General features: G+C 47.9%; 109 protein-coding genes and 2 pseudogenes (2 of these 111 only partly in view). 64 read left to right on the top strand and 47 right to left on the bottom strand.

Features of this window, described 5'->3' with window-relative positions:
* From W04_RS01580 to W04_RS01555, 6 genes are all read left to right on the top strand, one after another.
* Positions 1–100 carry the final stretch of a glycoside hydrolase family 3 protein gene (locus tag W04_RS01580; protein WP_053909527.1) on the top strand. The gene continues 1,721 nt to the left of window position 1, outside the view, so only the last 100 of its 1,821 coding nucleotides appear in the window; the start codon falls outside the window, past its left edge; it ends in the stop codon at positions 98–100.
* Between the two features lie 31 nt (positions 101–131).
* Positions 132–926 carry a putative hydro-lyase gene (locus W04_RS01575; RefSeq protein ID WP_053909526.1) on the top strand — a complete coding sequence of 265 codons (795 nt, stop codon included), beginning with the start codon at positions 132–134 and terminating at the stop codon, positions 924–926.
* Positions 927–934: 8 nt separating this feature from the next.
* Positions 935–1,663: a 5-oxoprolinase subunit PxpA gene (locus W04_RS01570; protein ID WP_053909525.1), complete on the top strand. Its 729-nt coding sequence runs from the start codon at positions 935–937 to the stop codon at positions 1,661–1,663.
* The gene (locus tag W04_RS01565) at positions 1,651–2,523 is read left to right on the top strand and encodes a glutamate cyclase domain-containing protein (RefSeq protein WP_053909524.1); all 873 of its coding nucleotides are present in this window, start codon (positions 1,651–1,653) and stop codon (positions 2,521–2,523) included. Before W04_RS01570 ends, W04_RS01565 begins: the two co-directional genes overlap by 13 nt.
* Complete coding sequence (locus tag W04_RS01560) at positions 2,520–3,377, top strand: D-amino acid aminotransferase (RefSeq protein ID WP_053909523.1); 858 nt, start codon at positions 2,520–2,522, stop codon at positions 3,375–3,377. The genes W04_RS01565 and W04_RS01560 overlap by 4 nt, the downstream gene beginning before the upstream one ends.
* Positions 3,378–3,578: 201 nt before the next feature.
* Positions 3,579–4,799: an MFS transporter gene (locus W04_RS01555; RefSeq protein WP_053909522.1), complete on the top strand. Its 1,221-nt coding sequence runs from the start codon at positions 3,579–3,581 to the stop codon at positions 4,797–4,799.
* Positions 4,800–4,802: 3 nt separating this feature from the next.
* On the opposite strand, the gene W04_RS01550 is transcribed toward W04_RS01555, so the two are convergent.
* Complete coding sequence (locus W04_RS01550) at positions 4,803–5,504, bottom strand: FadR/GntR family transcriptional regulator (RefSeq protein ID WP_053909521.1); 702 nt, start codon at positions 5,502–5,504, stop codon at positions 4,803–4,805.
* Positions 5,505–5,693: 189 nt separating this feature from the next.
* On the opposite strand from W04_RS01550, the gene W04_RS01545 reads away from it, so the two are divergent.
* A complete protein-coding gene (locus W04_RS01545; protein ID WP_053909520.1) occupies positions 5,694–7,193 on the top strand; it encodes a dipeptidase in 1,500 nt (499 codons plus the stop codon).
* Between the two features lie 200 nt (positions 7,194–7,393).
* On the top strand, positions 7,394–8,266 hold the full coding sequence (locus W04_RS01540) for a LysR family transcriptional regulator (RefSeq protein WP_053909519.1): 873 nt from the start codon (positions 7,394–7,396) through the stop codon (positions 8,264–8,266).
* A 144-nt stretch (positions 8,267–8,410) separates the two neighbouring features.
* Here W04_RS01540 and W04_RS01535 read toward each other — a convergent pair whose 3' ends face one another.
* A complete protein-coding gene (locus W04_RS01535) occupies positions 8,411–8,665 on the bottom strand; it encodes a hypothetical protein (RefSeq protein WP_052698265.1) in 255 nt (84 codons plus the stop codon).
* A gap of 279 nt (positions 8,666–8,944) precedes the next feature.
* Positions 8,945–9,484 carry a DUF2306 domain-containing protein gene (locus W04_RS01530; protein ID WP_082342078.1) on the bottom strand — a complete coding sequence of 180 codons (540 nt, stop codon included), beginning with the start codon at positions 9,482–9,484 and terminating at the stop codon, positions 8,945–8,947.
* A gap of 365 nt (positions 9,485–9,849) precedes the next feature.
* On the opposite strand from W04_RS01530, the gene W04_RS01525 reads away from it, so the two are divergent.
* On the top strand, positions 9,850–10,335 hold the full coding sequence (locus W04_RS01525) for a hypothetical protein (protein ID WP_053909518.1): 486 nt from the start codon (positions 9,850–9,852) through the stop codon (positions 10,333–10,335).
* A 136-nt stretch (positions 10,336–10,471) separates the two neighbouring features.
* On the opposite strand, the gene W04_RS01520 is transcribed toward W04_RS01525, so the two are convergent.
* The 3 genes from W04_RS01520 to W04_RS01510 all read right to left on the bottom strand — a co-directional run bounded on the left by W04_RS01520 (position 10,472) and on the right by W04_RS01510 (position 12,118).
* Complete coding sequence (locus W04_RS01520; RefSeq protein ID WP_053909517.1) at positions 10,472–10,849, bottom strand: hypothetical protein; 378 nt, start codon at positions 10,847–10,849, stop codon at positions 10,472–10,474.
* A complete protein-coding gene (locus tag W04_RS01515; RefSeq protein ID WP_053909516.1) occupies positions 10,849–11,157 on the bottom strand; it encodes a hypothetical protein in 309 nt (102 codons plus the stop codon). The genes W04_RS01520 and W04_RS01515 overlap by 1 nt, the downstream gene beginning before the upstream one ends.
* Positions 11,158–11,326: 169 nt before the next feature.
* On the bottom strand, positions 11,327–12,118 hold the full coding sequence (locus W04_RS01510; RefSeq protein ID WP_082342077.1) for an alpha/beta hydrolase: 792 nt from the start codon (positions 12,116–12,118) through the stop codon (positions 11,327–11,329).
* Positions 12,119–12,714: 596 nt separating this feature from the next.
* On the opposite strand from W04_RS01510, the gene W04_RS01505 reads away from it, so the two are divergent.
* The 6 genes and pseudogenes from W04_RS01505 to W04_RS19215 all read left to right on the top strand — a co-directional run.
* A complete protein-coding gene (locus tag W04_RS01505) occupies positions 12,715–13,578 on the top strand; it encodes a DUF2806 domain-containing protein (protein WP_053909515.1) in 864 nt (287 codons plus the stop codon).
* Positions 13,579–13,657: 79 nt separating this feature from the next.
* Positions 13,658–14,305: a hypothetical protein gene (locus W04_RS01500; RefSeq protein ID WP_053909514.1), complete on the top strand. Its 648-nt coding sequence runs from the start codon at positions 13,658–13,660 to the stop codon at positions 14,303–14,305.
* A gap of 218 nt (positions 14,306–14,523) precedes the next feature.
* The gene (locus W04_RS01495; protein ID WP_053909513.1) at positions 14,524–14,787 is read left to right on the top strand and encodes a hypothetical protein; all 264 of its coding nucleotides are present in this window, start codon (positions 14,524–14,526) and stop codon (positions 14,785–14,787) included.
* 151 nt (positions 14,788–14,938) lie between these two features.
* Positions 14,939–15,202, top strand: coding sequence for a type II toxin-antitoxin system RelE/ParE family toxin (locus tag W04_RS01490; protein ID WP_053909512.1), 264 nt, complete (start codon positions 14,939–14,941; stop codon positions 15,200–15,202).
* A 68-nt stretch (positions 15,203–15,270) separates the two neighbouring features.
* The gene (locus W04_RS19220) at positions 15,271–15,540 is read left to right on the top strand and encodes a hypothetical protein (protein ID WP_373432691.1); all 270 of its coding nucleotides are present in this window, start codon (positions 15,271–15,273) and stop codon (positions 15,538–15,540) included.
* A 75-nt stretch (positions 15,541–15,615) separates the two neighbouring features.
* A pseudogene (locus W04_RS19215) lies at positions 15,616–15,723 on the top strand (DJ-1/PfpI family protein); the annotation flags it as partial.
* Positions 15,724–15,730: 7 nt separating this feature from the next.
* On the opposite strand, the gene W04_RS19210 reads toward W04_RS19215, so the two are convergent.
* The 7 genes from W04_RS19210 to W04_RS01455 form a co-directional block, all read right to left on the bottom strand.
* The gene (locus W04_RS19210) at positions 15,731–15,991 is read right to left on the bottom strand and encodes a hypothetical protein (protein WP_373432695.1); all 261 of its coding nucleotides are present in this window, start codon (positions 15,989–15,991) and stop codon (positions 15,731–15,733) included.
* A complete protein-coding gene (locus W04_RS01480; RefSeq protein WP_053909511.1) occupies positions 15,975–16,940 on the bottom strand; it encodes a hypothetical protein in 966 nt (321 codons plus the stop codon). Before W04_RS01480 ends, W04_RS19210 begins: the two co-directional genes overlap by 17 nt.
* Positions 16,941–17,193: 253 nt before the next feature.
* Complete coding sequence (locus tag W04_RS01475; RefSeq protein ID WP_157576211.1) at positions 17,194–17,577, bottom strand: hypothetical protein; 384 nt, start codon at positions 17,575–17,577, stop codon at positions 17,194–17,196.
* Between the two features lie 183 nt (positions 17,578–17,760).
* Positions 17,761–19,971, bottom strand: a complete 2,211-nt coding sequence (gene katG, locus W04_RS01470) for a catalase/peroxidase HPI (RefSeq protein ID WP_053909509.1) — start codon at positions 19,969–19,971, stop codon at positions 17,761–17,763.
* 184 nt (positions 19,972–20,155) lie between these two features.
* The gene (locus W04_RS01465; RefSeq protein ID WP_053909508.1) at positions 20,156–21,721 is read right to left on the bottom strand and encodes a sugar porter family MFS transporter; all 1,566 of its coding nucleotides are present in this window, start codon (positions 21,719–21,721) and stop codon (positions 20,156–20,158) included.
* The gene (locus tag W04_RS01460; RefSeq protein ID WP_022944808.1) at positions 21,718–22,722 is read right to left on the bottom strand and encodes a LacI family DNA-binding transcriptional regulator; all 1,005 of its coding nucleotides are present in this window, start codon (positions 22,720–22,722) and stop codon (positions 21,718–21,720) included. Before W04_RS01460 ends, W04_RS01465 begins: the two co-directional genes overlap by 4 nt.
* A gap of 51 nt (positions 22,723–22,773) precedes the next feature.
* Positions 22,774–24,108: a GH1 family beta-glucosidase gene (locus tag W04_RS01455; protein ID WP_053909507.1), complete on the bottom strand. Its 1,335-nt coding sequence runs from the start codon at positions 24,106–24,108 to the stop codon at positions 22,774–22,776.
* A 153-nt stretch (positions 24,109–24,261) separates the two neighbouring features.
* Between W04_RS01455 and W04_RS01450 the strand changes: the two genes are divergently transcribed.
* Positions 24,262–25,503 (top strand): sugar MFS transporter, encoded by a 1,242-nt coding sequence (locus W04_RS01450; RefSeq protein WP_157576249.1) that lies wholly within the window; start codon positions 24,262–24,264, stop codon positions 25,501–25,503.
* A gap of 2 nt (positions 25,504–25,505) precedes the next feature.
* Positions 25,506–28,058: an exo 1,3/1,4-beta-D-glucan glucohydrolase gene (locus W04_RS01445; protein WP_053909505.1), complete on the top strand. Its 2,553-nt coding sequence runs from the start codon at positions 25,506–25,508 to the stop codon at positions 28,056–28,058.
* 40 nt (positions 28,059–28,098) lie between these two features.
* Here the strand turns inward: W04_RS01445 and W04_RS01440 are convergent, their stop codons facing one another.
* A complete protein-coding gene (locus tag W04_RS01440) occupies positions 28,099–28,650 on the bottom strand; it encodes an isoprenylcysteine carboxylmethyltransferase family protein (protein WP_231657970.1) in 552 nt (183 codons plus the stop codon).
* A 279-nt stretch (positions 28,651–28,929) separates the two neighbouring features.
* Between W04_RS01440 and W04_RS01435 the strand changes: the two genes are divergently transcribed.
* Positions 28,930–29,121, top strand: a complete 192-nt coding sequence (locus W04_RS01435) for a DUF3185 family protein (protein ID WP_022944803.1) — start codon at positions 28,930–28,932, stop codon at positions 29,119–29,121.
* Positions 29,122–29,433: 312 nt separating this feature from the next.
* Entirely contained in the window at positions 29,434–33,813 is a 4,380-nt protein-coding gene (locus W04_RS01430) for a putative Ig domain-containing protein (protein WP_053909503.1), read from the top strand.
* A gap of 451 nt (positions 33,814–34,264) precedes the next feature.
* Here W04_RS01430 and W04_RS01425 read toward each other — a convergent pair whose 3' ends face one another.
* A complete protein-coding gene (locus W04_RS01425) occupies positions 34,265–34,753 on the bottom strand; it encodes a hypothetical protein (RefSeq protein WP_053909502.1) in 489 nt (162 codons plus the stop codon).
* A 722-nt stretch (positions 34,754–35,475) separates the two neighbouring features.
* Here W04_RS01425 and W04_RS01420 point away from each other — a divergent pair.
* Complete coding sequence (locus W04_RS01420; protein WP_053909501.1) at positions 35,476–35,808, top strand: hypothetical protein; 333 nt, start codon at positions 35,476–35,478, stop codon at positions 35,806–35,808.
* A 37-nt stretch (positions 35,809–35,845) separates the two neighbouring features.
* Positions 35,846–35,995 carry an ATP-binding protein gene (locus tag W04_RS18665; protein WP_240701095.1) on the top strand — a complete coding sequence of 50 codons (150 nt, stop codon included), beginning with the start codon at positions 35,846–35,848 and terminating at the stop codon, positions 35,993–35,995.
* Here W04_RS18665 and W04_RS01415 read toward each other — a convergent pair.
* Complete coding sequence (locus W04_RS01415; RefSeq protein ID WP_053909500.1) at positions 35,982–36,854, bottom strand: cyclase family protein; 873 nt, start codon at positions 36,852–36,854, stop codon at positions 35,982–35,984. The genes W04_RS18665 and W04_RS01415 overlap by 14 nt on opposite strands.
* A 148-nt stretch (positions 36,855–37,002) precedes the next feature.
* Here W04_RS01415 and W04_RS01410 point away from each other — a divergent pair, with 148 nt between their 5' ends.
* Entirely contained in the window at positions 37,003–39,003 is a 2,001-nt protein-coding gene (locus W04_RS01410) for a spermidine synthase (protein ID WP_053909499.1), read from the top strand.
* A gap of 35 nt (positions 39,004–39,038) precedes the next feature.
* Here W04_RS01410 and W04_RS01405 read toward each other — a convergent pair whose 3' ends face one another.
* Complete coding sequence (locus tag W04_RS01405; protein ID WP_053909498.1) at positions 39,039–39,296, bottom strand: PKD domain-containing protein; 258 nt, start codon at positions 39,294–39,296, stop codon at positions 39,039–39,041.
* A 336-nt stretch (positions 39,297–39,632) separates the two neighbouring features.
* Here W04_RS01405 and W04_RS01400 point away from each other — a divergent pair, with 336 nt between their 5' ends.
* A complete protein-coding gene (locus W04_RS01400; RefSeq protein WP_157576208.1) occupies positions 39,633–40,922 on the top strand; it encodes a hypothetical protein in 1,290 nt (429 codons plus the stop codon).
* Positions 40,923–40,977: 55 nt separating this feature from the next.
* Here W04_RS01400 and W04_RS01395 read toward each other — a convergent pair whose 3' ends face one another.
* The 6 genes from W04_RS01395 to W04_RS01370 all read right to left on the bottom strand — a co-directional run bounded on the left by W04_RS01395 (position 40,978) and on the right by W04_RS01370 (position 50,183).
* Positions 40,978–41,703, bottom strand: coding sequence for a hypothetical protein (locus W04_RS01395; protein ID WP_053909496.1), 726 nt, complete (start codon positions 41,701–41,703; stop codon positions 40,978–40,980).
* Positions 41,703–42,572, bottom strand: a complete 870-nt coding sequence (locus W04_RS01390; protein ID WP_053909495.1) for a hypothetical protein — start codon at positions 42,570–42,572, stop codon at positions 41,703–41,705. Before W04_RS01390 ends, W04_RS01395 begins: the two co-directional genes overlap by 1 nt.
* 256 nt (positions 42,573–42,828) lie before the next feature.
* Complete coding sequence (locus W04_RS01385; RefSeq protein WP_053909494.1) at positions 42,829–45,783, bottom strand: TonB-dependent receptor; 2,955 nt, start codon at positions 45,781–45,783, stop codon at positions 42,829–42,831.
* Between the two features lie 64 nt (positions 45,784–45,847).
* A complete protein-coding gene (locus tag W04_RS01380; protein ID WP_053909493.1) occupies positions 45,848–48,472 on the bottom strand; it encodes a glycoside hydrolase family 16 protein in 2,625 nt (874 codons plus the stop codon).
* Positions 48,473–48,738: 266 nt separating this feature from the next.
* Positions 48,739–49,122, bottom strand: coding sequence for a VOC family protein (locus W04_RS01375; RefSeq protein ID WP_053909492.1), 384 nt, complete (start codon positions 49,120–49,122; stop codon positions 48,739–48,741).
* Between the two features lie 77 nt (positions 49,123–49,199).
* The gene (locus W04_RS01370) at positions 49,200–50,183 is read right to left on the bottom strand and encodes an LLM class flavin-dependent oxidoreductase (RefSeq protein WP_053909491.1); all 984 of its coding nucleotides are present in this window, start codon (positions 50,181–50,183) and stop codon (positions 49,200–49,202) included.
* Between the two features lie 253 nt (positions 50,184–50,436).
* Between W04_RS01370 and W04_RS01365 the strand changes: the two genes are divergently transcribed.
* On the top strand, positions 50,437–51,321 hold the full coding sequence (locus W04_RS01365) for a LysR substrate-binding domain-containing protein (protein WP_053909490.1): 885 nt from the start codon (positions 50,437–50,439) through the stop codon (positions 51,319–51,321).
* Positions 51,322–51,413: 92 nt separating this feature from the next.
* Positions 51,414–52,505, top strand: a complete 1,092-nt coding sequence (locus W04_RS01360) for an alkene reductase (RefSeq protein WP_053909489.1) — start codon at positions 51,414–51,416, stop codon at positions 52,503–52,505.
* Here the strand turns inward: W04_RS01360 and W04_RS01355 are convergent.
* A complete protein-coding gene (locus W04_RS01355; RefSeq protein WP_197275927.1) occupies positions 52,502–53,395 on the bottom strand; it encodes an MBL fold metallo-hydrolase in 894 nt (297 codons plus the stop codon). The genes W04_RS01360 and W04_RS01355 overlap by 4 nt on opposite strands.
* Before the next feature lie 128 nt (positions 53,396–53,523).
* Between W04_RS01355 and W04_RS01350 the strand changes: the two genes are divergently transcribed.
* Both W04_RS01350 and W04_RS01345 read left to right on the top strand, forming a co-directional pair.
* Complete coding sequence (locus W04_RS01350; RefSeq protein WP_053909488.1) at positions 53,524–54,792, top strand: glycerophosphodiester phosphodiesterase family protein; 1,269 nt, start codon at positions 53,524–53,526, stop codon at positions 54,790–54,792.
* Positions 54,793–55,006: 214 nt separating this feature from the next.
* Entirely contained in the window at positions 55,007–57,064 is a 2,058-nt protein-coding gene (locus W04_RS01345; protein WP_157576205.1) for a TonB-dependent receptor, read from the top strand.
* Between the two features lie 4 nt (positions 57,065–57,068).
* Here W04_RS01345 and W04_RS01340 read toward each other — a convergent pair whose 3' ends face one another.
* The gene (locus W04_RS01340; RefSeq protein WP_053909486.1) at positions 57,069–57,464 is read right to left on the bottom strand and encodes a hypothetical protein; all 396 of its coding nucleotides are present in this window, start codon (positions 57,462–57,464) and stop codon (positions 57,069–57,071) included.
* Between the two features lie 87 nt (positions 57,465–57,551).
* Between W04_RS01340 and W04_RS19025 the strand changes: the two genes are divergently transcribed.
* From W04_RS19025 to W04_RS01325, 3 genes are all read left to right on the top strand, one after another.
* Positions 57,552–57,926 carry a DUF1294 domain-containing protein gene (locus tag W04_RS19025; RefSeq protein ID WP_082342074.1) on the top strand — a complete coding sequence of 125 codons (375 nt, stop codon included), beginning with the start codon at positions 57,552–57,554 and terminating at the stop codon, positions 57,924–57,926.
* Between the two features lie 99 nt (positions 57,927–58,025).
* Positions 58,026–58,340, top strand: coding sequence for a hypothetical protein (locus W04_RS01330; RefSeq protein WP_022945241.1), 315 nt, complete (start codon positions 58,026–58,028; stop codon positions 58,338–58,340).
* 116 nt (positions 58,341–58,456) lie between these two features.
* Positions 58,457–60,484, top strand: a complete 2,028-nt coding sequence (locus W04_RS01325; protein ID WP_053909697.1) for a prolyl oligopeptidase family serine peptidase — start codon at positions 58,457–58,459, stop codon at positions 60,482–60,484.
* Between the two features lie 55 nt (positions 60,485–60,539).
* On the opposite strand, the gene W04_RS01320 is transcribed toward W04_RS01325, so the two are convergent.
* Complete coding sequence (locus tag W04_RS01320; RefSeq protein WP_130146258.1) at positions 60,540–60,968, bottom strand: organic hydroperoxide resistance protein; 429 nt, start codon at positions 60,966–60,968, stop codon at positions 60,540–60,542.
* Between the two features lie 114 nt (positions 60,969–61,082).
* Here W04_RS01320 and W04_RS01315 point away from each other — a divergent pair, with 114 nt between their 5' ends.
* Positions 61,083–61,541, top strand: a complete 459-nt coding sequence (locus W04_RS01315) for a MarR family winged helix-turn-helix transcriptional regulator (RefSeq protein WP_053909485.1) — start codon at positions 61,083–61,085, stop codon at positions 61,539–61,541.
* A gap of 7 nt (positions 61,542–61,548) precedes the next feature.
* Here the strand turns inward: W04_RS01315 and W04_RS19205 are convergent, their stop codons facing one another.
* Positions 61,549–61,668, bottom strand: coding sequence for a phage integrase N-terminal SAM-like domain-containing protein (locus W04_RS19205; RefSeq protein WP_373432690.1), 120 nt, complete (start codon positions 61,666–61,668; stop codon positions 61,549–61,551).
* 287 nt (positions 61,669–61,955) lie between these two features.
* On the opposite strand from W04_RS19205, the gene W04_RS01310 reads away from it, so the two are divergent.
* The 10 genes from W04_RS01310 (at position 61,956) to W04_RS01270 (ending at position 66,960) form a co-directional block, all read left to right on the top strand.
* A complete protein-coding gene (locus W04_RS01310) occupies positions 61,956–62,174 on the top strand; it encodes a hypothetical protein (protein WP_053909484.1) in 219 nt (72 codons plus the stop codon).
* A gap of 127 nt (positions 62,175–62,301) precedes the next feature.
* Positions 62,302–62,721 carry a hypothetical protein gene (locus tag W04_RS01305; RefSeq protein WP_053909483.1) on the top strand — a complete coding sequence of 140 codons (420 nt, stop codon included), beginning with the start codon at positions 62,302–62,304 and terminating at the stop codon, positions 62,719–62,721.
* 115 nt (positions 62,722–62,836) lie between these two features.
* Positions 62,837–63,292, top strand: a complete 456-nt coding sequence (locus W04_RS19020; protein ID WP_231657966.1) for a hypothetical protein — start codon at positions 62,837–62,839, stop codon at positions 63,290–63,292.
* Positions 63,293–63,417: 125 nt separating this feature from the next.
* A complete protein-coding gene (locus W04_RS01295; protein WP_053909482.1) occupies positions 63,418–63,771 on the top strand; it encodes a hypothetical protein in 354 nt (117 codons plus the stop codon).
* A 118-nt stretch (positions 63,772–63,889) separates the two neighbouring features.
* Positions 63,890–64,123, top strand: coding sequence for a hypothetical protein (locus W04_RS01290; RefSeq protein WP_053909481.1), 234 nt, complete (start codon positions 63,890–63,892; stop codon positions 64,121–64,123).
* Positions 64,124–64,212: 89 nt separating this feature from the next.
* Positions 64,213–64,803: a hypothetical protein gene (locus tag W04_RS01285; RefSeq protein ID WP_053909480.1), complete on the top strand. Its 591-nt coding sequence runs from the start codon at positions 64,213–64,215 to the stop codon at positions 64,801–64,803.
* Positions 64,804–64,920: 117 nt separating this feature from the next.
* Positions 64,921–65,214, top strand: coding sequence for a hypothetical protein (locus W04_RS01280; protein ID WP_053909479.1), 294 nt, complete (start codon positions 64,921–64,923; stop codon positions 65,212–65,214).
* Between the two features lie 111 nt (positions 65,215–65,325).
* Positions 65,326–65,742: a hypothetical protein gene (locus W04_RS01275; protein ID WP_157576196.1), complete on the top strand. Its 417-nt coding sequence runs from the start codon at positions 65,326–65,328 to the stop codon at positions 65,740–65,742.
* A 74-nt stretch (positions 65,743–65,816) separates the two neighbouring features.
* Entirely contained in the window at positions 65,817–66,164 is a 348-nt protein-coding gene (locus W04_RS18805; RefSeq protein WP_157576193.1) for a hypothetical protein, read from the top strand.
* 346 nt (positions 66,165–66,510) lie between these two features.
* Positions 66,511–66,960, top strand: a complete 450-nt coding sequence (locus W04_RS01270) for a hypothetical protein (protein WP_157576190.1) — start codon at positions 66,511–66,513, stop codon at positions 66,958–66,960.
* A 33-nt stretch (positions 66,961–66,993) separates the two neighbouring features.
* Here W04_RS01270 and W04_RS01265 read toward each other — a convergent pair whose 3' ends face one another.
* Positions 66,994–67,920, bottom strand: coding sequence for a LysR family transcriptional regulator (locus W04_RS01265; protein WP_022945249.1), 927 nt, complete (start codon positions 67,918–67,920; stop codon positions 66,994–66,996).
* A 120-nt stretch (positions 67,921–68,040) separates the two neighbouring features.
* Between W04_RS01265 and W04_RS01260 the strand changes: the two genes are divergently transcribed.
* The 7 genes from W04_RS01260 (at position 68,041) to W04_RS01230 (ending at position 75,562) form a co-directional block, all read left to right on the top strand.
* Positions 68,041–70,032, top strand: a complete 1,992-nt coding sequence (locus W04_RS01260; RefSeq protein WP_053909476.1) for a ligand-gated channel protein — start codon at positions 68,041–68,043, stop codon at positions 70,030–70,032.
* Entirely contained in the window at positions 70,033–71,100 is a 1,068-nt protein-coding gene (locus tag W04_RS01255; protein WP_053909475.1) for a PepSY-associated TM helix domain-containing protein, read from the top strand.
* Positions 71,097–71,936: a DUF4198 domain-containing protein gene (locus W04_RS01250; protein WP_045980047.1), complete on the top strand. Its 840-nt coding sequence runs from the start codon at positions 71,097–71,099 to the stop codon at positions 71,934–71,936. Before W04_RS01255 ends, W04_RS01250 begins: the two co-directional genes overlap by 4 nt.
* 347 nt (positions 71,937–72,283) lie before the next feature.
* Positions 72,284–72,748, top strand: a complete 465-nt coding sequence (locus W04_RS01245) for a MarR family transcriptional regulator (RefSeq protein WP_053909474.1) — start codon at positions 72,284–72,286, stop codon at positions 72,746–72,748.
* 53 nt (positions 72,749–72,801) lie between these two features.
* Positions 72,802–73,818 carry an HlyD family secretion protein gene (locus tag W04_RS01240; RefSeq protein WP_053909695.1) on the top strand — a complete coding sequence of 339 codons (1,017 nt, stop codon included), beginning with the start codon at positions 72,802–72,804 and terminating at the stop codon, positions 73,816–73,818.
* A 15-nt stretch (positions 73,819–73,833) separates the two neighbouring features.
* The gene (locus W04_RS01235; protein ID WP_053909473.1) at positions 73,834–74,859 is read left to right on the top strand and encodes a DUF2955 domain-containing protein; all 1,026 of its coding nucleotides are present in this window, start codon (positions 73,834–73,836) and stop codon (positions 74,857–74,859) included.
* Positions 74,860–75,145: 286 nt separating this feature from the next.
* Positions 75,146–75,562 carry a hypothetical protein gene (locus W04_RS01230; protein WP_157576188.1) on the top strand — a complete coding sequence of 139 codons (417 nt, stop codon included), beginning with the start codon at positions 75,146–75,148 and terminating at the stop codon, positions 75,560–75,562.
* 26 nt (positions 75,563–75,588) lie between these two features.
* Here W04_RS01230 and W04_RS01225 read toward each other — a convergent pair.
* A pseudogene (locus W04_RS01225) lies at positions 75,589–76,629 on the bottom strand (NAD(P)H-dependent flavin oxidoreductase).
* A gap of 99 nt (positions 76,630–76,728) precedes the next feature.
* Positions 76,729–77,142, bottom strand: coding sequence for an alternative ribosome rescue aminoacyl-tRNA hydrolase ArfB (arfB, locus tag W04_RS01220; protein ID WP_022943501.1), 414 nt, complete (start codon positions 77,140–77,142; stop codon positions 76,729–76,731).
* Positions 77,143–77,274: 132 nt separating this feature from the next.
* Here arfB and W04_RS01215 point away from each other — a divergent pair, with 132 nt between their 5' ends.
* Positions 77,275–77,835 (top strand): hypothetical protein, encoded by a 561-nt coding sequence (locus W04_RS01215; protein ID WP_053909471.1) that lies wholly within the window; start codon positions 77,275–77,277, stop codon positions 77,833–77,835.
* A 58-nt stretch (positions 77,836–77,893) separates the two neighbouring features.
* On the opposite strand, the gene W04_RS01210 is transcribed toward W04_RS01215, so the two are convergent.
* Complete coding sequence (locus tag W04_RS01210) at positions 77,894–80,998, bottom strand: efflux RND transporter permease subunit (protein ID WP_053909470.1); 3,105 nt, start codon at positions 80,996–80,998, stop codon at positions 77,894–77,896.
* Complete coding sequence (locus W04_RS01205) at positions 80,998–82,050, bottom strand: efflux RND transporter periplasmic adaptor subunit (RefSeq protein ID WP_231657965.1); 1,053 nt, start codon at positions 82,048–82,050, stop codon at positions 80,998–81,000. Before W04_RS01205 ends, W04_RS01210 begins: the two co-directional genes overlap by 1 nt.
* 252 nt (positions 82,051–82,302) lie before the next feature.
* On the opposite strand from W04_RS01205, the gene W04_RS01200 reads away from it, so the two are divergent.
* The 3 genes from W04_RS01200 (at position 82,303) to W04_RS01190 (ending at position 84,231) form a co-directional block, all read left to right on the top strand.
* A complete protein-coding gene (locus W04_RS01200) occupies positions 82,303–83,157 on the top strand; it encodes a carboxylate/amino acid/amine transporter (RefSeq protein ID WP_053909469.1) in 855 nt (284 codons plus the stop codon).
* A gap of 163 nt (positions 83,158–83,320) precedes the next feature.
* A complete protein-coding gene (locus W04_RS01195; RefSeq protein ID WP_022943508.1) occupies positions 83,321–83,764 on the top strand; it encodes an antitoxin Xre/MbcA/ParS toxin-binding domain-containing protein in 444 nt (147 codons plus the stop codon).
* Positions 83,761–84,231: an RES family NAD+ phosphorylase gene (locus tag W04_RS01190; RefSeq protein ID WP_045980036.1), complete on the top strand. Its 471-nt coding sequence runs from the start codon at positions 83,761–83,763 to the stop codon at positions 84,229–84,231. Before W04_RS01195 ends, W04_RS01190 begins: the two co-directional genes overlap by 4 nt.
* A gap of 6 nt (positions 84,232–84,237) precedes the next feature.
* Here W04_RS01190 and W04_RS01185 read toward each other — a convergent pair whose 3' ends face one another.
* Positions 84,238–84,765 carry a cytochrome b gene (locus tag W04_RS01185; RefSeq protein ID WP_053909468.1) on the bottom strand — a complete coding sequence of 176 codons (528 nt, stop codon included), beginning with the start codon at positions 84,763–84,765 and terminating at the stop codon, positions 84,238–84,240.
* Positions 84,758–85,732, bottom strand: coding sequence for a catalase family peroxidase (locus W04_RS01180; protein ID WP_053909467.1), 975 nt, complete (start codon positions 85,730–85,732; stop codon positions 84,758–84,760). The genes W04_RS01185 and W04_RS01180 overlap by 8 nt, the downstream gene beginning before the upstream one ends.
* A 77-nt stretch (positions 85,733–85,809) precedes the next feature.
* Here W04_RS01180 and W04_RS01175 point away from each other — a divergent pair, with 77 nt between their 5' ends.
* Entirely contained in the window at positions 85,810–86,298 is a 489-nt protein-coding gene (locus W04_RS01175) for a MarR family winged helix-turn-helix transcriptional regulator (protein ID WP_053909466.1), read from the top strand.
* Here the strand turns inward: W04_RS01175 and W04_RS01170 are convergent.
* The 4 genes from W04_RS01170 to W04_RS01155 all read right to left on the bottom strand — a co-directional run bounded on the left by W04_RS01170 (position 86,290) and on the right by W04_RS01155 (position 92,902).
* Complete coding sequence (locus tag W04_RS01170; RefSeq protein WP_053909465.1) at positions 86,290–86,853, bottom strand: uracil-DNA glycosylase family protein; 564 nt, start codon at positions 86,851–86,853, stop codon at positions 86,290–86,292. The two genes, W04_RS01175 and W04_RS01170, sit on opposite strands and share 9 nt — an antisense overlap.
* A gap of 78 nt (positions 86,854–86,931) precedes the next feature.
* Entirely contained in the window at positions 86,932–87,768 is an 837-nt protein-coding gene (locus W04_RS01165; RefSeq protein WP_053909464.1) for a DUF4434 domain-containing protein, read from the bottom strand.
* The gene (locus W04_RS01160; protein WP_053909463.1) at positions 87,762–90,740 is read right to left on the bottom strand and encodes a hypothetical protein; all 2,979 of its coding nucleotides are present in this window, start codon (positions 90,738–90,740) and stop codon (positions 87,762–87,764) included. The genes W04_RS01165 and W04_RS01160 overlap by 7 nt, the downstream gene beginning before the upstream one ends.
* On the bottom strand, positions 90,737–92,902 hold the full coding sequence (locus tag W04_RS01155; RefSeq protein WP_053909462.1) for a glycosyl transferase family protein: 2,166 nt from the start codon (positions 92,900–92,902) through the stop codon (positions 90,737–90,739). Before W04_RS01155 ends, W04_RS01160 begins: the two co-directional genes overlap by 4 nt.
* Positions 92,903–93,171: 269 nt before the next feature.
* On the opposite strand from W04_RS01155, the gene W04_RS01150 reads away from it, so the two are divergent.
* Genes W04_RS01150 through W04_RS01140 form a run of 3 tightly spaced genes read left to right on the top strand, consistent with a single transcriptional unit; the run spans position 93,172 to position 95,392 of the window.
* Entirely contained in the window at positions 93,172–93,492 is a 321-nt protein-coding gene (locus tag W04_RS01150) for a hypothetical protein (RefSeq protein ID WP_022943517.1), read from the top strand.
* Entirely contained in the window at positions 93,489–95,054 is a 1,566-nt protein-coding gene (locus W04_RS01145; RefSeq protein ID WP_053909461.1) for a PepSY domain-containing protein, read from the top strand. Before W04_RS01150 ends, W04_RS01145 begins: the two co-directional genes overlap by 4 nt.
* Entirely contained in the window at positions 95,051–95,392 is a 342-nt protein-coding gene (locus tag W04_RS01140) for a DUF3325 family protein (protein WP_022943519.1), read from the top strand. Before W04_RS01145 ends, W04_RS01140 begins: the two co-directional genes overlap by 4 nt.
* Positions 95,393–95,516: 124 nt before the next feature.
* On the opposite strand, the gene W04_RS01135 is transcribed toward W04_RS01140, so the two are convergent.
* Positions 95,517–96,029, bottom strand: a complete 513-nt coding sequence (locus W04_RS01135) for a lipocalin family protein (protein WP_053909460.1) — start codon at positions 96,027–96,029, stop codon at positions 95,517–95,519.
* Between the two features lie 168 nt (positions 96,030–96,197).
* Between W04_RS01135 and W04_RS01130 the strand changes: the two genes are divergently transcribed.
* Both W04_RS01130 and W04_RS01125 read left to right on the top strand, forming a co-directional pair.
* Positions 96,198–96,731 carry a hypothetical protein gene (locus tag W04_RS01130; protein ID WP_053909459.1) on the top strand — a complete coding sequence of 178 codons (534 nt, stop codon included), beginning with the start codon at positions 96,198–96,200 and terminating at the stop codon, positions 96,729–96,731.
* Positions 96,732–96,808: 77 nt separating this feature from the next.
* Positions 96,809–97,210 (top strand): response regulator, encoded by a 402-nt coding sequence (locus W04_RS01125; protein ID WP_022943522.1) that lies wholly within the window; start codon positions 96,809–96,811, stop codon positions 97,208–97,210.
* Here the strand turns inward: W04_RS01125 and W04_RS01120 are convergent.
* The 4 genes from W04_RS01120 to W04_RS01105 form a co-directional block, all read right to left on the bottom strand.
* Positions 97,179–97,847: a class I SAM-dependent methyltransferase gene (locus W04_RS01120; RefSeq protein WP_053909458.1), complete on the bottom strand. Its 669-nt coding sequence runs from the start codon at positions 97,845–97,847 to the stop codon at positions 97,179–97,181. The genes W04_RS01125 and W04_RS01120 overlap by 32 nt on opposite strands.
* 78 nt (positions 97,848–97,925) lie before the next feature.
* A complete protein-coding gene (locus W04_RS01115) occupies positions 97,926–101,588 on the bottom strand; it encodes an AAA family ATPase (protein WP_053909457.1) in 3,663 nt (1,220 codons plus the stop codon).
* Positions 101,578–102,795, bottom strand: coding sequence for an exonuclease SbcCD subunit D C-terminal domain-containing protein (locus W04_RS01110; protein ID WP_053909456.1), 1,218 nt, complete (start codon positions 102,793–102,795; stop codon positions 101,578–101,580). The genes W04_RS01115 and W04_RS01110 overlap by 11 nt, the downstream gene beginning before the upstream one ends.
* Before the next feature lie 69 nt (positions 102,796–102,864).
* Complete coding sequence (locus tag W04_RS01105; protein WP_022943526.1) at positions 102,865–103,104, bottom strand: hypothetical protein; 240 nt, start codon at positions 103,102–103,104, stop codon at positions 102,865–102,867.
* A 356-nt stretch (positions 103,105–103,460) separates the two neighbouring features.
* On the opposite strand from W04_RS01105, the gene W04_RS01100 reads away from it, so the two are divergent.
* The 4 genes from W04_RS01100 (at position 103,461) to W04_RS01085 (ending at position 107,947) form a co-directional block, all read left to right on the top strand.
* Positions 103,461–105,887 (top strand): M1 family metallopeptidase, encoded by a 2,427-nt coding sequence (locus W04_RS01100; RefSeq protein ID WP_053909693.1) that lies wholly within the window; start codon positions 103,461–103,463, stop codon positions 105,885–105,887.
* Complete coding sequence (locus tag W04_RS01095) at positions 105,887–106,375, top strand: DUF6702 family protein (RefSeq protein WP_022943528.1); 489 nt, start codon at positions 105,887–105,889, stop codon at positions 106,373–106,375. The genes W04_RS01100 and W04_RS01095 overlap by 1 nt, the downstream gene beginning before the upstream one ends.
* A gap of 124 nt (positions 106,376–106,499) precedes the next feature.
* Positions 106,500–107,102, top strand: coding sequence for an HAD family hydrolase (locus W04_RS01090; protein ID WP_053909455.1), 603 nt, complete (start codon positions 106,500–106,502; stop codon positions 107,100–107,102).
* 119 nt (positions 107,103–107,221) lie between these two features.
* Positions 107,222–107,947: a YebC/PmpR family DNA-binding transcriptional regulator gene (locus tag W04_RS01085; RefSeq protein ID WP_045980020.1), complete on the top strand. Its 726-nt coding sequence runs from the start codon at positions 107,222–107,224 to the stop codon at positions 107,945–107,947.
* Positions 107,948–108,004: 57 nt separating this feature from the next.
* Here the strand turns inward: W04_RS01085 and W04_RS01080 are convergent, their stop codons facing one another.
* Positions 108,005–110,188, bottom strand: a complete 2,184-nt coding sequence (locus W04_RS01080; RefSeq protein WP_053909454.1) for a malate synthase G — start codon at positions 110,186–110,188, stop codon at positions 108,005–108,007.
* Between the two features lie 216 nt (positions 110,189–110,404).
* On the opposite strand from W04_RS01080, the gene W04_RS01075 reads away from it, so the two are divergent.
* A complete protein-coding gene (locus W04_RS01075) occupies positions 110,405–112,009 on the top strand; it encodes an isocitrate lyase (protein ID WP_053909453.1) in 1,605 nt (534 codons plus the stop codon).
* 292 nt (positions 112,010–112,301) lie between these two features.
* On the opposite strand, the gene W04_RS01070 is transcribed toward W04_RS01075, so the two are convergent.
* The gene (locus W04_RS01070) at positions 112,302–112,898 is read right to left on the bottom strand and encodes a hypothetical protein (protein ID WP_053909452.1); all 597 of its coding nucleotides are present in this window, start codon (positions 112,896–112,898) and stop codon (positions 112,302–112,304) included.
* Positions 112,899–112,948: 50 nt separating this feature from the next.
* A complete protein-coding gene (locus tag W04_RS01065; RefSeq protein ID WP_053909451.1) occupies positions 112,949–114,646 on the bottom strand; it encodes a phosphate ABC transporter substrate-binding/OmpA family protein in 1,698 nt (565 codons plus the stop codon).
* A 130-nt stretch (positions 114,647–114,776) separates the two neighbouring features.
* Here W04_RS01065 and W04_RS18945 point away from each other — a divergent pair, with 130 nt between their 5' ends.
* Positions 114,777–114,923: a hypothetical protein gene (locus W04_RS18945; protein WP_022943535.1), complete on the top strand. Its 147-nt coding sequence runs from the start codon at positions 114,777–114,779 to the stop codon at positions 114,921–114,923.
* Positions 114,924–114,932: 9 nt separating this feature from the next.
* Here the strand turns inward: W04_RS18945 and W04_RS01060 are convergent, their stop codons facing one another.
* Positions 114,933–115,343: the end of a DNA recombination protein RmuC gene (locus tag W04_RS01060; protein WP_053909450.1), read on the bottom strand. Its footprint extends 942 nt past the window's final position; 411 of the gene's 1,353 nt are visible here — the last part of the coding sequence; its start codon lies off the right edge, out of view — the gene reads right to left on this strand; it ends in the stop codon at positions 114,933–114,935.

The raw sequence follows: 115,343 nt of genomic DNA, 5'->3' as shown, positions 1-115,343 counted from the left end.
AGGCCCCGCCTTTACTGCATTGGCCAAGGTACTCTTGGGATTGCGGCAGGCCCCTGGAGAACTGCCGGTTACTATAGCGCCGGCCAAGGTTCTGCGCTAGGGTGGGGATAAACACGATATAAGATACTGTTATGGACGCAAATGCCTCTTTAAAAACACCTGCGGACATCCGCCGGTTGATACGCGATGGTCATTATTCAGGGCATACCTCTGGGTTTGCCCCCGGTTATGTGCAAGCCAATGTGGTGATCTTACCTAAAAAATACGCCTATGATTTTTTGGGCTTTTGTCAAAATAACCCACGCGCCTGTCCGTTACTCGGTCACACTGAAGCGGGCGCCACCGAGCTACCGCGTTTAGCGCAGGATCTGGACATTCGCACCGACATTCCCAAATATCGGGTGTATGAGCTAGGACAAAAGGTCAGTGAGCAAACCGAGATCTCCTCGCTGTGGCGCAAGGACTTAGTGACCTTCCTGATCGGCTGCTCATTTTCTTTTGAAGAGGCGTTATTGGCCGACGGCATTGAAGTGCGTAATATCACCGAAAACTGCAATGTTCCCATGTATGTGACCAATCAAGCCTGTCATCGCAGCGGCGTGTTTGGCGGCAACATGGTGGTGAGTATGCGGCCCATGACCCCTAAAGACGCCATTCGCGCCATTCAAATATGCAGCCGCTTTCCTAGCGTGCACGGCGCACCGGTGCATTTTGGCGATCCTCAGGCCATTGGCATTAACGATATTAAGCGGCCAAACTTTGGTGATGCGGTGAGTATAAAGCCAGGGGAGGTGCCGGTTTTCTGGCCATGTGGGGTGACGCCTCAGGTGGCCATTGCCACTGCTCGCCCGGATTTTTGTATTACCCACAGCCCCGGACATATGCTGATTTTAGATATTAAAAACACCGCACTATCGAGCTTTTAGGAGTGTTTATGCTATTGAATTGCGACTTAGGTGAAAGCTTTGGCAACTGGCGTATGGGTGAGGATGCCTTGGCCATGCCTCACATTGATTTAGCCAATATCGCGTGCGGCTTTCATGGCGGCGATCCTCAGGTAATGGCTCGCACCTTAGCACTGGCCAAACACCATCAGGTAAGTATTGGCGCACACCCCAGCTATCCTGACCGCCAAGGCTTTGGACGACGCTCCATGGCGCTCAGTGCCGACGAACTGTGTAGCGATTTACATTATCAAATCGCCGCTTTAGAGGGCATGGCCAGGGTGCAAGGGTTAACGCTGCGCTATGTGAAGCCGCATGGCGCCTTATACAACGACATGATGCGTGATAACGCTATTCTCGCCACCGTGATGCAGGCCATCGCCAGCTACCCGAGCGAGTTGCAACTGATGGTGCTGGCCACCGGGCAGCGTCAGCAACATGAATTAATGGCACAGCAGCACGGCCTGTCATTGTTATTTGAAGCCTTTGCCGACCGCCGCTACACCGATCAAGGCACCCTTACCCCGCGCTCACAATCAGGCAGTGTGTTGGATAAGCAAGCTATGCTTGCGCAAGTTCAATTATTGGTGGCCGAGGCCAAAGTCATCACCGACAGTGGCCAAAGCCTCGCGCTCAATGCCGACACCTTATGTGTTCATGGCGATAATCTCGAAGCCGTCAATGCCATCAAAGAGATCCGTGCGCTGTGTGCCCGCTAACACCGCAACTACAGCTCAGTCGAGACATTGAAGACTGCCTGGTTGCGCAGAATTTACGTGGCATGGCGCAGGTACAAAAGGCGCTGCAACCCGGCTATGTCTATCGCGCTGCAAAGCAGTTATTTGCGGCCCAAGAGCAAATTTTAATTGCTACAGGCTTCCCCGTAGCGGGGACCTTCGAAACCGATGGCCCGGTCGGCGCAATGGCGCTATATCAGGCGCTAACCACACTCGGCAAAGAAGTTAAATTAATTTGCGCAGACCCGCTATACAGGAAAATCGCCGAGGATTATAACTGTATGCCGCTGCCTTTAAATGATGTTGTGGGCGCTCATCAACAAGCCCAGGCCTACTACCACCATCACCGCGTCAGCTGTGTGCTTGCAATTGAGCGTCCGGGGCTCAACGCGCAAGGACGCTACACCAATATGCGCGGTGAAGATATTAGCTCCGGCTGCGCCAGCTTTGACCCCTATATGACGCTGGCCCCGTGTCCAACCTTGGCCATTGGCGATGGCGGCAATGAAATTGGCATGGGTAAGGTAAGCGAAGCCCTTGAACAGCTCGCGATTACCCCCAGTGTCACTAGTTGTGATGAGCTGGTTGTGGCCGACGTATCGAACTGGGGCGCATATGGCTTAATTGCTTTTCTGGGGTTGTGGCAACAACAAGATCTGTTAGGTGATATTGATAGCCCGGCGTTATTACGCTATTGCAGCGAGCTAGGCAGCGTCGATGGCGTCACTTTACGCAATGAGCTGACCGAAGACAGTCTCGATGCCAGCCATGGCCAAGGCATCATCAACCAATTACGACAGTTAACGGGCTTTTTGCCCCAAGAGAATGAGGAAACCCCATGAGCCTTGTGTATTTAAATGGCGATTACATGCCACCAGAGCAGGCTAAAATCTCACCGATGGATCGCGGTTTTTTATTTGGTGACGGCATTTATGAGGTGGTGCCCGCCTACCACGGCAAGATGCTCGGTTTTGATGCCCATATCCAACGCATGCAATCGGGGTTAGCAGCCATTGATATTGAGCTTGACTATACAGCGCAGCAATGGCGACAAATCTGTGACACCTTGATTGCCAAGAACCCGGGCCCAAACCAAGGTATCTATCTGCATGTTAGTCGTGGTGCCGATAGCAAACGCAACCACGCCTACCCGCAAGGTATCACGCCCACGGTTTTCGCCTTTTGCTTTGAACTGCCCGGCGAGCCGGTTTGCGATCCGGAGTTAGCCACCAGCTACCATGTTTCCCTCGAGCAAGATAAACGCTGGCAGCGCTGTAACATTAAGTCCACCGCATTGCTTGGCAATGTGATGCATTATCAAAGCGGCGCAGCGGCAGGTAACAAAGAAACCATCTTATTCAATAGTGATGAGCACATTACCGAGGCAAGCTCCAGCAATGTGTTTATCGTCAAAGATGGCGTGATCAGCACCCCGCCGTTAGATCACCAGATTCTGCCGGGGATCACCCGCTGGCTGATCCTCACCATTTTAGCCGAGCACAGCGACTTTACTGTGCAGCAACGAGTGATCAGCAAAGCGGAATTACTTAACGCCGATGAGGTATGGATAACCTCGGCAACCAAAGAAGTCGGTCCGGTGGTTAAAGTCGCCGACCAGGTCATTGGCAGCGGCCAACCCGGCCCGGTATGGCAACAAGTGCAAAGCCTGTTTAGCGAACATAAATTCGACTACTAACAGCAACCTCTTATGGCGCCAGTGTCACGCTGGCGCTGCATTCGAATTCAGGACACAAACCTAAGCCCTGCCCTTGCTTGAGGGTACCATTTTGAATTATCATACAAATAGGCGTTCTACAGTCTCAGACTCAATCTCTCTCCTGTTTTTCTGTCTCCATTGGCGCCGATAATCACAACCAATTGCTACAAAAGGGTTCTTATGCACCACCTTGATAATCAGGGCCGCCAGCCTATTGGCGTTATTTTACTCGTGTTAGCCTTGGGGACCTTTATTTTAGGTCTGACCGAATTTTCGATGATGCCTATGCTGCCACTGATCAGCGAGACCTTTGCGGTAACCCCCGGGCAAAGTGGCTATGCTATTAGCGCCTATGCTATCGGCGTGGTGATTGGCGCGCCAGTGTTTATGCTCGTATGCGCAAATATGAATAAGCGAAACGCGTTGGCCCTATTCGTTGCCATTATGTTTGTTGCCAATGGCCTCAGCGCAATGGCACAAACGCTGCAGCAGCTTGTGCTATTTCGTTTATTAAGCGGCCTTCCTCATGGCGCATATTTTGGTACTGCGCTGTTACTGGCGGCACAGCTGGCTCCCACTCATCGCCGCGCAAGCTTTATGGCTAAGGTATTTATGGGGCTGACCATCGCCACTATTGTCGGTGTGCCGCTCGTTACCTTAATAGGCCAATCACTCTCATGGCGCTATTGTTTAGCACTGGTGGCCTTACTCGCCTTAATCGCTTTGGTGCTGGTGTTATGGCTGGTGCCAAACCAAGCCAACAAAGAGCACACTCATTTAGGCGATCAGTTAGAGGTGCTTAAGAATCCACTTGTTTGGTCTATTCTCGGAATTATTATCATAGGCTTTGGTGGCGTATTCTGTATTTATACCTATATCGCCGACACCATTTTACAGGTTACGCAAAGCGCTGCCGTCACCATTTCCATCGCCATGGTGATGTTCGGTATAGGCTGTACCTTAGGTAATTATGTACTGGGTAAAGCCGCCGACCACTCTGCGCTTATCACCACAGGTGCAGCGCTGCTTGGCGCGACCTTGTTTGCGTTGCTGTATGTTAATGTAGCCACAAATATTTATCTGCTGTGTGGGGTGATCTTCTTTATTGGCTTTAGTGTTGGTTTAGGCACCGTGATCCAGTCGCTGCTTATGCAGGTCTCGCCGCAAGGCCATGCCATGATTGGGGCGCTAGTGCAATGTGCCTTTAATACTGCCAATGCAATCGGTCCGTGGGCTGGGGGCATGGCCCTTACTTATGGTCTACAGATGAACGAAACAGGCTATGTCAGTGCAAGTTTGTTTGCCGGTGGCTTGGTGATGTGGGCGCTGAGCGTGGTGTTACTGCGACGTAAAGCTGCGGCACCTGTAGATTACCAACAATATGCGACTCGACGCCTGTAAACGTTACCTGTTAACTTGTTCAATTAATGCAATCGCCTCTTCAATCATACTCACCGATAAAGCCCTTGCCTTGTCGACTTCGCCATTTGCAACGGCAAGGAAGAGGTTTTTGTGCGCCTCAACAACCATATGCGTGTCGCCCTTAATCGGTGTAGTGTAACGAACACTGACATTAAGTGCGGTACTGGTAAAGTCTCTGAGCTGACGAAGAAAGCGGTTGCCACTTGCGTTAAGTAACTCTAGGTGAAAATCTATATCGTAGCGATGAAAGTTACTGTCGCAATCCACAGAGGCTGCCATGTTTTTCCAAGCGTGTTCTATTTTAGCGATAGACTCACTATCAGCACGCTGAGCCGCTAAAGCTGCGGCTTGTGGCTCAACAGCGAGCCTCATTTCCAAGAACTCCTTGAGTATCGATAACGAAGGGTTGCTGTCTAGCATCCAAGTAAGAACCTGCGGGTCGTAAAGATTCCAGTTATCAGCGTCTTCTATGCGTATTCCTTGGCGTGGACGAGAAGAGATTATTCCTTTTGCCGCCAGCATTTTTACTGCTTCACGTACGGCTGTACGACTAATATTGTATTGCTCACATAATTTAGCTTCAGTAGGCAAAGCGTGGGCGCTATTGTAGTGTCCAGATATTATTGCTTTTCCCAGTTCATCGGCTAATTGCATGGACAAACTGGTCTTTCTTAGTGGTGCCATAAATTGAAATGTTACTTATAACTAGTTAAATAAGAGTGTGTGAGATATACCCACGATACAGGTGTTAAGTGTTTAAGTGTACTTGCTTTTGCGCCTTTTGTTTTTTAACTTCAACTCAGTATATTACTGGTTCATATTTTCACTAAAGGTTACCATATACTTCAAAACCTTATCTTAACGGGATCTGCTTTGAAGTCATCACTTTTCGCTGCCACATTGGCACTGCTAAGCCACGCGAGTTTAAGTCACGCCACCCCCACTTACCACGACGCACTGGCACAGTACGCTGTCGATGAATACCAAGACGCACAAATTCACACTCTCGCGAATATGGTGTCGTTCGCTACGGTTAATACCAGTGCATTTAAAACACCTGATAACCCTGAGTTCATTGGCTTCAAACACCTTTTGAAAATGAAGGCTGCACAGCTCGGCTTGGATTATCAAGATTTGGGCTACACCGTGCTTATCGGCATGGGTGAGCAGCAGGACAAGGTGACTATAGTGACCCATGGCGATGTGCAACCAGCCGATGCATCAAAGTGGGCCAAAAGCCCGTTTGTGCTCGATAGCACAACCGAGCCGGGCAAACTAATCGCCCGAGGTACCGAGGACGACAAAGGCGCAATCGCCACCGCGTTGTATGCCATGAAAGCTATTAAAGACCAGGGCATACAATTAGATAATCGCATTGAACTGATGATTTATTTGGCCGAGGAGTCCGACTGGCAACCGCTACGCACCTTTATGCAAAGCTATCAGCAACCTAAATATGCGGTGACCATCGATGCCAGTTACCCTGTGGTGGTAGCCGAAAAAGGCTGGAGCCTAGTGGCCCCCACTTTTAGCGGTACTTATCAGGGCTCACAGATGTATGTCAGTGAGTTTACAGGAGGCGCGTTTGTAAGCCAAATTCCTGAAGATGCCAGCGTGCGCGTGCACAATGCCAATGTCGAAGCGATAGCTACGCTGCGTGCCAACGCGGCAAAGCTCAGTGACGTTGAGGTTCAAATTGAAGAGCTGGGCGATAATGAAGTGTTAGTGCGCGTCAAAGGCACTTCAGCGCATTCGTCGGAGCCCGAGTCTGGAGTCAATGCCATTGCCCATTTAGGCGCGGTGTTTAATGATCTGGAGCTGGCAACCAATGCCGATGGCCAAGCCTTGCTATTTATTAATGAGCTTATTGGCTTAGATCTCTATGGCAAGCACTTTGGCGACATTGCCTATAGCCATGACTTTATGGGCCCAATGACGGTAGCACCGACCTTAATTGAGCGCCAAAACGACACGCTCACCCTCTCGGTGAACTTACGTCGGCCAGAGGGCAAGCCAGAGTCGCAACTGCGTACAGAAATTAACAGCGCTTTGAACAAATGGCAGCATCGTCACCAAGTTGAGCTGGCAGCGGTTGATATAGAAATTGGCACCCCTATGCTATTAGATGATGCCCCGCACGCCGACGCCCTGCTAAATATTTTCAAACACTACACTGGCGATGAGCAGGCGGAGTTTGTCTCCATTGGCGGTGGCACCAATGCCAAGCTGTTTGATAACGCCGTGTCTTTCGGCCCATCCATGCCTGGCAAAGCCTATACCGGTCACTCCGAGCATGAGTTTATGACTCCTGAGCAGCTACGTCTCAACCTCAAAATGTACACCGCCATGATGGTGACCTTAGGTAATATGTAGTGCTTCAATGACAGCCGTTATGGATGACGGCTGCTTGAATAGTAGGTGCACAATAACGATTCGCGCTGCACCGAGTTAGTGCAGCAAGCACATTTTAATTAAGCATTAGCAAAGGCTGCGAGCGCTATACCCTAGTTTAAACACAAGTGTATAGTTGGTTTATAAATTGCTTTCTCTCTATTTTAATCAAAAAAGTACTTATGCAGACACCCATTAGAGGACTTCGCGCATTCTGTTTCGCAGCTCGCTGCTTGAGCTTCAAACAAGCGGCTGAGCAACTCTACCTCACCCCTTCGGCTGTCAGTCACCAAATTAAACAACTCGAGCAACAGCTTGGCTTCGCACTTTTTCAGCGCCGTACCCGGGCAATAATACTGACTAACGAAGGTAAAAACTTCTTCGATGCCATAGAGCCTATTATCACTGATCTTGAGCAGACCATTCGCACCTTTAGTCACAAAGATAATAACGTCACTATTAGCATTGCCTTGCCAGAGTTTTTCGCCAGCGAGCTATTGATGCCAGTGCTCAGTGAATGGACTTCACAGCATCCCGATGTCAATTTAGAGGTCGACACTTTGCGCACCCGCACACAAAAAGTGCGCGGCACCGATTTATCAATTGTTCTCTCGCATGACACTCCGGTCAGTGGCATTGCCACTGAATTATTTGCGTTGGAATATATTCCCGCTTGTAACCGCACTACCTACGAGCAGTGGCAACATAATAGCGAGCAGGCATTAAGTGAGCTGCCACTAATTGTCCATCAGTCGCGACCTTGGTCTTGGCATCAATGGGCTGAATACCATTATCCAGGGGATTTCGCGCCCAAGCAGATCATTCAACTTGATAGTATGTTTGGGGTGGCCCGCGCAGCGCAGCAAGGAATGGGGGTGGCGTTAATCCCCATGCCGATTAGCCGCACTTGGTTTAATGAAGGATTACTATGGCCATTGGTCAACAAGCCCTTATGGACCAAGGATAAATACTATTTAGTTGAGCATGAAGTGGCTGAACCTGACTCACCCCTGGCTGATTTTACCCAGTGGGTGATCAATACCTATAAACAGTAACGCGATAAGTCCTCTGGTATCGACAACCAAAGTAGCGTGTTATGTCAATAAGTGAGCTGCTAACACTGTTAAGCCATCGCTTAAAAAAACGGGTGCATATTGTGTCAGTAAGCTCGCCTAAAACTTCAATTTATCTTGATAAGATTAAACAACAGCATGGCCTATGGTGATATTGATGGTATTTCCAGCAAAGGCCCACACGCCCAACAGGTAGCCGAAGTGATACATATTGCCATTGTTATTCGTTTCGTAGATGCTGACACCATCTTTAAATAAACTGACAATGAAAAACACAGGCATTAATAAACCATGCCACAGCCCAGATAAAAATCCGGCTTGCGAGGCATCCTCTGCTTTGTATTTTGATTGAAATCCTGGCATTGATAGCGCATAACTCATCGTTTACATCTTCCTTATTATTGTTGTTATCTCAAAGCGGCTCTTACATCAAAAGCAATAACCTTTCGCTTTGTCCTGATATTATTACTTTTACCAAACCTGAGTGATGCTTCCAACGACAGAGTTGTTACAAACTTTGTAAGTATGTCTGTGCTGTACACAAGATGAGATTGATGCCTTGGATAGGTCAATTAGGATTGAGGATTTTTGATTTTATCTGGGCGCAGGATGGCGATTGAATAGCCAATCCGCTATAAGAAGATTGGGAACCCAGCTTAACTAGGCAAGTAGCGGATAAAAATCAGTAAAAGGCATGCCTGACGCCATAAACGCCCCCAGATAAATGCGCAAGGTGACAGCAGAGAAAGTGACAGAGAAGTTGCGTATCATCCAACGTCGATGAGCATCAAAATCCTTTTTCATAACACAGAAAAAGGCCATGAACCCAGTGATTAACCACACCAAAGCTGAACCAGTAAACCCAACGATAGACACTAAACCACCAAACGCAGTTTGTGCCAATGCCAAGCCAGCGAGCCCACCTAGCAGTACACCGACTAGTAGATAAACACGGCCAAACCAACGGTGCAGCTGCGGGTAACGCGAACGCAGAGTAGACAAAAATTGCCACGGTCCCAGCGCTAAAGCCGTTAGCGAGCCAAACACATGCACATAAATAGCCAGTTGATGTTGGTTAAACACCATTTGCATATCGGGGTGCACCAACGAGCCGAGAGGCAAAAAGCTGTAAGCGTATAACGCATAACCAGCTACACCTAATGAACAAAGTAACAACGCCCACCAGCTTAAAGTTTTCACGGTTGTATCTGCCTCAATTGCAAAAAGTCAGCGCTTAACAGATACCGCGTCAAGCTAGGGTCAAAGCATAGTCCTTAATTTAGGTAAAAACCACTATGCTGATAATTGCTATTTTCAACATTTTTAGCAGGCAATAAAACCCAGACGCGACCATCTAGACAACGGCGATAACCTAGTCAGGGGCTAATTAATTGATTGTATTTATATTATTAGCTTCGCATAGACGGCCAGCTGCACGATGAACTCACGGATTCATCTATAGATAAATTTTTTTCATTTAACGGTGCGATTTATATCGTTTGTAGAGTAAAAGCTTTAAACCTACAGTTAATACCGAAGCAAACACACAACCCGAGGATAGCACCGTGAAAACGCTCAAATTAGCTCTAGCCATTACGACAGCCACATTTTTAACTAGCAGTTACGCCGCTGACTACAAATTAGCAGTCATCGATGACAATGACACATCAAAAGCAGTACTTGCAGGGCAATACGACCAGGTAATTAACTTAGGTAATGTCACTGAGTTAGACCAGCAAGCTGCATTCGAGAAGTTGGTGAACCAGTGTGCTGCGCACATCCAAGTAGGTAAGGCTGACGAAGCGCTTTCAATGTGTAGCCTCGCGATTGAACTGATCAGTGAGATAGATGTAAATGCCAACAAGCGTCGCGAGCTTACTGCTTACGCCTATGGCAACCGTGGCATCGCCCACTCTTTGAAAAACGAATACCAGGCCGCGCTGGCCGATTTCAGCGCCGCATACAAAACAAAGCGCAATACCATTACCCGTGCAAATCTAAAAACGGCGCAATCAAGCCTCAAGCAATTGCAAGGCCATGTAGCACCGTAAGACCCTTCTCATAGTGTGTTGTTCCTGCTCAAAGGAACCTCCAAAAGCGTCCATCTGGGCGCTTTTTATATTATCAGCCCCGCTCTAAATACTAATAATATTCGCGGACAACTTCACGCAAACCATAGCGTGTAGCCTACCCACTTTTACGGCTGCGCGGTGCGCCGAGCACAATAGCCAGCTGACATAAGCACACACTAAGAAACGCGCTGACCCCGAGGGCGCCGCCATAACCGTGTAAATGCGGCACCAAGTAATGAAATAGCAATGCAAACAACACGGCCGCACTGGTTAAGGTGTAGTAGCCAAAGCGCGCCGGGGTACTCATACCCACGAAGGTGCCGCCAAAGAAAACCACTGAATACAGCTCTGCATGGTTGCTCATCAATGAAAACAGCGCATACGCAATAAGAGACAACAAACTAGAGGCACGTAGCGCGTTGAAGTAACGCAGCTTGGAAAGAAAATAGGTGGCAAACGCAGCAGTCACCGCAATAACAATAGTGAGCACCATTAACCTATCCCTCCTTGCACCAACATAAATAGCGCCACACTGACAAAGGCCACGCTTCCAAGTTTACCGCCGAAGCCAGTAAAAAGGTTCATCGTCAATGCGTACAACGTTGTGCCAATAAAGGCGATAACGGCTAGTTGCCAGTAACCCGAAATGAGCTCAGCTGAACACATACCCGCAAAGCTCCCAGCATACACAGCGGCATTAGGGTGGCCTGCAAAGCGTTTTGGAAAGGGAATAACGGAGCCTATTAACCCAGTTGCAGCGGCAGCGGGAACGAGCGGCACAGCCCAATGGCTATGTAACATAAAGCAGCTTAAACAGCCCGATAGAAAAGCAAGGTACTTAACAACAAAAAACAACCACAGCGCCCTTGGATAAAATAAGGTGGGGTATTATGCCACAGCTTAATGTTTACCTCGACATCAGCTAGTTAAGCAGGCCACCACCGCACGGGAGAGCAGCGATGAGCAAGCACTAGTGTACTTTCTGTCCTTGTTGGTATTGATTGAGCCCGGTGAGCGCATTATACAAACCCGCCGTCATGGTTAGATCATGGGGGGTGTCTGTAAACTCTTCTAATTGCAAAATTAAATCAACAGAGCGATTGCGAGCAATGGTGTTGGTAAAGCCGCTATACACACTTTTCATTTCCCCTGCCTCATTGCCGATGTTGAGGTATAAAAAGCTCGGGGTGGTTATTCCAGAAATCACATATTGTTCGGCTCGCTGAGCCGTGGCCCTCGTTGACCACCACAGCGCCGGACTAAAAGCGAGATGAGCTTGAAACAACGTTGGCCGTGAATGAAACGCATGGATCACAAACAGCCCTGCAATGGAGTGACCGGCAAGGGTGTTGTAGCCACTGGTTCGGTACTGACTGTTCACCTCAGGTATTAACTCACTCTCAAGATATTCAATAAAGGCCGGTGCACCGCCACCCTCGCCGACGGGTCCTCGCGGGTCGGTGTTGACTGTCGGGGCAAAGTCGTGCAGCCGATTGGCAGGCTCAATCCCCACCACAATATGCTCACGCGCCCCTTGAGATACTGCCAACCGGGCCAGCATGCTTGCCACAAGCTGCGCGTTGAGCTTGCCATCTAATACGTAAATAACAGGATAGTCTTTTGTCTTTTCGCTGCTATAGGAAGCGGGAAGGATCACCTTGATTTCGGGCTTAGCACTGAGAGTGTGGCCCTGTTCAGACCGTGTTTGTGCATGACTAGAGAAAGAAAATACCCATAATAGTGCCCAGAGTAACGTCTTCAAAATATTAATTCCCTTTAAATTAAGATCTTAACTTACACTGCCAGAGCCGGAACTTTTAAGCAAACGCAATATAGCGGCAAACTCAAACAACACCGACACAGCGATGTGTACCAAAGCAGGCGCAAACGCCTGATAGCTGATTGCTCATCCAGGCGAATGTTAAAATGCATTTTTATATCAAAATAAATACGTTGCGCTTATGCTTTTAAGAGCGTTAAAGAGGCAGTCCCTGTCATTTAGAGCTTTGGTTCTATCCCACAAAGCGAATGCTCCGCTGACACGTTTCTGCCCCAAAATGAGTAAGGTAATTGCTCTAAAGGTCTGTTGTGAGCGAAAAGCTGACGTTCTTCATTTCGCCTAGATTACTGTTTATATATCCATAACCCTTGAGTTTCGTCCATAGTCAGGGAAACGACCCTTTGGGTGGTTTTGTCGTGTCTACGTGTAGAGCAATATAGCGAAACTTCAACGCTGGTAAGTACTTCCTTAATTTGCTATCAATGGTCATAGGACAAAAACGAGACTGGTTGCGGCAGAAAAACGACCCACTCGCTCGATATTAAATTGTTAAGTAGCTTGCCAATGGAGGAACCATAGTGTCGGAAGGAAACTCACTAGTAAATTTTGGTGATATATCAAAGCCAGCTACGATGCTGATTGAAAAGGTTTCGAATGCTGTTGGTGTTCTCTACGAACCAAGACGGATAAAAAAGAAAGCTGAAGCCGAGGCAGAAGCTGAAAAAATAAAGGCATTAGCATCAATAGAGCTTAGTGATATCCAGCAAAGGGCTATTGATCGAATGGTCCAGCAAGAAGGTCGAAAGCAAGAAAATATTGAAGCTATTACAGCACAGGCTGCATCTTCACTAGCCGAGGATGCGGATGTGCAAAATCTTGAAGAAGACTGGGTGGCCCACTTCTTTAAGAATTGTGACACTGTTTCAGATACCGAGATGCAGTCACTATGGTCTAGCTTGCTCTCTGGTGAGGCATCGAAGCCAGGTACTTTTTCTAAGCGAACTATAGATTTTGTAGCGTCAATGGACAAAAAGGACGCAGAGATATTTACCAAGTTTTGTCAGTTTTCTTGGTTCCTTGGTGATGTCATGCCTATTATCTTAGACTCTGATCATGATGTTTATAAAAATGAAGGGATTAGCTTTAGTGTTCTAAAACACTTAGATGCAATAGGACTAATATCCTTTGAGTCAACCTCAGGTTATCGCCGCATGGGGTTTGGTAAACATGCACGGATTTTCTACTTCGGTCGACCTACTATTATTGAATTCCCTAAAGATAATGATAATGAGCTAAACATTGGGAAAGTTTTGCTGACCCGAGCTGGCCAAGAGCTTGCTCCGATATGCGGCGCTCAAAGGAATGAGAAATTCTATGAATATGTTATTGAACAATGGTTTAAAAGTGGGTTTATCGTGCATACCCAGCTACTTAACAAGTAGCTGCACTGGAAAAATTACTCGCTGCGCTCCTAATTTCCCAGTGAGCTAGGCGTTATGTCGTTTCGAGAGTTCATCATCAATGACAGAATCAGAAAAAGATACAATTCGATTCTTTGATGAGATTAAAGTTAATCTCAACAGAATCCCTGAAGGCGCTGAAAAAACACCTGACTTCTTTGTTGAAACAGACAAGCAGAAAATATTTATTGAAGTAAAAGAAATCAATGAAAACGAAGAAGAAAAAGCCCTTTTGGAGGAAGTAAAAACTAAAGGGCAGGTTTGCGGTCATGAGTCACCAGAGATTGGCAAACGTTTCCGTCCTGCTATACAAGCTGCAAATAGACAATTGAAGAAGAGATGTACGTCTGGCGAAGCCGGATTAGTGATAATTCAAGATGTACGTGATTTCTTAACTCGTAGCTGCTTTCCACAGGAAGAGGTAAAGCTTGCAATGTTTGGTGATCGAGTCACTTGGATAAGTGTAAACTCTCGTTCCATCAAAGCAGATATTTATGATAAAAACAAAACAACTACTGAGCAAAAAAATACAACCGTAAGTGCAGTTGGGTTAATGATAAAAAACATCCAAGATGGTAGCTTGACGTTACATATTTATCATAATCCACATGCAAAAAATGGCTTGTTGTCGCCGATCTTTGAATCATCAAAAGCCTATGAATACCGAATTGGAAGTAGCAAGTCATACGGCGAATTTGAGAAACAGTAAAAACCACAGAACAACCTTTTCACCCTTGTCATTCAAGATACAGACATAAAGAATTCGAGCATGTAAGTCGATACCACAGTAAAAATCATGTAATTTGGTATAAAATTTCATTGAGCTTTCTCCTTTTGGTTTGGTCGCCTTGAAGTTTAGTATTTCGCTAAACTTCGGGGAGAAGGTTCAATAAGTATCAAGTCAATCCATTAACAAAGGAAAGGTATATGATTGAAGATGAATATAACGAAAAAGACATCGGTGATACTGAGTCAATATTAGAGTTTGTGAAAACACTCGCTCAGCAAAAAACAGAACTTATTTTATCCTCCAACGGCAAACAAATTGGGGCGATATTGACCTCTGAGCAATACGATTGGTTTTTAGATCAATTAGATGCTCAGCAGGACATTGACGCTATTAGCGATAGAGAAAATGATATGGATGGCGCTCAAAGTTTGAGTGATTTTAAGAAGGATCTGGGTATATGAATAGCTCCGATGATCGTAAATTGACAAGTGAAGAACGTGCAGAGATAGCTCGGCGCAAACTTGAAATGGAATTGCAAAAGAAGACTAAGCAGTCCTCATCTCTTTCGGAACTCAAAAAGGAACTTGGACTGCCGGATAAGAGGAAAGGGAGATGACGTACAACGTAGTTCTTCATCGAGAAGCTAAAAAAGATATTAAAAAGCTCCACCCTCAGATTAGAAGCCGTGTAATATCTGCATTAGAGGAAATTGCAGAAAATCCAAAGCTGCATGGTGCAATTATGCTGACCGGCTACATAGATTTATACAGATATAGAGTAGGCCATCATCGTATCGTATATAGAGTTAATGACAATGAGCTGGAAGTTCTAGTGCTTGATGCAAAGCCACGAGGTGAAGTATATAAAAAATACTAAGTAACAAACACTTAAAACCGGCTTTAGCGCAGCTGAAGCCGGTTTTATGACAGGGAAGTATAAGTCAGGTGAACGTAGGAATTTACATCTATGATCAGGCCGAGGTTTTAGATTTTTCAGGACCATTCGAGGTATTTTCAACGGCTTCACGAGTTTGCAAGAATGACAACCCTTTTGACGTTTTCTTGGTCAGCGAAAGCGGTAATACGATTAGCGCCCGAGCTGGTTACAGGGTAATGTCAAACTATGGGTTTAATGACCATCCTATGATTGATGTTCTAATCGTTGCAGGTGGTGTTCACTCCAATGAAATAGGCAAGTCCCAGGTGATGGAATAGATCTACCAACAATCGATAAACGCATCCATAACAGCCTCTGTTTGCACTGGTGCGTTTTTGCTAGCTAAAGCAAAAGTGCTGAAAGAGCATAAAGTCACGACTCACTGGGAAGATATGGCTAATCTAAGGAGCAAGTTTCCCCAGCTGAACGTTATCGAAAATGTGCGATGGGTCGATGAAGGAAATATCATTACTTCAGGTGGTATCTCAGCAGGAATTGACATGAGTCTACATTTGGTAAGTAGGTTGCACAGCAATGACTTGGCCGAAAAAACTGCAAGGCAGATGGATTTTTCATGGACAAAGAACTCATAGCCAAGCTAGTCACGGCGCCGTCTACCACATAGCGTAGCCACGCGCGCTTAGTGGCGTTGCCATCGTCCACTTCTAGCACCCAGCTGACCGTCAGGCCAGCCAGTGTGCCAATATAAACTTTAATCTTCTGGGTCACTACGCATAAGGCCTTGCGTGATGGCTTTGCTGTAACTGGCAGCCGTGGGAATGGCATCATCACAGGCGGTTTTATTGCTGAGTACGGCGTCATACTTCCATATAAAGCCACCGGCAAGACCCTGCTCACTCACTGTAGCGAAGGATTGGCAGAACGCGCTAGGACACAGCTCTGGATTGGAGTCGCTGGCCCCTTTTACCGCCAAGCCAGCGACCAGGTAAGCGCCGCCCTGCCCTTCACCGACAACGGCCGAAAGCGCATCTAGCCAAGGTTGTAAGCGCTCAAGATTACCGCGACCACCGGAATAACATTGTAGATTCCACCAACTAACGCGGTAGCCCTTATCCCACAAGGTTTGCATATACCCCTGCCACAACGAAGGTTGTTGGTAAGGGCAAAAGGTAACCTGATAGCCTAGATCAAACAGGATTTCGGCAAACTCAGTAATGGTGTTTGCTTTCACCATCTCTTCATTATCGAAATCAACGCCATCAATTAGGCACTCGCCATCGACCGTAAAGGCCTCTCGCAATGTTTTAAAGTTGGCTTTAATTTGCTCGCGCATGCCATTTTCCAACATATACTCAATGGCTTGAAAATCGCATACTCCCCAACCGCCGATAGAAATAAAGATTTTTTCTACCTTGGAGCCATGTTGTTTTAGCTGCGCCAACTTACTAGGCCAAGCGGCTATGTCGGCGTCATTATTGGGGTTAAAGGTGTCGCCATCGGTGATGCGGATATTGCCATCATTGAAGACCAACTCCCCCCAAGATTGGCCGGGCACGGCTTGGCAGTTACTGTTATTTAAATCACCCGCGCGGCCAATATGCATGGCCCAGAGAATAAGCGTGGTAAAACCACTTTGCTGCGCGTCGGCAATGCATTCGTTGGTGATCCCGGGACCAAAATCACCACTGCAATAGGCGGCAAGATTAATCGTACCCATAATAAACACTCCTTTGGTTAGGGTGAGGTAGCCACCATGGCGTGTGCTCTCTCACTGTCGCCATGATGCTACTGTGTCATTACTATGAGGCTAGCTTTGCGGCGTTCACCGCGCTGTGAGGTGTTAGCAGCTGTAACAAAGAAGGAATAACTTTTTGCAGTAGCTAACCGTTAATGATTGCGTTCTTGAGCAGGTGAGTTGCTGGCAAGACAAGCTGCTTCATCGTTAAAAGCAGCTCGTTAATAGCGAAGCGTTAAGGTTTTGTGGGAGTTAGGGTAACACCGCTACTGTCTATTTCTGCTAAATATGCGTTTGTCCACTTGTTATCTGCATGCAAAGGAATGATATCTTTTTCGTCTTTGTAGCCTGCGTATTTAGCACTGGAAAACACACTAATGCTCCAATCGTCTTGCCAACTCATTTCATAGAAGCACTGATCTAGGGCTAAGTTCGACAATGACTCGACTTTAAATTGGGTATTAGACACAACAAAAAAACGATGATTGATTGGATCAGTTCTAACAACCTCAAAACCTAGAGTTTGCTGTACGCAATTTTGTACCGTCTCCGTTGAGTTCGCAGCACAACTCACTTGGCTGAACAATAAAGTCAGCGTAAAAAGATATTTATTCGCCAAACTGTTCAAAACTCCATCTCCTTGGTTGCTGTTCAAAAACACCTTGAATATTCGAGAAATAATCTTCTTTCTTTTCTTGCTGCACCGTGCTCAACACTTAATTCGCTGGTGTGCTTTCGACATAATATAGGGAAACATAAAAAAGGCCACTCAACAGTGGCCTTGGTGGGTAACATCACAATTTTATTTTAGGTCAAAGCGATCCGCTGTCATCACCTTGGTCCAAGCGGCCACAAAGTCTTCAACAAACTTTTTCTCGGCATCTTTAGACGCATACACTTCAGCGATGGCACGCAGCTCTGAGTTAGAGCCGAAGATCAAATCAACCGGTGTCGCCGTCCACTTTAACTCGCCGCTTTGACGGTCGTGGCCTTGGTAGATACCTTGCTGTTTATCTGACTTGCTCCATTTCGTTGACATATCCAGCAAGTTGACAAAGAAGTCATTGCTTAATGTGCCTGGTTGGTCAGTAAACACGCCATGATCCATGCCTTTATAGTTGGCATCCAGGGTACGCATACCGCCCAGTAGCGCCGTCATTTCCGGCACACTTAGGTTCAACAGATTGGCACGCTCAACCAGCATACCGGTAGGCGATTTCCAACCACTGTCGTAGTAGTTACGAAACGCATCAGCGGTTGGCTCAAGTACCGCAAACGACTCAACGTCAGTGTACTCTGGCGAAGCATCCATACGTCCTGGTTTAAACGGCACCGTAATGTCATGGCCCGCGTCTTTGGCTGCTTTTTCAATGGCAGCAGCGCCCCCTAAGACGATAAGGTCCGCTAATGAAACCTGTTTGTCGCCGCCTTGGCGGTTAAAGTCTTGCTGAATGTCGCCCAGTACCTTTAATACTTTAGCCACTTCTTCAGGGTTGTTCACCGGCCAATCTTTCTGCGGCGCTAAACGTAGGCGCGCACCATTGGCTCCGCCGCGCATATCGCTGCCACGGAAGCTAGACACTGATGCCCATGCCACACGAACAAGCTCTGGCACGGTCAATCCTGAATCTAGGATCTGTTCTTTAAGTGCACTGATGTCTTGCTCAGTGACCAGCTCATGGTCAACCTCTGGAATATAATCTTGCCAGATTAAGATTTCCTCAGGAACTTCGTCGCCGAGGTAACGAGCACGCGGACCTAAGTCACGGTGATTTAGCTTAAACCAAGCTTTTGCGAATGCCAGCTCGTATTGATCTGGATTGGCGCGAAAACGCTCAGCAATTTTGCGAAACTCAGGGTCTTTTTTCAGCGCGATGTCGGTAGTAAACATAATCGGCGCATGGCGCTTACCTTTAACATGGGCATCTGGCACTAAGTTCTTCGCCGACTCATTGGTCGGGATCCACTGTGTGGCACCGGCCGGGCTCTTGGTTTGCTTCCACTCGAAATTAAATAAGTTATCGAGGTAGTTCATGCTCCACTGCGTCGGGGTCACTGTCCACGCACCTTCAAGGCCACTGGTGATAGTGTCTTCAGCGTTACCTTTGCCACATTTGTTTTTCCAACCAAAACCTTGGTCTTCTAACTCAGCCGCTGCTGGCTCTGCGCCCACGCAATCAGGTTTTTTGGCACCGTGAGCTTTACCAAAGGTGTGACCACCGGCAATAAGCGCCACAATTTCCTCATCGTTCATCGCCATACGGCCAAAAGACATACGAATGTCGCGCGCTGCGAGCAAGGGATCGGGCTTGCCATGCGGACCTTCAGGGTTGACATAAATCAGCCCCATTTCAACAGCAGCAAGTGGGCCTTTGAGCTTACCTTTTTTGTCACGGCGCTCGTCGGTCAGCATTTTGCCCTCTGGGCCCCAGTAAACCAGATCTGGCTCCCAGTCATCTTCACGGCCACCGGCATAACCAAAGGTTTTAAAGCCCATATCTTCTAGGGCAACATTTCCGGTCAGGGCCATTAAATCAGCCCAAGAGATATTGCGACCGTATTTTTGTTTAATCGGCCACAATAGGCGACGCGCTTTATCCAAGTTGGCGTTATCTGGCCAGCTGTTAAGTGGGTCAAAGCGCTGCTGCCCGCCACCTGCGCCACCGCGACCATCAAATACACGGTAGGTTCCAGCTGCGTGCCAGGCCATACGAATGAAAAAAGGTCCATAGTGACCATAATCTGCTGGCCACCAATCTTGCGAGTCTGTTAGTACCGCACGAATGTCGGCTTTAACGGCATCAAGGTCGAGGCTTTCAAAGCCCTTAGCGTAGTCAAATTCTTCACCATAAGGGTGTGACTCCACGCCATGAGCTCGAAGGGGGCTTAAATCAAGCTGCTCAGGCCACCAAAACTGATTTGATTTAGGCTCGCTGGCATAAGCCTGCATAGATACGACTGATGACACTGCCATGGCAATGGCAGTCGCCAAAGGAATTGCTTTGTTGCGCATAATCTTCGCTCCTAATGGGAGGGTTGTTAATCGAGGGTAAATATAGACCAGTTTTCTAATCTATTGGAGCGAGAAAAACAGATTAGATTAATCGATAATTTTGATAAGGGTTTTGTCCCAAATTGCTCTACACTAACGCGGCTTTGAATTTTACCGCGCGGGTATTGGTGGTGGCGTCGTACACTTAGCTGCGCAAGCTCAGCTCTAACTGCTCTAATGACTTGCCCTTAGTCTCTGGCAGATAACGCCATACCAGCGCTAATGCAATCAATGCAAAAATACCGTAAATGGCAAAAGTCGCTGCTGCCCCGAATTGGCTAAGCTCCCAGGGGAACACCAGTTGCACCGCAAAACTCACTGCGTTATTCACTACAGTGACCGCTGATATGGCAATCGCCCGCACAGTATTCGGGAAAATCTCCGCAAACATCACCCACATCACCGGCCCAAGAGATAACGCAAATGACGCCACAAAGAGGGTGATCCCCAACAGCACCAAGGTGGCATTCATGGTGATCGCTTCACTGAGGATCACACTTTCATGTTTGCGCGCGTCTTGGACTCCTAAATGCTGAGTCAATGCCGCTTTAAAGGTAACATCATCGCTGTAAATATGAGCCCGCATAGGACTTAACTGACTGACCACAGTGGCCGGTAGTTGCTGTTGTAGTGCGCGCAGCTTGGTATCGTCAATATGGTAGCTGGCTTGTTTGAAACCCCAACTACACAAGGCCATGCTGACGATAATGCCGCCCAACCCCAAAAGCAGTAGAGGACGTCGGCCAAAACGGTCGATGCACAGCATGGCGACTACCGTAAACACGACATTCACTAAGCCTATCCACAGTGCTTGGGCAAAGGCTGCATTGGTGCCGACGCCACTTTGCTCAAAAATAGTGGGGGCATAAAAGAAAATAACATTGATGCCGGTGATCTGCTGAGCCACAGCCACCAGCAGGCCAATCAATAACACAAAACGCACTCGCCGCCCGGCTAACAAACGAATACGTTGCGATAGCGGCGCTACTTTGTGCTGCAATGAGGCTCGCATACTGCGTAGTTGCTCATCAATACGTTGCCCACTGAACAGGCGAGCGGCAACGCTTTGCGCCTCTTCATGCTGTTGACGCATCAGTAGCCAACGTGGGCTGCGAGGAATAAAGAACAACAACAGCAACCAACACAATGCTGGGGCGATTTCCAACCCGAGCATCCAGCGCCACAAATGCTCATTAATAGCCAGGCTTTGCGCCCAGCCAGCCTCGGATTGAGCTAAGTTCAGTAAATAGTAATTGGTAAAATAAGAAACCGAAAAGCCCAACACGATATTCAATTGATTGATCGACACCAGCTTACCGCGATGCTCGGGCAGGCTAATTTCAGCAATATACATGGGCGCAACCATCAATGAGCAAAATGCCATGCCGCCAATAAAGCGCGCCGCAATCAGCATCCAATAACTTTGTGCAAAGGCCGAAGCCAGCGCCGACACTAAATACAATGCGGCAATTACAATCAAGGTTTTGCGCCGACCGATGGCATCGCTAATGGCACCGGCAAAGCAAGTGGCTAATAATCCGCCAAGCGTTGGCGAGCTCACGACGAACCCTTGCTCCCAACTACTTAAGTGGAAATCGTCAACAATAAAGCCAACCGCGCCGGAGATCACCGACGCGTCGAAGCCGAAGATAAAGCCTCCCAAAGAAACAACAAGCGTATAAAATAACGCCGGAGGCAGGGTTTTGATCATGGTGCACTCACCAATGAGTCGCGGGCAACCAAAGAAGGCGCAAACAGATTACGAGGCTCGGCGACCCCCCGCTGCTGGTACACATGTGCCAAGACCCAGTGCGCGGCCGCCTCACCCATTAGCCGAATGGGGTTGTCTATGGTAGTTAATTTTGGATACAAGTAACGGGCAAACAACACGTTGTCGAAACCAATAATCGACAGTTGCTCGGGTATCGCGATGCCAAGCTCACGGGCTGCGGTCATCGCCCCAGAGGCCATCTCATCATTGGCGCAAATCAATGCACTGAATTTATGCTTTGCTCTGTAGAGCTGTTCCAGCCCTTGTGCGCCCTCCGCTTCGTGATAGCCGCCCTCAACCAATAGCGCATCGTTAAATGCAATATTGGCTTCAGCCAAAGCACGCTGATGCCCCGCCAAGCGCTCTTTAGCGTCGCCTTTGAATAATGGCCCGCTAATATAAGCAATATCCTTATGTCCGGCATCCAATGCCGCTTTGGTAGCCAGGTAACCGCCCAGTTCATTGTCGGTGTAAAAGCAACGCTCGCTAATAGCATCAATTTTGCGGTTAATAAGAATAATTTGTGCATCCCCTTTGGCCAGCTCGAGCAAATACTCATCACTGACCGCTTCGGCATGTAAAATGAGGGCGTCACAGCGACGGTCGAGTAAAAATTCAATGGCCTGTTTTTCTTTTTCTTCATCACTGTGGCCGGCGGTGATCACCACATGCTTGCCTGCTTTTCGCAACACATTCTCAACTGTGCTCATCATATCGCCGAAGAACGAACCATGCAGTGCTGACACCAATAAACCAACGCTGTTGCTGCAATTAGAAGCCAGCGACTGGGCAATGGCATTGGGTTTGTAGCCCAATTCGGTCATGGCTTTAAGCACTTTATCCCGGGTGCGTTCACTGACCCGGACATTGCCGTTCATCACTCTGGAGACGGTGGCCAAAGACACGCCCGCTGCTTTTGAAACTTCGTAAATGGTTGCCATGTTTATTCTTTTAGATTGTCCTTTGAGGCCTAAAGCTAATATAAAGCGCGCTTAGAGTCTATTCTCAAGCAAGCCTTTATATGCCAGCGCACTGTGTTTCAAGGTGCGTTGCTGCGTGTGGTAATCCACATGAACAATACCGAAGCGTTTACTGTAACCAAGCGCCCATTCAAAGTTGTCCATTAACGACCATGCAAAGTAACCACGAATATTGACACCTTGTTCAATGGCATTGTGTACCGCGTTAAGGTGGCTATTAAAGTAATCGATACGTGGCTTATCATAAATGGCGCCATCAACTATCTGGTCATCGAAGGCGGCACCATTTTCGGTAATATACAGTGGCGGCAATGAAAAACGTTGGTGTAAATCTACCAGTAATTTCTCAAATGCCTCTGGAACCACTTCCCAGCCCATGGCGGTTAATGGCGTTTTCGTGGGTTCACACTGAACGAACCAACCTTTGCTATCACTGGCAAACACCGCACGGGTGTAGTAGTTGATACCAATAAAGTCGTTTTTAGCGCTGATAATAGCCATGTCATCGGCGCCAATTTCAGGGCACACATCTTCAGGCAAGAGCGCCAGCACGTCAGGGTAACGGCCTTCAAGCAGCGGTTGTAAGTACCATAAATTATGATATTGGTCGGCCAATTGCGCCGCATGTGTATCGGCAGCGCTGCTACTTGCGCCGTAGGCAGTAGAAAAGTTCAGCACAATACCGCACTTACTGCTTGGGACCGTGCGTCTAAGTACCTGCATGGCTAAGCCATGAGCAAGCAGCAGGTGGTGCGCAGCTTGGCGACCATAGCGCTGACCCTTTTTGCCGGGCGCATGAATGCCTACCTCGTAACCAAGATACGCAGAGCAAAACGGTTCATTTAACGTTGCGTAAGAATAAACCTGCTCACCGAGCGCTTGAGAAATAACATCGGCATACTCAGCAAAGGCATAAGCCGTTTGCCGGTTGAGCCACCCACCTTGGTCTTCTAAATACTGTGGCAGATCCCAGTGGTATAAGGTGACAAAGACTTTGATGCCCTGCGCCGTGAGTGCCGCCACTAAATTCTGATAAAAACGGATCCCCTCTTGGTTGGGCTGCCCGTGCTCATCCATTACTCGACCCCAAGCAATTGAGAGCCGATACGCATCGACGCCAAGATTGGCTATGAGCTCGACATCTTGTTGCCAACGGGCGATATGTTCACAGGCGACATCGCCATGACTGCCGTCAACGATGGCTCCCGGCTGACGACAAAAGGTATCCCAAATACAAGGTAAGCGCGCTGCTCTTGCCCCCTCTATTTGAAACGAGGACGTCGCGACGCCGTAAATAAAGTCGCGTTGCAACATCTTGGATTCGGTAGGCAAGGTCAATTTAGGCATCTGTGTTACTCAGTCCGTTTGCAACCCTTTTGGGTTTTTATTTGAATTCATGCGCGCTTTCTGTAATTATCAAATAAAAATGTAAGCGCTTTCATAATTAAATGTAAGCGCTTTCCTTAAAAAGATCAATAGGAGAACACCGTGGCCCTATCCATGCAGCAAGAATCTGCGCAGGCGCAGCCATCGAGCAGCGGCGGCAATTACCGTTTTGCGCTGGTTGCACTGACCTCACTGTTTTTTATGTGGGGGTTCATTACCTGCCTCAACGATATTTTGATCCCTTACCTCAAAGGGGCATTCGAGCTTAATTACACCCAAGCAATGCTGGTGCAGTTTTGCTTTTTTAGCGCCTATTTTATCGTCTCGCTTCCCGCCGGGAACTTAGTGGGGCGCATCGGCTATCAAAAAGGCATTGTCTTAGGCCTGGCTGTTGCCTGCGTTGGCTGTTTGTTGTTTTACCCGGCAGCAAGCAGTGGCGTTTATGCTCTATTTTTAATCGCACTGTTCGTATTGGCTGCTGGTGTCACGGTGTTACAGGTGGCGGCCAACCCCTATGTCAGCGCATTAGGGCCGCAAGAGACTGCGCCGGCAAGGCTGACCATGACCCAAGCGTTCAACTCATTGGGCACCACAGTGGCGCCGTTTTTTGGCTCAATCCTTATCTTTACAGAAGGCGCTGAAGTCATAAAAGGAGACGCTTCAGCAACGCAGGTCCCTTATCTTATGCTCGCCGGCGCACTGCTGTTACTAGCAGGTATTTTTGCCAAATTGACGCTGCCCAAGCTAAGCGGCCAAACAGTGGGGGTCGATGCCGTATCCGGGTCAGCATGGCGTCATCGTAACCTGACCTTAGGCGCACTTGGCATCTTTGTTTATGTCGGCGCTGAAGTGGCCATTGGCAGTACCTTAGTGAACTTTTTTAACCAGGAAAACATCGCCAATATGCATGAAGCACAAGCGGCGAAATACATTGCCTATTATTGGGGCGGCGCCATGGTGGGACGTTTCATCGGCGCCTTAGTGATGCAAAAAATCTCCGGTCGCACAGTTCTTGCTTTTAACGCCATCAGTGCCTTTGCCTTGGTACTCATTTCAGTGTTTTTCGATGGCTACTTGGCAATGTGGGCCATTCTTGCCGTTGGTTTATGTAATTCAGTGATGTTCCCCACTATTTTTAGTTTGGCCCTGAATGGGCTGGGCAAGCATACAGCGCAAGGCTCTGGTATTTTGTGTCTGGCCATTGTCGGTGGCGCCATTATTCCGTTGCTGCAAGGCATGCTTGCTGATGGGATTGGGCTACAATGGTCATTCCTGTTGCCAGCGCTATGTTATGTGTACATTGCCTACTATGGTCTCAAGGGCGCGACTCCCGCCGTTATCGAATCAGGAAAATAACAATGACAGGTAAAATAAAATATCTAGCCGTCAGCGTGGCGGCATTGGTACTCGGTGCTTGCTCTGAGCAACCACACACCAGTGGCTCAGTCGCTACACCAATCAATAGCGACGCTATTTGGCCGAAGAGCGAAAGCACCGTGGCTGAACATCACGATGTGGAAGCGCAAGTTGAAAAGATTTTGGCGGGTATGACGCTGGAGCAAAAAATCGCGCAGATGATCCAACCAGAGATCCGCGACATCAGCGTTGAAGACATGCGTCGCTACGGGTTTGGCTCTTACCTCAATGGAGGCGGTGCCTTTCCCAATAACGACAAGCACGCCAAGGTCAGTGATTGGGTTGCGCTCGCTGAAAAAATGTATCAAGCCTCTGTCGATGACTCGCTTGATGGCAGCACCATACCGACGATGTGGGGCACCGATGCGGTGCATGGTCACAATAATGTGATTGGTGCGACCTTGTTCCCGCATAACATTGGTCTTGGCGCCGCTAATAACCCTGAACTTATAGAAAAGATTGCCCGTATCACCGCCAAAGAGGTGCTGGCAACGGGTATCGATTGGGTCTTTGCGCCAACGGTAGCGGCAGTGCGAGATGATCGCTGGGGCCGCACCTATGAAGGTTACTCGGAAGACCCTGAAATAATTCGTGACTACGCCCATGCGATTGTCACTGGCTTACAAGGCAAACCGGGCGAGGGCTTTTTGGGTGAAGGCCAAGTGATCAGCACAGTAAAGCACTTTGTTGGCGATGGCGGCACCGTTAACGGCGACGACCAGGGTGATAACATCAGCTCTGAAGAGCAGCTCTTTAACATTCATGCTGGCGGCTATGTTGGCGGTTTAAACGCCGGGGCGCAATCGGTGATGGCCTCTTTTAATAGTTGGCATGGCGAAAAAATCCATGGCAGTAAGTATCTGCTTACTGAAGTACTAAAAGAAAAGATGGGCTTTGATGGCTTTGTTGTCGGAGACTGGAATGGTCATGGCCAAGTAGAGGGTTGTAGTAACGATAGCTGTGCTCAGTCAATCAATGCCGGACTGGATATCTTTATGGTGCCCGGTGATTGGAAAGCATTGTACAACAACACCTTAGCACAGGTAAAAAGCGGCGAAATTGCCACCAGCCGGATCGATGATGCGGTGCGTCGCATCCTTCGGGTAAAGCTGCGGGCCGGATTATTTTCCAAGCCTAGCCCAGCTCAACGCCAATACGCCAATAACACCGATTTGATTGGCCAGCAGGCGCACCGCGAAGTAGCGCGTCAGGCGGTACGGGAATCACTGGTGTTACTAAAGAACAAAGGTCAGTTGCTACCGCTCAAAAGGCAACAGCGGGTGCTCGTTGCTGGCGACGCTGCCGACAATATCGGTAAGCAGTCTGGAGGGTGGACCATCACTTGGCAGGGCACAAACAACGAGAATAAAGACTTTCCAGGCGGCTCGTCTATTTGGGATGGAATCCAAGCCCAAGTTACGCAAGGTGGTGGGCAGGCCGTGCTCAGTGTTGATGGTAGCTACCAACAGAAGCCTGATGTCGCCATTGTGGTGTTTGGCGAAGATCCCTATGCCGAAGGTCATGGCGACCGTGCAACTCTGGAGTACCAGAGCGGCGATAAGCGCGATCTAGCGCTGCTTAAACGCCTCAAACAACAAGGTATTGCCGTCGTGTCAGTGTTTATCAGTGGCCGACCTATGTGGGTCAACCCCGAGCTCAACGCCTCTGATGCATTCGTTGCTGCTTGGTTGCCGGGCTCAGAAGGCCAAGCGGTGGCCGATGTGCTGTTTCGCGATGCTCAAGACCAGGTGCAATACGATTTTAGCGGTCGGTTAAGCTACTCCTGGCCAAAAACCCCCACACAGATTGTTAATCGCGGTGATAGCGATTATCAGCCCTTGCTACCTTATGGTTTTGGCCTCAGCTATGGCGATGACAATGTCTTAAGCGATGAGCTTAATGAGCAAGTTCGCACCGAGGGCACACAACAACACGATGTTGCCCTATTTACTGGTACTGTGCAAAAACCGTGGCAGATGGCGCTTTATTCTGGCGAACAAGTGCTCCCTGTGAGTGCCAATACTCACACCTTGGGCGCACTGAGCTATCGCACTATTGATAAACAAGTGCAAGAAGATGCCCGCAAGTTAAGCTTTGATGGCAGCGCTCACGCGGGCATGCGCCTAGCCAGCGAAAGCTATTTCCGCGAAGACTTACAAGCCAAGCTAGGCAGCGAGGCGGTGTTGAGCATGCAGGTCATGGTTGAACAAGCACCCAGTGCTGCGGTGAAGGTGATCATGAATTGTGAGAGCGAAGGCGACACACCGGGCGCATGCCACAGCGAAGTCGATATCAGTGAACAACTGCGTACCCTGCCCGCTAATACGTGGCAGGCACTCAGTATTGATAGCCAATGCTTTACTAAGCAAGGGTTTAAACTTGCCCACACCGTAGTGCCGTTTGAGCTTACGACGCAAGGCAAGTTGATAGTCAGCGTTGCCGATATTCGGCTGCAGAAACAAACGGATAAAGGTGCAACCATCAGTTGCCCTTAATCAGCGCTTATAAAAAGAAAGCGGCCTTGAGCCGCTTTTTTTATATCCAGCGCCGTACTTGGCGTTGATAAGTTCGGTAACGCTCACCAAATACTGCAAATAAATGCGCCTCTTCAGCTTGGGTTTGTCGATACAAAGTGAGCCAACCGACAATAAGACACAACAGTGAGAACGCCGAAGGCAAAGCCATAAAAAAGCCTAGCTGCGCTATGCCAACCCCAACAAACATAGGGTTACGGGAGATGCTATAAACCCCTTGGGTTTGCAGCAGCTGCGGTCCTTGGCGGTCAATACCACTGCGCCAGTGACGATTAAGGTTTAGGTTAATCAGCGCCGCACTAATAAAACCGCTTGTCATCAATGCCGTGCCGATAATAATAACAACACTGTTTTGATATAGCGGTTGCAAAATTCCAAGATAACTATCCGCTTGCGGCCAAGGCCAGCGGATCAGGCACACTAACCAAATAGTGATGCGAAACACCCGAAAGGCCATGTGATTCCACCAGTCGCCACAATAGGCTTGCCCAGGAAAAATCAACTCTTCGCCATGTTTACGCTTTGAAAGCACGATGCGTAATGTGTAAAACACAGCCACGCAAGTGAAAAATATCGCTAAATAGCCTCGGGTGAAGGCCTGCAAAGCGTCTAGATTAATGCTGAAAATAACGGTTCCTTATCGTAAAAACGACACCCCCCTCAGGCATGAGCGGTGCAAGAATTGAAAAGTGTTAAGATACAAAAAGATAGCACGGTTCATTTAAAACATTAAATACATTGCACATTCATCTGCATTACATACACTGAATATCAGGCGAGCGAATGCTTGTTCGCTTCAATGAACAATAATCAATAACAATGGAGTTCATTTATGAATGGCAAAATTCTTGGCATTATTTTAATCGTGGTCGGTGTTGCCTTAGTCGCCTGGGGTTATAACGTCTATGATGCAGTAGAGGCTCAGCTAACCCGTACTTTTAGTGGCGACACCCCAATAGAGGCATGGATTGGCATGGTCGGCGGTGCTATCTGCGTGGCTGTGGGTGTTTTTAAATTAAAATAACGCCCAGTGCGGGCAACCCAGCCCGCCTTTGACAACTTACTTTATTCAGCGCCTTTCTTTAATGGCAAAGTAAACACTTTGTTACCTATACACACTCACTTCACTATAAAACGCTCAGCAACTCACCACTTGTTAACGAATCAGCGCTGCCCTTTTTTCAACCAAAAAGTAGTAAGTAGTTGTAAAATAACTGCTTGTTAAGAATATACTTTAGTATTAATTTATTGCAAAAAAGGTAAAACCTTTTGACTATAGAGTCATAACTCTATTCAATACATTTCCTTTTTTTGGAACTTTGAATTGGATTAAGTTGTGAACATAACAATTAAAACAACATTCTTTGTCCTTGCTTTAATAACACTTGCGGGCTGTGGCAGTGGCGATAGTGAGCCCAGCGCAGAACCAACTCCTCCGCCAGAGGAAAATACCGAGCAAGGCGGTAATGATACAGCAGTAATAGAAAAATCATTGCGCCTCAATGACGCCCAAGTCGGGGTCCAATATACGCAAAAAATCGCCTTCCAATTACCTGACGCTGTGTATCAATATGAAGTGGAATCCCTGCCCAGCTGGGCCACGTTTAACGAGGCCACTATGGTGCTCTCGGGCACGCCACAAGCCGCTAGCAAAGAACAGGTAGTGATAAATGTGAGTGCCGATGACAACCGTTGGCGCTTCAGTGGTTATCTGCAAGTGCGAGCTGCTCAGCCTGTTAACACTGAGACTCTGAACTTGGCAGGAGCCATGACTAATGAGCCGTATTCCTATCAGCTCACTTTAGATTTACCCGAGGGGCAATACACTTATAGTGCAGAGCAATTGCCTGACTGGTTAGGTTTCGATACGCAAACACTTACGCTCAGTGGCACGGCTTCTAGCAACGAACTAGCTCAATTCGTGATTGTCGCAGAGGGCACCCAGGCTACGTGGCGATTTGAAACGACCTTGCCAGTGCGCACTCTAATCGCTAAGCCAATGGCGTTTGCCAGTGGTTTAATCGGCGTGACTTATGAGCAACAGCTGACCTTTGATTTACCCCAAAGCGACTATACATTTAGTGCCGAGACGCTACCAAATTGGCTATCTTTTTCTGAGCAAACACACACTCTCAAAGGCGTTCCGCGCAATGAAGGCCTGTATAACGTTGTGATCGATGCCATCGACCACGCCCATATTTGGCGTCTCTCAGGGGTTATCCCGATTCAACCTCATGGCGATAACGCAGCCACCATCATTACCCTTGCTAACGGCATCAAAAATGAACCTTACTCACACCTCTTGGATCTTGCGTTACCTGCAGGAAACTATGACTACCAGGTCACGAGCAAGCCGCAATGGTTGCAATTTAACACCTCAGAGCAGCGCTTGTCCGGCACGCCGACCTCTGCGGGCGTTTTTGTATTTGCCCTTAATGCGTATCAAAATGAACAGACCTTCTCGTTCAAGGGTGTAATTCAAGTGACTGAAGCTCAATCGGTGGCACTGACTCTGCCCTCTGCCTCGGTGGGAGCAGATTATGAGCATACCATTTCAGCTTCTTTGCCTGAGGGTGATTACACTTATACAGCAAAAACACTGCCTTCTTGGGCATCGTTCGATCCCGCCTCGTTGCGCCTGTCCGGGGTTGTTAGCAATAGTAGCAGTCAAGATGTGGTTATCTACGCCAGCAATGGCCTACAGGCATGGCGTCTATACGGGGAAGTAGATGTCTCAGGAACAACCACAGTGATTAACAAACCGCTTGCGCTACCCATGGCTGATGAAGGGCAAGCTTACAGTCATACCGTTGATTTTCAACTGCCATCAGCGCAGTACAGCTATGAGCTTGAGCAAGCGCCGGAGTGGCTTAATTTTAATGCGCAAACGCAGGTGTTATCTGGTGTGCCATTAAGTGCGGGGAATAGCCCTGTTGCGATTCGCGTCACCGGCGATGGCAAAGTTTATCTGTATCGCGGTGAGCTGCAGGTAAAAGCGAAAGCCGATACAATCAACAAACCCTTAAACTTACCTTCGGGCATTACGACAGCGGCGTATTACGCACAAGTAAACTACGCACTACCCAGTGGCGACTACAGCTATGAAGTGCTAAACATCCCCTCTTGGCTAAGCTATGACCCACAACATCATACGGTGACGGGCAAACCAACCCACCCAGGAGTGTTTAATATCGAAATAAAAGTGGCTTCTGACGAGCAGCAATGGCTGTTTAGCGGCGAGATAGCAATTGAAGATCACAATACCTACCTAAGCCGCGATGTTATCGATTTCTATGCTCGCGATTACAGTTACCAGCCTCGCCAGCTTCGGGATGATCTAAGTGGTGAGCTAGCAGCAGAAGTTCAATTTGTGCAGTCACATGCGGTCGCACCTAACAACAATTATCAGCGCAACAGCAGTGATGAAACACTGTCTCGGTACATGCCTAGTGTGGTTGCTCAGCGTGAGGCTTTAATACTTTTTTTACCACATGAGGGCGAAAACATTGACGGTGTCAGCGCCAAAATAGCCTTGGATGGTCAAGCCGTTTTAGACCTTAATTTGAATCATCCCAACACCTTGCCTCGCGCTGACTTTCAAGGCGGTGACGGTGTCGCCTATTCCACTAATGCTTGGTGGGCCATTTTACCTTGGCAGCATGTTAGAAATGGACTCTCTATTGAGTTCTCCTCCGGGCAAGCTTCAGGTACTCTGAGCGCGGACAGTATTGATATCGCTGATGCTTCGCATATGGTATTTAAAAGTATTCGCTTGGGAATGCTGACATACTACGATGAAAGCAATGGTCATTGGACACTGCGCGATCCTGTTTCTGCTGCCACCGACTATTTTCAAACGCTGCCTATCTCCAGTCTCGTACTCGCTAGCTACGACGGCCAAGAACTGGATAAAGTGATCATTCGCGATGGCACCATTTACGACAAAGAGCGTGATGTGTCGAGTGCTGTTGAGGGCGGCATTTACTCCGGTGATATGCGTGGCGATGTTGCAAAATCTCAAGTCAGTGTGGGCATAAATATGGCCGATTATGGCTATACCAGCAACAGTATGAACCAACGCTACAGCCATGTGTTCAAGCAAATCACCAACCATCACGCATGGGGGCAATACACTAACGGACGTATCAAACACGGCTTAAGTGGCGGTAACGGAATTGGTACTCTTGTTTCCTCATGGGGCAATGAGGCTAGCCATGAATGGGGTCACGCTTATGGCTTAGGCCACTACCCTGGGCAAGGGCTGACCACCGATGGACGCTGGGCTGTGCACCACAGTGACAGTGGCTGGGGATGGATAGCTCATCGCAAACGTATGCGTGCCAATATCACGGCTATTAACAGCGATAATACCTTTGGCTTTCATAAAGATGCCATGTCTGGCGGGTGGGAGAATTCGCCTTTCTCTGTGTATACCTACTACACCGGATTTACGGCTCGTATTATTCAAAACAATGTCGCTGGCTTCCCTGTACCGGATGCTAACTACGAGTCAGGCTATAAAAAATGGGATAGTGACAGTGGCGCCTACACACAGCACATTTCCTCACATCCAGCGCCTGCGCAGGTAGGAGTCCCGGTGGCGACAATTCTTGGGGGATACGACCCCGATGGCAATAACGCTCTCATCTACCCTGTGTTTCATGGCAATTACGGTAATATATACGATTTACCAGCGCCCGACTTGAGTGCCAGCGACGATCAATGCTGGGTGAGTGTCAGTAATGCTGCCGGTGAGCAGCGGCAGATCAAAGTGTCAGCGACACGCCATGCGAGTAACTCCATCAACCAGTTGCACTTTAATATAGAGGCGCAATTTAAGCCCACCCAAGCAGTGCTCACATGCCGCAGAGATGGTACTGATGTTGAGCTCACCCGCACTGAGTTTAATGGGCTTATTCCTGAATTACCGGTCGTTGCCCAGGTTGGTCAAGAGCACGGCTTTAAGCAATTGAAAGATCGCGAGTTCGAAGAAATCGAGGCCGAGCTACAGGCGTTAAGCGACGATGCGAGCTTCTTACCTGCCAGTGTTGCCTATAAGGTGGCAAGCTATGAATTAACGGAGCTATTACCTAATTTAAGTGAGTCTAGCCGTGCTAAGTTAACACGTATTCATAACTTGGAAGCGGCGGTGCAAGGTCTGCGCGCGCTCATTGCCCATGCCCAAGCTCAAGGATTAGACACACCGACCTTCAAGCAACGCGTGCTAGCGCACTTGTTAGCCGAAGGGTTGAGCGATAGCAGTGATCTGACATTATCAGGCAGTGAGATACATGGTAATAACTACTTTTTTAGTCACGATGGTAACGCAGGAAGCAATGTGCAGTTAGTTGCCCGCACTGACGATAATCAAGGCCAACGCACGCAATGGGTCTTTGATGATTTAGGTCGCCTACATCCAGTCGCCACGCCTTGGCTATGCGCCGAGCAAGTGGGTAGTGGTGTCAATCTAACATCATGCTCAACCAGCAACACCGCCCAACAATGGCTATTTAATGCAACCAACCCTTGGGTTATTAAAAATGCCTCAACCAGTAAGTGCTTGGACTTTGACCGCACCAACATCAAGCTGATTCCTTACGGGTGCCATGGCGGTTGGAACCAGAAATGGTATAACTTGAGCTTCAATAGTGAGTTGTGGCTCTCTTTATTAAATGCCAATGAGCTCAAAGTATTGCATGAGCTGTTATTAAACTAGGCATTACATTAAAAAGGAGCATTGGCTCCTTTTTCTTCTTTAAAGCAGCACAACTGCCCGCTAAAGCTTTTAATTTAGAAAGCACCAAGAGCGCTCAGCACTGAAATCGCCCCAAAAAGCCTCTGCATTTCTATACTGAAAATGAAATTACTCTAACGATGTGAACGGCCAAATTGGGGGGCTTTCTTCTTTGGAATGAACTGGCTGCCGATGCGGCCTGAGTGTTCTTTTTAACTATTTTATTGGACAAGGCCCAATTGCGTTAAATGGTTTGCTGTGGCTGAACAGGTCAACCGCCTTTTTTGACCCCGAGTTAGTACTATTCCGATAAAGAAACCCGAAGAGTAAATAGAAAAAAACTGATTTTTTGTAGTTGCTCAATAGTCGTAAGGAGCCCGTGTGTTGAGTAATAGTGACACTACACACTCTAGCTCCCTGATTTTTTTAAGCACTAATTAACTGTTCTGACTTCGGTTACTTCGAGCTGTTTAAGAAGTTTATTGACGAATGGCTTAAGCTGGTGATCGCTTCTCTGTGAAAAAGAAGACATTGACTCAGCTAATTGCACTTTTAATGACGTTAATTCATCAAAGCTCTCACCTGAGAAATCCATGAATACAATCCCATTAAACTGGGAAAGCCAGCGATCAAATGAGTCGGGATTGTCAGCCAACATAGGCAGCATAATATCAGGGTGATGGATAAGAGCCATTATTATTGGAATTGATACTTCAGCTGTTGTTGCTCCATCTCTGTGGTACCAAATCTCAACTAAAGTATTTGTAACAGGAATAAGCTCATAAGACTTATCTCTGGATACTGTTTCTTCAACCTTGTCGTAGTTGTTTAGTAGCCACGAAAGATTATTTTCATTTTTCAATGATGTTGCATGAGCTGATAAAGAAAAAATTGAAAACACTAAAAAAATAATTTTCCTCATTGCAATTCCTACCTATCGAACTCATTGGTGATAATAACGTTTATTTGCTCTGACTGTGAGTTGTTTACTTAAAACCAGTCTCACTTTTTTCTACCACCATTGTTAGCAGATTTAGGAAGTACTGACTAGTGAAGATATCGGCGCTATAGACCCAGCAATATAAACATATAAATACTATTTAGGCTCTAAGCAGGGTGAGAAGGCTACTTACTCAAACGAATTCCTCTTCTTCGCCCTTAGATAACGTAAAGGGGGTTTACAGTCGAAGCCAAGCTGCTTGTATCATCAACTCCCACGAATTGCAGGTGTATTATCAGCAAAAAAAGACTTGGGCTCGATTAATGAAGCTGTAAGTTCCTATTTAATGACAGCATATCCGCTCGTCCAGGCTCATTCTAGCGAGGCTGGTATATAACGCTCATTTAACACATTTCATTCCCACTTTTACTATTGCGCTCTCCCACTGGTGGGAAGAATTAGTGCCAAATATATAAAATACTTATACATTTCATAGTGTTAAAACTGGCATGGCTTTCGCTAAAGGCTAGGTATCGTATTCATTAACCTGTTGTCACCTATGGACATCAAGCATAGCTTAGCGAAAAACAAAACCTCCTCGCGCCGGCCTTTAATCTATGGGGCAGCCTTGGCTGTTCTGATCATCATAACGGCGAGTCTCGGCTTTTCATGGCGCAGCCAACGTATTCCTGACGCTTGCCACCGTGCAGCAAGGCCCTCTCAATATGCAGGTGTCGGGGTATGGCGAACTGCGCTCTAAATACACGCGGTTTTTAACCGCCAACCACCAAGCCCAAGTTGAGCAGGTGGTATTACGCCCCGGCGCACGCGTCACCAAAGACGATATTATTTTACGCCTTAGCAACCCAAGCTTGGAGCAGCAATTAAATCGCGCTCGTCTTGCTTTAGCACGACAACGAGCCAACTTTGAGGCATTAAAGCTTGCCCAGCAAAGCGAGCAACTCACTGCCCAAGGTAACCTCACCTTGCTAAAAAGCGAGCTCGCCGGAGCCAAGTTGCGCGCTCAAGCTGTATGACAATGGCCTTGGCATAGATAATCCCGATAACCTATTTGTGCCATTTTACTCCACCAAGACCCAAGGCACTGGCATTGGATTAGTATTGAGTAGAGAGATAATTAGAGCGCAAGGCGGTGAGTTAACACTTACCAACCACTCTCAAGGTGGGGCATTAGCACAAATATGTTTACCTAAGGCAAAATAGCAAAAGCGTTCACCGCCATTCCCGTAGCTCCACGAACACGAGGCGGGTTTAGCACCAACATAAACTCATTGCTTTTGCCCTTTGCAAGCGCCTCGCTGAGCGCTTCTAAGTTAAGGTTTTCAACAATATAAATACCATGTTGTGCGAGTAAAATGCGGTGTGCGGGAAACCGCGTTCCACTCTCAGGCACCACCTCGAAACTCAGTTGATCAGAGCCTGCTAAGAATACGTGTTGCTGTGCTAACCACTGTGCCGCACTCTGCCCTGGACCCGGACGAGGTCCGAGGTAAGTTGCATTGTCAGTATTAAAAAACTGGCCAAAACCGGTGCGGATCAACACCGACATACCAGCCTTAATGCGAACCTGTTGTGCTTTGGCTGTATCCTGCAAATCCTTTACGGTAATTTCGTACCCGCCAGGTAAGTGTGAAACGCCTTTAAAACGCGCCACATCAAGTAACGCTGCACGATTAAGTAAGCGCTCGCGAGGATATTGCTCAATACCAAGTTCCTTAAGGCCCCGAGCGCCATCGATATCATCGGTGCTGATGCCACCATAGGCTTGGCCGTTGTGGCCAATATGGCCAATAGCATCAAGGTTGGGCGCGCCATGCTGGCCGCTAAAATACATAATGTCGGCGGCAAAAGAGAGCTCGGGGATCATCCCTTGGGTATCTTGATGATTATCCATCAGCGCCAACGCATAAGGGGGATTAAAACTCAAAAGCGGGGAGTTGTGATCCCACACATGATTGAGCTCAATAACGCGTGCTTTGGATAAACTCTCCAATAACTTAGCTTGGGCACCTAAACCGCTGTGAGTAAACATCAATGCAGCGAGTAACAGTATATATTTCATAGCGTTTCCCTGTTGTGATTGTGACATCCTGCTTGAGTATAGGCCAAAGCAAGAGCAACATGAGCGACTGTACAGCTCCTTTTCCCCATTATGGTTAAACATGGTACATTAGCGGGCGTTTTTTCGCTCACGTACTCATTCACCCCCTATGCTTGCAATTATTCTTGTATTTCTCAGTGCTTTTTTACTGTTTCAAGTCCAGCCGATCATGGCCAAAATGCTGTTACCCAGCTTTGGCGGCGGCACTCAAGTATGGACCGCTTGCCTGTTGTTTTTTCAAGCCTTTTTATTGGCCAGTTACGGCTATGCGCACCTACTCTCAAGCCGCTTTAAGTTAAAGAATCAGTTTATTGTCCACGGCTTGCTGCTGCTCGTAGGAGCTCTAGCATTACCGATTGGCACCCAAGCCTTAGCCGCCCCAGGTGCTCACCCAGCTTGGCAGGTGTTATTGCAACTGAGTATTGCTGTAGGCTTACCCTACTTTGCCCTCGCCGCAACAGCACCATTGATGCAAAGCTGGCAGGCAAAGGTCGATAACGAGCATGCTTATAAACTCTATAGCTACTCTAATATTGGCTCGTTTTTAGCCCTACTTTCTTACCCCTTTGCTATTGAGCCTTGGTTCGCTTTAGGCCATCAATCGTGGCTCTGGAGTGGGTTATTTGTGGCATTTGGCGTCGTTTTTTACGGTTATATGGCACGCTTTTACAATCAGGCGAAGCGTTTAGGTACTACCGAGCAAAGTGCGTTTCGTGGCGGGCTTCATCACAAATGGTTACTATGGTTAGCCCTGAGCGGCTGTGGGGTGATGATACTCACTGCCAGCACCAACGCCATTACGCAAAATGTCGCCCCGGTGCCGTTTTTATGGCTTTTACCGCTGGCGTTGTATTTGCTTACCTTTGTTTTATGTTTCCACTCAACCAAGCTTTACCATCGGGTATTTTGGTTGGCGACCCTTTCGGTGTGCGCGCTTATCGCCTGCTTTTTGTTCTTCATTGGCAGCCAATTCGATATTGTCAGCCAAGTAGTCCTGTATTCCTTAGTGCTGTTTGCCGCTTGCATGGTGTGCCATGGTGAGCTGGTTCAAGCCAAACCTAATACGGATTATCTCACCCAGTTTTACTTGTTAATGGCCCTAGGTGGGGCCTTGGGCACGGCGGCCATCACCTTTGTTGCGCCCCTCATATTCACCTTGTATTACGAATACCCATTAGCCATTGCCATGGCCTTGATGCTGTTTGCTATCGCCGTGCTACTTGATAAGCAGCACCAAAGAACGCCATGGTTAGCCGGCAGTGCTGTTATTGGCGTGGCCATCTCGGCGCTGTTATTTCTGTGGCTAGACAGTCAGTTTAAAAGTAATGATATTACCCGTTTGCGCAACTTTTACGGCTTGTTAACCGTGACTGAAGTTAATATCGACAACCGCGTTGAACGACGCCTGATTGATGGCACCACCACCCACGGTGTGGAAGTGTTGAGCGGTCCAGGACAAGGCGAGCCACAGAGTTACTACCGACAGCAAACCTTGGTTGGGCAAATGCTCTCACAGCTCTCGGCAAACGCCAAAGTCGGTTTTATCGGCTTGGGAGCGGGGACGTTGGCTGCTTATGGCAAGCCAGGCGATCACTACCATTTCTACGAGCTTAACCCCAATGTACTGGCAACGGCTAAAAGCCAATTTAGTTACTTAAACGCTTCAGCTGCGCAGCAGCATTATCACTTAGGTGATGGTCGCGTGACCTTATCTCAGCAACCCGCGCAGCGTTTTGATGCACTGGTGCTGGATGCCTTTAGCGGCGATGCCATCCCCATGCATTTGCTAACACAAGAGGCCACCGACCTGTATCTTAGTCATCTCAAGGATAACGGCATGCTGGCAGTGCATATTTCCAATACCCATTTAGATTTAACACCTTTGATGCGCGGCTTGGCTGATCATTTTGAATTAGCCATTGTTTACAACGAAAGCAAATCGCAACAGCGCCATGGTCACGATGTGCGCTGGGTCGTGCTTAGCCGCAGCGCTGAGCGTTTGGCATCGCTGCGCTCTAGTCAATCTCCTTGGCCAAGTACAACCACACCCTTTGTGTGGCGCGATGATTACAGTAACTTGTTGCAGGCGATGAAGTTTATGGGCGATTAACTTAAAAAAGGCGGGAATTCCCGCCTTTTCTTTGCCTACTCGACTATCAGTACCTTTGCATGCGGATAGGGCGTACACACTATGCCATCATCGGCATAGACCTCAACTAGATACCAACCTGGATCACTGACCGTTATCGTGGTTTGTGCTGCACTTGTCGATGAGAAGGTGGAAGTGGCATTTGTTGGCGGCTCTACTCGCCATTCGTAAGTCAGCGGGTCGCCATCAGGATCGCCTGCGTTAACCACTAAGCGAATGGGCTGATTCACTTTCAGCTCATCCAATACCTGCATGCCTGAGTGACCGCAGCAACATGAGCCTTTGCAGAGACCGGAGTGTTCTCTACAACGGGTATCGTATCCTTGTTACTGGCGCTTCCTCCACACCCCGATAGCGTTAAAAAAAATAATGGGCAAAACAAAGCAAGTCCTTTGTACATTTCTATATCCTTATAAAGTTCCTATAAAAGGAATGCCACATTGAATTTATTTTAATTTCCATTGCAGTATCAATAAGATGATTAATTATTGATACTCATTCAAACCTGAAAAAATACTAGATATATTGACTTTGATTATCACTGTGTAAAAGATAGACATTACTGACTTTGATAAAAAGGGACTTCCGTTATGGTTAGGTACTTATTGGCATTAGCTGTTGTATATTCATGCTCTTCATACTCACACAGCGTGTACTCTAGAGCCAGTGAGTGCCATGTTGACGAGGGCTCGGCGCAATCTGTACAGGTAACATATCGAGCCCGTATGGGGTCATACAGTGACGATGAGTTAATTGCACAGGCTAAAGAAAAGCTGCTGCATAAACTGCAAGATATCGCCGACAATACCGACGCGGGTATCATGGAAACGGCTGTCAGCTTTAAACGTGATCCGAACTCATCCAATATTGATGCAATTGCGCAAATCGCATCAGTCACTGAATGCTACGGTGATAGTTTTAAAATAACTAAAGAGAATATTGATTATTTATCATCAACTGTTTTTAAATATACGAGTAACGACCTTGATATAGAAACTTCATTCACATTACCAGCCGCCCCCATAAAGCAGCTTCAGCAGTTAACACCGACTTTAATTATCACTGAAGACTCTATATTTACTTTTAAAATAGGTGATGAATTCGCTCAAGTACGCAAAAAACTAGGCCGTTTTACTATGTTATGGCCGATAAATGGCACAAAATTACTGGCTTTTATTGGTCGCAATCATGTTTTTAGTTTTCACCAAGGTAAGTTAGTGGGTTATCAATACAACCAAGCTTTGTTGCCTACTTCGTTAGCTAACCAGTTGGAAATTGTTGCCGAAGACTTTACATTTTCCTTAAATGGAACACAGTTTGCTTCTACAGCAACCCTTAATAGCCAGCAGGCAGCACTCATTGACTCGGCTTATAGCGAGCCAACATTTTTAACACTACAACAAGTTAGCGACCTTGATGAAACCACGCAGAAGTTAGCTGGATTTAGTGTAGGCAAACCCTTCACCGACTTTAGCAAGGTGCAAACGTCTCCTTGCTACCAACACGCCATGACCATTGACCAGTATATTAGCACCTATGGAACTAGCCTAATTCAACTAGTCGACGCCGATAATAAGCGTGCATTTTTTACCCCTTGTAGGCAAAAAATTGTGATGTCTACTGCCGAGCAAGTCGACCATATTAAACTCATGGAAGACTTTTCAGCTCGCAGGGCAGGCATCTACGGCAAAAACGAGCTCTTCGATACATTTTCAAAATGGCAGTTTGCTGGCCTTGGCCAAGGAGACCCTTATGCCAAACTCGAAGCCATGGGCAATACCAATCTAGAGTGGGATACCGCTTATGTCACTACAGAAAAATGGCATGGGCAGTTTTTGGTGATTGATGACACCTTGATTAGTGGCAAAGTGTTTCATTAGCTGTGCCGTGATGTGGGAGCAACATTATGGCAGCAACTAAGCTGCTCCTTACCTATTACCACTTCGCCAGCAGCGTTATCGGTGCCCCTTGCTGCAAGCGAGTCACAATATAGGTGTTCACACTGGAATAACTGCCGCCATCGACGCCATTTTCCATATAGAAAATAGCATCTTCGATGCCATCGCCATTGTAGTCGCCTTGGGCCATAAGTGTTAGGCGCTGAATACTGCCATCGGTATCATAATACACCGCTTGGTCTTCATTCACAGGCTCAACTTTTTTGATTGTGGTCACATCACTCCAGTGCTCGGACTGCGCCACCCGCTCAACCGTATCATTAGAGATAGCGAGGGCGAATTCGGCAGGTAATTCCTCGGCAACTTCTTTACTGTGGGTAAAGTTAATCCAACTGGTGTGAGAGGCTTCTAATTTCGCCATCGCCTGCCAGGTGTTGCAAATTAGCTCGAGCGCTTCAATAGCGCCTTGCATTGAAAAGTCCTCACCCTTGAAACCTTGAGCCTGCGCTTGTTTTAATTGCTCACAGCTTGCAATTTCTGTGCTCTTGCCAGAATCATTTATTAGCGGATAACTAAAAAACCACTTACCACTTGCGAGCGCTTGCACATCCGCTCGGCTATCGAGTGATACGGGATCGACAAAACGTCCCTCAGTTTTATTGGTTTCGCTATAACTTGGAGCAATACTTGGTTGCTCTGTATTTGCGCAGGCTGCAACAGAGAGCAGCATGGCCCCAGATAATAAAAAGGTGCTTTTAGTCATTATGAGTTTGCCAATAAGTTACGAACATACATATTGCGCTCTTCTGAGATGTCTTTACGAGACGACTCGAGCGCGGCATTTTTATAGTCACCCGCGTTAATATAGCGGTTAAAGTTAGGAAAGGTGTTTTTAAGCTTGGTCATACCCAGGTTAAAAATCATATCGAATAGCGCCAATTTGACATTGTCTGGGAAGGCAGCGAACTTATCGGCCCCGTATATTCTTTTTAGCTCCGATTCAAACTGACGAATATGCTTCTCTATCTGTGCATCCATAGTTTGCTCAGACAAGTGTAGTTTGGTTGCTGATTTATAAATGGAAGCTGGGTAATCTTTACCAAACGGCATTTTCTTTAAGCGTGAGAACTCTTCTTCTATTTGCGCGGCAGTGGCCGGTTGCCCGGTGGCATTGACAATAAAAGGTAATTTCTTGGCTTCATCTACATTACTCAGTAGGTGGCCCACACCAACGGTGGCAAAGCCTTTGGTATCCAAATACATGTGCTCTACGCGGCCCTCATAGCGCTCAATATTACGATAAAGCGATACTTTCAAGGCTCCTGAAACCGGTGTCTGTGCGCTGGCGCTCGCTTGAGAGAGCTTTTCATTTACTTTGCGATGGGTACGCCCATTTACATCCACTTTGCCATCGGGACGAACCATACCCACCACTTTTTGTTGAAATAGGTTTATCGCAGCAACGGTTTTTGACTGTTCAGGACGGCTTCCTAAACGACCATCAACGACTAACCGCTGAGTAGGCGCAATGAGTCTCAGTAGAGCGTTTAATGCTTGCTGTACCGCTTTAATGTCATTGGGATTATTGACACCGTTGATGCCGACAGATTGGGAAATACGCATGGTTGTCATGAGTTCATCCTTGTTAAAAGTATTCCTAAGGCACCTATACGACCATGAAATTAGGCGCTAATTGGGGCAATATTAAACAAAACAGTTAAAAATAGCCAGTTGTCCGTTTAGGTACTTGACGTGCAGCGACATCAAAGCCCTCTTCTACTCACTGACATAAGCTCAAGTGGTTACTGTATATAAATAAAAAAAGCCGCTCGGTGAGCGGCTAGGTTGGTTCTAGGGATAAACCCTGTCGTGGAGCTAAAATTAATGGCTAAAAGCTATAGCGCGCACCCAAGGTGTAGCGCGGTCCATATTGACGTGCAAATAAGAACTGCTCTTCATATCGGCCGTAACCACGCTCCGTTTCATTATTGAGATTCACACCTTCGGCAAACACGGTAATGTGCTCATCAATGTCGTAATTAACGCTGATATCCCATTGCCCATATGTGTCGCTATACTGCGGCGGCGCATCTGAGGAGCCCTGGTCTTGGCCCACACCAATCAGATACGAGTCACGCCATGCATAAGTGATCTTCACCGATAAGCCATCTTTTTCATAGAACGCCTGGAAGTTTGCAGAGTCGCTCAAGCCAGTAAGTGGAGCTTGTTGCACCAAGCTTTCACTATCAAACTCGACATCGCCGTCAACAAAAGTCGCGTTTACACCCACACCAAAGCCCGATTCCCCGAACAAGTGCTGCACCGCCACTTCAAACCCGTCTACCGCTTTGCTGTCGGTATTCTGCGGCTGGCTGATGTTCCAAACAATAAGCGGATCATCACTGCTTGGCTCAATTTTACCTTCGCCATTACCATAGCCTAACGCCAGCATTTCATTATAGATTGCATCGCTGGTCGCCTGCTCGCCACGCCCTTCAATTGCAGCCACCGCCTCACGGTAACGAGGGCCATCAAGAATGTCGTGCAAACCGTCTATGGTGGTTTCAGTGATGGTTGTTTGGATAAAGTTATCCACGTCTTTTTTGAAATAACCCAGTGACGCGTAGCTGCCTTCGCTGTAGTAATACTCTAGCGATAAGTCCAAATTAGTGGACTCAAATGGCAATAGATTGGGGTTACCTTGGGCACCGGTTCGCGAGCCTGGCTTAGGGCTGCCCGTTAAACTACGGCCGCCGGCCAAATTACCCAAAGGTGCACGTGACATGGTTTTACCCCATGATACCCGTGCAACCAAATCGTCGGTCAAATCCACCTTAGCATCAATCATCGGCAGTAGGATGTCGTAGTCACCCTCTTGAGTCAGGAAGTTGTTCGTGCCGCCTTCGGCGTATTGCATAATCCACTCTGACGCACTTTCCCAATTCACTTGTTGCTCGACACGCTGGCGTACAATGCTAGTTACATCGGTTTGCTCATAACGTAAACCGGCATTCACTTGCACGTAGTAATTGGCGACGTCGAACTCCCACTGCGTTTGCAAGTAGAGGCTTTGCGTTTGCTCTTCAACGGTATTCTGACTATCAATACCATCAAAGAAAGGGTCGATAGAATATACATTGTCACCTACTACATCTTCAGTAAGGTAAGCCAGCTGGCGAGCAATGGCCTCATCAAAGTCGTAGGTGTAGTAATAACCCGGTTGTAAGTCACTACCACCTCCAGCAAATTGATCAAGGAGATCGCCGGTTTCATGGTAGGTGAACATATTATCAGGGAAAATCTCGGGGAACGCCGGATTGAAACCAGGGCCGCCGCGCAGACCGCTCCACGCCGTGAAACCACTCATGGTTTGCTCAGTGTGCGAGCCACCGAATTGCACGCGGATCAGTGGAATATCAAAGCTGTCGTTGTACCATTCGCTATGCAATTGCGCCTGTTTGATATCCGACTCACCCGGTGAGTAGATGAACTGACTAAAGTTAGAATCAATTTCACTCGGGGCTAACGTAGTGGTGCCATTTTTCCAGTTTACCAAGGCATGAGGGATGTCCCCTTCTCGGTAATCATAAATTTTATTAATAAGCTGATCGGAGCCCAAGATCACTTGCCCGGCGCTGCCTAGCCCGTCATCGGCGCCATTATCGGTTTCGTTATTAGAATCATGATAATCAACAGCAACCTGCCATTGATCGTTGATTTGCCAATCGACGTTGAGGCCCACAGAACGTGCGGTGACTTCGGTGGTTGAACGGTTGGCGGTAAACGACGCATCATTACCACTAATGTCAGCGAATAGCGCGGTGCCATTTTCATCAAGCTCGTAGCCGTTAATATTGCCACCAAACTCGTTCCAAATGCCCCAGCCAATGCTGTTAGAGCCCGTAATCGCTCGGCTCGCTGTATAATCCAGCGTCACCACAATATCATCGATAGGCGCGTACTGAAGCGTTACCTGCCCGTTGGTGCGCTCGCGCTCTAAGTCTTCAATACTGTAGTTCATATCTTTAGGGAAGAAATGATTACCGATCCGGTTGCCATCAGCGTCTAGAGGGCGGGGATCAATCACACTGCCGTCATCAAGCGACGGTAAATCTACGTTAGCTTGCCAACCTTGAATGTTCGCTTGTTGTTTTTGAAAGTCACGTTCCTGATGCGAGAAGGTAAAGCCAACACCGAACATATCATCATCAAAGGTGTTGCTGTACACCGCAGAAAACTCTGGAGTGACGTCATCCCCTTGTTCATTTGAGGTATCGTGAATAGCCTTGCCGGTGACGGTAAAGTGCTGCCCAGGGCGTTGGAAGGGTCGCGAAGTAACGATGTTAACCGTCGCGCCTAAACCACCGCTGGGGACATCTGCACGCGCGGTTTTAAAAACTTCTAAGGTGTTCACACCCTCTGAGGCGATGTTTTCTAGGTTGTACGAACGCGTGTAACCGGTTCCTGGCATTTGTCGGCCATTAAGGGTGATAAGGTTAAACTCAGGGCCAAAACCACGTACGGTAATTTGGCTCCCCTCGCCGTTAGCCCGACTTACCGACACCCCGGTTATGCGCTGCAATGACTCAGCCAAGTTAGTATCTGGGAACTTACCCATTTCCTCTGCAGAGATTGCATCGACAACGCCGGAAGATTGGCGTTTAAGATCCATGGAACGAATCAAACTGCCTCGGATCCCTTTAACTTGAATAACTTCTATTTTCTTTTCAGCATTATCTTGTTCTGTCTGTGCCCAAGTTGGCATGGCCACACCAAGGCCTGCGGCAAGGCTCAGCGACACTGAGACAGCTAGCGATGATTTCTTAAATGTTGTAGGTTTCATGATTGCCTGCTTATACAAATTGTTGCCATAGGTTGCGGGCAGCGTACTACCCGCACTCGGTGTGTTAAGGATTCGCTATGACCGCGTTATCGATGCGATACACAGCGCCTTCACCCATGCCCCAAGAAGGGAATACCATCACTACATTGATAGCACTGACATCCAAGCCAGCATTGAGTAGCTGTTGTAATGTGAAAGTGTAGGTTTGCCATTCACCCACTACAGGCTCCGCCCCTTCCTGACTGGCGCTGAGCGGCAGTTCCACTGCGGTTGCAGCACCCAATGACTCAATCTTGAATAACCATTGAGCGTCCGGGTTACCCGCATTGCTGGTAACCTTCATTTCGAACTGCACCACACCTTTGCTGAGCAAACCGGAAGCATCAAATGACACGTTTTCATCGGCTAGGAACCCCATCACGGTTGGCGTCGCCCCGATTGTAAACTCAGCAACTGCGCCATGAGCTTGGTCGTCAGTCACTACAGAAGGCTCAGAGCCACCACAGCAATCCCAAATACTCCACTGCTCAGCAGCCGCGTCTTTGAATAAGGTTAATCCATCATTCTCAGGGTAATAAATTTTAGCGTTATCAATGCGGTATACCGCACCTTCACCGCTGCCCCATGCTGGAAAAACCATCACTACATCAATGGCGCTTAAATCTAACCCAGCGCTCGCTAGATCAGTCAACGCGAAGGTATAAGTTTGCCATTCACCCGCTTGTGGGGCGTGACCTTCAGCGCTTGTTGTTAAATCAACTTCAGCGGCCGTTGCTCCGCCGTTTGACTCCAACTTGAGCAACCAAGGCGCATCTGGCGCATTCGGCATTGATGTTACTTTCATATCAAACTGCACCACGCCACCTTCAACGATAGCCGTAGCATCAAAGGGGTTGTCGCTGCCGCCTGCATCGCTGCGCGTATTAAAGCCCATAACGGTAGGTGTAGCACCAATCGCAAATTCAGCAACCAAACCATGGGCTTCATCATCCATGACTTCGATAGGTGTGCTGCCACCGCAGCAATCCCACATCGGCCAATCAACATTTTGGCCATCAGTGAAAAGGTCTAACTGCGGGTACTCGGCGTTTATCTCAACGTTATCGACTTGATAAACGGCGCCCTCTCCAGTGCCCCAAGCAGGGAAGATCATCACCACATCAATTGCTGACACATCAAGGCCAGCATCAGCTAACGCTTGGATTGGAAATGTATACGTTTGCCATTGGCCTACGACAGGAGCTTCACCTTCGGCGCTAGCGCCAAGGTTGAGCTCAACGGCGGAGCCAGCATCAAAGCTTTCAATTTTGAACATCCAAGTGGCATCTGGATTCGCCGGAGCTGAAGTGACACGCATATCGAAACGCACAAAACCAGTGTCGAGCATCCCGGAAGCATCATAAGGCGACGCCTCCCCCTCGGGATCAGTGATAAACTCGCTACGGCTGGTAAAACCATTTACCGTGGGTGCACTGCCGACCACGAACTCCACCACATTGCCTTTGCCTTCTACAGGTACTAAGCTCGGCGTTGAACCGCCACAGCAGTCCCAAGCAGGCCAGTTAGGGTTAAATTGGTCAGCAAAAATAGTCAGTGGATTGATGCCTGTTGATGGCGGTGTAGGCACAGGCGCCTTACCTTCAACTAATGCATCTGCAGGGTCATCATAACCAGGGCGAATTGTTTCGCAGCCTTTGCCTGTATCAGGGTTCGATGCACACTCATAAACGCGCACATAATCAATTTCAAACTTTTGTCCCTCGGCAAAAGCGCTGGCATCAATGCCCGTTTGATTGACGTTTTCCGGCCAATCACCGCCTACCGCCAAGTTAAGGATCATATAAAAATCTTGATCATACGGAGCATTATCCCAATGCGTGACTAGCTCACCACTGCCCTGCTCAAAATACTCAGCAAACCAACCGCGATGCTTTAAGCCCACAGCTTCATTTTTGCTGTTATAAAGCACCTCAGAACGACGTTGAGTAGCGTAAAGGTAGTCGTCCACATACCAGCGAATTTCGCCTTCTTGCCATTCGATGGCATAAGTATGGAAGTCATCTGCGGGGTTCTCATCTTGAGGGAATTCATATGCTTTGCCACTGGAAGCATTGTCTGGCCAATCGCGTCCATAGTGCAAAGTACCATGAATATTAGACTCTACTCCGTCATCGGTGGGAACTTTTAGATTAACAGCTTCGAGGACGTCGATTTCTCCCGACTTAGGCCACGAACCATACACTTCATCGGTGGGCATCATCCAAAACGCCGGCCAACTGCCTTGTCCTGAGGGCAGCTTGGCACGAACTTCAAAGCGTCCGTAAGTAAAATCGGCCTTGTATCGGGTGTTTAATCGTGCCGACGTGTAAGGCTTCTCAGCCCCTTCTGATGCTGGTAGGGCAACAATATTGAGCACGCCATCTTCGATGTATGCGTTATCGCTGCTATCGGTATAGCATTGCTTTTCATTGTTGCCGCCACCGGCGCAATTGATTTCATAGTTCCACTTTGAGGTGTCGATGCTTTCACCACTGAAATCATCTTCCCAAACCATGACCCAGTTGGAGGCAGGTGCACTAACCTCTGTGGTGGTGACATCAGTCTCAGTGGCGGAGCCGCCACACCCAGTCAGTACAGCTAATGAGAGCGCTGCCAAAGCCCGAGTCGTGTGTGTTGCTGCTTTGTTCATTTTGTTGAACCCCAACATTAATTGGTTATTAGTATCTAACTGATTTAATTGTGTTTTTATTATCAACCAGCATTTTGTAAGCGCTTTCAAAAGTACTCAAATAAAAAGCGCAAATTATGTAAGCGCTTTCATAACATATGACATGGTCGTTAAAACGTCAATAAAATGCAGTTATTTTTTAACACAGGGTTAACTATATGGGGACAAATACACGCAACAAAGCGCCCACCTGGGCGCCTATAGTAAGATTCACATTTCCCTACCTATTAAGCAGGGCTTGGCATATAAAATACATTCAACTTATTGCCATCTAAGTCTCGAAAGTAGCCAGCATAAAAGCCAGGGATATCACCACGCTCACCGGGCTCTCCTTCTTCTTTAGCACCAAGAGCAACCGCCTTTTGGTAAACCTTATCAACCAAATCCGGGGAACTGGCCTGTAATGCCACCATAGTTCCATTACCGGCGCTTGCTGGGCTCTCATCATAGGGCGTCACTATCGCTAACCCGGCGCCCACAGGGCCAGTCGACCAAGCGATTAAGCGCTCATTCTCCATAAACCGCGCGGCACCGAGTTGGCCCAACAAAACATCATAAAAAGCCGCAGCCTTTTGCAAATCATTTGTACCTAAAGTGACGTAGCCAATCATGTTGTGTTCCTTTTTTTAGTAATGCAAGATGCTCATCAAGCATATACGGGGATAAACCAAGCGCCAACCCATATCTATCACCCGTGCATTATCAGCTCATAAGAGTTCAAACGCGCTTGTTGATCATAAATAATATTATGTAGCATGATTTCGTCAGCCCCCGTACGCGCCTGTAACCCACGCAGCCCGGCCTGGACTTTCTCTTTATTACCGATGATTGACTCGCGCAACATCCGAGTCACTTGTTGGCGTTCCAGTTCGGTCCAGATCGCATCCATATTATCGGTGGGAGGAGGGATCAGCCCCTCTTGCCCCCTGATCATACTGACAAACTTTTGCTGCCCTGTGGTTGCGAGAAACTCGGCTTGCTCGTCAGTAGCAGCGGCAATTGCATTCACCGCTACCATCACATAGGGGGCACTCAGTTGAGCGCTGGGCTGAAACTGTTCACGATACAACTCTATCGCGCGCATCATAAAGTCAGGGGCAAAGTGCGCAGCGAACGCAAAGGGTAAGCCCTTTTGTGCCGCGAGCAAGGCACTGTAAGTGCTTGAACCAAGTAGCCACAACGGCACGTGAGAACCGACTCCAGGATACGCTCGCATGCGCTGGCCAGGTTGTTCCTCACCAAGAAAATATTGCAGCTCTTCGAGTTGTGGCAACAAATCTTCCGCAGCCTTTGCATCACGTCGCAACGCACGTGTGGTTACGCCATCGCTCCCCGGGGCACGACCAATGCCTAAGTCGACGCGCTCAGGAAACAGCGCTGCCAAGGTGCCGTATTGTTCGGCGACAATCATCGGCGCGTGATTGGGCAGCATCACGCCCCCAGAGCCAATACGTATACGCTGAGTATGAGCGCCAATGTACGCCAGTAAGGTGGATGTGGCGGCGCTGGCTATGTCGGGCATATTATGATGCTCCGCCATCCAAAAACGATGGTAACCTAAACGTTCCACATGTTGAGCAAGCTCCTTAGCGCGGGCAAACGCTTCATTGGCGTTGCTGCCTTGCACCACGGGCGCGAGATCAAGCACACTGAGCTTAGCAATAGCGGTCATTATTACCTCTTCATTTAGCACGTTCTACATTATGTTGATAGGGTCACCTTAACAACATCTCTACCGATACAGCAGCCACAATATGGCATTATCATGATGCTATTTCGGCATCAATAAGCGCAAGCTCTCTCAATAAAGCTCAAGTGGTCATCAAGATAGCTGCACAAAAACAAGAGGAATTTGGCTACTCAGTTGCAATAATCTAATAAAGAAGCAAAAATCAACGCTAATATGATCACTCACTGAGATAATCATGCCACTCACTGCTAAAACCCAAGATATTGAAATATTCCTCACCGTTGTGGATGCTGGCAGCTTCTCTAATGCCGCAAAGTTAATGGACCAGCCTGTAGCAAAGGTATCCCGTGCGATTAGCCGCCTAGAGCAGGCGCTTGATGTGCCGTTGTTTAACCGCACTACCCGACGAATTAGCCTCACCCATGAAGGCCAAACTTATGTCGATTATGCGCGCCAAGGTTTAAACACGCTTGCCAAAGGTGAGGAGGCAATCGGCCTGTTAAATCAGTGCCCTAAAGGAAATTTACGGGTTGATGCTGCGAGCCCTTTTGTTCTGCATCAACTGACGCCATTGGTGAATGAGTTTTGCCAAGCCTACCCCGGCATAAATTTAGATATCTCCTCCCATGATGACGTTATTGACTTGCTTGAGCACAAAGCCGATGTCGCGATTCGCATTGGTGATTTGGCCGACTCGAACCTCCATGCGCGACTGCTAGGGCGTTCGCAGCTGCACATTGTTGCCAGCCCCGAGTATCTGCAAACACAACCAATAAACTCTCTTGAGCAGCTCAGTAAAGCGCGAATTATCGGCTTTAGCGACGCTCCACACCTTAATAATTGGCCATTACGTCAGGCTGTACACTTACCTTTTGCCATCACCGCATCCAGTGGTGAAACAGTACGCCAGTTATGTATTGCCGGCCAAGGCGTGGCGTTGCTTTCTAATTTTATGGTGGCGAAGGACATTCAGGCTGGACGCCTGCACTGCGTGCTGAGTGACGCGATTAGCTCACCCAACCGCCGCGAGTCGGTACAAGCGGTGTACTATCGCAACAGTGCGGTGTCATCGCGCATTTGCGCATTTTTAGACTTTATTGCCCCTCGGCTACAGCTTTAGTTACATTTTTTGTAAAAGTGTTTTGCCAAAAGCACTGTTTTTCGCAAAAGAAAACTCCTATAGGCTGTTGTTTATACCTATCAGGAGGCTTTATGACATCCCTATTTTCACCCGTTAAATTGGCAGGAAAAACGCTTAAAAACCGCATTGTTATGCCACCGATGACACGTTCGCGTTCAACCCAACCGGGTGACATCGCCAATGACTTAATGGCGACCTACTACGCGCAGCGTGCCAGTGCCGGACTGATTATCAGTGAAGGTACGCAAATCAGCGAACTAGGTAAAGGCTATGCCTGGACCCCGGGGATCTACACCCCAGAGCAGGTTGCCGGTTGGCGCAAGGTCACCGACGCCGTCCACCAAGCCGGCGGTGTGATGTTTGCCCAGCTGTGGCATGTCGGCCGCGTATCCCATGAAAGTAATACTGGCGGCAAGCAGCCCATCTCATCGTCTGCTATTCAAGCCAAGGGGGTGAAGGTGTTTATCGATGACAATAACAACCCAGGTTTTGTCGAGGCGCAAATGCCGCGCGCCATGAGCGTTGCAGAAATTCACGAGGTCATCGCGCAGTATCGCCACAGCGCCCAATGCGCCAAAGAAGCAGGCTTTGACGGCATTGAGCTGCATGCTGCCAACGGGTATCTAATCAACCAGTTTTTAGACTCACAAGCCAATAACCGCAGCGATGAATATGGCGGTAGCCTTGATAATCGCCTGCGCTTTTTGCGTGAAGTCGTCAGCGCGGTCAGTGAGGTGTTTGGTGCAAACGCCGTAGGGGTCAGATTAGCACCGTTAACAACCTTAAATGGCGCGGTGGATGACAACCCTCAAAGCACGTATGTGGCTGCAGTGCAGGCTCTTAATGAGCTTAACGTTGGCTATGTCCATATTGCGGAGGCCGACTGGGACGACGCGCCTTTAATGAGCACGCAGTTTAAGCACGCTATCCGTGATGCCTTTGATGGGCTTACTATTTACGCGGGTAAATACACCAAGGCGCGCGCGGAACAAGCACTAGAGGACGGCTGGGCCGATATGATTGGCTTTGGTCGCCCCTTTGTTGCCAACCCGGATTTACCGCAGCGCCTCAAAGCAGGTTTGCCTCTAGCAGAGCATGATCCGCAAACATTATTTGGCGGTGGCCCAGAGGGTTATACTGATTACCCCAATGCGACCACTTAGTGTTCGTTCTCTTTAACGCTCACATCGGGGCGAAAATTAAAGTAAGACTCTTCTATCAGCGTGCGGTACACACCACCAATATTTTGCGCTCGCCACTGCTGGTACATGGGCAGGTGGCTGAATTCAGGAAAATGTAGCTGTTGCTGCATTTGCGTCAAAGTATGGCCCGCCAACATCGCGTCACGTACGCTATTATAAAGGGTCTTCAGGTAGGCAAGGTAGCGACGCACGTCGCCCTTGTCACCCATTTGTGCATGTCCCCCTACCAAAATATCAAAGTCGTGGCTTGCGAGTAATTGCTCTGTAGAGCGGATCATGCCGTGGATATCATAACCTTGTAGGTTTTTGTAAGGCATGCGACCTAACACCACCCAGTCGACCACAAACATAACGTTTGCGGGCATGAAATGCATACTCACATTGCCGCGCCCATTATTGGGGCCGAAATAATTAAGCTGCACAGAGCTTTGTCCAAGCTCAGCGGTGAAAGAATCAGTGAAGGTAACGTCAGCAAAGCGCACGGGAGCTTTGGTCCAACGCATGTCCTCATCCGCATAACGATGAGCAACAACGGTAGTCTGTTCATCGACCAGAAATTCGCCACCGAGCGTGTGGTCAATATGGTTGTGACTGTAAGCCATGAACTTAATGGCAACACCAAAACGAGAGTGAATCGCCTTTTTCAGCCATTTCGCCGCATCAGCATTAATAGGATCGGTGACAAATGCCCCCTTATCAGTGATCATAAAGACGCTGTGGTAGTGGCCTGCACTAAACCGATACACATTGTCTTTAACTTGCTCAATCACATAAGACTGAGCGCTGCCAGCAAAACTCACCATCCATAACAAACACATCAATACCTTATACATAAAACTCTTATTGTTCATTCACATTGCTGATAGTTTAGTCTACTGTGCAATTAGCTGTAGCGATCAAGTGGTGCTTGTGTCGCTGTAATAAAAATAAAACATCGCGTCCTTATGATGGTTAAAAACCTAAAAAAGGAACTAACTCTATGCGCTTTTCTCTCATTAGTTGCTCGTTGGCGGCGCTTTTATTAAGCGGATGTAACAGCAGCTCAGATTCTGATCCTGTGGTGGTTGAACAGCCACAAACAGCCTCTCCAGCTTCAGTGCAACTGGGCCCTCGCCCATTTGCGCTGGTTGATGCCATGGCTGCGGGGCCACTTAAAGAAGCACTGCAAGCATGTGCCGACGACAACTTCGTGGCCAGCGACTTTTCCATTGGCCACCGTGGCGCACCTATGCAATTTCCTGAGCACACCCGTGAAAGTTACATTGCGGCAGCACGCATGGGTGCAGGGATCTTAGAATGTGATGTCACCTTTACCGCCGACAATGAGCTGGTCTGTCGCCATTCGCAGTGTGATCTGCATACCACCACCAATATTCTAGAAACCGAACTTGCTAGCAAATGCTCAGAGCCTTTCACTCCCGCCGCAGACGGCGTACCCGCAAGCGCGCAGTGTTGCACCAGCGATATCACCTTAGCCGAGTTTAAAACGCTCAAGGGAAAAATGGATGGAGCGAACCCAGCAGCAACCACTGTCAGTGAATATATGAAAGGCACGGCGCCGTGGCGAACCGACTTATATGCCGCTCGCGGTACCTTGATGACCCATCAAGAAAGCATTGAATTGTTTAAATCACTGGGCGTAAAAATGACCCCAGAGTTGAAATCACCTAGCGTCAGCATGCCCTTTAATGGCATGTCGCAAACCGATTACGCATCAAAAATGCTGAACGAGTATGAACTTGCGGGAGTTGCTGCTGATCAGGTGTGGCCGCAATCATTTAACCGCGATGATGTGTTGCATTGGGTTAACACTCATCCAGAATTTGCCGCACAGGCCGTTTATCTTGACGGTCGTGACGCCGAACCGGGCTTTGATCCCAGTAATGCGCAAACTTGGTCACCTAGTATGGCTGAGCTGGTCAATCAGGGCATCGAAGTTATTGCGCCACCGATTTGGATGTTACTTGATTTAGATAATAATAATCAGATTGTTCCCTCGGCGTACGCCAAAGCAGCCAACGAGGCGGGATTGAAAATTATTGCTTGGTCATTAGAGCGCTCTGGGCCGCTTGAGGGCGGTGGTGGCTGGTACTACCAATCAATCACCGATGCCGTTGATTCAGATGGTGTGATGATGCAAGTGCTGGATGTGTTAGCGCAAGATGTTGGCGTCATTGGTGTGTTCAGTGACTGGCCTGCGACCACCACCTATTATGCTAATTGTAAGTTGGCTAATAACGAGGCTTAGCAGCGCTTATATCACCGCAGCGAGGCACCTAGCCTCGCTGGGTGCTTTCAACCCCCCACCTCACTCGCCCCAACAGTCAACCAACAGCCTGACTAATTCCCTGGTATTTCGACACCACTGTGCACCACAGTGATCAGCCAATACCGTCTCAGAGTATAATTTTGCACTGCGCGCTACAAATCCGTACCATCAACAAAAAATGCACAGAAAACGTATGCTTAGACCAACATTCTTATCTCTACTCGCGTTTACACAAGTGGCACTCGCTCAAGATGACTTAGCCGATATTGAACGCATCACCACCACTGCCTCGCGATTGGCGGTAACAGATGACGCTATGGCATTGAATATTGCCACCATCAATGCTGAACAACTGGCCATCCTTGGCAGCACACACATTGAAAAAGCCATGAAACAAATCGCCGGTGCCAATTTACAACACGGTAACGGCCAAGAGTATTTACCATCATTGCGCTCTCCGGTATTCACCGGCGGGGGGGCATGTGCCGAAGTGTTGGCGCTAGAAGATGGTATTGCCCTGCGTGCAGCCGGTTTCTGCAACGTTAATGAACTGTTTGAAGCGCACAGTGAAATGGCCGAGCGTATTGAAGTACTTAAAGGGCCAGGCTCGGCGCTGTATGGCTCAAATGCTGTGCACGGGGTAATTAATGTGATAACCCCCGATACTACTTATGGGGGCGGCTTCGCTGGCCTCGATGTGGGCTCGTATGGCTATAAACGCGCAAAACTGCGCGCCGGTAAAGATTTAGGCGAGCAAGGTTTTGGCATTAATAGCAGTATTACCCGTGATAGCGGCTACCGCGATGACGAGAGTGTTGACCAAGAGAAAGTCAATCTGCGCTATCGCTATAGCGGCGATACCTTGAGGGTGCAAACTGGGCTCACCTACACCCACCTAGACCAACAAACAGCGGGCTATATTGAGGGTTTTGAAGCCTATAAAAATGAGCAATTGGCACAGCAAAACCCCAACCCAGAAGCCTTTCGCAAAAATCGCGCGACGCGGCTGTGGTCGCAGTTTACTTGGCAAGCAAATGGGCAATCCACCTGGATGATCACCCCTTATGTGCGTGACCAACAAATGACCTTTTTGAAGCATTTTTTACCCGGTAAACCGCTGGAAGAAAATAGCCAGCAAGGGGTTGGCGTACAAACGCTTTGGCAAACCCAACTCAATCATTCTTGGCAACTAAACCTAGGCATAGATGGTGAGTACACTCAAGGCGACGTGCTGCAATATCAGCACCAGCCAACCACCGGTTCAGCCTTTTTACAGGCCACCGTACCACAAGGAAAGCATTACGATTACAGCGTTGATGCGACATGGTATGCCCCTTTTGCGCAGCTCTCTTATCGTCATTCGGCCTGGTTAGTGACTTTAGGGGCACGTTACGAGCACATCGACTACAACTACAACAACCATATGCTCGCTGGGCGTACCCGTGACGATGGCAGCGAATGTGGCTTTGGCGGTTGTCGTTATTCACGCCCCGCGAGCGGCGACAACAGCTTTGCCGATCTCTCCCCGAAGCTATCGCTGAGCTATCAGCTGAGCCCTGAACTTATTGCTTACACTAATCTCGCCAAAGGCTACCGCGCGCCGCAAACCTCAGAGTTATATCAACTACAGCGCCAGCAGCAAGTGGCCGATTTAAAAAGCGAAACCATCAATAGCGTGGAGCTGGGTGTAAAGGGGGCTTACAATTCAGTGCGCTTCAACCTAGCTGGCTACGTGATGCACAAAGATAACTTTATTTTCCGCGATAGTGACTTCTTTAATGTCAGTGATGGTGAAAGTAAACACCGAGGTATTGAGTTAGAGCTACGCTATCAGGCTAGTAGCCGGGTAATGCTGCAACTTGCGCTGAGTCGGGCGATGCACACCTATGAGCACCAGCAAGTCATCGCTAACACTCAACTCAAGGGTAACATTATGGATACGGCGCCCAAATGGGTGGCAAATACTCAACTGCATTGGCAAGTCAGTGACGATGTCGATGTTGCCCTGGAGTGGCATCACGTCAGTGATTATTACACCGACCCACAAAATTTACACCGCTACAGTGGCCTTGATCTCATTAATGTACGCGGTGCATGGCAAGTGAATAAGGACTGGCGAGTGATCGTTCGAGTCGAGAATATCGCAGATACAGCCTATGCCGAACGTGCTGACTTCACAACTTTCAGCGGCGATCGTTACTTTCCCGGGCGCCCGCGCAGCGTGCTATTTAGTATCGAAAGGCAGTGGTAACTTATTAGCTTAGTGCGCTTAAGAGTATACCGGGGTCGGAGATCCCGGCCTCTTTGAGTGCGTCGGTGACCGCTTGAGTCATTTGCATAAGCTGTACTTCCATATTGGCAACAAGATTGCGCTGTGATTCGAGCATTGCTTTGTGCGTTTCCTCATCATTGGGGTCTTGCTCGTTTTGCAGAGTTCTCAACCTTTCCCGTGCTTGGTCTATTTGCTCTTTTACGCGCTCGATTTGTTCTAGCATTTTCTGAATATGCGCGGGCAGTTGCTCGCGCAAGCTCTGCTTAATGTCCGCCTCAGCCTGAGCTTTGGCTTGATTATGCTGGGGTTGCAGGCGTAAAGTGCCCTCAGATTGAGGCGTTGTCGGGATAGATTGTGAATAGGCAGAATCAATGCGCATTGCGCGTCCTTGGCATCATGGCTCGCTTTTAAATACTATCGGCACCGACTAGGGACACTTGAGCCAAAATTTATCGGACAACACATAATGAAGTTTATATTGCAGCTTTGCAAAGGTGTTTACAGCTTACTCTTTGTCTGCGCTGTCGCACTGCTCTGTTGGCAAGTGCAAAACCTTTGGCCCAGCGTCTTCTATTTATGCATGAGCACGATTACCTTTATGTGGTTTTGGCATGATAAACGCGCGGCGCAGCGCCAACACTCACGTACACCCGAGCGTGACTTATTAATATGGTCGCTATTCGGTGGCTGGCTAGGAGCCCTTGCGGCGCAAACTTGGTTACGTCATAAATCGCAAAAGCGCGCCTTTATCATAAAGCTATGGGTGACTATTTTGGTCCATTGCTGGATGTTTATCATTGTTGCAGTACAACTGGTTTTGGGTAGCGATGCTTTGTGGTAGTCATACTTTTGGCTAAGCATAAAAGTGCTGACTTTTTATACATTTTTGCTAAACTTGGGAACAAATAAAACGTCACGCTCGTTAAATGGATTTACAGCAATGAACTTAATTATTTTCTTACTCCTTTTTGGCGCCTACCTATGGGTGCGCTTTACCCTTCGTAAACAGCTACGTAGCTATGTTGAACAGTACTATCCCGACTTGCGCGCAGTGCTTAATCATAACCCGTTAAAACTCAGTAAAGCCAAAGCACTGGAAACCAACTTAGATGCCTGGCTCAACAACGAAAGTGGATACAGCCTGAGTGACGATTACATCAGCCGTAAGCGCAAGCAAATCTCATTGACCAACCAATGTGGCATGATCATCGCGTTAATCGCTATGCTGCTGCCCTTATTTTTTGCAACTCCATGACCAAGCTGTCATTTTTTATCGAATAAAGTTGCACCTGCAGAGTATGGGTTTTATAACAGGGAGACTGACATAGCTGCCAAGGACAGATTATGAAATTCACTCCCCTCTCTTGGGCCATGGGTTTAGCTATCGCAACCAGCGGTATCGCCAATGCAGCCCAAAGCACTCGCCATGATGTACTCGCGCTTGAAGACGTTTTCAATCTTGAATATGCCAACCAAATCGATATCAGTGATGATGGCGATACCGTGTATTTCGTGCGCAATCGCATGGACATTAAGTCAGATCGCAAATTTAGTAATATTTGGCAGGTCAGCACCGACAATAAACAGCTACAACCGGTAACCAGTGGCGTACATCAAGATTTTGCCCCCGTGTTATCCCCCGATGGCAGTCGCTTAGCGTTTATTTCTACACGAGATGGCAGCGCACAGCTGTATGTTAAGTGGTTAAATACAGGCGCGGTAAGTAAAATCAGCAACCTTACACAGAGCCCCTCCAAGCCCACCTGGACACCGGACGGCAAAAGCTTAGTATTCAGTATGTTTGTGCCTGCTAAGCCTAATAGCCCGGTGAGCTTACCCGGTAAGCCCGAAGGCGCAAAATGGGCGGACCCAGCGCTGTTTATCGATGAGGTTTACTACCGCGCTGATGGCGCCGGCTATACCAAAGCAGGCCATAATCACCTGTTTCGTATTGCTGCCAACGGCGGCAACGCGGTGCAGCTCACATCCGGTGACTTTGACCATGGCGGCAGTATCAGTTTTAGTGACGATGGCAGCACCTTATACTTTTCAGCAAACCGTCACAGCGACCATGAGTTAAAGCCGATAAACTCTGAAATTTACGCGCTGGAGCTTGATACTCTTAGCATTCGCGCCATCACCGACCGCGATGGCCCAGACAGCCAGCCGCAGGTGTCTCCCAATGGTCGGTACTTAGCCTACACCGGCTATGACGATAAGCGCACTAACTATGAAAACACGCAGCTCTATATCCGCGATTTAGAATCTGGCGCGACGCGCAGCCTAACGCCGGACTTTGACCGCGCAGTGGCGCAAATACACTGGGCGGATGATAGTCGCGGCCTGTACTTTAGCTACGATAGCGAAGGCAAAACCACCATTGGCTACCAACCTTTGCGCGGTGAAGCCAAGGTGATCACCGACAAAGTGGGGAGCGTGTCTTTTGGTCGCCCTTACTCTGGCGGCGATTTTGACGTTAGCGCCGAGGGTGATATTGCGTTCACGCTCGCCGACACTCAGCGCCCTGCCGATGTGGCCTTGACTAAGCGCGGCGAAGCGCTGCGGTTAACGCATTTAAATGAAGATGCCTTGGCCAACAAAACGCTTGGGAAAGTGGAAGAATTGTGGGTTAAGTCCAGCCACGATGAGCTCGACATTCAGGGTTGGATTGTCTACCCACCGCACTTTGATGCAACCAAGAAATACCCTTTGATTCTCGAGATCCACGGTGGACCGGTGGCCAACTACGGGCCTCACTTCAGCGCTGAAGCACAATTATTCGCCGCTCAAGATAACGTGGTGCTGTACATGAACCCACGCGGCAGTGACTCTTACGGCAAAGACTTTGCGCAAACGATTCATCATAACTACCCAAGCAACGACTACCATGATTTGATGACGGGTGTGGATGCCTTAGTTGCCAAAGGCTTTATTGATGACACTAAACTCTATGTAACCGGTGGCTCTGGCGGCGGTGTACTTACCTCGTGGATAGTCGGCCATACCGATCGCTTTGCTGCGGCGGTGGTTGCCAAGCCTGTAATTAATTGGTTTAGCTTTGTACTAACGGCTGATTTTTATCCCTTCTTTGCGGATTACTGGTTCCCAGGCAAACCATGGGAGCATATGCAACATTATATGGAGCGCTCACCTATTAGCTATGTGGGCAATGTAACCACCCCCACCATGCTATTAACCGGTGAGGCCGATTATCGTACGCCTATTTCCGAAACGGAGCAGTTCTACCAAGCATTGCAATTGCAGGGTGTGGACACCGCCATAGTGCGTATTCCTGATGCCTCACATGGCATCACCAAACGGCCTTCGAACCTGATGGCAAAAGTCGCCTACATTCTGTGGTGGTTTGAAAAGCACGGCGAAAAGCAGGCCGATAAATAACCATATAAGGGCGGCGACACGCTGTCGCCGCCCTTGTCGCGACTAGGCTGTGCCTTTAGGCCAGCACCAGTTCCACATCAATGTTGCCACGTGTGGCATTGGAATAAGGGCAAACCTGATGCGCGGTATCCACTAATTGACGCGCCTGCGCTTTGTCCATATCCCCCAAATCCACGGTGAGCTTAGCGTCGATAGAAAAACCTTGCCCTTTTGGACCAATTGCAACCTCACCGGTGACGGCAATATCCTGAGGTAACTTAATTTTTTGATCGCCAGCCACTTTTTTCAACGCGCCAATAAAACACGCTGAATAACCGGCGGCAAAAAGCTGCTCAGGGTTGGTGCCCTGACCATCATCGCCCCCCAGCCCCTTTGGAACCGATAGGTCAACATCTAAACGGCCGTCGTCCGACTTGGCAGAGCCGTCTCGTCCACCAGTTGCCGTGGCTTTTGCACTATAAAGAATCTGTTCTAACGCCATTATTGGCCTCCTTCTAGTTAACTATTTAGAAATTTACTTTGTATGCAAAATAAATAATAGCGATGGCCAACTTGAAGATCAAGTTATTTGCATGCAAAATAAAATAAAGGAGAGATCATGACCGACAATGCTTTAAAACTTGACTACCAGCTGTGTCACCGCTTTTACACCGTGGCTAACGCCTTCACCCGGGCCTATCGGCCGTTATTGCGTGAGCTCGATATTACTTACCCACAGTACGTGGTGTTAATGGCATTATGGGAAAAAGACCAAGTCACCATTCATCAATTACTTGAGAAAACCCATGTTGATGGTGGTGCCATGAGTTTAATTTTAAAAAAGCTCACGCAGAAATCTTTTGTGCAGGTGATCCATGATCAGCATGACAAGCGGGTAAAGCGGGTGGTACTCAGCGACTATGGAAAAAAGGCCAAACACACCGCGCAAAAAATTCCCCAGCAGATGCGCTGTAACCTCAAAAATATCAGTGATAAAGAAGGAATGGAGTTGATACGACTAATAGACAAGGTGAGTGATGACTTACACACCACACTTTGTGATGCCGATACCCAGTAAATACTGATCAGATAACCTCGTTATTGCCCATTGAAGCTGGGTGACGTTTATCATGATAATGAATATAGGAAGAAATCCACTTAAGATATGTATCAACGGCTGTGAGCGAATATTGCTTCGTCAGCATAAACTCACCGATGTGGTTTGAAAATGGTGAACGAGTTCTCACTGAGCCAGCCTCAACAAATAATTGTCTTTATATACAGCATTGTTGTATTTCTCCTATAGTCAGGAAAACGACCCATTGGGTCGTTTTTGTCGTGTCCACATTTAGAGCAATGCAGCATAACTTCAATGCTGGTAAGTACTTCCTAAATTTGCTATCAATGGTCTAAGGACAAAAACGAGACAGGTTGCGGCAGAAAAACGACCCAATCGCTCGATATTAAATTGTTATGTGGCAGAGGGTAGATAATGAATTTCGTGGATGAATTGAGCCAAATAATGGACACTGAGAGAGCACAATTCGTAAAGTTTCTTCGAGTAGAAGAAGGTTGCTCTTTCCGCGCTGTAGCTTCTGAATGCGGCGAAAAATGGAATCAAGATTGGGGTACAAATCAAATTATTGGTGAAGACCTTTGTGCAGCGGCTATGCAAATATTAAATGAAAAGCCAGATCTGGGGTGGAATTAGCAATGCCACATAACAAGGCGCTTAAGGCGGTCGCTACGCTCCCTGGGACAATAACACGCGGCGGCTTCGACATTCTCGCCGCATGTCATTGCCCCTTAGCTTAGCGTTATATTTCAAGGATAGTTTAGTGAAAAACTCCATGTTGGTATTTCTTGTTCTTTTATTGGCTGGTTGCCAAGCTACAAGATTTCACAACCCCGAAGGAATTGCTCAAAATCAGTTAGCATATATCTTCAAACAACCACATAAACCGTTTAGTAGCAAACCGAGTGCATTTATCAATGCAGTTTTTGACGCTAACGGTTCATTGGTTATGCAATTTAAGCCAATGCAAAATGCTATTCAAGAAGCTTACTTGAAACCAGGCGAGTATAAATTCATATTGCAATGCAATTATGGAGGTGGTGCGACAGACGCTGAAATTATTGCTGTTGTTGAGGTTGGCAAATCCTATAGATACTCTTGTGGTATCACACCAGAGAAGGTGTATATAGGTGCACGAATACTTCATAAATCGTATGCAATATTCGAAGAAGTTGAAATATAACAAGCCATTGCAGTGTGGGACTTTTAACCGTTGGCTTTCCTCACTGCGTTCGTTATATTAGCCAACAATTAAAAGCCCCTAAATGGGGCGTTACATGCACAACAAGTAGGAAGTCATGAAGAAATTTTTTAAGTATTTAGGGGTTGGCCTGGTAAGCGTTATTGTCTTCTTCATAGGCGTAGTATTAATTAGTTCGATGGGTAGTGTTGATAAAGAAGAGACGTTTCCTCCGTATATAGCAGAATCAATTCCGAAACTTACAACATGGGACATTGAGCAATATAAACTGTTAATGTCTAAGCAGGGCATAGAATCAGCAACTCCAGAGCAGTGGCGGCTATATCTAAATACGTTCAAAAAGTTGGGGCAGCTTCAGTCTGTAGGTGAGCCTGAACTCCAAAATTGGAAGACTGTATCAACAGTTGGTACTGGCAATACTACTTATGTGATCTATTTGGTTCCGCTTACCTTTGATACCGGAGATGCACATGTGCAGTTGGGTCTGCAGCATAATAGCGGAAAAGTAGAAATAAACAGTGTTAGGTTCTTGTCTGATTTGTTGCTCAAGTAAAGCATGTAACAAGTTGCTGCACTCGGACACATACTGCTACGCTCGTTTTTGTGTCTGTGGCTGCGCTCCATTTTACACAAAAACGCTCTCCGCAGTATGTGCCGGTGAGCAAGGCGTTATATGCCATGAATAGAATCGACGCCATCACAAAGATTGAGGCCTCTTTGAAAAGCTGTGAACCTCGAGTTATTACTCCTAAAGGAAGGAGCTATGAGGAGTATGTCAAACAGCTTTCGGAACAGTTGCTTGAATCTGTCATTGACCCAGTTTTAGTTGAAGTTACGTCGACAATAATTGAAGGTGGTGATTTCGAATCATATAAATCCGCGACCGTTTGGGGAATAGCTAGAATAGGCATTAATTGGTTGATAACAATTGAAGGGGAGCCGGAGTTTGCGCTTGCATTTGGAGTGGATCCTTTAGACTTGAAAATGCATGGTTGCTCTTCAAGCGATGTTTTAGCGGAATGGTGCAGCTAGGCATATAACAAGCTGTTGAATAGTGGACAAAATTCAGTTGGCTGATTTCGCTCCGCTCAAGATTATAGCCAACTAAATTTTGCCCATTAACAGGGCGTTTTGTGTCAAAGGGGAACTAATGTCCGAACCAAAAGATAGAGTGGTTGTTGCTAGTGATGTTAATCCTCGCGATGGTATTGGCGTTGAAATCTATCGAGACGACGAGCTTGTAGTTGAGATATTTCGAGATGATACAGAAAGAACTCGTACTGTTACTGTTTTCAAAGAATCTATCTCATTAGAACTAATGGAAGAGTCTATTCAAACTTTTAAAAGAGAAATTTCGTGGGATTTCATTGAATATGACGAGTAAGCACATAACAAGCAAAGGCAGCATCGCCCTGCGGGCTGTACGGCTTCGCCGCCGCTGCTTTGGGCGTTATATTCAAAGGAAGGATCGGAGTGTTCAATAAGTTTTTGAGTGGATTAGTGTTTGGTAGCGGTTTTGCGATAGCCTTTGTTTTTATTGCCTATTTAGGTCTACAAGTACTCCTTCCTGCTGTAATAAATAACTCTAACAAAACTCCTGAATTTAATGATTCGAAAGCAGCCGAGGTCATAGAGCAAGAGTCATCATCTACTCCCAAAATGACAACCAATAATGATTTCAAACTATATAAAAACTCTAGCGCAAAGATGGAAGTGCCAGAAGGTGGCGGAATTTTATCTATAGCTTCAATAAATACTCCCGCTGGAAATAAGTTCCCTAGTACTTATCAACTTTGGATTACAGAATCAGAGTTTTGGCAGGTTAAAACGAATGAACAAAATATCGAAATTGAACAACTTAAATATCCGACCGTTTTGCCAATAGATGCCGTTGACGCAACGATGAGAAAACAAGCTGGGTACGCTATGAGTACAATGACAGTTCATTCTGAAGCAATTACATCTTTAAAAATGGGTAATGGTTCATGGCACGATAAGGACATGAACGGAAAAACGAAAATAACAAAAGAAGGTGTTGTATTTATTCAACCCAACGAATTTTGAATATAGCAAGCCAATTAAGGGCGGGACTGCTAAAGCTTGGCTCAGTTTCGCTTCGCTACACAGTTTAGCCAAGCATTACCAGCCCCTTATTGGAGCGTTATGTTTCTATAGGTTCCTATGAACATTAAAAATTCAAATACATTTTTCGTAGGTTTTATTGTTGGCGCTGTACTAGGATTCTTAGGTTATTTTTTACAGTTGGAACCTGGCTCGAAACCAATTGTTGACGCCTTTCTAAATGCGTTAGTTTTTGCGCTTGTGTTAGGAGTTTTTATTGGGATTGGTTTTTTAGGTAAGGCAGGGAAGACCCGCGCTGATGCTGTGCCATTTTCAGATGAAACAGACTATGGCAGGTTCACAAAGAAGCCCCCTCCCACTACAAAGGTGTTGAATGATGATAACGAAACATAACAAACGTCTAAACTCCGACAGTATTAAGAGTTTTCATGGTTTTGGCAAACAACGCAAAAAGTCATGCCGACACATTGTATGTTAGGCGGGCGTTATATTTTCGGAGGAACCGTGAGTAAATTTAGCCTATTTCTTTTCATTCTTACCGCTGCATTCTCTCTTCCCGTCTATCCATGCTCTTGTTTGGAGAATACTGTCGAAGAATATATAAAAAATTGTCCAAGTATTTATACCGCTAGGCTTAAAGATGCTTTCTACAAAGAAGAAACTGACTTAGAAGTTGAACAGGTTGTTGGGAAATTAGGAAAGCCGATGACTTTTTATCAGGGAGAAACACAAAAATTAAGCACTTTAGTTGCTCCGATCACTGGTGCATCTGATGATATGAGCTTGGTTGTCGGGAAAGTTTACTTGGTCTGTGATCAAGGTGCGCCAAAACAGAGACTTTCTTGTTGTAGTTTTACCAGTCAAGCAAAATGGGGTGATGCGCGAAAATTTATACAAGCTCAAGAAAATATAACAAACTAATTATTAAGGACACAAAACAGCAGGCTTATGCTCCTTCGTCACCAATTTTAGGGTGTTATATCTCAGGAAACATGATGAGTTATTTTAAAGGAATATTTTGTTTCTATTGCGGGTTGTTTGTGTGGGGAGTTATCTCTGCTTTTTACTATCGTCTTCCTGTACCTCTTGTTGGCTATATTGGGCCGTTTGGTGAGTACCCATCATCTTTTACAAGCAGTCTTGAATCTGCAGCAATGGTACTTGCTTTCTATTCAATTATGGGTGGTTTTATACCTTGTGCTGGTTTGTCGGCTCTCTGTGTTTACTGGCTTAAAAAGTTAAATTGGCTCACTAATACACGGCTATTATTTGTAAGTTTTACGACAAGCATTTTGCCTATTTTGTTACTTGCTAATTTAGATCATTTTATTGGGCCATGGTAAAAAGATATAACAATGCACTATTGTCGCTCCCTTAAGTCGCTGGGGCTCATACACGGGGCCGCTTAGCGTTAACAGCGTCCTCTTCTGGCACAAAGCACGCACTCGTCCTCACTCATTTTTATCCAAAAACGCGCAAAAATGCCGTCTCGTTCTCGCTAGCAACAGCTTGTATGATAACGGTCTAAACCTATTTGTTTCTGCTGTAAGATACGCTTTGAGCCATGGCACAGCTGCACTGTGAACATCACTAAACAGCTACACAATCGCCAAGCTTGTTGTTATTGCTAAAGATTTTTGCTAGGTTAAAAAGCATACAATAAAATTATAATTAAAAGTTGGTGTGTTTATGGATAAACATCATAACGTTTTAGTCTACCTCGCTCTCCCTGTGTGTTGGCTACTTTACCTTTTCTCGCTGCCGTTACTCTTTTGGTACGCATACAATCCTATGGATTGGGTACTCGACCATTTTTCCTCGGTGATACGTGACCACGCCATGGTATTTTACGGGGTATTAGCACTGCATGATTTTGCTCTCAACCTGTTACTGGCACTGCCTTTTGCTTATGGGCTTATCAAGCTGGCTGGTAACAACATTACCAAACCCGTGCTCTTCGCGGCTATCGTTGTGGCATTTTTGGTCCATCGCAGCGACGTGAGTGCGCTCGCTGCACTTGATACGCCCAACCAGTTGCATATGATTTTGGGGATGATTGGCTCGTTATTCATATTGCCACTTGCCTTCGTGCTTATGCGCCGCGTACGAAGCTCAACGGCGAAAAGCGAGCAGCCCTAATAGGTGAGGTTGTTCAGCGCGGCAAGCTCGCGACTAAGGCTCTCCTACAAACAACTCAGGGTTTGTGGAAACCTGCTCAAACCAAGCACGCAGACTATCAATCGCGGCGCGCGTTTTAGCCGCAACAGTGTCGCGATGCGGGGTCACCGCATAAACACTGTAATGAGGCAGCTGCCATTGCGGGCATATGCGCTGTAATCGACCACAAGCGAGCAGGTGTCGCACCTCTGGCTCCGGTAATAAACCGTAACCAATGCCATCTAAAGTGAGCTGAATGGCGGCCTGCATATTGTTCACTAATAACCGAGGTTGACCGAGTGTAAAGGTGTCCCCACTGTGCTGATGGGTCAGCTTTTGACCTATGCGCTGTGCCCCGGTGTGGCCAATAAAGGTTTGCGCCGCGAGCGCATCCGGGTCTTGAGGGTTAAGCTCCGCCAATGGATGAGTACGGCTAACGCAAGGGATCAACTGCCAATCGGCCAAGTGCCTGGCTATTAACCCCGAGTCCGTTAAAGGGCCAATACAAATGGCTAAATCAACCCCGCCAGCAATAATATCAAAGGGCTCATCGGTCAAGGTAAGCTGAATTTCAATTTTCGGGAACTGCTCGGTCAACTGCTTTATAGGCTGACTTAACAAGCCACCACCAAAGCCTATTGGGGCGACAATTTTCAATTGTCCCGAAGGTGTATGCTGAAGCTGTTCGAGTTGCCGCTGAGCCTGCTCTGCCGTGGCGAGTAGCTTTACCGACGAGGCGTAGTAAATCTCACCAGCCTCGGTCAGGGTGAGCTTGCGCGTATTACGGTTAAATAAACTCAGGCCAATGTCTTGTTCAAGTTTAGTGATTTGTTGACTGACCGCTGAAGCGGTCATATGTAATTGCTGAGCCGCCTGGCTCATACTGCCGGTTTCCACCGTTTTCGCAAACACCTTGAGGGCGCGCGTTAGCTTGGTGTTCATACTTTTAAGAATTCCTTAAACAACCTTTAAGAAAAAGCGCGTTGCTCGCAGAGGTGCAACAGCATACCATCAAATAAGAATTAATATCATTTACCTTAATTATACCACGGAGGTTCCCCAATGTTCACGGTGCAACGTCGTATCGCCCCGTTATCCCTCGCTATCACCGCTGCGCTCGCTACTTTAAGCACCAGTATTCATGCTAACCAAGCACCTGATAACGACATGGAAAAAATCGTGGTAACCGCCTCGGGTTACGAGCAGCTTATTAAAAATGCCCCCGCCTCTATTAGCGTAATCGATCGCGAGGAGCTCTCGCAACGCTTTTACCGCGACTTAACCGATGCGATGACCGACGTCCCTGGGGTGGTTGTTACCGGTGGCGGCGACCGTGAAGACATCAGCCTACGGGGTATGGGCAGCCAATACACCCTGATTCTTGTTGATGGCAAACGCCAAAGCTCACGGGAAACTCGCCCGAATAGCGATGGCCCAGGGGTTGAAGGCGCTTGGACACCGCCACTGGCCGCCATAGAGCGTATCGAAGTGGTACGCGGGCCCATGTCATCTCTGTATGGTTCCGATGCCATCGGTGGGGTGATCAACATTATTACTCGTAAAACCCCCAAGCAGTGGTACGGTGAACTGCGCTTGGATACCACCATGCAACAAAGCAGTGAATCGGGTGATATTCACCAAGCCAACTTCTTTGCCGCCGGCGCACTGATCCCTGAAAAGCTGGGGCTGCAAGTGTATGGCCAATTCAGCAACCGCGATGAAGATGATATTTACAGCGGCTTTCGCGGTAAAGAAGCGGAGAATTATCAAGCTAAGTTGTCGTTCACACCCAGTGATGCCCACAGTTTTTTACTCGACATTGCCAGTGCATCGCAAACTCTGGATGCCACCTTGGGCAAAACCGTAGAACCACTAGCACCAGGGGAAAGTTGCGGCCGTCGTGGCTGCCCAGAATCAACCGTAACCGAGTACGATAATCAAACTATTTCACTCTCACACACCGGTTATTGGGATTTTGGCCAGTCATTTAGCTATGCGCAATACGATAAGTACGACAACAAGTCACGGGATATGATTGTTGAAAACATTGATGTGCAAAGTTTGTGGACCTTGCCTATTAATGAGCGCAACAAAATGAGTGCCGGCGTGGCCTACCAACGTGAAGATTTAGAAGATAACACCAGCAACCGTATTAGTGAGCTCACGCAAATTGATAACGATATGTACTCGGTATTTGCAGAAGATGAGTTCCAAGCCACCGAGAAGCTAGCCTTGACTGCGGGGCTGCGCTACGACAAAGACCAACAATTCGGCGGCCATACCAGCCCAAGGTTGTATGCGGTGTATAACGCCAATGACACTCTGACCGTTAAAGGCGGTATTTCCAGTGGTTTCAGAGCACCGAACTTACGACAAACAACCGCTGCTTGGGGCCAAGTTAGCCGGGGTGGCAACATTTATGGTAACCCCGATTTAAGCCCTGAAACCTCGCTCAACTATGAAATGGGGATTTACCTCGATACCGAGCAAGGCTTAAGCGCATCGACCACGGTTTTTTATAACGAGTTTGACGATAAAATCTCTCGCGTAGCTTGCCCATTAACTAAGTGCACCGACGGGCCCAATGAGTTTGGCTCACTGCCAACAACCTATACCAATGTTGATGAGGCGACCACTCAAGGGGTAGAAGTCTCACTAGACTACCAGCTCGCCAGCACGGTAAAAATGGCGCTTAACTACACCTACACCGACTCGGAGCAAAAAACCGGTGAATACGCCGGCAGTCCGTTGAACCAACTGCCGGAGCACCTGGCACAAGCATCGCTCAACTGGCAAGCCAGTGATGCCTTAGGTACTTGGCTGCGCGTGCATTATCGCGGTGAGGAAAGCCAGCCGACAACCGGCCCTTCACAGTCGAGCCTCATTGCGCCGTCTTACACCACTGCTGATTTAGGCGCGAACTACCAAGTCATCGATTCTGTACGCTTAGGTTTTGGGGTATACAACCTCTTTGATAAGGAAATTCGTGAAGATGAATATGGCTACATCGAAGACGGACGTCGCTACTGGGCGTCGCTAGCCTGGAGTTTCTAAATGGCCAAACGTAGTAAGCTTTGGGATCTCAAAGCTTGGCATTGGATCAGTTCAGCAGTGTGCCTTATTGGCATGCTGCTTTTTGCTGTTACAGGGATCACCCTAAACCATGCCGCGAGCATTGAGTCCCGCGCACAAGTGCAGCAAATTGAAGCGCAAGTGCCCGATGCCATCCTCAATCAATTGAAAGCCGCTGCCAACAACGAGCAGCTACCAAAGAGTTTTCAGCGTTGGTATCAAGGTCAAACCGAACAGTCTATTGCCAGTTATAAACAGCTTGAATGGAGTGATTTTGAGCTTTATGTGGCCATGCCCAAAGCCGGGGGTGACCGCTGGTTTACCGTGACCTTAGACACCGGCGAATTTTATCAAGAAGCTACCGACCGTGGTTGGATAGCCTATCTAAATGACTTACATAAGGGCCGGAATACCGGTATGTGGTGGAGTATGTTTATTGATCTTTTCTCTGTGGCCTGCATCGTTTTCTCGATCACCGGGCTGTTATTACTAAAACGTTATGCCAAAGGCCGCAAATCAACGTGGCCACTGGTACTGGCGGGATTAGGTATACCCGCTTTGGTATTGGTGCTACCTGCCCACGCGGCGTCAACGAACCAGTTGCAAGTCGAAATTCCCCGCTTAAGCGTGGCCGAATATCATCCCCCTTATGTGGCCGTGTGGTTAGCCAATAGCAAGCGCAAAGCGGTGCTTGATTTAGCCATCTGGTATGACACCAAACTCGCTGACCGTGAGGGTGAGAAGTGGTTAAAAGATTTGCGTTTATGGTGGCGTCGCAGTGGTCGCAGCTTGTCGCTTCCTGTCGATGGTGTCACCGGCGCGACGCGCCGCCCTGGCGTGGCCACCCTTGATTTAAGCCCTTTCGCCGCGCAATTAGCCGCCCTCCCTGATGGTGAGTACACCCTCAATGTAGAAGCGGCAAGGGAATTAGGCGGGCGCGAGTTGATCCGCATTCCCCTGACATTACCGATAACCCAATCACAACACCATACCGAGCAAGGCCAGCATGAGCTCGGCACAATTACATTAACTATGGAGCCTAACACGTGAAGCTAGCAACAATTATCAGCGCGGCGCTATGCACCGCCCTTGCAACCACGGCCGTTATTAGCCAATCAGCACACGCCCACCGAGTGTGGCTTAAACCAAGTACCACAGTGGTCTCAGGTGATGATGAATGGATCACCTTTGACGCCGCAATCGCCAACGGCATTTTTAATCCCGACCATTATGCTTATCCGCTTGAGCGACTGACTGCAATTGGCCCCGATGGCCAAGCTGTGGCGTTAGAAAATAGCGCCAAGCTTCGCTATCGCAGTGTGTTTGATCTGCACCTACAGCAGCAAGGAACCTACCGTGTATTTAACGCCAGCCGCTCCATTGTCGCCCGCTGGGTGGATGCAGAGGGCGAGCGCCATTATTGGCCAGGTCGTGGTAAAACCGGCACTTTAGCGCAGTTCAAACAGCAAGTCCCCAGCGATGCCAAAGAGTTGCAAGTGAGCGATGTGGCCCGCCGCATGGAGACCTTCGTCACCCTTGGGGCTCCTAATGACACGGCAATTACCCCTAGCGGCCAAGGGCTCGAGCTTAATGCCCTAACCCACCCGAACGATTTATACGTTGATGAAAGTGCGCCTATGCAGCTACTGATCGACGGCCAGCCTGCAGTTGGGGCGAAGGTAACCTTAGTGCGCCAAGGCGAGCGGTATCGTGATAGCAACATCGCCACACAATTAACCGCCGATGATAATGGTCAAATTGAGCTGCAATTTACGCAGCCAGGAATGTACTGGTTTGAAGCCGAGTATGAAGACCAGCAAGCCAAAGCTCCGGCGCAAACTCGCCGTGGCAGTTATGTGGCCGTGTTCGAGGTATTGCCGCTGTAACTGGCACATCAAGACAGTGTAAAAGGGGTTTACAGTATAGCTGTGGCCCCTTTTTTTAAATTGAAATATAAGCCCAACGGGGGCACTCGGAGCGCTTTGATAACCTCGTCTTACTCGCACTATCGCGACATTGATGACAGCTGCGCAACCACCATCAAACTCCCACCAATGCGCGCTGCTTAACAGTCATCAAATTGCCTTTTTATTGCTAACTACATCACCTTTCTAGGGGCTCACACCCAGGTTGAGTTCGCCGACATAGCCTTGGCGAATAACGACGAATATTTACTTAGCGTGCTAACTATTGTAATATACTTAGCCTGCTAACTAAATGAGAGCGCTGCACCATGGCTGATATCCCTTTTCATGAAACCCTCGACTTAAGCTTATGTGGCAAGCTTGGCCGCGTTCACCGTATCTGCCGTCAAGCCGTGTCAGTCGCCGTTGAGCCACTTGGGTTCACACAACCGGGTTGGACGGCAATGATGCATATGCACCATCTTGGCGAAGGCTGTACGCAGCACCAGCTAGCCACAAGCTTAGATATAGAAATGCCAAGCCTCACCCGCACCCTGAAACAACTGGAGCACGCACAGGTGATTGAGCGCCGTGTTGATGAACACGATAAGCGCTGTCGGCGCCTATATTTCACAGCCCAAGGTGAGCAGCAATTATCGGCGCTCAAAGCGCGGATCAGCGAGGTCAAGACTCACTTATACCAAGGATTGAGCGATGAGCAGCTTAATATGATGGCGCTTGGCCTCGTGGCCTTAGAAGACAATGCCAATCAATTTATGGAGGACCAAGAGTGAGCCAGCAACCGACTCCCGATCAGCAGTTCGCACGCTACGTTAAAATCGCCATCATGCTGTTTATCCTGTGCTTTGGCTATTTTATTGTTGCTGATTTATACATGCCAATGACACCTCAGGCACGCGTTTACCACCCAGTGACGCAAATCACCCCACAGGTCAATGGCAAAATTGTTGCTGTTGCGGTTCGCAATAATCAACATGTGCGCCAAGGCGAGGTACTCATGCGTATCGACCCTCGTCCATACCAACTTGCGGTAAAACGAGCTGAACTGGCCTTGGCACAAGTGCAACAGCAAAACCAACAGCTCGATGCTGATATTAAGGCTTTGCGCGCCGACTTATCGGCGGCTCAAGCCAAGTTACATGAGCAGCAAAGCCTGCATCAACGTAGCCGTACCCTGCTTGGTAAGCAGGCTATTTCGCAGCAGCGCAGTGATGAGATCAGTGCCACTCTGGCTAGTGCCCAGGCACAGGTCAGTGCCGTAAAAGCCAAGCTGCAAGCACTGATAATAAAGCGCGGCGCGCACGGTGAGGACAATATCGCTTGGCAACAGGCCCGTAATCAGCTGCAGCAGGCACAGCTGAATCTCAGTTATACCGAAGTGGTGGCGCCTCATGATGGCATTATTAGCAATCTACAAGTGACCACAGGGACCTATGCCAAAGCAGGAATGGCGATGACGGGGCTGGTGACCGAGCAACTAGACTTAGCCGCTGATTTTCGTGAAAAGTCGCTGTATCACGTGCGTGTCGGCAACCGCGCCTTAGTCAGCTTCGATGCTCTACCCGGGCAAGTGTTTGCGGCCCATGTCAGCGAGCTCGCCGCAGGCTCAAGTGCCGGGCAGCTCAGCGCTAATGGGGTTCTGGCTGAGGTCGAAACCTCTAACCGCTGGGTCCGTGATGCCCAACGTCAACGCGTGCATTTGCAACTTGATGATGAGTTTACCTCATCGCATCTCGCCAGTGGCGCGAGAGCCACAGTGCAAATCGTGCCCGATGACCCAGTGGAGCAACTGCTAGCCAACGCACAAATTCAGGCCGTGAGCCTAATGCACTATATCTATTAACCAAGGAGCTGCGCCATGAGCCTAACCGCCAACGACATTCGCCAAATGCTCCGCATCGCCACCGGGGCAACGCTCGGGTTTAGCTTGAGTAAGCTGTTTAATTGGCCCAATGGTATTTTCTTTACTGTCTACCCTATGCTGTTGTTGGGCTTAGTGCCGATCATAAATGCGCATATTGTCCGCCAGTTTATCGCTAGTGCATTGTTTTGTGGCTTTGCGGTATTGGTGCTGCAAGGGTTATTTGGGTTTCATCCAATCCTGATGTCGATACTGGCTTTTGCCATGTTTGCATTTTTATTTTATCAAATGAGTCGTGGTGCCCACTTCCTATTCGGCGCCATGAGTGTGGTTGGGCTATCTATTCAACTACATTTTGCCAGTTACAGCGCCACCGGCTTGGGCTTATACCCATTGATCTTTAGTAACTTTTTGGCAGTAACTGTGAGCCTAGCCAGCGCCTATATTATGCATTGGCTATTTCCTGATGTGAGCGCGCGCACGCCCATCTCGCGCGCCGCTAAAGATGCAGCCAGTGTCCGCCATGAGGTGCTGTTATGTGCCACCGTCGCCACCCTCTCTTTTATGGTTTTTCAGATACTGGATTTACAAGATTCGGTATCAGCCCAAGCCGCCTCTATTTTGATTCTCTTTCCACTGTGTTGGAAAGCGGCATCAATGGCCGGTTGGCAACGCGCTATCGGCACGTTAATCGGTTGCAACTTGGCGTTGGCAGCACAATTACTCTTGTTTACCTATAGCCAGATTCTGGTGTTTCCAATATTGGTGTTATGGATCCTTACCTTTGTCTTCAGTCGCTACCATGTATTAGGAGGCGGTATGCCGGGGGTTGGATTTGGCGTTATCACCACCTTTGGCATTTTATTCGGACAATCTCTCGCGCCAAACCAAGACTTGGTATATAGCGCATTGTACCGCTTCAGCTCTGTGTGTGTAGCGATCACCGCCAGTTTATGTCTGGTGTATGTTATCCACCATATTTTGAATCGCTTTGCGGCCACGCGCCATCATACCTTTACCTAAAAATCCTGAGGCTTTACCCGAATTGGGGTTGAAAATAAAACTGTTATAACATAACATTACCATTGTTCCCTTGAACAGTGAACCTCCCCCTGTGCTGCACAAACAGGCGAAGCTGACCCGGGCCATGTATCTTTCTGGGATATCTATCAGTGGGTCTTGGTTTGCGGTTGCTGCCGCTCCCGCAAATTAAGTGATACATCGGCTTATTCTTCGTAGCAGCACAGGGCTTTTCCTTACTCGCCAATCCCGTTACCATGAATATCTCTAGTAAGCAGAAGGATGGGCCATGCATAGCGCATTTAGCAAATTAGGAAAAACAGGATGGTGGATGTGGGTGCTCGCCTTGTTAGCCATCATCCTATTGGTCGCTGGCTTTGTTCGCGATGATTACCGCTTATGGGGAGCTGCGGGTTTAATTAATGTTCCCCTGCTGTGGCATCGCTATCGTTATGGTATAGGCGAACAGCTCGTTAACCCTTTCGATCACATCAAGGTCGAAGAAGAGCTACTCAGTGTTGGCGAAGCCTTGTTTCCGGTGCATGAGATCCGTAAAGTCGTTATCGACACGTGTGATGACAAAGGCCTGTTCCAATTGCCTTACAACGGCGGAGGCCAAGTCAGCCTTGTATTTGATAGCCACTATGTGGACGACTTAAAAACCTACATAAAACGCACCATCCCTGATGCGCAGATTATTACCTAATGATAATTAGCCGCTCATTGACGCGGCTATTTGAGTTGTGCAGCTAAATCCCGAGTCAGTTCGGTTGCGCTTATGGCGTGGCAGCCACTGCGATCGGTGCCACTCCACAGCGGCGTAAAATCATCTTTGCCCAAGGTTTGCGCCTTAGCACGTAACGGTGCTAGCTTGGCACTGGCGTAGGGGAAAGCAGGGACTTATTCGCTTATAAAGCCTTGCTCTTGCATAAAAGAGGTGGTGATCCCCCGCGCTGGGCGGCCAGAATATAAGTTGGTTATTGCCGTTTGCCGGTGCTCTGCGCGCAGCGCTTGACGATGCACAGCACTGGTAGTGGCCTCATCACACAACAGGTAACTGGTGCCTACCTGTACAGCAATAACTCCCATGCTCAAATAATGTGCCACGTGCTCAGCCTGAGTAATGCCGCCCGCAGCTATCACGGGCACGTTAATGTCTTTGGCAGCCAGGATTTGCTGACACAATTGCGCCGTTGTCCCCTGCTCAGCAAGCGTTGATGAGAACATCGCACGATGGCCTCCCGCTTCAATACCTTGAGCAATAATCACATCACACCCATGCTGGGCGAGCCAGCGCGCCTCGGCTAATGTGTTCGCTGAGGATAACACCACAGCACCGGTTGCTTTTACACGTTGTAATTGTTTTTCTTCAGGCAAGCCAAAATGAAAGCTTACGACTTCCGGGCGAAGCTGCTCCAGCACAGCAACATGCTGCGCAGAAAACGGTTGCCTGAGCACCCCTAGGTCATCGTTTGGATGGCATTCAAGTGCTTGATAATAAGATGCTAACAATTGCTGCCAGCGGCTTTGCTCAGCCTTATTTAGGCTCGGCATAGCGTGGCAGAAAAAGTTAAGGTTCACAGGGGCACGCTGAGTGTGTTGGCGAAATTCACTGACTTGCGCCATGATTTGCTCTTCACTGAGCATGGCACAAGGAAGAGAGCCTAAACCACCGCCATGAGCAACGGCTATGGCGAGCTTTTCGTCTTGTACTCCCGCCATAGGCGCCTGAATAATTGGGTATGCTAGGTTAAGTGCGCTGAGCAAATCCATTGTGCCTCCATGGCTCATTGTAAGGTGGCTGCAATTACTTTCACCACATTACTTGGTGCGATGCCAATTAGCCACCCTAATTAAGGCATTTTCTCGCCTTTAAAGTTTGGGTATTTTGCGCAATTGCTTGGTACGTCCACGCTGCACTTTTTTGTCCACACGTTTACGCTGAGCGCTGCGAGTAGGTTTGGTTGGGCGGCGCTTTTTCTCAACCTTAGTGGCGGCCAAAATAAGCTCTTTTAAACGTTTCAGTGCTTCTTCCCGATTGAGCTCTTGAGTGCGATGACTTTGTGCCTTGATCACCACTACCCCATCTTTAGTGATACGGCTATCGCGATAGGCTAGTAGCCGCTGTTTATAAAAGTCGGGTAATTTCGAGCGGTTAATATCAAAGCGCAAATGGATCGCCGTTGCCACCTTGTTGACGTTCTGACCACCGGCTCCTTGCGAGCGGATGGCAGACAGCTCCACTTCCCATTCGTCTATGGTCACCGTATTAGATATCTGCAACATCTATTCATCTTGCCTTAACGACTTTGAACTATCATTGATGACATTGAGTTTATCACTGAGCGCGCCAAGGCCCAACTCAGTGAATTTAGACAATAACGACACCACCTACACAATACCTGCATGGAGAGAACAATGAAGAATTTATTGATGGCGCTTACACTGGCCGCTACCACGGCCTTTACCAGCGCTCAGGCTCTGGCGCTAGAGCTCACAGAAAAAGACGTCGAAAACTTTATTAAGGCTGCACCCGCTGTGACCAATTGGGCAGATAAGCAAGGGCAGCAGTTTGATGGTGCCGCCCTACTCGGCGCCCAAGGTAGCGAGCAAAACAACAAGTCAATGAGTGATAGCGCCATTGCGATGTTGAAAAATACCGACAGCTACCAACAGTTTGCCGATGTGATCAGCCGCTACGGCTTTACCCCTGAGCAACTGATCAGTGTCGGCAGCGAAGTGACTGCAGCGTATTTAGCCAATGTTAAGGGCGATTTATCTCCCGAAGATAAGGCCCGTGTTGATGAGGTTATGGGTGGCCTACAAAGCCTTTCTGGTAGCAGCAACAAGACCAACTCTTTGCTCGGCGCCATGGGCGGTGCAAACCAAGCGAGTGAGGATGTCAGCGACACTAATATTGCTTTGGTAGAAGAATACATGCCGCAGCTGAAAAAACTATTCTCGGTACTAGGGCAATAGTATCAATCATAGGCCATTATTAATGGCATAAGAAGCCCACCTTGCGGTGGGCTTTGCTTTAGCGCTGCTTATGTCTCAGCAAACTTACCAACAGCGCTGGCAACACGGTTAAGCTGACCAATGTTGATACCGCAATCCCGCACAGCACGATCATCCCCACACCACGATACAACTCCGACCCCTCGCCGGGAATAAACACCAGCGGAGCTAAGCCACACAAAGTCGTCATGGTCGACATAACAATAGGTTTTAAGCGCGTTTGCAGCGCGTTAGTAACCGCTTCAAGCACCGACTGGGCGCCAGACTCTATGTTGCGTCGGCTTTGGTCAACAATAAGAATAGGGTTATTCACCACCGTGCCAAGGAGAATTAAAAAGCCCAGCATAGTGATCATATCGAAAGGCTGATGAAAGCCCGCCAATAGTCCTGCGAGACCGTTGATAATCACCAAGCCCAGTAGCCCACCGGCCATACCTAAAGGGACGGTGGCCATAATAAACAGTGGATAACCCCAGTGTTTGAAAATAGCGACCAACAACAAGTAACACAGCGCCAGCGCGACGATAAAGTTACTGCTTAGTGCAGCTCGGGTCTTGTCGAGCTGATCGGCTGCGCCACCGATACTCACATTCACTCCCGGTAATAAATCGCCTTGCTGCTTTAACTGTACCAACAGTTGTTCACGCACCCGTTGCTGCGCTGTTTCCAAGGCCACATCGCGAGGCGGTATAATATACACGGTGACTGTGCGCCGACCATCAACTCGGCGTAAACTGTCACTGTCCGCTTTTTCCTCTAAATCCGCCAAGGCATTCAATGGCAGTATCCCTTGTGGCGTCACTACTGGTGACTGGGCTAATTGCGCCAAGCTTTGGCGATTGCCCGCCTCGGAGAAAAGAAACACATCGACCTTATCATCATCAAGGATCAACTCATCAACATAGGCACCGTCACTCAGTGCGGCCACGGTATAACCGAGTTCCTCGGCGCTTACACCCACCTCTGCCAGGCGCTGCCAACGTGGTTTGATTTCAATAAGCGGTTGGTCTAGGGTCAGCGATGACGGCTCGGAGTCAACTTGGGGGTTGTCAAACACTTCACTGGCTAAGCGATACACGGCATCGGCAGCGCGATACAACGCCGTTTGCTCGGGGCCGCTAATATCAATGGCCACAGCGCGGGTGCCACCATCATTGCTGGAAATGATTGAGCCCCGCGAGGAAAAAGCGCGCATTCCTGGGTAGCTTTTGAATTTATCGGTGATGGCCGCCATCATGGCCTCAATATGTTGCGGGTCCTTAGGTTCACTTAAAAACCAAATACTGCCTACCCCCACCGACATGGAGTAATACTTTAACGGCGGCATAGCCGTTTCTCCGGCGTTGTAAGCAGTACCATCGTCATTAAGATGGCGGTTAAAGTAAGGCAGCAGCTCATCGCTAATTTTCTGCATATGACTGAGGTTGTAACCCGGCGGTGCAATCATCATGGAAAAAGCCTTGGGCTCTTCCCCTTCGGGTAAATACTCCGCTTTTGGCATTAGCAGCCAAGCTCCCCCAAGCAGCGCAAATACGCCTATGACGATACACAGTCGGCGCTGAGTAGGATGCGCGAGCATAGTCACTATGGCCCGTGGCAGTGCCATGGGTTTGGCCAGGTTCTCACCGCGTTGCGCACTGTGCTGCGTAAACCTTGCACATGCAGCGGGAACAACCATCAGCGCCACAAGCATTGACGCTATAATCGCTGCAGAAATTGCGATGGCCACGTCAGAATACAACTGTCCTGCTTCTTGGCGAATAAATAAAATCGGCGCAAACACTAACACCGTAGTCAAGGTTGAAGCCACCACCGCCGGCCACACTTCTTGCACTCCGGCTATGGCCGCATTGATCTTATCGAGGCCACGCCGACGAGCTTGTTCAATGTTCTCCAGCACAACGATGGTATTATCCACGGTCATACCTATAGCAAATGCGACCCCGGCAAGAGAAATAACGTTGATGGTGCGCTCAAACAGCAGCAACCCTAAGAATGCGGCGATGGTACATATCGGGATGCCTAGCACGCCAATTAAGGTCGAGCGTGGACTTTTCAAAAACCAAAACATCACCAGTGTTGCCAGCAGTGCGCCTAAGGCCAAGTTCGTCCATACATTTTCTACTGAGCCTTTAACATAGCGCACATCGTCACTGAGCAAGGTTAATTGCAAACCATTGTTGGCCAACATATCTTGGTTGATGCGCTCAACGACCTGCATCATTTGCTCTTTAATGGCCATGACATTAGAGCCACTTTCACGACGTACCGAAAGCATCAGGGCGCGCTCGCCATCGTTATAATCAATATCACGTAGCTCATAATGATCGAGCTTAATAGTGGCCACATCTTTAAGGCGAATCGTGGTGTTATCACGCTGAGCTATCACCAGCTCCGCTAACGCCTGGGCCGATTCAAAGCGCCCAACCATGCGTAGCAAATAACGTCGCTTACCACCGTCGATATCGCCCGCCGAGGCGTCGCGATTGCGGCTGCGAATAGCATCACGCACCGCCACCAGGCTGATGTTACGACTCGCAAGCTGCTGTTGGTCGATGAGTATTTGTACTTGATACAAGGCCCCACCACGTACATTTACTTGGGAAACACCACTGACTCGCTCCATTTCTGGGCGCACAAAGTCTTCGGCATAATCACGCAACATATCAACATCTATATTGAGCGGGTTGCCAGGCTGTGGTTTGAGGGTAAAAAACATAAACGCATTAGCTGAAAACGAGCTACTGTACAATACCGGTTGGTCGACGTTCTCTGGATAATTAGGCACCTGAGATAGCGCGTTACTGACGTTGATCAACGCCTCGTTGACGTCCACACCAAAGGGGAATTCCAGTTCAATTTCTGCCTCACCGGTATTGGCATAGCTGGACATTCTTTTTAAGTTTGCCAATGATCGTAAATAGCGTTCTTGCTCAATAAGAATTTCTTTTTCGACATCTTGTGGCGTTGCTCCAGGCCAGTTGGTAACCACAGTAATGGTGCGCACTTCAAGATCAGGGATCATCTGCACGGGTATTTTAAAAGCCGCGACCACGCCCAAAATCACGCAGATGAGCACGGCAACGGCGACCAAAGTCGCATGCTTTACTGACGCCGCTAACATTATTGCTCCCTCGCTTGAACAACAGTGACCGCTTGCCCTTGGCGTAATAATTCATTGCCTTGGGTAACGACTTTCATGCCTGGTTCAAGACCACTAAGCACTTCAATATGGCCGTTAATCCGCTCGCCAATGCGCACAAAACGCCGCTGTGCTTTATCGGCGCTGATAACAAACACACTGTAGCCGCCATCTGGATGGCGTAGTAAGGCATCAGTAGGCACCACTACACTTTGCTCATCGGTTTTGTTTAGCACAATCTCTGCGCTTGCCGATAACCCCACTTGCAGCCCTGCTTGGGGTGGTACGGCTAAGCGCAATAAAAAGCTGCGACTGGCGCTGTCTATCACTGGTACTTTGGCAATAACCTTAGCTGTAAACCCCCTTGACGCTTTCCCTGGCACTTCAAAACGAACTTGCTTAGCAAGATCGATAGCGCCAAAATGCTCCTGAGGCATATGCAAATCCAGCCATAGTTGTTCGCTACTAACGAGCTCAAACACCGCTTGACCACGGGTCACCCACTCCCCAACATCAACAAAACGCTCAGCTACCACACCAGAAAAGGGGGCGTGCAGTTGCTGACGCGCCAGCAATTCTTTGTGGTAGCGTTCGTTGGCCTGTGCTTCTGTCAACAAAGCCTTGGCGCTTTGCAATGCGGCTTGCCTATCGGCCAGCTCCGTAGCTGCCATCAAAGCTTGTTGCGATAACGATTGGGCCTCGTTAAAGCGGCGCTGGGCGTCATCAACAGCAATACGAGCGCGTTGCTTGGCGCCCGTCAATGCCTGTAACTGCGCCTGCACCAATGCCGCATCCAAAGATAGCAGGCGTGCGCCTTTTGCAATCTCATCACCAGCCTGGGCATGGATTTGCGTAACCACCCCGTCACTTAGGCTCGACAGTTGCGCATGACGCGCCGCACGCAAGGTCCCTGTCAACGCCAGGGTACGCTCGATAGATTGCGTATTGACCTCTTTAACAACCACGTTCACTGCCGTTTGCGCAGATAGGCAGCCGCTTATTAGTAGCAAACAGATGCACCATGCTCTGATCATCTTCATTCCTTTTACTCACACTTTTACTGGCTTTACGTAACGCTCAGCTAAAAGCTTTGCTAATAATGACGAAAAGGCAAATATAGCGACCTTTTCTTGAACGCTTGAGGTTATCACAAATAAAAATCATTTCTATTTATTGCGGTAGGCGCTTACACCAACAACTCAATAGCGGCGAAGGTATTGATAGTTGGCTCATACCTGTGCAGGCGTCATAATGGGGGAATTCGTTTCTAAGTTGTATTGATGTGTATGAGTTATTTGCTCGCAACCACCCTACTTTGGGCATTTTCATTTAGCCTCATTGGCGTCTATTTAGCCGGGCAAGTAGATCCCTGGTTCTCGGTGTTAACCCGTATCGCGCTGGCGACCCTAGTGCTACTACCATTTTTGAAGATTAGCCAGTTAAGCCTGTCGTTAACCTGGCGGCTGATGGCCATTGGTGGCGTTCAACTGGGGCTGATGTATGGCTTTTACTATCACTCTTTTTTATACCTCAGCGTCCCCGAGGTGCTGCTATTTACGGTGATGACTCCCCTGTATGTTACCCTGCTCAATGACGCACTAAATCGCCACTTTAATCTTGGCTTTTTCTGCGCTGCGTTGCTGGCCATTATTGGCGCGGTAGCCATTCGTTACGACGGTATCAACCAAGGCTTTATGATTGGCTTTGCTATCGTCCAAGCTGCAAACCTTTGCTTTGCCAGCGGCCAAGTGTTGTATAAACGACTGATGCTCAAGCATCAGCACCTTTCTCAACATCATGTATTCGCCTGCTTTTTTATGGGTGCATTGGTGGTCGCGTTAAGCTGTTTCGCTCTTTTTGCCAATACCGCTAATCTCCCAAGTACACCCACACAATGGGGCGTATTGATTTATTTAGGGCTTATTGCTTCCGGGCTGGGCTACTTCGCGTGGAATAAGGGTGCAACCCAGGTCAATGTCGGCACCTTGGCAGTGATGAATAACCTCCTTATTCCTGCGGGGATCCTCGTTAACGTGCTCATTTGGAACCGCGATGCCGATGTGCTGCGTTTGAGTATTGGCGGCGCTATCATCATGGCCGCACTGGTGGTTAACGAAAAGTACCTGAGCCGAGGTAAATAACAATAACAGCAAGAGGGGTTACGCCCTCTTCATCGCCCGGCGATAACTGTACATTTTGACCGTTCGCCCTGCTCCTGCTCGATAGAGGCCAATAGTATAATTAACACTATCACTTTTACTATCAAGTGATATACTTTGTAGTAATCATTTGGTGGAGAAAATCATGAATGCAATTGCATCCTTTAAGCCACAAAAGCACCCGGATGGATTTTGGCAGCAGCTTGGCATGCCAGCGCGTGGCGAGCGTTTATATCAAGCGTTAGAGCAAGGATTGTCATTTGATATCTATGACCGCTTAGCCAAACTATCGGGGGTGGATAAAAGCACCATTGCTCAATCAGCCGTTATTGCCCCCGCAACCCTAAGGCGCAGAGCCAAGTCGGGGCTTTTTAATAAGCAAGAAAGTGACCGCTTGTACCGCTTTGCCGAAGTGTATAAGGCGGCGCTCGATCTGTTCGAAGGTGATGGTGATGCCACCCGCACGTGGTTAACTACAGCGAATCGCGGCCTAGGACAAAAACGGCCGTTGGATATGCTGGCAACCATGGCTGAGTCAGAAGCGGTGATTAACCTTATCGGGCGCATGGAACACGGTGTATTTGCGTGATAAGTGGCTACCGTATTGTTAAGAAAAAGTGGGCGGACAAGGCCTTTGATGGCGAAGGGGCGCGGTTATTTGGCGGGCGCTGGAATAGTCCCGGACAACGCTGTGTTTACCTCGCCGCCAGCGAGTCACTGGCGATTCTAGAGATTCTGGTACACCTTAATCACAGTGCCATTCTCAGCGACTACAGACTATTTAAAATTAACTTTGCACGCCGTGATGTGCTCACCCTTGACGAGCAAGATTGGCCTGAAAACTGGCAAGAGAGTCCGGCCCCGGAAGAAACGGCTTTAATTGGCGATCAGTGGTTGCAAACGCAAGCCAGCTTGGCATTGAGCGTGCCCTCGACCATAGTCCCTCGAGAGTATAATTATTTACTTAACCCAAGCCACCCTGCTTTTGTTAAAGCAGAGCCCAATATTGAAGCCCTGCCCTTTCGCTTTGACCCGAGACTGCTCGCTCGGGGCTAAAAATACTCACTTCCACATACTACGCAGCACGTCATCTCGGCGGTAGTAATGGTGGTATAGCGCCGCTGCGATATGCATTATCACCAGTCCTATAAACACCCCTGCGGCCCAGCCATGCAACTCTCGAAACAAGGAAAACAGTTCAATATCCACCGTTAACGCCGCCGGCAAGCGCACTACATCAAATACACTCACAGGACGCGCTGCAAAATACTGCATCAATAGCCCTGATAGCGGCATTAACACCATTAGCGTATACAACAGCCAATGAGACGCCTTAGCCGCGCGGCGTTGCCAATAAGGTAAATCACTGGGTAAAGCCGGTACTATGCTGCGCCAGCGAATTAACAAGCGCACCAACACCAGTAGCGCAGCCGCTATGCCAAAACTTTTATGCAGCCACAGCAGCTCATACTGCCATGGTTCAAGCGAGCGCACCATGACTAAACCCGCTGCTAACATGGCAATGATTAATAACGCCATCGCCCAATGCAATAAACGCATAGAAAGAGTAAATCGTGCCCGGTTAGTCATTGCTTAGCTCCTTTGCTTGACCACGCAATTGCTCCACTGCCCGGCGGCGGTACGACTCCGCATAAGCGGCCGAGCGCGCCCGAAGAATGGCATCTGCGGTGGGCGAGATACCCGATGGCAACACCAAAGGGTCAAAGTTGATGCTGTGACACGCCCCGTCCTGCTGCGCTTGCCACTGAGTGATCACTATTTTCCCAGCGTTAATACGCGGACGCTCTGCTGGCCACTGAATTGCCGGATTACGCTCGTCGTCTTGGGCGCTAGCCAAGGTAAATAACCAGTCAAATACCACCGGTTGTTTTGCCAACCGCGCCTTAAGCTCTTGATGTAACGCATTAGGCCCACTCAGCCCATCATCGGTGACTGACACCGTCGGCTGCATATGCCAACGCACAGGCTGGCGCTGCTCGTTGTCATCGACTAAATAAAACGCATTGATGCTGTGATAGGTCTCGGCTGCGAAGCTGCCACTGGGTTGGTAGCTATCTTTCCAAGCCAAGAAATCAGCACTTTCGGGGTGCTCGGCGAAAAAGGCTTGAATAGCCTTGGGGCCCGATTTAATAGCCACAAGCTGCTGATAAAAATCCTGGGGATTGCTCACCGCCATCACCGGCGGAGTATTCATGGCAATGCGCCACTGCTCGCTTGCGCTGGTCGCGAAGCTCAACGCCAAACTGCGCACTGGCGCCTTTAAATCCGGTGCGGTCGGGTTATTGCCAGCAAGCGAAAAGCGACCCACAAACGGTGTCACCGAAGTGGCAAATATCTGGGCCGAAGAATATTGCGCGAGTGCGCCATTATTACGGAACTCGCCTTGCACACAGATCCCTTTAGCATGGGCTCGGCGAAAGCCCGGATGAACTGAATCCCCTTGTTGCAAATCCACAAACTGCTGTGCTGATACTTTATCACCGGCATGCAACAATGGCGCGAACAGCAACGCCGCCCATAAATAACCTAACCTCATAATTTGCTTTCCCCTTGTTACCGATATATCTTGAATTAAAGATAATATGTATGAAATGCCGTTCTGGTTCACTAAAGATGCAAAATTTAGATAATATACAAGCGCTGTGGGCTCGGGAGATGCCACAATTAGATACTTCTACCATGGCATTAATTGGTCGTTTGCAAATCGCCCACAAGCATATGACCTTAGCAATGAGCAAAACATTTCGCCGCTACGGGCTTTCCGAAGCAGGCTTTGATGTGCTTGCGACGTTAAGGCGCTCGGGCCCGCCTTATCGGCTCACGCCCAATCAACTGTTAGCACAAATGCTAGTGACCTCAGGCAGTATGACCAGCCGCCTAAACCAACTGAAAAAACAGCAGCTGATCACTAGATCGCAAGATCAACAGGATAAGCGGATATGTTGGGTTCAGCTTACAGAGCAAGGTTTAGCACTTAGTAAAGAAGTGATCCAGGCTCATGTAGAGACCCAGCAAGCACTGCTAGCTGGGCTCAACCGTGAGCAGCATCAGCAGCTGCTATCGGGTTTACAAGCCTATTTACAGCAAGTGGGCTTAGAGTAAATCGGCCACTCGCTGTTGCAGATGCGGCAGTATTTCTTGTTCGAACCACGGGTTACGCTTGAACCAGCGATTATTACGAGGGCTTGGGTGAGGTAATACTAAGGTGTGTGGCCAGTAACTGTGCCAGTCTTGCACCGCAGCGGTGAGCGTTTTATAACGTTTGGGTAGATGATAAGCCATTGCATACTGACCAAGGACGAGAGTCAACTGCCGCTTAGGTAAGGCAGCTAACACCTGCTCTCGCCATGTTACAGCGCACTCCTCTCGCGGGGCTAAATCTCCGTGCTGAGCGGTGCCAGGATAGCAAAACCCCATTGGCGCGATAGCGAATAAGCGCGGGTTATAAAATTGCTGCTCATTGACTCCTAACCATTGCCTGAGGCGATCGCCACTGGCGTCGGCAAACGGTTTGCCAGCCTGGTAAGCTCGCACTCCGGGTGCTTGACCAGCAATTAGAATAGGTGCCCCACTATCAAGTTGAATAATAGGCTTAGGCGCCAAAGGCAAATGCTCGGCACATAAAGTGCAAGCACGAATCTTATCTGCTAGTTGCATCTTCACTTAGGTATATTGTTTTTGCTTAGCCTAAGGGCTAGCCACATATTGTGGCAACCCCCTTTACACTTTACCGAGTCATTCACTAGCAAAGTAGTTAGGTAGCATGTAGCGCAGTGAAAAAAACCAGCTTGGTTGGCACTCATCGCTTAGCCTGTGCTCCACAGACTCATTGAATATTTCTGCAATAACGTGAATATAACTCCCCTTTTGGCAAACATATTTTTGCACTGCCTGACGCTGATCGCTTGATAAAACTTGAGTACCCACCCCATCTTGCCACAGTAATTCCAGGTCGGTGTGCTGCGCTAATCGCTCAAGTAAATAAGCGTATTGTCGCGGTGAACTATGCCCCGCATAGAAGCTTGAGATATACACTGGCTTAGCAGGAGCAAGAGTAACTAATTGATCACTCAAGGCACTGAGGTAATCGATTAACAATTGCTGTTTTGCATGGCTTTGCCAGTTAAGGTCATCGATTTCATCACTGATATACCAACCAGCAAATGCTGGCAGTTTAGTAAACGCTTGCCAGCGTTGGGCAACGTCGAGATGACGGTTATACAAGCCGCGCAGATAAAAGTTTAGTGCTCGAGGTTGCTGTTGAATGCGTTGGTAGTAGCTATTTTCATGATACAGCCCAACGACTATTTTTAATCCTTGAGCATTGGCTTGATGAAAAAGTTGCTGTAGTCGAGAGCGGCCCTCTTCATCAATGAACTGGCTATGCTCATGCTGGCTCCATTGCAGGGCAATGGTATCAATTTGACGCTCTCGTAACTGCAGCATTATTTCTTGCCATTGGCCCTTTGTTAGCTCGCTATCGCTATTTAATGGCTGATAAATAACCACATTCGCTTGCACAGCTATACTGCATAGCAGCAACGCTATGATTGCTGTATATCGCCCTACCATGACCACTCCAGATTCAAACTTGCCACATTATCGCCCTCTCGTTCACCGTTGAGAACATGCTGTACTAATAGTTTTAGCGATGCCTGGCGGCGATATGCGGTTATATCATCACCTCCTGACCACCAATGCACCCCAACACCTGCACCTACGCGGGTATCTGAACGCTCACTCGAGCGCGTCCATTGACCGTTCACATAAGGTTGCCAAGTCAGCGCTTGCTGATTTTGAGTATGCAATTTAAAGTGATAACCACCTTGGTATTGTGCGAACTGCGCATCACGTCCAGACTTAAGCCAATGTGCGGCTTCCAAATACAAACTTTGTTGCAGCCACCCTTGTGCGTCAGTTTGCCAATCCCGCGTATTGCCACCTAGACTGAATAAGTCCGTAGCGGCTTTAAGCAAGATATCGACATCGTTGTTGCGCAGCTGCCACTGCGGCTCGATAGCAAACTGGAGGTCGAGCGAAGCCAATGGCTGCCAGCTGTATCCTAAAGCGAGTGTGCTGTCATGTTGTTGGCTATCTTTTTGTACAAAAGCCCGTGCGTACCACTGATGAGTATCCTGCGCACGCCAGTGGTGCTGTAAATATTTGCTGTAACGCAGCTCTATAAACCCACCGTATCTCAAGCTTTGTGAGGTAGCGCCTATATCGATGGGCCTCAACTGCTCACCAAATTGTGCTTGCAGCAACCAACGTGATTGCGCCAATAAATCTCGCCGTAAGCGCTTGAGTTGTTGTTTAGGTTCCTGTGCAAGCTCCATGGTGTCCATGTTAGTCACCGCGATAGTGGCATGATGCAGGGCATTATCTAACTCATTAGTCACAACATAACTATAGGCAAGCTGCTGGTGCATAGGATAAAGGTCGGGTTGATTGGCCAGGTAATGCTGCATTAGCGGAGCCGCTTTTGCAGCGCGACCTACGTCAATATACAAGTACGCAAGCTCTGCTTGCGTGTGTAGCGCCAACGTCTCGGTAGGTTGGCGTTCGATATCGCTGAGCAGTGTGAACGTTTGCTGCGTTTTACCTTGGCGCCAGTAAAGGCGAGCCAGAGCTATTTGCTCGGAAACATCGGGGTGGTTTTCAAGCAGCCACACTAAGCTCTTCTCTTGTGTATGTAGATCGTTAGCATACCGGGCAAGCTGCAGTTGTAATTGATAAAAACTGATTGTTTTAGGCTCATGCAAACGCACTAAGCGATGCAACCATGTCATCGCTTGCGTGTATTCGTCGACTTTCAACGCACTAGCAATAGCATTAAAAAAGTGCGGCTGCTCTGTCAGCTGCGAGTCAAGCTCTAGCCAGTACTCATAGGCCCGCACATGCAAGCCAAGCACTTCACTCAAGTGAGCAAGTTGAACCCGGCTTTCAGTGCTGCTTGGGTTTGTTGCTAAGGCCGCTTGGAACAACGCATACGCTCGCTCTTTATCGCGCTCAATAAAGCAATATCCTAATTGCTGTAAGGCTTGCTCTTTCGCAGGCTCAACCAACCATTGTGCAGCTAACTGACACTCACCAATAGCTGAGGCGAAGCTCATTAACGTCTGTCGCTGAGCTGGTGATGCTTGTCTTGATTGCACTAAAGCAAGCGCATCACTGAGCGTATCCGGCTGAGTTTTCTTGAGGCTTTGTAAGTAACGATAGGTCAGCTCAGCATCTTGATCTTGTTGTTGTGAAAAAGGCCAAAAGGGCGCCAATATATGTGTAACTAGCTCATACTGCTGACGCTGTATGGCCATATGCGATGCCTGCTTAGCATAGCTCAAGCGCTGAGGATAAAGGCGCGCTAATAACAGCCACTGTTGATAGGCTTTTTCTTCATTACCGACCTTTTCATAACCTATGGCAAGTTGCCGCTGCTGCGCCTCACTCAGACTCTGCTGCGCCTCAAATATCGCCAGCCACTGACTGTGGTCTTCCATTGCTTGCGCCACTTGTACCGCTCTTGAGCGCCAAAACTCATCATTTTCGGCGTGTTGCAATGAGTAATCATACAGGCGTTGACGCCATTGCTGAGAGTAAGTCGAGGCATAAGCCATGAGCACAAGTAACTGCTGCTCTTGTTCTATATTTAACTCGGCTTCACTTAATGCAGCCATGGTTCGCGATAAAACCTCAGGTTGCTGAGCTTGCATGGCAATATCAGCTCTTTGCAATAGGCGCGAAATGGCCCTTGGTAGCGCGGCATTAAGCGTCAAAGCAAGTGACCAATCTTTGTTGTATATCGCCGCTTGCAACCATTGGCGACGCTCCTGCTCACTCAATACAACGTGTTGCTGATAGAGACTAAACTGCTCACTAGCCACCTTGAAATGCTGCGCTCCTAAAAGCGCTTGTATCAAGTGTTTACGCACACTGGTTTGCTGCTCTGGGTGAGTTATATCATTAATACAACTGGCAACTGCGTCATACTTTTTTTCGTTTAGCAGTGCAAAACAATAGGCTGGGCGAACTTCTTCGAGCCCGTAACGAGAGATCACTCGATGGATGAACTGCGCGCGAGCTCGTTCGCTTATCATTTGTGCACTTAACGCTGCTAGTTCGGTGCGCTGGGTGATACTAAAGCGCTCATCTGCCAAAAGCTTATCAGTGTACACAATAAACAACTCAGCTTGATGCTTAAGCCCAAGTTGTTGAAAGTGTAACAATACTTCACGCCATTTCCGCTGCTGCATAAGCACTTGTTGGTACTGGTCTATAAGCTTAGATAACTGTGGCCAATGTTGCTGCTGGGCCGCAACAAATAATAATCGCTCCACTACATAGGGGTTATTCGGCGTTACAGCTAATGCCTTATTCAACTCTTCATTAGCGAGCTCATAACGACCCTCATCAATATAGCGGTACGCCATATCGACATAAGGATAAAGTAAGAACTGAGTATGCTCAGGGTATCCTTTACCGGCCTCAAAACTAGGTGCTGATAACGCTGTCATTGAGGTCAATAGAAAAAGCCACAGAAGTTTCATAACGACACCTCTGATGAACTCGCTGGCCTGTCACTTGCCAAAGGTCTGCGCATAATGCGCTGCGCTAGTTCAAGGGTTTGCTCATCAATAACACCTTTGGCAATAAGGTAATCACCTACCCCTGAGTCGCTATTTTCCTGGCCAATCATCACTTGGTTAGCAACGGAAGGGCTGAGCATAGCCACTTCGCTAATTGCTTCAAACTCACTGTAATGGGCATTTACAAAATGCGGCCAATCCGCACGACGAGCACGACGCTGAAGATTCGCATAGCTGTAGGCCGAGTCATCACTAAAATGCATTTTGAGCGCCACAGTGACCTGTCCCGGCTGGGCAATATAATACCTAACTTTATGTCCGACTTTCCGGCTTATAGCCCCTAAGGCCACCGGCGACAAGTGCTGTTCACTCGCAATATGTAGTACACCTTTTTCCAAGAACAATCCAATAATGGCGTAGCGCACAGCGATCGTTTTATGAATACCGAGATCACCTTGCTCTGGCGTAGACAGGGGCGGACAAGAGCGATATTCAACGCCCGCCTGCTCGGCTATCGCTTGCGCTAATTGCTCACCGCTGAGCAAGCCTTGCTGCATTAAATAACGCCCAAGTTTTACTCTTCCCTGCCCTTGCGTGAGCGCATTGTGCAGTTGCTCTTTGGTAATAGCCCCTGCTGAGAGCAGTATTTCACCCAGAGGTCGATAGCTTGCCCGTGCTTCCCCTAATGAGGGAAAGTCATGGCTGGTTTTGTCCCAAGCTACGCGTTTAACATCACCCATTTCGAGAATTTGTCTGACAGCACGAATATTGGCAAAGAAGTTAATAATATTGCCCCACACCATACGTGGGATCGAAAGGACCCCTTGAATACATCCGTAATAGCGCGTAACAAATACAAAGCGTTGCAGCATGCGATTAGCTAGCAGCACGGCGTTGGCCCACAACACCGCACTTAGCCAGGGCTCATCACCATAAATTGAGAGAAAGTTATAAGCACTGCCGGAGAGTTGCTGGTAACCCCAAATACAGGCGAGCTGAAATAACACCAGTAGCGCGACAAAGCCAATGAAGTTAGTGAGACCGCCGCGACGGTCCCGCCAAAGAAAGTAATTTAACTTCCAATCTCGCGTCCATGCATGGGATTTCATACCCTGAAATACGATACCAATGATCCATCGCGATTTTTGCCGCACGGCTGTGGTGAACGTATTCGGGAAGTACTCCCGTACACAGACTACGCTGCTATAACTTGCAGATTTCAGGCTCCCCTTATTGATCTGCTGCTTGTGCGTGTCGGTCAGCACGGGAAAATGAATGAAGACTTCTGACATACCGTGTTGCTTGAGGCGAAAGCCAATGTCGTAATCTTCAGTTAAACTTTGTACATCGAAGGCGATACCATCGCCTTGCTCGATAAGCAATTGAATTGCCCGGCGACTAAAACAAGTGCCAACGCCGGCACTTGGGACTTGCCCAACCAAGGCTTCTCGCACGGGCACGTCTTTGCCATGAATTTCTGCAAATTCATCTAGGTAGCTGCCACTGGTAAACTCATACCACTGTCGCTCGAATGGAAATACTGGCAGTTGAATGAGATCTTTACGCTCAACGAGATAGTTGAATAAACGCATTTCCATGGCACTGAGTACATCTTCTGCGTCATGAAGAATAAACCCTTGGAAGGCAAATTTTGCTTGCGATTCGAAGGTAAATATAGAGGCGATGATATTATTGAGGCAATCCGCCTTACTCGTTGGCCCAGGGCGCGCGCACACCACTTTGTGGATATTAGGAAATCGCGCGCATACGGCGTCAACATCAGCTTGAGTCTTGTCGTCGTTAGGGTAAGTACCAACAAATATATGATAGTTCTCGTAATCTAATGTCGATGCCGCCAGTTCCGCCATCGGTCCTACAACTCCGTGTTCTTGCCATGCAGGTACCATAATAGCGAGCGGTTGCTCAGCTTTCTCTTTCAGCTTTGAATAGTGCAGCTTGGGGTGTTTGCGATAGATGACCAATCGCCGGTAGCATTTCCGACCCCAGTACACGAGATCAATAAACAGATCGTCTAAACCAAAAATAAGCAGTAAAACGCTTAACGCATATACCACATATTTAAGTACAAAGAGATAACTCGCGAACCAATACAACACATCCACAACAACAGTACTTCCTAGAACAACACAAAACTAGTAAAAAAGAGTGAGCGATCTTATAGCAAAAAAGCATAAATAGGAACGCAAAAAAGGCCATTAAAATGACGTGTAATATTATGAATTATAAGGGTTTTAATAAAAACATCGTGTTAACTGCGAGCCAACAATTAACTAACGGTTCATTTTCAATTCATTTAAGCAAATACGAATCACTATCTTTTAGTTTTATAATCTATATAATGGCTCGTTTTTGGTACAACAGCCTGCAGACTATGGATTTTCAGTTATCACCCTGGCTCATCAAGTTACGTATCGCCAGCTCTCATTATCGCGCCCTTGTGGTTTATCGCTTTATTGCCGCCATTGTTGGAGGCTACTTATTAACTGCCTTGAGTACCGCTGTTTTAGGGGTCGCCCTGCCATTACAACCTAGTGACGCGGTATTACTGGCTGTAAGCTTATCGATATTGATATATGCCTGTATCTTCATCTATGCCTTTAGTGTGCGCTCTGTCGCTAAGGTATGGATCACTATTTTACTAACTAGTGCAGCGCTCACCGCTCTGCTGGCATTCATGGAGGAATGGCTATGAAGGACACCTTCTTTCGTTCAATGACATGGCTACACACCTGGGTAGGTTTATTGGTCTGTTGGTTACTCTTTCTCATATTTATTGCTGGCACGCTTGCGTTTTTCCGTTGGGAACTCAACTTTTGGGCTAAACCTGAGATACATCATTTTGAACAGCCCCAGCAGCGTGTTGCCGCGCAGCAAGCTCAGATAACCCAAGGATTTGCATACTTACAGCAACAGGCACCTAAGTCCGAGCGCTGGAATATTTCCTTGGCTGATGAGCGTAAAGACTGGCTTACCTACTCTTACCAAGAGCCACGTGAGCCCGGTAAACGTGCGCCTTGGCAAGACTATTATGTCAATCCTAAAACGCTAGAGGGGGTCGATACAGTCAGAGAATCCAAAGGTGGGCATTTCTTTTATCGCCTGCACTTTGATTTGCATTACCTCGACGTCAGAACAGCACGTTGGCTGGTCTGTTTTGCCAGCTTGTTTATGCTTATTGCGCTAATAACTGGGGTGGTCATTCATAAACGGATCTTTAAGGATTTATTTAGCTTGCGCACCAATAAAGGCGTACGCAGCTGGCTTGATAGCCATAACTTATCGTCTGTGCTAGCGCTGCCTTTTCATATCATGATCACCTATACAGGGCTTATTACCCTTATTTTTATGCTTTTCCCCTACCCGACGATGACCGCCTACGACGATGGTTTACGCGGCTTCTATGCCGATGTCTTTAACTTTCAGCGCACCGAGCCTGCCAACGAGCCCACAGCCATGGTGGGTGTTAATACACTGCTGGATCAACTTTATACTAAGTGGCCGGATGCAGATATAAGGCAAGTACGTATTGACCACCCTAACGATCGCAGTGCATCGGTACGCTTTATTATTGATAGCGGCAAGGCCATTGTCGACAGGCCGCCAAGCATCACGTTTAACGCCACGACGGGCGAGGTGATAGACATTAATGAAGTAGATAGAAGCGTCAGTGAAGCCATCTACGATGGCATGATAGCCTTGCATGCGGCGCGCATGGCACACCCCGTGTTGCGCTGGCTTTACGTATTATGCGGTTTAGCAGGTTGTATCATGATAGCGAGCGGCGCAATCATGTGGGCAAAACGGTTACACCAACGCAATAAAAAGCAGCGCCCCGCGATAGGTCTTCGCACGGTAGATAGCCTTAACCTGGGTACGTTTATGGGCTTGCCTTTAGCAACCTTGGCATTTTTTTATGCCAACCGGTTATTACCAATGCATGTGAGTGAGCGCGCCGACAAAGAGATACTCGCTTTCTTTCTAACCTGGGCAGCGGTGCAAGCATGGGCGGTATTCAAGCCTTATAGTTGGCGATTATTAAATGCCATCATTGCTGGCGCCTGTATTGGCCTTGTTGCCATTAACAGCATGACCACGCAGGGCAGTTTGCCGCACTTTATTGATAGCCAGCAATGGACTTTGTTGGGCTTCGATTTAGTTTGTTTATTTGCAGCAACCTGCTTCGCCTACGCGGCCTATCGTGGTAACCGCAAGCAGCGCACTTGGTTGGGCTCGTTAGAGGAATTAAGCGTATGATAGAACTGCTTTGCTTTATACTGTGTATCATCGCTTTTAGTTGCTTTGCGCATGCCAAAGCAACCCATTACCGAGATATATATGGTGTGCGCCCCAATGCTCGATTAGTTAGTAAAATTTTGATCTGTGCTTGGATCAGTATTTTACTAAGCATGACCATAGCGATTGCGGCGCTGGGTAGTTATGGGGTACTACTGTTCTGCGGGTTTATGGCGGTCAGTGTATTGGCCATCACACTGTGTCTTAGCTTCAGCCCGAAATGGCTCAAAGCACTGACCTTTTGCTGCACGGCTTCACTACTAGCAGTGCTTACAACTATTCTGATTGCCAGTCAATAAACCGAATTTTTACTAAGTTTCTAGATCAGTATTTTACTAATAAGTAGGTAAAATACTGATCTGTAAACCCCCTTTACATTTTATACCTGAATTATCAGTTAGCAGCGAACTTATCGCAGGTATATTATTGCTGCACCTCAATCAACTTCTCTACCGCAAACCCCGCTGATCTAAGTTGCTCTTTAAAGTCTTCTAAACGCTGCTCATCAACTTCTTTTTCACGCGCGAGTAACCATGCATAGTCGGTGTTATAACCACTTACATAAGCATATTGATAGTTTTCTTGGTCTAATCCAAACACAACATATGAGGAATAAAAGGGGCCGAAGAAAGAGACTTTAAGATGACCAGTATTCGTATCGCCAACAAACTTGGCTTTACCTTCAGCTTGGGACCATTGTTGCTCTTCTGCGTTAAAGCCGCGATTAATGACCTTGACGCTGCCATCATCATTCTGGCTGTACGTCGCAGTGACGCGACTTAAGCCTTCTTCAAAAGGGTGGGGCATACGGGCTATTTCATACCATGTGCCCATGTAACGCTCTAAATTAAAAGGGCTAACTGGGGACACCTTGTCAGGTACAGAAGTACAAGCAGTTAATACAACCGTTAGTAAAATTATGATCTGTGCGCGCATAGCATGAGCTCCAAGTAAATATAGTCTTTAATCGGGTATAACCGAACAATACAGTAATGACCTCTGTACGAGATAAAGCTTATAACCGCTTAAAAATCATAGCAATAATTTACTATCTTGCTTAAGATCAGTTTTTTACTAAGTGCTTCAAGCGATAGGTAATATTAGGTGACAATAAAAGCGATAGGCCTAGGGCAAAGCGATGCGGCAATCAGAGTGTATGTAAAAAACCGCCCAAACCTGATTCAGTTTCAAACTTTAAGCGATACCTTGCCATTGCAAGCAGGGCAAATAGCACAAATAAACGCAGAGGCAGGGAACGGTTGGCGAAAAGTATTTAATGTCTATGCAAAGTGGCTATATCAACTGGCTCCTAGTTGTTTGGCCTTAAAAAGTGTAGACACATGGCAACAATTTAGAGATCAAACACTACTGCAAAACCACTCACAAACGGCGTTGCTCTTTAGCGAGCCTGACGTGACCGACCCTGACGCTGCGCTACATATTATTGCCGGAAAAACTCATGCTAAAGAGCTCGCAGCAAATGAACAACTTAGTATAAATCTGATCTGGCTTAACGATGAGTTCGCTTTATCGCCCACACAACGTATTATCGTGTGCCCCTATTTTGATTACCGACAACTCAATAACGCCAAAATCGATATTCTTTGTGAGCTCATCCACACCCATATCAAGTTATAGGATGGTCCTTAGGCGACACCACGAAAGTATAAAAATTGACTACACTGTAAGAAGTTACCATGTAGGCGAGATACCAAGTGAAGATATTAGTCGTTGATGATATGCCGTTAATGCGCCATGTACTTATTAATATGCTGCGTAAACTGGACTACGACGATATCGTAGAGGCCACCGATGGTGAGCAGGCACTGTCGTTATTGGAAAAAACCCAGTTTGACCTAGTACTGACCGACCTCAACATGCCAAAGGTCAATGGCAAAGACTTATTTCTTACTATTCGCAAACACGATGACTGGGGTTATATTCCAGTCATCGTAGTGACCTGCGAAGATAAGAAAGAGGTAGTGACTGATATGATTAGCGCTAAGGTTGATGGTTTCATCATTAAGCCGTTTTGTTTAAACACGCTGAAAAAACAGCTTGAGCGCCTTAAAAAGCTACATCACACTACGACTGACAACGTATTGCATAACCAGTAAAGCCTAGCGCTTTGAAGTAGCAGCGGGCGATACCATAACCACACTGTTCAAGTAGATCAGCCAAACGCATACGATCCAGTGGGTAGAACTCATGCTCTAGATTGTGGCGCATACGCTCGACACCCGCATCACTTAACCCTAATTGTTGGCAAACAATGAACTGCGCATCACGTTCAAACTGAGTTTCAGGCTTCATTAAATCAGCGAACCACAACCATGCTTGGGGGGCTAATTGCTGGCGTATCGACTTTAATAACGCTGCTTTATCACCATTGTCTGCCAAGAAATGTAAAACCAATAGGCATAATGCACCGTCAAATTGTTGCTGTAATTGGCCAACATCACCACAATGGCATGTTACCCGCGCGCTTATTCCCGCTTCATCAAAGCGCTGCTCGGCTATTGCCAGCATATCAGCGGAAATATCCTGAGCCACAAAGTGCATATTGGGGTTTGCTTTGGCAAGCGCCACCACTTCTTTGCCTGTGCCCGCACCCACGACTAAAATGGACGCCGACGAGCTTAACTGAGCTTGGCATTGTGCTTGTGTGAGCTGATGCAACAACTCATAACCTGGCACTAGACGGCTAATACGCTCGTCGTAATTAGTCGCTTCTTCACCTTGAAAACTAGGCATAATACCTCCTTGATTTAATATCGACTAGAGCGATGACTGTGTTCATTAGCATAGCGCAAGCACATGAACTAAGAATGATTATTCACACTCCACCACAGAGTAACCACCGGGGCGTTTGCGTACCTTCACCTGCGTTGCGACACGCTCAGTAAGTTGCGGTATGTGCGATATCACCCCGACTTTGCGGCCCTGCGCTTGCAGGTTATCAAGTGCATCCATAGCAATGCTCAATGTTTCACTGTCCAATGTGCCAAACCCCTCATCAATAAACAAGGACTCAATTTTAACCTTATTGGACGATAGCGACGCCAACCCTAAGGCGAGAGCTAATGACACTAAAAAAGATTCACCACCGGAGAGGGTATTCACGCTGCGTTGCTCATCAGCCATATCGTGATCAATGATAGCTATATCGAGCGTGCCCGTAATACGAGTGAGACGGTAGCGCTTCGATAAGGCGTGTAAATGTTGGTTGGCGTAACCAAGCAATATAGCCAAAGTTTGGCTTTGCACTAAGTTTCGCAATCGCTTCCCTTGGGCATCGCCTAGTGCGCTGTTTAAGGTAGTCCAAGTAGCAAGTTGCTGTTGTAGATCTTTCAACTGCTCTCCTTGCTCGGCTAAGCGTTCGACGTTTTGCCGATGATTTTCTAGTCGTGCACCAAGTAAAGTTAAGGCTTGCTGACTATCATCGAACTGCTCATCCAATTGCCGCTTTTGCGCTTCAAGCTCTGTTAAATTTTTGTCCGGACGGCTTTTTACTAACTGTTGTAAGCGACTCTCACTGTGTTCTAGCTGAGCCTGAAAACGCACTTGGGTTTGCTCTAATGTTGCATGCTCAGTGAGTACTGCTTGCACTTGTTGTTTGTCTTGAGTTAGTAAATTTTTGATCTGCTCAATTGTTAGGGCCTCATCAAAGGCTCTGTAGTCCTGATACCAGACATCAAAGGCTTTTTTTAACTCTTCAATGTCTTGTTGTAACTGGGAACAATTTTTTACTAAGTGCTGGTATTCACTTTGCTCCTGCTCATACCGGCGCTGCTGTTGCTGACACGCTGCTTGCTGCGTGTCCAGTGTCTGCTGAGCCTTTTCGATAGACTCTTCCAGCTCCTCTAGTTGCGCTTTGGGATCTTGCCCGTGAGCTATAAGAGTAATGCGCTCAGTTAGTAAATGAGTGATCTCTTGCTCTTGCATTTGCAGTTGCTCGCCCAGCTTTTGCTGCTGAGATTGCAGTGACTCTAGCTTAGTAAAAATCTGATCTCGCTGCTGATTAAGCTGCGTAGTCTGTTGTTCGGCCCGGGCGTACTCATTTTGCAGCTGCTCAAATTGCTGTTTTTGCTCAACCAATTGCTGCCAAAGTCGCGCTAACTGATGCAGACTATCTTGCCACCAAGGCGCTTCACTGAAGTGCTCTCGCAGCTCTGCGATGCTCTGTTGGCATTGCTGCTGCTCAGTTTCAAGTTCGTAAGCAATACGCTGCGTTTGTAGCTGCAGTTGCTGACGTCGCTGTTCACAGCTTTGTAATTGCCCCTGCAATTCGCCGCTACTTTGTTGCTGAACCTTTAACTCAGATCGTAATTTTACTAACTGTTGCTCTAACTGTTCCAACTGCTGATATTGCTGTTGGATATCCGCAATGGGCTTAGTAAAATCCTGATCGCTAAGCTCATCAAGGGGTTTACCTTGAATAAAGGGCTCTAGCTGCTGCGCTAATTGTTGTAGCTGCGACTTCAGCTGTTGCTCAGTAGCGCTGACATTATCAATTTGTTGCTGTGCTAACTGGATCTCGGTTTGCAAAGCATGCCGCTTAGTATAATGCTGATCCAGATTCTTTTGAGCCGTTGCGTAAGCCTGTTCAAAGTCCGCTAATAACGCAGCAAAAGCATGATTATTGTCATCATTTTCTGCAAAAGGATGATGTTCAGAACCACACACCATACAAGGCTCACCACTTTTAAGCTGAGTACGTAAATGCGTGATCTGCTCGCTTGCACGCAGTTTAACCTGCTCATAGGCCTGGCGTGCATGCGACAATTGCTGCTCTAAAACTGAGTGATGTTGCGAAGCCTCATGCAGCTGTTGTTGCTTTTGTTCAAGCTCTGCATGAAGAGATTGCTGTTGATGACGCACAGTTACAAGCTGACGGTTACTACTATGCCATTGTTGAAAACGCTCCAAGGCCTGTTGCCATGTGCCTAACTGACGCTGAAGCTCAGTTGCAGAAAAGGCTTCAGGCTGCGGCTGTAAACTTACTATTTGCTGCTCAAGTGCTTGTATCGACTGCTGGAATGTGGTGTTTTCTTCATTGAGTGTGGCAAGGCTTTGATCAAGCTTCGAAAGCTCGTTATTAGATGCCTGTAACTGCTCGTTTTTTTCTTTATATGTAGCATCATAACTATTAATACGCTGCCAAAGATGATGGTAATGAGACCAATTTTTTACTAACTCAGCGAGCCAAGGTTGTGATTCTAATTGCGTCGTGTATTCATCAAGGCGTCTATTACTTTCATCCACTTGTGCAGCGAGGTTTTGGCTTTGCTGCGTCAATTGCAGCTGCTGTGCGCTCGTCTGTTCGAACTCAGAGCGTTTTGCCGCGAGCACCTCCTTCTTTTGTGCAATTTTTACATCCAGTGCCACGGCGGCATTGAGTTTCTCTTTGCGCTGCGCATATTGCTGTTGCGCATGACGCAGCTGTTGTTGTGCTAATTGCTGCTGCTGTTCGCCGTGTTGCCATACACTTTTAGCATCACTGCATGTTAGCTCTTCTTGGCGTGTTTGCTGTTGCGCCAAACGCTGTTGCAATCGTGCTGTGGAAGTAAGGTTATCTTCAATTTGCCAACATTGCTTAACTCGCTGAGCCTCTCTCACCCTGGGTTCTAATCGCTCTAGGCTGTTACTCGTAGTTTGTATACGCTGTTGAAGGTCAGCGATTTCATGTTGTAATTGTTGCTCGGCTGCGAACCATTGGAGGTGTTTAGCAACCTGTTCTCGTCGTTTTTGGCATTGTTGCTGCTGCTCGATATACTGATGTTGCTGCTCGTTAAGCTCCTGTAATTGTTGCTCATCGAGAATATCAACCGCATCCATAGAAGCCTTAAATGCCTCGACGTCATTAAGCTTGGCTTTGTAACCAGAATACACGCGTTGACCTACAACAGAGTACTTTTGTGTACCACTTAAACGCTCAAGCAATACTGCACGCTCATCGCCTTGCGCACGTAAAAAAGCAGAAAACTCGTTTTGTGCTAGCATCACCGCACGCGTGAACTGCTCGAAATTAAGCCCAACTAACCGCTCAATGGTTTTTTTTGTCTCAAGTTTACCATCACTCACCAGCTGCTCTTGCGGCATAAGGTACAGTGCATGAGTGGGTGCTTGTAATTTACCGTTTGGTTTTTTACGTGCTCGGGTCACTTGCCAGAGGGCGCGATAATGAGCGCCATCGATAGCCACAAAATCAACTTTGACCCATCCTATACCGGTACCACGACGCAATAGGTGGCGCGGATCATTGAGGCGCACATTGTCGCCATTAAAGTCTACTTTTTGTGTGCTTTCATTGCTCAACCGGGCGGTTTTATCATATAAGCCTAAACACAGCGCATCCAATATAGTGCTTTTTCCAGCCCCTGTGTCACCAGTTATGGCAAACAAGCCAGCATCACGCAGGGGAGGGCGACTAAAATCGATGTCTGCGTCTAATAATGATGCTAAATTATGAATTTGCAGGCGATTAATCTTCATTATTCCCCTCCTGCTCAACATCCTGTACTAACTGCGCAAACAAGTCTTTAACCTCGTTGGTAATATCGTGATCTTCAAGCTCATCATGCTCGTTGACGGCTTCACTCAATAAGTGCGCAGCGTCTAGGCGCTCTACTTGCGATAAGTCTTGTAGTTCAAGTTCATCGTTTTTATTCTCCCGTTGCGAGCGCACCCGTTCCACGCCACAAAAAAGTAAATCTTTGCCTTGAAGTGCATGCTCGATTTGCTCGCGAAAGTCGGTGGCAAGCTCTTTACTCGAGAGGCGAACGCGAATGTACCCTTGCTCATCATCAGGGCCGGGTAAAAGCCGAATCTGCTCACATACTTGAGCTAGCGGCAGGAGGGTAGCCTCGGGAACAAGGTGTAATTGCCGATGCCGAGGAATGTAAAGGGGGTTGACACTTTGCAAGGCATTATCTTGTACCTCTAACAGCAAAACTTGGTGATGATATTGACGTTCCGAAAACGACATCGCGAAGGGCGTACCACTGTAACGAATGTATTCTTTAGCGTTAACACTTTGCGCTTTATGCAAGTGGCCGAGGGCAACATAACAGGCTTGGGGCGGAAAAACATCAGCGCCGATGGCATCTTCACCGCCAATGACTAAAGCGCGCTCCGAGTCTTCGCTGACAGTGGCACCCCGAGCATGTAGATGGCCCATGGCGATAACATTGGAGTCGTCCTCAAGCTGACATTGCTCAAGCATAAGTTGGTAGGCCTCTTTGACCGCCTGAGCATAACTCATTTGTGCATCAGGGATATCACTGGCACGCAGATAGGGCAGGGCAAGAATCGCACAGTGCTGATCACCACAAGTAATGTTAATGACACTCAACTCGGGGCGCTGAAAATCAAAGCGACCGACTACATGAGTGTCAAACTGTGCCAGTAATGGCTGTGCTGTGGTAATGCGTTTCGCACTATCATGATTACCGGCAATAATCACTATATGTAGGGTAGGGCAGGCCGCCTTAGCCGCTTTAACAAATTCATAAAGCTGATTCTCCGCTTGTGTTGGCGGAGTGGCAGTGTGATAGATATCGCCGCTAATCAACAGTACGTCAACAGCTTGGCGATTTAATTCACCAATAAGCCAGGTTAGAAAGGCGTGATGTTCTTGCACTCGAGTATGCTCATAAAAAAGCTGACCCACGTGCCAATCAGAGGTATGGAGTAAGCGCATCAGTACATTAAATTATTTGCTATTGCGCCCACTATAGCATGGAACAGCACGCGTTTAAGCGTGCTGGTGTCAGTGTGTTACTTGCCACCAAGTGACAATAATAACCGGTATTACTATCGCTAATGCGGTTAAAGGCAAACGCATATTTCGCTGGTATTTCGCTTTTAAACGACGAATTGCGGTGTTTTCATCACATGCTGCCACTTTATCAATGTAAAAATACCCATTGTCTAAGTATTGTTTACAATGCTGCTCATTTGCAGGAATGGCTATTAACTCGTCTTTCTTTTTGAGGACATAAAAATCCATAGCACCACCAATTTTATACCTTGCTATGTGAGCGAATTGAGTGAACTTCCTATCGCTTACTTTATGTTTCAGCCCAGTCAAAGCACGACTTGTTAGGCTGATAATCCTTGTTTTTATTGTTCACGAATTAAAAAAGTGGGGGATTCTAAAATTAATTAAAATGCAATTGCAACCTTTAATGGGAAAATCCCACGAAAAAAACTGGAAACCCCCTTTACAGATAATAACTACAGCATTTTTTATACCACTTTTAGCATTAGATTGGTCGCGCTTGTATGCACTTCATCGCGTCTCAGTTGCAGCATTTGGCTACTTTTGCAACAGTGTCACAAATAGCAAAAAACACTGTGTTTATGATGAATAAAAATAATAAAACCTTAGTTCTGCTTGGGGCGCTCACTTTGATTAGCCAAGGGGTGATGGCCAATGTAATGCAAACCAAGGGGAATTTCGAAGATAAGTTTCGCCAACTAGACGAGTCCCTGCCTACTGCAAATAGCTACCGAAGTGCCGCTGGCGCCCCGGGGGAAAATTATTGGCAGCAGCAAGTGGATTACGATATAGACGTCACTCTAGATGAAAAAGCACGACGTTTGAGTGCCAGTCAGCGTATCGAGTACACCAATAACTCTCCGCACACCCTGCGTTACTTGTGGCTCCAGCTAGATCAAAATATATATAAAGCAGACTCAATAGCTGAGCGCAGTAAAACCTTCAAGTCTGGGCTTGAGGCTCAGCCTGTAGGTAAACCCAGTAAGCTGAGCTTATCGGCCCTGCGACGCATGCAATTTCTCGCCGACAATGAGCCCGGGTTCGTGCTCAGTAATATCAAAGATGAGGACGGGGATGATCTCAAAGCCACTGTTGTCGACACCCTTATGCGCGTCGATTTAAACCAGCCTCTGAGACCTGGACAAAGTACCGAATTGAGCATGGACTTTGCGTTTAATATTGTTGAAGAAGACGCCGTGGGCGCTCGCAATGGCTATGAACACTTTGAAAAAGACGGCAATGATATCTTTTTGTTAGCGCAGTGGTTTCCGCGTTTGGCGGCTTACACCGATTATGAAGCATGGACCAATAAAGCATTTTTAGGGCGTGGCGAATTCACCCTAGAGTTCGGTGATTATGATGTTGAAATTACCGTGCCGGCAGATCATATCGTCTCCGCGACTGGTACCCTGGATAACCCAGGCTCGGTCCTTAACCGCACCCAGCGCCAACGCTTAGAACAGGCAAAAAATGCTGAGCGTCCGGTCTTTATCGTGACCGAAGAAGAGGCGTTAGAGAACGAAAAATCAGCCACACAAGAGACCAAGACTTGGCGTTTTAAGGCCGATAATGTACGCGACTTTGCGTGGGCATCATCACGAAAATTTATGTGGGATGCGAAAGGCTATCATCAAGGTGGCGACGAACAACCGCTGGTGATGGCGATGTCGTTTTATCCAAAAGAGGGCGGCGACTTGTGGAAAAAATACTCCACCGAAGCGGTGATCCATACCATGGAGGTATACTCTCGCTATTCATTTGATTATCCATATCCGGTCGCCCAATCAGTAAATGGTCCTGTGGGCGGCATGGAGTACCCGATGATCACCTTCAACGGGCCACGCACGGAGCTGCGCGATGACGGCTCTCGCACTTACTCCCAAGCAGAGAAACGTTTTCTCATCGGTGTCGTTATACACGAAATTGGGCACATCTATTTCCCCATGATCGTTAACTCAGATGAGCGTCAATGGACTTGGATGGATGAGGGATTAAACAGTTTCCTTGACGGAGTTGCTGGACGCGAGTGGGATCCAGATATTCCTTGGGGAGTAGAGCCTCGCGATATTGTCGAGTACATGAAATCTGAACATCAAGTGCCAATTATGACACAATCAGACAGTGTGCTGCGCCTTGGGCCCAATGCCTACACTAAGCCAGCAGCGGCCCTTAATATTCTCCGCGAGGTAATTTTAGGGCGCGAGTTATTTGACTTTGCCTTTAAAGAATATGCCAACCGCTGGAAATACAAGCGACCCACTCCCGCTGACTTTTTCCGCACCATGGAAGAAGCCTCAGGCGTCGACCTCGACTGGTTTTGGCGGGGCTGGTTCTATAGCACCGACCATGTCGATATCGCCTTAGATAAGGTGTACAAGCTGCGTTTGGATACCATGAACCCAGATATCGACTTTAACCGCCTACGTGAGATTGAGAAAAATAAACCCACATCATTATTTGTTGAGCGCAATAAGCGTGAAGGCCGTGAATTGTGGATAGATAAAAACCCCGATGTACGCGACTTTTACGACAGTAATGATCGCTTCACCGTAACCAATAAAGAGCGTAATGCCTACCAGAAGATGCTTAGCAAACTAGAGCCCTGGGAACGTCGCACCTTAGACAGAGCGGTGGCCGAGGACAACAACTATTACGTGATGCAATTTAGCAATGTGGGCGGCCTAGTTATGCCCATTTTACTCGAGCTTAGCTACACCGATGGCACCACAGAGCAACGTTACATTCCAGCCGAAATCTGGCGCCGTAATGCCAAACAGGTGGAAAAGCTGATAGTGACCGACAAGGGTAAAGAAATTGCCAGTATAGCCGTCGACCCGGGATGGGAAACCGCAGATGTAGATGTGTCTAATAACTATTACCCACGACGTATCATGGAATCGCGTATCGAGACCTACAAGCGTAAGAAGAGCAAAGCCAAGGTCAGTCGCGACATCATGCACGATATTAAAACCGATCTCAAAGAGGCTAACGAAGAGGAACAACAGCCATAATGCGTATTATCGTGCTTTTATCGGTGCTGCTATTTAGCAGCGCCAGCTTGGCTCACCAATTAAAAAACTCGGTGACCACCGTGCTGTTCAATCAACGCACTGAACATATTGAGCTGATGCATCGATTTTATCTTCATGACACAGAGCATGCCGTCGAAGACCTATTTGGCAATCAAGCTGATATGTTAAAGCATGCAGATGACCAACAAAAATTTGCCGACTATGTAGCCGAACAAGTGGCGATAACCGACCCCAACGATCAGCCTTTGCAGTTGAGCAATGTTGGCTTTGAAGTGGATGGTAAGTTTTTTTGGGTGTACCAAGAGGCAGCGATGCCAAAGCAGCCGCTAAAGGGCCTGAAAATGACGCACGGGGCACTACATGAACTGTGGCCTGCGCAAATTAATATGGTCAATATAGAGGGCAAAGGCAAAGTGCGAACTTTGTACTTTGAACGCCAGAACCAGTGGCATAGCGTCACCTTCTAAGCGCTTCCCCCAACCAGCGTGCACATCAGGGAAGATGTCGATGTGCGCGTTTTTTCCTGCTATGGTTGCGCTTATAGCGGTGCAAGGTCGTATCATTGCAACCATATAGTTTACAGGAAATACAATGCCAAGCAGCAAGCCTCACTCTCTTAATGGCGTCATTTTTGATATGGATGGCACACTATTCAGCTCTATACTGAATTTTGCTCGCATCCGTGAACAACTCAACTGCCACGCTGATATCGATATTTTAGACTTTGTTAGTACCTTGGATAGCGAAGGGCGGCAACGAGCAGAGCAAGTGATACTCGACCACGAACTTGCCGATGCGCAGCAATCTCAACTATTACCAGAGGTTAAAGCAGCAGTGCAAAGGCTACACCAGGCCAATATTCCGATGGCCATCGTCACCCGTAACTGTCAGCAAGCAACGGCGATCAAAGTAAAACGTAACCCTTTGCCAATTGAGCTAATTTTGACCCGTGATGATGCTCCCGCAAAACCGGACCCCAGTGCACTGCTTCACATTGCCGAACGATGGCAAATGGCGCCAACCGAGCTGGTGTACGTAGGTGATTATAAATACGATATTGAAGCGGCGCGCAACGCCAATATGCGCGCTTGCTTATACGCGCCCCAAGCGCTTCCTGATTATGCACATCAGGCTGATCATATCATTCGCTGCTTCAGTGAGTTGCCTTTCCTCTTCCCAAGTTATGTTAAATAGTCTCATTTAAAAAGATTGACCTACAAAGCAGCACTTTTATGTAAACATGGCACTAGCCCAATGTGCTGCGAGTTGTTAAAATCCAGTGAGGAAATAAATTCAAACTTGAGAGATTGAAAATGGGCAGAGCGTTTGAAGTTCGTAAAAACGCCATGGCGAAAACAGCCGCGGCAAAAACAAAAGTAAACTCAAAATACGGTAAAGAGATCTACGTCGTTGCAAAAAATGGCGGTGCTGACCCAGATGCAAACCTTTCTCTACGCCGTTTGATTGATAAAGCTAAAAAAGATCAAGTACCCGCTCACGTAATTGATAAGGCGATAGAAAAAGCAGCCGGTGGTGCGGGTGAAGATTACTCTGCGGCACGTTATGAAGGGTACGGTCCAGGTAACTGCATGGTTATTGTAGACTGCCTTACTGATAACCCTAATCGAACCATTAAAGACGTACGCTTACCGTTTACCAAAACCGACTCCAAGATCGGCAACCCAGGTTGCGTTGCGCACATGTTTGATCACCTCGCCATTTTGGGTTTCGAAGGTGATGATGACGAAGAAGTGTTAGAAGCGCTAATGATGGCTGATGTTGACGTCACAGATGTCGAAGTAGAGGACGGCAAAGTATCTGTATTTGCCCCGCATACCGAATACTTCAAAGCGAAAACAGCACTTACAGAAGCATTTGCAGACATTAACTTTGATGTTGACGAAATTACCTTTGTGCCACAAACACACATTGAAATCACCGACGAAGATGATATCGCCAACTTTGAGAAGTTTATGAACATGTTGGAAGATTGTGATGACGTACAAAATGTCTATCACAACGCCATTGTTAATAACTAATAGCGTTAATAAAAAAGCCGGCTAATATGCCGGCTTTTTTATTGCTGTAAAGGCCCTTTACATCGACGCTTGGCGTTCTTTGAACAGTCGGCGGTAATGATGCAAAAGCGGCTCAGTATAGCCATTGGGCTGTGATCTACCTTTGAAAACCAAATCTGTCGCAGCTTGAAACGCTAAGCTATCAAGCAAACTTTGTTCACTATCAGCCATATTTTTATACTGGCTATCGCCCGCATTTTGCTCATCAACCACCTTAGCCATACGCTTCATGGTTTTCAGGACTTGCTCTTCGGTGCAAATACCATGGTGTAGCCAATTGGCAATATGTTGACTAGAAATCCGTAATGTCGCGCGATCTTCCATTAAGCCGACATTATTGATATCGGGCACTTTTGAACAACCAACGCCTTGCTCTACCCAACGCACAACATACCCCAAAATACCTTGAACATTATTATCGAGTTCGAGCTGAATATCTTCGGCGCTGAGTTGTTGCTGATTATCAATCGGCGGTGTGAGTAAGTCTCTAAAGGACTGCTGGCTTTGTGCTGATAATGTTTTTTGCTGCGCGAATACATCAACATCATGATAATGAAGGGCATGTAAGGTTGCGGCAGTCGGGGAGGGCACCCAGGCGGTGTTGGCACCCGATTTCACATGGCCGATTTTCTGCTCCATCATTAACGCCAGTTTATCTGGCATTGGCCACATGCCTTTACCTATTTGTGCTTTACCACTTAAGCCACATTCTAGGCCAATACTAACATTGCGTTTCTCGTAGGCATCTATCCAAGGCTGAGCTTTAATTGCCGATTTTGGCAATGCCGCACCGGCCTCCATAGCGGTATGAATCTCATCGCCGGTTCTGTCCAAAAAGCCGGTATTAATAAAGACCACTCGCTGTTTCGCTTGCGCAATACAGGCTTTCAAATTCACCGAAGTACGCCGCTCTTCATCCATAATCCCCATTTTCAAGGTATTGCTAGGAAGGGCTAATAAAGCCTCCACTTCACTAAATAGCTGCGCGGTGAAGGCCACTTCCTCGGGGCCGTGCATTTTAGGCTTAACGATATAAATACTCTGAGTGCGCGAGTTAGCTAACTCGGAGCGGCTGTGATATTCGGGAAGCGCGCACAAACTAGTAAAGACCGCATCCAATATGCCTTCAAATACCTCGTTACCATCGCTGTCTAGTATCGCGGGTGTTGTCATCAGGTGACCGACATTGCGAACAAACATTAAGCTTCGGCCATGAAGGGTCAGCAACGAGCCATCTAACTTAGTAAAATGTTGATCCCTATTAAGGCGCCGTGTCTGAGTTTGCCCACCTTTGGAAAATTCGCAGCTCAAGTTTCCCATCATCAGCCCAAACCAGTTACGATAAACTTGTGTTTTATCCTCGCCATCAACGGCAGCGACAGAGTCTTCACAGTCCATGATGGTGGTTAGAGCAGACTCGAGTACGATGTCTTTAATGCCAGCTTTGTCGTCGCGGCCGATGCGGTTGTGTGGGTCGATGGCGATAATAAAGTGCAGGCCATGATGACAAAATAGCAACGCAGTCGGGCGCTCAGGTTGACCCTGATAGCCAATCAACTGCGAGGGCTCAGCGAGGGTTACTTGCTGAGAGTCACCCAAAATAACCACAAGCTCGCCATTGTTTATCGCATATTCGGTACTTTCAATGTGTGAGCCGCTTTTGAGCGGTAACGCTTTATCTAGGAACTGTCGCGCATAGGCCATGACCTTAAAACCGCGCACAGGGTTGTATTGGCTACCTTGCTCTGCGCCTTCTTCCTCACTGATCACATCGCTGCCATATAGTGCATCATACAAGGAGCCCCAGCGGGCGTTGGCAGCGTTTAGGGCAAAGCGTGCATTACTCACTGGCACCACAAGCTGCGGTCCAGCCATGCGCGCGATTTCATCGTCTACACCCTCGGTTTCTACGCTAACCTGCTGTGATTGCTCGAGCAAATAACCGATGTCTTTTAGAAACTGGGTATATTCATCATGGTTATCTTTAGTATTTTTCTGATAATAACCGTCAATGTGCTTCTGCAAACTATCCCGCTTCGCCAGTAATGCCTTATTGATGGGAGTAAGGCGCTGAATGATATCGGCCAAACCCGCGAACAGGCGTTCAGTATCGAGTTCAGTGTGCGGCAGGACTTGCTCAGTTATGAATTGATAAAGCTGAGCATCAATAGCCAAGCCGCTGTGAGAGATGCGCTGGGTCATGTGCGTTTCCTTTAAACGAAGAAGTTAGTCATTTCACTGTAACTGAAAAAGCGCTGATGTGAACCCAAACCCCATTCATTGAAAATATAGCCACAATAATAACTATAAATTTAATAAATCAACCCAATTCGTCCTAGGGTAAAAATACAACGCACCGAGCACTCTCACATTGGCTTTGGGGCAATTAAACAGTTACCCGTTCAAAGGATACCTATAATGACAAACTACAACGCACACATCGACACGTTAAGCAGCCTTCGTCAAAGCAACCTACCGCAGTGGCAAGGGATTAATTCGGAATATGCAGCGCGTATGCAGCTTCAAAACCGTTTCAAAACCGGTCTCGATATCGCCAAATACACCGCTAAGGTGATGCGCGAGGACATGGCCGCTTACGACGGTGATTCAAGCCAGTACACGCAATCCTTAGGTTGTTGGCATGGGTTTACCGCGCAACAGATGATGATGGCCATTAAACGTCATCAAAAAACCACTAAGCGCAGCTATGTCTATCTTAGTGGCTGGATGGTGGCAGCATTGCGCTCTGAGTTTGGTCCATTACCGGATCAAAGTATGCACGAAAAAACGGCGGTGCCTATGCTTATTGAAGAGATCTATACCTTCTTAAAACAGGCCGACGCCCGTGAACTTGATCATCTATACAAGGCATTGGACGAGGCCAAGGCCCAAGGTGGCGATGTTGCAGCTATCACCGCACAAATCGACAACTTTGAGACCCATGTGGTGCCCATTATTGCCGATATTGATGCCGGCTTTGGTAACGAGGAAGCCACCTATCTATTGGCGAAGAAAATGATAGAGGCCGGTGCCTGTGCAATTCAAATTGAAAATCAGGTATCCGATGCTAAACAGTGCGGTCACCAGGCCGGTAAGGTAACGGTGCCTCACGAGGACTTCTTGGCCAAAATCAATGCGGTTCGATATGCCTTTCTAGAGCTGGGTGTTGATGATGGCATCATCGTTGCGCGCACCGACTCATTAGGTGCGAGCTTGACCCAGAAAATTCCAGTAAGCAAGGAAGCCGGAGATCTTGCTAGCCAATACTTGAGCTTCTTAGATACCCAACCCATTTCTGGGGGGGATGATCTGTTAGAAGGTGAAACAGCCATTAAGCTCAACGGTCAGCTATGTAAACCGGTGCGCTTAGATAATGGCTTATATCAGTTCCGCGCCGGTACGGAAAAAGACCGCGTAGTACTAGACTGTGTCACAAGCTTACAACATGGTGCCGATTTGCTATGGATTGAAACCGAGAAGCCGAATGTAGAGCAAATTGCGGAGCTGGTAAACCGCGTACGCGAGCAGGTTCCTAACGCTAAATTGGTGTATAACAATTCGCCTTCATTTAACTGGACGTTGAAGTTCCGTGAGCAGGTGTATAGCCAATGGCAACAAGATGGCCGCGATCTAAGTGCTTATCCAGACCCAAGCCAAGATCCTAAAGTGCTTATGGATGCGAGCCTCGATGGATCAGAACTAGCCAAAGAAGCGGATCATTATGTGCAAAACTTCCAGCGTGACGGAGCACGAGAGGCGGGTATTTTCCATCATTTGATCACTTTACCCACCTACCACACAGCGGCGCTCAGCACCGATATTCTTGCTGAAGGGTATTTTGGCGACTTAGGTATGCTTGCCTACGTGCGCGATGTGCAACGTCAGGAGATTCGTCGAGAGCAAGCCTCAGTGAAGCACCAAGACCTAGCGGGTTCAAATATTGGTGATACCCACAAGGAATACTTCTGCGGCGAAAACGCACTCAAGGCAGGCGGCGAAGCCAATACCATGAACCAGTTCTAAATCAAAAGGTGTGTTGCCAGTGAAAGGGCCGTTATCGGCCCTTTTTTTGGATCAGTATTTTACTTAGTGCAAACAAGGCGATGTTCATCTCCCCAAGGGGAGCTTTATTAAAGAGGTTACTGGGCCTTTACAGCGGTATAAACCACTTTTTTACCAACTGTATTGAGCTTTATTTTTATCACAGACCACATTTTTACTAACTAAACGACAGGGACAAATCACTTTTTTACTAACTCGAGGTATAAAAAAACCGCCTAAAAGGCGGTGCAAAACTGAGTTAACTTGCCTGTTCTTATGCTTGTTGGCGACGCAGTGGCACGACTTGAGCCCCTTCATCTACGACTTCATCCTTTGGGTCTTGTTGCTCCTCAACCAATGAGTTCAAACGATCACGCACGCGCTGAGCATCACTCTGTTGCTGTGACGCAGCTTGATTTAATCGCTCACGGACAGCGTTAATACGCTCTTGTTGAGGGTCTTTAGGCACCATAGCTTCTACCGACACACCTTCTTGCGCCATCATCGCAGCTAAATCTGCAGAGGGCAGATTTAAAGCTTTAGCAGCAATCGTAAATGTCTCTTTGCAAGCAACCTGCTCAGCCAAGCTCAGCTTGGCTAAGGTGGCTTTGAGTTTGTGATAGTCTAAAAAGAGTTGTCCGAGGTGACTCTGAATCACGGATTCACTCGCATCGGTATGCGGTTTTTTAACACCCGCTATCGCGTCTTTGAGTAACCCTTCTTCGCGCATACGGTTAAGAAGCGCATCGGAAGGTAGCTTTAAGTCGGTAAAAACCTGATCTAAATTGCGTTGTACACGCATGGCTTCAACCATACTTAAGCGGGCAAAGGCGCCGGTAAGATTATAATGATCCGTTAATATGGCAAACATATCCCCTCCTAAATCAGCAACTAAAGTAGCAGCTATCGATGACAGAATAATTACAACACCCACACCTCAACGCGACGATTACGTTCTCGACCTTCTTTGCTTTGGTTGTTGGCAACAGGCAAAACCTCACCAAACCCTTGGGTGTCAAAGACCGCCACACCGCGAGCGGTGAGCTCCTGCTCTACAGAACGAGCACGCTGCAAAGATAATGTTTTATTGCGCCCTGCATCCCCGGAGTTATCAGAGAACCCCATTAGTATTACGCGCTTTTGGGCATGACTTTCAAGGTAATCGAGCAAACGCTGGAGATCGCGCTTACCTTTGTTATCCAACTGACCGCTTCCATGCTCAAAACGAAACGTCAGTGATAATCGCTGACCTTGTTTAGCATACTGCTTATATACCGTGGGCGCTTCAGTCATTGGCTGCACTTGCTCAACATGAATATTCTGCGAAATAAGACCCGTATCGGAGACTATCTCTTGCCCGGCATAAGAAATGGCATACTGAGCAAAGTTCTTGATAAACATCGATGCCGTGGTCGGTGTATACACGTAAAGTCGACGTGCTAGCGCATAATCTTCAGTACCGATAGTAAAGCGAGTAGGGTAGATGGGCGCTGTTTGAGCTCCCTCAGAGACCGCTATTGCTTTATTGTGAAGGATGTAGTTCAGCCCTATAAAGCCGATGCCGTACTCATCTTGTGAAACCTTTTGAGATAACACTGAGCTTGACTCAAAGCGCTGGGCAAGCGGGCTTAACTGCGCCTGATGCTTTTTAAGCACTAAGTTTTTAAAGGTGTCCCAGGTGCCAGACTTGGCGTCTCGAGCATATAGATTAATGGCCTCAGAAGGGCCTCCAAGCTCACGCCAATTGCTTATTTTACCGGAGAAAACCGCAGCTAATTGCTGCGTTGATAGGTGGCTGACAGGGTTATTTTGGTTAACGATAACGGCTAAGCCATCAAGGCCAATAATGTGCTCATTGCCTATTTGGCTGAAATCACCGAAACGCGCTTTAAGCTTATCGACTTCTTTGCTTTTAACTTTGCGTGAAGCCATTGCTAAATCTGCTTTGCCGGCTTCAATGTCTGCGAAACCAGTGCTTGAGCCATGCGCATGCAACTCGATGTAATATGGCTTGCTATCGAGCTGATAGTGCAGCTCTCTTTCGACGCTGACTTCGCCTTGACGCCAATTAAACTGCTTTGCCCCGAGCTCCTTTAGGTAGCCCTCGAGTAAGGCTGGAGCAAGCTTTTCACCTATGGTGTTGGAGCCGTGAATACGAAATGCTAGTTGCGCTGGTTGTTGCTCTTTCTCTTGAACCCTGCCATTGTCGGTAGGCTGTTGAGCTGTGTTGACTTGTGTTGGTGCCGCTGGCTTCGAGGCCATGGCGATGTCAGGCTCTTGGTTGACGTAAAAGGTATACCCTGTGGCGACGAGCGCAAGAACGACAGCTACCCCAGCAAAAATAAGTGACAGCGGCGTGGTGGTTTTATCTTTGCTAATTTGTTCGCTTGCGCCAGTACTGGGTGATGCCCCTTGCTGCTGTTGCATATCTTGCATAGCGGCTATGACGGCACTTAACTCACTATCTCCCAATAGGCTTAATTCATTGAGTACCAGCTTCCGATAACTCTCTTCAGCGATAAATTTTTCCGAAGCTATTTCGATCCCATACTTATTTTGCGCTAAGCTTTGTAATTGCTGTAGGCGTTCGATAAAGCCCTGAGAATGATGCGATGTCATAAAAACCCTAAGTCATTATTTTTTGCGCATAGCTTAGGGTTCTAAGATGACAGTTTCATGAATTGTAAAGGGGGTTTACGAACGCTGTGTGTCACCGTTATCACTTACTTCAGCCATATAGGGACGTGTTATGATGAAGATATCTGGATACTTATTTATCGCCAGCGCAATCGCTTTTGCTGGCGCCGCATTCATTGGCAATATTCTCTCTTTGTTTGCAGTATCTGCAGCCTTTATCGCTTTAGGAATTACACAAATCAGAAAAGCGCCACACTGACTCCTGTCTTTATTGAGCTTGTTGTAGCTCAAGCTCTGCCTTTTCACGTAGCTCTGCAGGTAGCTCTTTTTGAACAGCAACACCTAACTCTTTGAATTCATTGGCTTGTTTTATAAGGTTACCCTTTCCGCTATAGAGTTGAGAAAAGGCTTTATCATAAGTTTCTTTGGCTTTGTCGAGCTGTTTACCTACACCGTCCATTGATACCAAAAAGCTGTTGAGTTTCGCGTAAAACCGCTCTGCACGTTTGGCCAGTTCTTGCGTATGCTTCGATTGATCTTCAAAACGCCAAAGCTGTTTTACAATATTCAAGCTGGTAAGTAAGGTTGTCGGTGTCGCAACCAAGATGTTGCGTTCAATGGCACGTTGATACAAATCAGGCTGATACTTCAGAGCTTCAACATAGGCACTTTCGATGGG

Source organism: Pseudoalteromonas sp. SW0106-04 (genome assembly GCF_001293805.1).
In the GTDB taxonomy this organism is placed as follows: Bacteria; Pseudomonadota; Gammaproteobacteria; order Enterobacterales; family Alteromonadaceae; genus Pseudoalteromonas; species Pseudoalteromonas ruthenica.
This window is presented reverse-complemented; position numbering and strand designations above follow the sequence as displayed.

Excerpts from the sequence above, each read along its gene's own strand:
- W04_RS01290 (WP_053909481.1), top strand. The coding sequence starts at position 63,890 with ATGTCCGAACCAAAAGATAGAGTGGTTGTTGCTAGTGATGTTAATCCT.
- W04_RS01540 (WP_053909519.1), top strand. The coding sequence starts at position 7,394 with ATGCAGACACCCATTAGAGGACTTCGCGCATTCTGTTTCGCAGCTCGC.
- W04_RS18805 (WP_157576193.1), top strand. The coding sequence starts at position 65,817 with ATGAGTTATTTTAAAGGAATATTTTGTTTCTATTGCGGGTTGTTTGTG.
- W04_RS01435 (WP_022944803.1), top strand. The coding sequence starts at position 28,930 with ATGAATGGCAAAATTCTTGGCATTATTTTAATCGTGGTCGGTGTTGCC.
- W04_RS01460 (WP_022944808.1), bottom strand. The coding sequence starts at position 22,722 with ATGGCAACCATTTACGAAGTTTCAAAAGCAGCGGGCGTGTCTTTGGCC.
- W04_RS01245 (WP_053909474.1), top strand. The coding sequence starts at position 72,284 with ATGGCTGATATCCCTTTTCATGAAACCCTCGACTTAAGCTTATGTGGC.
- W04_RS01385 (WP_053909494.1), bottom strand. The coding sequence starts at position 45,783 with ATGAAACCTACAACATTTAAGAAATCATCGCTAGCTGTCTCAGTGTCG.
- W04_RS01465 (WP_053909508.1), bottom strand. The coding sequence starts at position 21,721 with ATGATCAAAACCCTGCCTCCGGCGTTATTTTATACGCTTGTTGTTTCT.
- W04_RS01150 (WP_022943517.1), top strand. The coding sequence starts at position 93,172 with ATGGATTTTCAGTTATCACCCTGGCTCATCAAGTTACGTATCGCCAGC.
- W04_RS01210 (WP_053909470.1), bottom strand. The coding sequence starts at position 80,998 with ATGTTAGCGGCGTCAGTAAAGCATGCGACTTTGGTCGCCGTTGCCGTG.
- W04_RS01160 (WP_053909463.1), bottom strand. The coding sequence starts at position 90,740 with ATGAAACTTCTGTGGCTTTTTCTATTGACCTCAATGACAGCGTTATCA.
- W04_RS01570 (WP_053909525.1), top strand. The coding sequence starts at position 935 with ATGCTATTGAATTGCGACTTAGGTGAAAGCTTTGGCAACTGGCGTATG.
- W04_RS01080 (WP_053909454.1), bottom strand. The coding sequence starts at position 110,188 with ATGACCCAGCGCATCTCTCACAGCGGCTTGGCTATTGATGCTCAGCTT.
- W04_RS01400 (WP_157576208.1), top strand. The coding sequence starts at position 39,633 with ATGGTTAGGTACTTATTGGCATTAGCTGTTGTATATTCATGCTCTTCA.
- W04_RS01325 (WP_053909697.1), top strand. The coding sequence starts at position 58,457 with ATGGGTTTAGCTATCGCAACCAGCGGTATCGCCAATGCAGCCCAAAGC.
- W04_RS01375 (WP_053909492.1), bottom strand. The coding sequence starts at position 49,122 with ATGATTGGCTACGTCACTTTAGGTACAAATGATTTGCAAAAGGCTGCG.
- W04_RS01075 (WP_053909453.1), top strand. The coding sequence starts at position 110,405 with ATGACAAACTACAACGCACACATCGACACGTTAAGCAGCCTTCGTCAA.
- W04_RS01115 (WP_053909457.1), bottom strand. The coding sequence starts at position 101,588 with ATGAAGATTAATCGCCTGCAAATTCATAATTTAGCATCATTATTAGAC.
- W04_RS19020 (WP_231657966.1), top strand. The coding sequence starts at position 62,837 with ATGAAGAAATTTTTTAAGTATTTAGGGGTTGGCCTGGTAAGCGTTATT.
- W04_RS01365 (WP_053909490.1), top strand. The coding sequence starts at position 50,437 with ATGCCACTCACTGCTAAAACCCAAGATATTGAAATATTCCTCACCGTT.
- W04_RS01515 (WP_053909516.1), bottom strand. The coding sequence starts at position 11,157 with ATGTTACATAGCCATTGGGCTGTGCCGCTCGTTCCCGCTGCCGCTGCA.
- W04_RS01455 (WP_053909507.1), bottom strand. The coding sequence starts at position 24,108 with ATGCCTAAATTGACCTTGCCTACCGAATCCAAGATGTTGCAACGCGAC.
- W04_RS01170 (WP_053909465.1), bottom strand. The coding sequence starts at position 86,853 with ATGCAACTAGCAGATAAGATTCGTGCTTGCACTTTATGTGCCGAGCAT.
- W04_RS01550 (WP_053909521.1), bottom strand. The coding sequence starts at position 5,504 with ATGGCACCACTAAGAAAGACCAGTTTGTCCATGCAATTAGCCGATGAA.
- W04_RS01410 (WP_053909499.1), top strand. The coding sequence starts at position 37,003 with ATGCTTGCAATTATTCTTGTATTTCTCAGTGCTTTTTTACTGTTTCAA.
- W04_RS01235 (WP_053909473.1), top strand. The coding sequence starts at position 73,834 with ATGAGCCTAACCGCCAACGACATTCGCCAAATGCTCCGCATCGCCACC.
- W04_RS01575 (WP_053909526.1), top strand. The coding sequence starts at position 132 with ATGGACGCAAATGCCTCTTTAAAAACACCTGCGGACATCCGCCGGTTG.
- W04_RS01480 (WP_053909511.1), bottom strand. The coding sequence starts at position 16,940 with ATGGGTACGATTAATCTTGCCGCCTATTGCAGTGGTGATTTTGGTCCC.
- W04_RS01560 (WP_053909523.1), top strand. The coding sequence starts at position 2,520 with ATGAGCCTTGTGTATTTAAATGGCGATTACATGCCACCAGAGCAGGCT.
- W04_RS01520 (WP_053909517.1), bottom strand. The coding sequence starts at position 10,849 with ATGGTGCTCACTATTGTTATTGCGGTGACTGCTGCGTTTGCCACCTAT.
- W04_RS01380 (WP_053909493.1), bottom strand. The coding sequence starts at position 48,472 with ATGAACAAAGCAGCAACACACACGACTCGGGCTTTGGCAGCGCTCTCA.
- W04_RS01265 (WP_022945249.1), bottom strand. The coding sequence starts at position 67,920 with ATGAACACCAAGCTAACGCGCGCCCTCAAGGTGTTTGCGAAAACGGTG.
- W04_RS01180 (WP_053909467.1), bottom strand. The coding sequence starts at position 85,732 with ATGAGGTTAGGTTATTTATGGGCGGCGTTGCTGTTCGCGCCATTGTTG.
- W04_RS01295 (WP_053909482.1), top strand. The coding sequence starts at position 63,418 with ATGAATAGAATCGACGCCATCACAAAGATTGAGGCCTCTTTGAAAAGC.
- W04_RS01070 (WP_053909452.1), bottom strand. The coding sequence starts at position 112,898 with ATGTTTGCCATATTAACGGATCATTATAATCTTACCGGCGCCTTTGCC.
- W04_RS01175 (WP_053909466.1), top strand. The coding sequence starts at position 85,810 with ATGCAAAATTTAGATAATATACAAGCGCTGTGGGCTCGGGAGATGCCA.
- W04_RS01185 (WP_053909468.1), bottom strand. The coding sequence starts at position 84,765 with ATGACTAACCGGGCACGATTTACTCTTTCTATGCGTTTATTGCATTGG.
- W04_RS01145 (WP_053909461.1), top strand. The coding sequence starts at position 93,489 with ATGAAGGACACCTTCTTTCGTTCAATGACATGGCTACACACCTGGGTA.
- W04_RS01120 (WP_053909458.1), bottom strand. The coding sequence starts at position 97,847 with ATGCCTAGTTTTCAAGGTGAAGAAGCGACTAATTACGACGAGCGTATT.
- W04_RS01445 (WP_053909505.1), top strand. The coding sequence starts at position 25,506 with ATGACAGGTAAAATAAAATATCTAGCCGTCAGCGTGGCGGCATTGGTA.
- W04_RS01255 (WP_053909475.1), top strand. The coding sequence starts at position 70,033 with ATGGCCAAACGTAGTAAGCTTTGGGATCTCAAAGCTTGGCATTGGATC.
- W04_RS01425 (WP_053909502.1), bottom strand. The coding sequence starts at position 34,753 with ATGAGGAAAATTATTTTTTTAGTGTTTTCAATTTTTTCTTTATCAGCT.
- W04_RS01405 (WP_053909498.1), bottom strand. The coding sequence starts at position 39,296 with ATGCAGGTATTGGATGAGCTGAAAGTGAATCAGCCCATTCGCTTAGTG.
- W04_RS01310 (WP_053909484.1), top strand. The coding sequence starts at position 61,956 with ATGAATTTCGTGGATGAATTGAGCCAAATAATGGACACTGAGAGAGCA.
- W04_RS01230 (WP_157576188.1), top strand. The coding sequence starts at position 75,146 with ATGCATAGCGCATTTAGCAAATTAGGAAAAACAGGATGGTGGATGTGG.
- W04_RS01355 (WP_197275927.1), bottom strand. The coding sequence starts at position 53,395 with ATGAACAATAAGAGTTTTATGTATAAGGTATTGATGTGTTTGTTATGG.
- W04_RS01090 (WP_053909455.1), top strand. The coding sequence starts at position 106,500 with ATGCCAAGCAGCAAGCCTCACTCTCTTAATGGCGTCATTTTTGATATG.
- W04_RS01165 (WP_053909464.1), bottom strand. The coding sequence starts at position 87,768 with ATGGTAGGGCGATATACAGCAATCATAGCGTTGCTGCTATGCAGTATA.
- W04_RS01450 (WP_157576249.1), top strand. The coding sequence starts at position 24,262 with ATGCAGCAAGAATCTGCGCAGGCGCAGCCATCGAGCAGCGGCGGCAAT.
- W04_RS01135 (WP_053909460.1), bottom strand. The coding sequence starts at position 96,029 with ATGCGCGCACAGATCATAATTTTACTAACGGTTGTATTAACTGCTTGT.
- W04_RS19205 (WP_373432690.1), bottom strand. The coding sequence starts at position 61,668 with ATGCTGACGAAGCAATATTCGCTCACAGCCGTTGATACATATCTTAAG.
- W04_RS01240 (WP_053909695.1), top strand. The coding sequence starts at position 72,802 with ATGCTGTTTATCCTGTGCTTTGGCTATTTTATTGTTGCTGATTTATAC.
- W04_RS01110 (WP_053909456.1), bottom strand. The coding sequence starts at position 102,795 with ATGCGCTTACTCCATACCTCTGATTGGCACGTGGGTCAGCTTTTTTAT.
- W04_RS01370 (WP_053909491.1), bottom strand. The coding sequence starts at position 50,183 with ATGACCGCTATTGCTAAGCTCAGTGTGCTTGATCTCGCGCCCGTGGTG.
- W04_RS01330 (WP_022945241.1), top strand. The coding sequence starts at position 58,026 with ATGAACTTAATTATTTTCTTACTCCTTTTTGGCGCCTACCTATGGGTG.
- W04_RS01490 (WP_053909512.1), top strand. The coding sequence starts at position 14,939 with ATGACGTACAACGTAGTTCTTCATCGAGAAGCTAAAAAAGATATTAAA.
- W04_RS01345 (WP_157576205.1), top strand. The coding sequence starts at position 55,007 with ATGCTTAGACCAACATTCTTATCTCTACTCGCGTTTACACAAGTGGCA.
- W04_RS01280 (WP_053909479.1), top strand. The coding sequence starts at position 64,921 with ATGAACATTAAAAATTCAAATACATTTTTCGTAGGTTTTATTGTTGGC.
- W04_RS01350 (WP_053909488.1), top strand. The coding sequence starts at position 53,524 with ATGCGCTTTTCTCTCATTAGTTGCTCGTTGGCGGCGCTTTTATTAAGC.
- W04_RS19025 (WP_082342074.1), top strand. The coding sequence starts at position 57,552 with ATGAAGTTTATATTGCAGCTTTGCAAAGGTGTTTACAGCTTACTCTTT.
- W04_RS01270 (WP_157576190.1), top strand. The coding sequence starts at position 66,511 with ATGGATAAACATCATAACGTTTTAGTCTACCTCGCTCTCCCTGTGTGT.
- W04_RS01140 (WP_022943519.1), top strand. The coding sequence starts at position 95,051 with ATGATAGAACTGCTTTGCTTTATACTGTGTATCATCGCTTTTAGTTGC.
- arfB (WP_022943501.1), bottom strand. The coding sequence starts at position 77,142 with ATGTTGCAGATATCTAATACGGTGACCATAGACGAATGGGAAGTGGAG.
- W04_RS01085 (WP_045980020.1), top strand. The coding sequence starts at position 107,222 with ATGGGCAGAGCGTTTGAAGTTCGTAAAAACGCCATGGCGAAAACAGCC.
- W04_RS01500 (WP_053909514.1), top strand. The coding sequence starts at position 13,658 with ATGACAGAATCAGAAAAAGATACAATTCGATTCTTTGATGAGATTAAA.
- W04_RS01200 (WP_053909469.1), top strand. The coding sequence starts at position 82,303 with ATGAGTTATTTGCTCGCAACCACCCTACTTTGGGCATTTTCATTTAGC.
- W04_RS01195 (WP_022943508.1), top strand. The coding sequence starts at position 83,321 with ATGAATGCAATTGCATCCTTTAAGCCACAAAAGCACCCGGATGGATTT.
- W04_RS01395 (WP_053909496.1), bottom strand. The coding sequence starts at position 41,703 with ATGACTAAAAGCACCTTTTTATTATCTGGGGCCATGCTGCTCTCTGTT.
- W04_RS01555 (WP_053909522.1), top strand. The coding sequence starts at position 3,579 with ATGCACCACCTTGATAATCAGGGCCGCCAGCCTATTGGCGTTATTTTA.
- W04_RS01215 (WP_053909471.1), top strand. The coding sequence starts at position 77,275 with ATGAAGAATTTATTGATGGCGCTTACACTGGCCGCTACCACGGCCTTT.
- W04_RS18945 (WP_022943535.1), top strand. The coding sequence starts at position 114,777 with ATGATGAAGATATCTGGATACTTATTTATCGCCAGCGCAATCGCTTTT.
- W04_RS01495 (WP_053909513.1), top strand. The coding sequence starts at position 14,524 with ATGATTGAAGATGAATATAACGAAAAAGACATCGGTGATACTGAGTCA.
- W04_RS01415 (WP_053909500.1), bottom strand. The coding sequence starts at position 36,854 with ATGAAATATATACTGTTACTCGCTGCATTGATGTTTACTCACAGCGGT.
- W04_RS01340 (WP_053909486.1), bottom strand. The coding sequence starts at position 57,464 with ATGCGCATTGATTCTGCCTATTCACAATCTATCCCGACAACGCCTCAA.
- katG (WP_053909509.1), bottom strand. The coding sequence starts at position 19,971 with ATGCGCAACAAAGCAATTCCTTTGGCGACTGCCATTGCCATGGCAGTG.
- W04_RS01260 (WP_053909476.1), top strand. The coding sequence starts at position 68,041 with ATGTTCACGGTGCAACGTCGTATCGCCCCGTTATCCCTCGCTATCACC.
- W04_RS01100 (WP_053909693.1), top strand. The coding sequence starts at position 103,461 with ATGAATAAAAATAATAAAACCTTAGTTCTGCTTGGGGCGCTCACTTTG.
- W04_RS01315 (WP_053909485.1), top strand. The coding sequence starts at position 61,083 with ATGACCGACAATGCTTTAAAACTTGACTACCAGCTGTGTCACCGCTTT.
- W04_RS01105 (WP_022943526.1), bottom strand. The coding sequence starts at position 103,104 with ATGGATTTTTATGTCCTCAAAAAGAAAGACGAGTTAATAGCCATTCCT.
- W04_RS01535 (WP_052698265.1), bottom strand. The coding sequence starts at position 8,665 with ATGAGTTATGCGCTATCAATGCCAGGATTTCAATCAAAATACAAAGCA.
- W04_RS01205 (WP_231657965.1), bottom strand. The coding sequence starts at position 82,050 with ATGATCAGAGCATGGTGCATCTGTTTGCTACTAATAAGCGGCTGCCTA.
- W04_RS01095 (WP_022943528.1), top strand. The coding sequence starts at position 105,887 with ATGCGTATTATCGTGCTTTTATCGGTGCTGCTATTTAGCAGCGCCAGC.
- W04_RS01390 (WP_053909495.1), bottom strand. The coding sequence starts at position 42,572 with ATGACAACCATGCGTATTTCCCAATCTGTCGGCATCAACGGTGTCAAT.
- W04_RS01360 (WP_053909489.1), top strand. The coding sequence starts at position 51,414 with ATGACATCCCTATTTTCACCCGTTAAATTGGCAGGAAAAACGCTTAAA.
- W04_RS01065 (WP_053909451.1), bottom strand. The coding sequence starts at position 114,646 with ATGACATCGCATCATTCTCAGGGCTTTATCGAACGCCTACAGCAATTA.